We start from the raw sequence: 85,835 nt of genomic DNA, 5'->3' as shown, positions 1-85,835 counted from the left end.
CCTGATATTCAATCGTCCGCGCCGCTTCGTAGATGTAGCTGACGCTCGGATAGCCACGCGTCACCATTAGCGGGACGTCCCAACGATCAGTGATCGGATAGAGCACTCCTGCCAGTGCTTCCTTTTCAAGCCACACTTCGACGTAATCGTCTTGGTTGTCCCACGTCGCCCGACGGTAGGTCTGTTGTGTCCGCTCCAACATGCCCGCCAGAGAAGAGTAAGTGCGGGGCTTGCGCATCCAGCGGGTATTGTCTGCAATCCAATCGTAAGGAATGGTGCCATCGCGCCGCATCTCGACAAGCAAACGGATAACGGTGCCCTTATATTGGGCCTCAGTCTTGGCGATTGCTCCGCGGCTAACGAGCTGGTAGTACACCTGCCGAACAGTCATCGGCTGATACTCAGCAAGCACGTCGATCATCGCATCACGAATAGCCTGAATGTCGGCTTTTGATCTCCGTAGTGCTTTTATGGACCTAGCCCCATAAGATGGCTTTTTAGGTTTGCTTGTCGTTCTCTTAGGAATCTTGGTAGAATTAGTATTCAACATAAAAGCTTCCTTGCTTTGGCCTTGGTGTGCCCTCCCAAACGCGCACCAAGGTTTTTTTTGTGGTGTGAGTTAGACGCCTATCTTGGCTAGTTCTTTTTCCGCACGCTCGATATCCCTCTCCCGCTGGATCGACGTCCTAGGCTGCGGAGAAGTTCCGTTAGCGGCATCCGTGCAGCGCTGCTGGAATCTGCGGTGGGCTTGGCGGGATGTGAAACGGCAACCTCCCTCGACATAAGTCTCGAGTTTGACGCCACGTACGCCGTTGAGGTGCCATCGCCAGATGGTGCTAGGATTGCGGTTGCACTCTTTGGCGAGCTGATTGAGAGTAATTCGATCTTCGGAATAGATGTCCATGATTTCCTCCGTGATGGTGTGATATGACCAATGCGGAGTTTATTAGACACGAAACGCCATGGACTGAAAAACGAAAAGAAGACTATAATCAGGCGAATAGGGAAGCCTCTAAGAGCTTTCCCAGGAAACCTCTAAGCGTTTTCCCAAAGCCCCAGTTCGCGAAGTCGCTTACGCACAGTTTTGGCGTGAACTTTGTAGCCGTACTTATTGAAGAGGGCAGAAGATATATTCTCGCATAATGCTCCATGGCCACGAAATAAAGTATATTCTTCACGCAACCATTTCTCGTGCTCTGGAGAAACCAGCTTACTGGAGTTCTTGCCGCCTGTACCACGCTTCCCTGCAATAATAACACCATCAATCAAGGCGTCGGTTATCAAGCTCTTGAGAAATCCATCGGACATACCGACGAAATAAGCTAAATGTGCCAATTCCAAGGCATCAATTATACGAGGGTTCTTCTTGAGTTTTTGGCAAACCTCAAGTGCTTCTCTAACCTCCCGCAAGAGTGAATGTACAAGAGCTATAGTATCATGGTTAAGCTTCTCTAAACCGATCCTCCCGTTGTAGGCACTCTTATAACTGAAACTGATACATTCTGGACGCTTGAAGTTTTCCCAGTTCGGATCAAGTTTTTCGGCGGTCGAAATGGCGTAGTGTTCGCAGCCCTCAAGCGAAGCCATTATTCTTTCGAGCTGTTCAAGGCTTGCGCTATCAGCAGCCATATTGCAATCTCCTATTTAGAGCCAAGCCGACCGACCAGTGCCACGGGGGAGATTGCATCCCATGACACCGATCAGTCTGTGCGGTTTATAACTCCGCGAACTCGGCGAACTGAATTCTAACCAATCATTCTGGCAACTTCGATTGCCTTTTTCCGATCCTTTTCGGCGTAAACCTCGGTGATTCCGATGGATTGATGGCCCAGCAAGGTTTTCGCTGCGTCCAGATCGAACTCACTCCGGACTCGGGTGGCCAAACTGTGCCTCAATTGGTTCGGCGACCAACCAGGGATGTCGTTGTCCTTGCAAGCCCGATAAATGGCTTTCCCATAGCTTTGAGTGGTGTACTTGGCGGTCGGCTGGCGTTTAGGGTTCTTCTGGCGTTTCGTTCCCGCTCGGTTCCCGCAGGAGATGGGGGTCTTCCGAGCCTCCGCTCGTTTTGCTCGCATTTCTTCTGTCGCCTCCCTGGGGTCGAAACAATAGTCCTCAGCTCCTCTCAGGAGAAACGGGGTCAGAATGGCTTGGGCTTGGGGACCGATGTAGACGGTGCGTTGATGGCCATGATGGGCGGTCTTGTGCTGCGTCAGCTTGGCTTCCCATACGTCGCCACTTCGATCAACATCGGAAGGACGCAAACCGCATACTTCGCCAGGACGACAGCCTGTGTGCATCTGGAATTTCACCATTGCTGCTACGACTGTAGACAAATGAGGAAGGGTGTCCTCGACTATCGACAGGTCCACGGGTTTTACGGGCGAGGGTTCCCGGACGCCGCTTCGCCCTTTTCTCAGTCCCGGGATAATCGCCAAGGTCTGGGCAACAACGGCGGGAATCAAGCCTTCAGAAGCCCCCCAACGAAACACGGCTACGATCTGGCGCATCCGCTCGTTGATGTAAGGGCGGCTAAGATCCTCCCCGATGAATCGCTGTCTCATGGCCTTGAATTGCAGGACACCAAACTCATTGGCTAGGGTCCGACCATACAGTTCTTTGAGGGGAGCGATCCCCAGCCGCATGTTGTTGTAGGTTCCCCGTTTGGGGGTGCCGTAATAGTCCTTGGCAAATGACAGATAGCGGGCGATGAGTTCGACAACGGTGATAGAATCAGCCGGGACGCCATAGGTGTTTGATCGTCCCGCTGCCAGCCACTCACCGAGGATTCGGTCATATTCCCGGTGGCTGGCTTTGGTGCCGTGAGGGCCGAGATAGTGGCGACGACCAGATAGTTCGATGAAGGCTTGTCCGCTGGCCCGGTGCTTGCGGTACTTGGGGGTTTGGTGAGTTAGACGCGGCATAGTAAGGGTTCTCCATTGTTGAAAACCACAAGCGGGTATATACCCGCTTGGCTTTCGGAAAACGCCTCACTGCCGAACGTCGGCAGGTTAGAAAAACCACTGCATTTCTAGGCTCAAACTTAAGTGGGCGACACAAGATTCGAACTTGTGACCTCTACGGTGTGAAACCACTGCCGCCAAATCGCAAAAACGCCTAATCCGCGATAAATACCAGTGAGCCACAAGTTTCGAGGATTGCAAGGCTTGTTATTCCTTGCCAAAACTCGGCAGTATTTTCGCGTAGTGGGGTAGGGGGGGGAGTAGAAGGGAGTATGAATTGTGGATTGAGACTAGGGCGGGAGTAGAGGTCGCAAGCGCCGAGGAGACTATCACGATAGTCCAAGACTATCGTGACTTATTTCCCCACAACTCTTGCATTACCAAGAACGCAAAGGAGGCAGTCCAGGCGATCAGTACCAGTCCCGTGATGGCCTCCACAGCGGAAAGAGTACGCAATGCACCTTCGGGAGAAACGTCCCCGAATCCTAGTGAGGTATAGGAAAGGGCAGAGTAATAGAAGTAATCGCCCTTCGTGAGTTGGTCGTCACCGGCAAAACTGCCGAATCGCACGTCAGAGCACATCAGCATTATTGCTAGTGAAAATATCCAAATTTCGAAAAGATGTCCCGAGATTGCGGCAAACATGGAGATCCCCATGCCGAGAATTGGGAAAGATTGCATGCGGCGGATTAAATAAATCAGGCAACGCAATAGAGAAAGATGTATAGCGACTGACAGAATTACCAACCCGCAGAGAATAAGAATGATAATGATCGTCATGCTTGTCTTTCGCGGCAAGTTAAACTGATCGAATTCTAAAGCTGTATTGGTCCCGGCATCTGGCCATGAGTGGCTGCGGATCGCATTGCGACTAATAATTGTGAATCTGGGACATGGTTCCCATTCTGATCTCTAGCGAGCAGACGCAAAAGTCTAATCAGGCCATACCCATTTATTACACTCAGCGAGGACTCCCACCAAAAGCTTAAAAACACCGAAATTGGGAGATAACCAGTAAGCCGCTGGCATGCGTTGTGTATTTCTTGCCAAAAACTCGGCAGTTTTTTCGCGCAGTGGGGTAGGGGGGAGTAGAGGGGAGTATGAAAACCGAGGAATTAAGACGGAGAGTTTTTCTTGCACCCCCTCCACAAAACTCGCACCGCTAAGGGCTCAGGGGCAACTTGATCCCACAGCCCGGCTGTGTTTGGGGTCCGGCTTGCCGACGGCCGCAGATTAGACGACCCTCTTGCGTGCACATGACACGTCCAAATTGGGCACGAAAGGCCTCGTCGAAGTGGGCTTCGCTAGCCAGGGATTAGTTGTTGTCGATTTGGTGGCGCAAAGACAGAGGTCGCCACCACCTCCTTCAGTTTGAGGAGTGGCTAAGAAACCGAGGTTGGTCCATCCTCGGTCAGTTTGGGAATCCACGAACTACGGGAGGTCGATTAGACCGAAGTAGGCGTCGCTTGCGATCCTTCGCGGCTTGTCTGGGTGCAATCGTCGAACGTCACACCCCTGAACCGGAACCCCGAAAAACGGTCGTTAGTTGACAGTGCCACGCATAAATGTGTTCTTGAGACTCATTCGGCGATTCGTAGCCGTCTTGCAAGCTTAACTACAAGTGCAGTAAGCAATAGCACCCATGTCGTCGGTTCCGGTACAACAGTAGAACTTGCTGAGAGCGCGACAAATTCCCCGTAGTTAGTTTGCCAGTCGGTAAGGTTTCCAACACTCGGGTTGCGCTGCCAAACGATAAAATCTCGCCCATCGACGTCGCCGTCGAAATCGAAGTCACCAGCGAATGTGGTGACTAACGCTACCGAAGTGTTAGTGTGGTTGACAAACCACTGTAAGTTACCCGGAAGAGATGGAAGCGCGCCGGGAGTCAATGTACCTAGGATGCTCGCGGCGGTCAGAATCTCGAATGTGTCGCCTGCCGTCGGCATAAACCCATTGATGAGCGAAACGTCGAGCGTGCCAGCAAGCGAAGCGACATTGGCTACCGATACGTGGTCGTGCTCAGTGCCCGCCGTTGTGCCGCCTAGTTCCACTTCCAGGCTGGCCAATCCGCCGAAGTGCAGATCGCCGCCGAAGCTGACAGCGGCGGGACTGTTTCCGGGCGAGAACATGCCTTCCAAAAAAACCGTGCCGGTGCCGGTGTACGAGCCCGACCCGCTCACGTCGCCGAAAAACACAGCCACCGTGCCGGCACTGGTCCGCAATTCGCCATCGTTGATCATGTCATCATAAAACGTAGCGTCGGAGTTGCCCGAGATGATGATCGTACCGGTGTCGACGTTGAAGATGTCGCCAAAGACATCCGACGTGCCAAAGCTTAGGGAGAGGGAGGCCTGGTTTTCGAGCCCGCCATTGAAGCGGAGCAGCGTGTTGCGGGCGAAGATTTCGCCATCGGCCTCTTCGTTCGTGACGGCGGCGTCGAACTCGATCTCAGCCGGGGAGACGGTTGTACCGATTGCCTCGATGCGACCGGAGTTGGAAAACGTTGCACCACCGATTTGCAGTTGATCTCCGGGTCCTACGCGAACCTCACCGTCGGAATTGTTCTCGAAGACACTGACCTCGATTCGTCCCGAGCCGCGGAGGACGCCGGAGTTTTGCAATTCGTCACCGCTCATGACCGCACCGTCGCCAACGAGCATAAGTTCGGCGCCGTTATTGTTGAAGATACACCCCCCAACAGTGACCCGCGCCGCATTGAGTAACCCATTATTCGTGATCTGGTTATTAATCGTGAGGTAGGCGACATCAATGTCTCCGTTGTTGGTAAGCTCACCACTAGTCGAAAGTGTTCCGTCGCCGTGAATAATTCCGTTGTTTGTGATTGCAGAGCTACCGGCGCTCAGACGCGATGCCTCGGTCGCTACGTCGATGAGTCCGTGGTTCTGGATGGCACCGGTCGAGATGTCGTCGGGGCGAATAACACCGTGGTTGGTGACAGGCCCCGAAATTCTTCCATCGCCGGCCAGCACTCCCTTCGATTCGATGGTGGTCGACGGGGTGGTAATCAGGGCGCCATTGTTGAGCCACAGCGTCGCGACGCCGTTGCCACTGCCAAGCTCCAACGACGCCAGCTGCGTGTCCGCAACGGGACCATGGATGGTCGCTGCACCCTCGGGAGCGATGATCGTGGGGACGACCGCGCGCGGTATGCCACCGAAAGGCCAGTTGGCCTTGTCTTCCCAGTCGGCGCCGCTACCAGGCTCGCCATAGACAACGCTGCCTGCGCCTAGCCAGCGGTGCTCCTGAATCGCCACGACATTGGCCGTGGTATTGCCCCAACTTCCGATATTAAAGACGATGGATCCATCCTCGATCCCCTGGCCGTAACTGCCCATGCCGCCCACTGATTCACCTTCCAACAGATCGTCGTTCGTGAGTACCTTGACAAGCTGGCCACCCAGGATTGCATAGATTCCCTGAGGCGATGGATTACCTCCTCCGATGGAACTACCGTCTCCTAGAAAAGAGTATTCATCCTTGTAGAAGCTGAGACCCTGGCCTTCGCCAAAACTCGTCAGGTTTCCCCCTTCTCCTACGACGACTGTATTTGTATCGGCGATTGTCATCAGCGACCCCGACCACCATTTGTAGATACCCAGGCGATTGGGAAACGGGTCGCTTTCAAGCCCCGCAACAAACACCACGCCGTCGTCGTAGGTAGCAGCACCGAGTGCCCCGTTCACGTCGAAGCCGGGAAATGTTGCCCCGCCGCCACCGGGGATGGCGGTGTTCGTGTTGGCGATGCGGACGATCGGTGCATTAATCCCGCCAATCTTAGCGTAGATGCCTTGCTGGCCGCCGGTCCCCTCGCCATAGAAGGCGATACTGTCGCCGCCGATCGACGGCGCCTGTGCCGGTCCACTCGAGAACTTGCCAAATCCGGTAAAGTCGCCGACTCCATCCGGGATGCTAGTGCCGTTAAGAGAGCCCGCGCTGGTCGATGCGACCCTGAGGAGACTACCATTTAGATTGGTGTAAATCCCATCGATGCCGCCCGGGCCAGTCCCGCGGAATACGACCTTGCCGTTATCGATCCAAGGTACGCTAAAGTCAGTGAAGTTGGCAGCGGGATTGGAGATGGGGATCTTCGTATTGGTGTCGGCAATCATCGTGAGCTCTCCGTCAACGACGGCGTAGATCCCTTTCACTCCGCTGGCACCCTGACCCTTAAACGCAACGTTGAACGACGTGTCGAGCGTGGGGCTTTCGATAAAGTCGATGAAGTTGCTTGCCCCGGGGTCGCCCGGTACGGGAGTATTCTTGTCGGCCAGCACCTCGAGTGCGCCTTGGCGGAGGGCATAGATTCCTTCAGTGCCGGGTCCTTCGCCACGGAATACGACATTGCCGCCACGAATCGCCGGCCGAGGGATGTTGCTGAACGTGGTGCCTGCCGGCGCACCGGGAATTTGCGAGTCAGTGGTGGCGACGACAACAAAGTCAAAAGTCTGGCCAAGCACAGATGGACAGATAACCAAGACTACTAAGATCGCAGTCAGTGTCGTTGCACTTCCGAGCAGGCGTTTCATCGTTCAAACCCCCTGGTTAGGAGTAGTGAACCGCGCAGCAAACGGCCAACGGATTGTTTGACGGACCCAGCGAGGCCAAATCGCTCAGCGGACTCCTTAAAAGATTCGTTGATAAGAGACAAGCTACTTCTGGCCTCTCACACTGGGCAGGCCTTTAGCTCACGTCTGATCATAACACAAGGGCTGATAGATTGCCATTATTCTACTTTTCCACTGATTAAGCGGGAAATAGCAGCTCGGAAAGTGGCAACACATGGGGAAGTAGTTAGCCACAACGCGTCCGCTCAGTGGAGCTCGGCAGAGCGATGCGAGACATCGTCACCCCCAATACCACCAGTAGCAACTTCCCAGTCGACGGCTCAGCCACCGACGTCGCCGCAGAGAGCGGCGCCACGATGCCATAGTTTGCTTGCCAATCGGTAAGGTTCCCAACACTAGGGTTGCGTTGCCAAACTATAACGTCTTTGCCATCGAATCGTCGACGCGTGAAACATCTACCGAGAGGATGCCACTCTCTATCGATTCGTTTCCAATCATCATTTATTTCGACCCCTTGCATGCGACGGGAATCTGATTTCGCTCACTTTGGCAACTGGCCAACTCGCTTATAGCATTCCATTACCCTCGGCTTTGTGCTTATCGCAGGAACGGTGGCGTCTCACTGGCCCTGAGTTTCTACGATGCGGAATCACAAAGCCGCGCGTGATATTCTGTAAAAACGGTAGCCAGCGGGGCGTTACGGATGAACTCGCTAGCCGCTCGACGGCTTACCTCAGACCTTCGAACGCGTCGCTCGCTTCGCCCAAAACGGATCACTCAGATGTGGCTCATCAAAGCTCCCTATAAGGACTCCGCCGGACGAAGCATGGACTACCGATTTACCAGCTAGCAATTGTACTAAGGAGTCGAATCATGAATCAGCCAACCGCACAACCTGGTTTGTTCATCGGAATGGACTGGGCCGACCAGAAGCACGACATCTATGTCATCGATCGACAGGGCAAGGGGTCCCACCAAAAGCTCGAGCACTCGGCCGAGAGCATCGACGCTTGGGTCGGCGAAATGCTCAAGCTCGCCGGCGGGCAGCCCATCGCCATCATGCTGGAGCAGTCTCGCGGAGCGCTCATTTATGCGCTCATGTTCCGAGAGGACGTGCTGCTCTATCCAGTCAACCCCAAGCAATTGGCCCGCTATCGTGAAAGCTATCCTGGCAGTGGCAAGAACGATCCCACGGACGCGATGTATCTGTCGCGCATGCTGCGTGAACGAATCGCGACGCTGAAGGCCTGGCGGCCTGACGACGAAAATACGCGGCTGATCGCCAACTTATCCCAGCAGCGACGCAAGATCGTCGACGGTCAAACGAAACTTCGACAACAACTACTGGCTGTCCTAAAGTCGTATTTTCCGGTTGTTTTGGAGCTTTTTGGAAAGCAGCACCAGCTGCCATTGTTGCTCAGCGTGCTGCGTCGGCCGGGTGGCCCTGGGTGATTGCTCACCCAGGGCTCCCACAGATCCGGACGTGCGCACATTAGCGCATCCGGTTCCTCAGCCGACAGGTTCACCATCCACGATGGTCCCCGTGGTTATCTGATCGAGTGACGGTGACATGTGGATCGGGCCTCGATGTGCCCGACATGTTTCCCTCAATCAATTCTGCCGACCGACGCTTCGCTTTCCTCCACAGGGTCCTCCGGGGCGAGTTCCCCTGCTTCTGTGGTACTATCAAAGCGCTACGACTTCCTACTACCCATTTCGCCGCGATTCGTTTCCTTCGCTTGGCGATACCTCGGTTGCACTCGTTGATTTCGTTCTCTGCCAGACGAATGCACTGCCAGAGCCTGGAGTTGGTAACCCGGTAACTCCAACCGGGAAGTGCCAAGGAGCAAAAAGTAGGACTCTCCCAAGTTCCTGGGGAACCTCAATCATCCGTTTGCACATGTTCCAAACCGACGCCGGCAGGACTGCTTGCACCAGACCATAAAGTGCAGCAGCGTGGCCCCTGGTGACCAAAAGGCAAAGGCTCCCACGATTGGGTCTTTCGACGCTCAATAGCATGGCTTTCGGATTCGCTGTGTACGCTTCGTGACGCAGATTACTCCAACACCACGCAACACTCGCTTCCAGTTGCTGGTCAGGCTCTACTGGACGGGGATCTCACCCGCAAGGTTCCGATGAAAGGTTTCAAAGGTGTAATTTACATCTCATTCCCCCTTCCCAAGCTTTGCTTGGCGCAATTGGTCCAACCTCAGCAAGTTGAGAGCGATCGAGAGAAGTTTCTTTTGGGCGACTTATGCGCCTTTAGCGTCCGCCAATTGAAACCGCATACCTTTCCGCCCAATGCAGTTAGAGGGCACTGTACCAGCAGCGCGCCGCCCACGCGCGAGTCACGCTCGTGGTTCAGTTCAAACAGCCCGGTGACTTCATGCCAGCGGCGAGACGGCTTACCTTAACTCGTTGTGGAGTAGAAGGTTAGCGAGTTCAAATCCCGTCGCCAGGCTCGCTGCAAGCCACTGGCGACGATGAACTTCGTTTTGCATCGACCGGCAACCAAAATTGTTGTGCCTCACCTCGCACGCTACGAGTTTGCTCGTGGTCTCTCGATGCCGTGAGGTCCCTACGTGCTCGACCGCCGAATCCATCGAGTCTCGAGGATCCGACGCCTCCTTGCGGTTGTGACGTTACGTCAGTACAATCTGACGGTATGTCAGAGTCCAAACAATCTCAGATTCGTCGCAGGAACGATCCGAATGAGAACTCGGCGTTGCGCAAGTCCGAAAGAACTCGGCAAGCGATTCTTGATAGTGCATTGGATTTCCTGTGGACGCATCCCTTCCGTGAGTTGACGGTTGGTGACTTAATGTCCCTCGCCGGCACCAGTCGGTCGGCGTTCTATCAGTATTTTGCTGACCTTCATGAATTGATGGAGGCACTGCTGCGGGGAATCGAAGACGACATCTTTGCGGCTGCCACGCCCTGGTTCGAGGGAGAGGGCGACCCCATTCCGCTGCTCGAAGAAACGATGGCTGGACTGGTAGGAGTTTGTTATCGGCAAGGGCCGATTTTGCGTGCCGTTTCTGACGCTGCTCCCATGGATGGCCGGTTGGAAAAAGCCTGGACGGGTTTTCTGCATGATTTCGACGTCGCTGTCACGGATCGGATCGAACAACATCAAGCCGCCGGCTTGATCAAGAAATTTGAGGCTCGCCCGATAGCCATTGCGCTCAACCGAATGGACGCTTATCTGCTGATTCACCATTTTGGACGTCGTCCGCGCGGGAACCAGGAATTGGTTCAGAAAGCGATCCTCCGAATCTGGATATCCACGCTCTATGGTGACGAGGCGCTGGCAGCATCCGACTCCGGAAATCGTTCGAAGAGGCGCGTGCCAAAATCGAAGAAAAAATAAATCTCCTGGACATATAGAAAGGCCATCTCATGAAACTCAGAACAACCTCCGCATTAACACTTGGATTTGTCGTTGGATTAACGATGACTTCTCCCGGAATTGCACAGGTACCCAAAATGAAAATGACCACAGAAACGCCGCCGGGGATTGCGACTCCGGACAAATTGGAAACGCGGCTGGGCACTTTGCGACTGTTTGATGGAGTGCCCGACAAAGAGACGGCTCAAAAAGTCTACGACAACCTTGATTTTCAACGCGGTGTGCAGAGCTATCTGAACAGCATCCAGATCGCCTCGATGGGCGGCATGCGAAAGGGCATCCTTGAATTCGGTCCGCCCAATACGACCGCGCTGCTGTTCGAAGAACTCATGGATTCCACGACACTCTTTCTGACGCCAAACACGACGTCTGTCTACATGGTCGCTTGGCTCGAAATGAAGGACGAGCCATACGTGATCGAAACTCCTCCGAATGTCCTTGGCATCATTGATAGCCATTGGTTTCATTACGTTACTGATTTTGGCAACGCTGGACCGGACAAAGGCAAGGGTGGCAAGTTTCTGATCCTGCCGCCCGGATACAAGGGCGATGTGCCCGACGGCTATCACGTCGCCCAGTCTGACACCTACGGCAACTGGGTCATCTGGCGAGGTTTTCAGGTGGACGGCAATCCCAAGCCGGCTGTGGAGACAACCAAGAATATTTTCCGCATGTATCCGCTCTCGCAAAAGGAGAGTCCGCCGAAGATGAACTTCATCAACGTCTCTGGCAAGGAGTTCAATACGATCCATCGGACTGACTATCAGATCTTCGAAGAAATCAACGAAGTTGTTCAAGCCGAGCCGAGCGAAGGGCAGGATCCAGAGATCCTGGGGCAGCTGGCATCCATCGGAATCAAGAAGGGGCAGCCTTTCAACCCAGATGCGCGAATGCGAAGAATCCTCAACGAGGCCGCAGATGTAGGTGCCGTGACGGTTCGCACGCTGACGGCGCGTCCTCGAGACGAAATGTTTTACTTCTACCAGGGCGAAGGCGTCTGGAGTACGCCATTCCCCGGTGGGAGTTATGAGTTCCTGGACAACGGTGCTCGCGTGCTGGACGCCCGCAGCTATTTCCACTTCTACGCGACGGGCATTACCCCGGCGATGACCATGAAGATGGTGGGCAAGGGCTCGCAATACGGCGTGGCCTACATGGACGCGGATGGCAATGCTCTCGACGGCAGCAAGACCTACAAAGTGCATCTGCCGCCCAAGGTGCCAGCCAAGGATTTCTGGTCGTTCACGCTCTACGACAATCAGACTCGCTCCGAGCTCCAGACCGACCAGCGGTTTCCGGGCCTCGACAGCAACAAGAAAGGCCTGAAGCAAAACACCGATGGTTCCTTCGACATCTACTTCGGCCCCAAGGCGCCCGAGGGACAAGAGAACAATTGGATTCAATCCGTTCCCGGTAAAGGTTGGAACATGCTAATCCGCCTCTACGGCCCGGAGCAACCGTGGTTCGACAAGACCTGGCGACCGGGTGATCCGGAGTTGGTTGACTAATTCATCGTAGCTCCGGGACCTGTCCTGGCACACGCATCGCCGGGACAGGTCCTGGCCTACCTTTCTACAAACTAACGACAGAGAACCATCAATGAAAACCAAACGAATAGTTGTGCGCGCAATTGTCGCGGTGTCCGTAACGCTGGCAGGAATCAATTGCTGGGCTCAATCGCCGAAACTGAAAATGACGACCGACATTCCGAAGTCGATCACGGCTCCGGACAAGGTCGAAACGTCGCTCGGCACGCTTGAGTATTTCGACGGAGTGCCAAGGCCGAAAACGGTGGAGACGGTCTACGACTATCTCGATAGGTCGCGAGCCGTCCAGGTATTTCTCAACTCTATTCCGGCCATGTCCGTCACGACACTTCGTGAAGGTCAGGCGAGCGTTGGTGCCGACACGTGTAACAAAATCTGCATTTGGGATTCGCTGATGGATTCCGAGTCATTACTGCTGACCGGGAATACTTCCACCATGTATGCAGTCGGTTTTCTCGATCTGCAGAAGGATGGCCCTTCGGTGATCGACCTTCCACCCGGAATGCTGGGCATCCTGGACGACATGGAATTTCATTACATGTCAGACCTGGGTGTGGCCGGTCCAGATAAGGGCAAGGGCGGCAAGTTTCTGGTGCTTCCGCCCGGCTACAAAGGCGACGTGCCTGAGGGCTACTTCGTGGTGCCGTCAAAGACCAACGGCGTGTGGGTCTTTATGCGTGGCTATCTGGACAAAAGTATGCCGCTGGAGAAGGCCATTCCAGCTGCGTCCGCGAACATTCGCAACAGTCTAAAGGTGTATCCACTGGCGACGAAAGACAAACCGCCGGCGATGAAGTTCATCAACGTCTCCGGCAAGAACATGAACACGATCCTGCCGAACGACTTCAGCTTCTTTGAAAAGCTACATGCTTTGATCCAAACGGAACCCGAAAGTTATCTCGGTCCGGAAGCGAAAGGCATGATGGCCGCTATCGGTATTGAAAAGGGAAAGCCGTTTAATCCCGACGCGCGGATGAAGAAGATTCTCACCGACGCAGCCGCTATCGGCAACGCCGGCGCTCGTGCCATCAGTTACTTCCCACGCGATCCGGGCAATCTGCTGTATGGCAAAGACAGCACGTGGGTCATGGCCTATGCCGACAAGGATACGACCTTCACTCGCAACGGTGCCTATCGACTTGATCCGCGGGTGCTCTTCCACTTCGGCTACATCTGTGTGTCTCCGGCGATGGCCGTGACGGTTGCCGGCAAAGGATCGGATTATGGACTGAACATGCTCGATTCAAATAAGCAGGTGCTCGACGGTTCAAAGACCTACAAGTTGCATCTGCCGCCGAATCCGCCCGCCAAAGATTTTTGGGCGGTCACCATGTACGATACGCAAACGCGTTCGCAACTTCAGACCGACCAGCAGTTCCCAACGCTTGGCAGCCAAGACAAAGGCATCAAGAAAAACGCCGACGGTTCGTACGACATTTACTTCGCGCCGAAAGCGCCGCAGGGACAGGAAGGCAACTGGCTGCAAACCATACCCGGAAAGAGCTGGTGGATCGGACTGAGAATGTACGGCCCGCTGCAGCCCTGGATCAACAAAACCTGGCGTCCGGGTGAAATCAACTTAGTCAAATAATCAACTGGAGAATCAAGATGACAGCTAACAAGCTGATCGCCTTCTTCGCGTTCGCATTCAGCTTAACTGGCGTTTCAGACGCCCAGGATATCAACCTATTTAAAACCGCTGAAGCAAAGGAAACCGCAAAAGACTTTAAGCCAGCTGAGGCAAAGATGGAAACCAACTTCGGCAACCTAGAGGCTACATCGAAAAGTCATGGATCCTCAACGACTTCGAGCTGCTGAAGTAAGTCAACTAAGACGGCGAGACCGTCGATATCTCGATGGATGCGCCGTTCGACACCGCAGGACAACGACTAGCAGAGTCATTGATGGGTGTGCTCAACGGTCTCTACCAATTGCATATGAACATCCTGACAGTCAATTGCACAAGTTGCGACGAACCAAAAGATATATCGTGAACAATGCCCCCGGTGTCTGAGCGTTGTGAGCAGCTAAAGCAACAACCCCGTGTGGTCAAAATACTCAGCCGACACTCAAACAACGTGAAAAACGGAATTTCAAGCACGGCCTCGGTACGCATCTGAGCCGCGATCTCTTGCGAGTCAGCGTCGACTAGGTTCTCGTAATCAGTAAACCCGGAACAGGGTTGGCGTCACATCGCTCGGCGGCGTCCGCAGATGCCAAGGGAGCGAGAAAGGCCATTAGTACTCTTGGCAATTCGTCTCCTTGCGTGCCGAGGTTGCATCAGCCTCAGCGCCTATGGCCCTGGGCGAACTGACAGCGGTGTCATTTCTCAAACTAGACCGCTGCAACTTAGCTGTTTGGCTAACTTGCTGAGAATGGTCCACCCGACCGCAGTTAGACGAGTTACAAACTGAGCGAGGTCGAAGTGACCGCTGCATACTGGCAGAAGCGTCTTAGCCGCTAGCAGAGTGCAGCGAGGATAGGGATGGCTGCCGGAGGCTCAGGCACGCCGACGGTCTCCGTGTAGGCGTGATCGCTGCTCAACTGGACGATTTTGGCACGTCTTGGCCCCTTCAACCGAACCAGGAACAGGAGGTTTTGCCGGTCGAGCAGATGCCGCCAGCCGGACAGCCAGCCGAAGTTAGCTTGCAGGGAGCGTTAGAACTTGCTGGCTGAAAGTTGTGTCCGCGTACTCCGAAAGACCCGATTAACCGTTGTCTTCACGTTATCCGGTTTGACAGTTCCCCGGCTGCGAACTATTTACCCATAGTTTCTTCATAAGTGATGTCCCTTGAAGGCCTATCGGGTAAGCCATGTTTACTTCCTACACCGACGATTTGCTCGGCGCGATGGACGTGATCGAAGCGCTGAAAGAGCTCTCGGGCAATACCGAGAGTGCGCTGATCTCAGCTCGCACCAGCGAACGGATCGACATTCAAACCGACGTTGTGATTCGACCGGCGAACGCCAGTGAGCGAAACCGCTACGCCTATCAAACGATGACGGTCGATGTTTCGAACGGGGGGTGCATGTTGATCTCGCCCTCGCCAGCGATACCGGGCGATATCTACTGGCTAGAATTCTCAGAAGAACATCTGCGTGTCGGCTCGTTGTTTGCCAGGTGCATGCGTTGTCGATTGGTTAGCGAAGGTGTGTTTGAAGTGGGCGTCAAGTTCATTGTTCCGATCGATCTGGAATCGGCGCTGTCATCGTCGAAATCGAATGATCAAGACGCACAACCATGAGCCAATCCACACAATCGCCCCCCGTAGAGAAAGCCTCTGAGTCGCGGGCACTGACTCATTCGGCATCCGATCTGGTTGCATCGCTCAAGGGCTGCACGAGCCTTCGCTCGGCTTACATGACCGGGCTGAAGTATATCGCGGAGAAGTTCAATAGCCCGTTCGTGGCCTTACGGCTGGACGTCGATAGTGGCACGGTCGAAGAGCACGTCGCTTCGAACAATTCGGCGACGAAAGCGTGGAGCCGTCACTGCGACGGGATGATGCTCAGCTCTCGCTACCGTGAAAACAGTCAGGCGAAATTCTTTGCAGCCAAGAGAATCAAACAGACATTCGCCGTACTATCCGTACCGCTGACCAATCAGGAAGATGGCTCGATCGGGGCTATGGCCGTGGTTGTTGTCTGCGATCGACGCGATCTGGCTTCGGCTCTGCTATCAGAGCTGTTTGCGATTACCGCGATCATCGACCTGCAAGCTCAAGCTTCTCGCCGACCGTCTGGCTCGAAGCAAGAAACCTCGGCCCTCTCCAAAGTGGCGGCCCATGCGAGCCTGAACGAGTTTTGCTTCACGCTTACCAACAGTTTGAAATCGAACATCGCCTGCGATCAGGTCGCGTTGGGGTTGGTACGTGGGAAGTCGGTCAAGCTGTTCTGCGTGTCTGGGTTTGACGACGTTTTCCCGAGAAGTCCAGGCTCGCAACAAATCCAACAGGCGATGTGCGAATGTCTCGATGCCGGCGACGTGGTGTGCTACCAGGCCGAATCGGAGTCGGACGAAAGCCGTGTTACGACGGGGCATCATCTGCACAAGCAGTGGTACGCCTCTCTGGGTGCCTTTCCAGTGGCGTCGATCCCGTTGTTTGTTGGCGAGAAATGTGTCGCGGTCGTCAGCCTTCGCAACCCGGGGGGGAACTCGTTCAGTCGACCATTGCTTACCAAGGTACAAGAATTGGTCACCCCGATGATGCCGGGGCTGATGCTGTTGGAACGTGCGGATCAGACCGCAGTCCAACGAGCTCTGAAAGAAACTGGCAGCTATGCCAAGAGTTTCACCCAACCAGGAAGCATCCGGCGAAAAGTGCTTGCTGCGGTGCTGTTGGTGGCCGCCGCATGGGTGATTTTCGGAAAGACTGAATACCGAATTGCGGTGCCTTGTACGGTGCAGTCGACAGGCGACCTGCAGCTCTCCGCTCCGTTCGAAGGTGCGATCGCCGAAGCCTTCGTTCGTCCGGGAGAGGAGGTAACCGCAGGCCAAGTGCTGGTTCGCATGGACACCGATGCGCTGGAGTCTCAGCGTAACAAACTGCTTGCTGAGTTACGACGTGCGAATATCGCTACGCTGCAAGCATCCACGAATGGCAATGTTGCGGAAGCCGCGGAATCGCAGGCAGACCGTGACATCGCCAAGGTCCAACTCGAAGTCGTCGAGCGGAAACTAGCCGAAGCCACCATCCGGGCACCAAGCAACGGAATCATTCTTGAAGGACAACTCAATCCGAGACTCGGTGAGATCGTCTCTCTGGGCGAGCCCCTGTTGCGATTCGCGCCATCGGGTCGGTGGGACGTCGACATCTTGGTGCCGGACTCGTCCGCCGCCGAGATTCAAATTGGCCAGCTTGTGAATGTTGCGGTCTCGGCTCGACCCGAAATCACCAACCCGATGCGGATTGTGCAAATCAATGCAGAGTCGCAGGTCGAGCAAGGTCAGAATGTGTTCGCTGCCGAGGCCGAATTCGAAGGTAGCCCGCCAAAGTGGCTGCGTGCCGGAATGACCGGGGTGGCCCGAGTCGAAGTTGGGCGACGGCCCGTTTGGTGGGTGTGGGCGCATCGGGTCATCGATTCGGTTCGCCTGCAACTTTGGAAGCTGTAGAAGTCATGACGCAATCCACGCCAAACCTCGCTGAACAGCTAAAAGACGTACGCGTGGGTGCGCGCCCGGAACTCGACGTCAGTCGGCACGTTTTCGGCGGCGAACCTGCGTATGTGGTGATGGACCCCGTCTCGTTTCAATCGCATCGCTTCTCGCAAGCCGACTACCAGGTGTTTATTGCGATCGACGCGCGACTAACCCTTGGAAAGGTGTTTTCCCGGCTGGTCGCCTCGGGACATCTGGATGCAGACCAAGAGGAAGAGTTCTACAAGTTCGTCCTATCACTGACTCAGCGTGGGCTGTTGAACTTGCCCTTGTCCGACGGGGGACGGCTTTTCAAGCGATTCGAAGAACGCAGGCAAGCGAAGCAAAAGGGAAGGCTGATGCAGTCTCTGTTCCTGCGCGTACCACTGGTGCGGCCCGACCGATTTCTAAGCCGCACGAAGTTCCTGTTCAAGCCGCTCTTTACGAGGGGGGCGTTGGTTGTTTGGGCGGCCTGTTCCATTGTCTCGCTGCTCGTAATCTTGTCGCGCTGGGATGAGGCGACGAGCCCGATGGCATCGATTCTGGCACTCGGAAATTTGCCCGTGCTGTGGACGTTGCTGGTTGTTCTGAAAGTTATCCACGAATTCGGACACGCGTACGCCTGCAAACACTTCGGTGGTGAGGTTCCCGAGATGGGGGCGTATTTCATCCTGTTCACTCCCTGCGCGTATGTCGATGCTTCGACGTCGTGGGGGTTCACCAGTCGCTGGCAGCGTGTCATCGTGGCACTTGCTGGGATGTACTTTGAGTCGATCGCCGCGATGATGGCACTAGCGATATGGGTGTTGACCCCCAGCGGGACACTTCACGACGCGGCTTACTATGCGGTCGTGCTGTCGACAGTAGTCACGGTCGCATTTAACGCGAACCCCCTCATGCGGTACGACGGATACTATGTCCTTTCCGACGCATTAGGGATTCCGAATCTTAGGGCCGAATCGGACAAGAGCCTTCGCGGTGTGGCGACTCGGCTACTGTATGGTGTCCGAGGCAAGGCAAACGGTGGAAGCCGAAAACGATCGCTGGCCTTGGCTGCATTTGGTGTGGCAGGTGCTGTCTACAAGGTCATGCTGTTGCTAGGCATCAGCCTTGTGATAGCCCAGAAACTGCCTCTTGTGGGCTTAGGCGTGGCCCTGATGTACGTAGTACAGTCGCTACGGCAAAGCGGGTTGTCGCTGATCAACTACTTGCGATTATCTGAAGAACTGGAGGGACGTCGCACGCGGGCTATTGCGTCGACCTTCGGAATTGCCGTGGCTGGCCTGGTCCTGGTTTTCGCCGTGCCCATTCCCGGCCGTGTTGTAAGCGTCGGGGTTGTCACGCGCTTGGACGAAGTGACGATGAGGGCTGCGGCACCCGGATTCGTAAGAGAAGTGTTTGTAGAGTGTGGCGACCCGGTATCGTCCGACGAGATCATCTGCCGCCTGGACAACATCGATATCGAATTAGAAGCCAAGCAACTCGAACTTCAGACGAAAGCCACGGAGTTGCGATGGGAACAGGATCTGTATGCCAACCGCCAGACGGCAGCCCGCACGCGCGCCGTGCTGGACGATCTACTGGAAGACCGAGAGACCGCGGAGCAGCGTCGTGCCGCACTCGATATCCGCTCGGCACGCGATGGGGTGATCACGAATTGCGAATCAACCCAGGTCGGCGCTTTTCTGAAGCGCGGTGACCCGGTTGCCACGGTGGGTGCGGGACCCTGGGCGATTCGTGTTCTGCTTGACGGCGAGCAACTCGTTGACGCTGCATTAACCCCTGAGGCGAGAGTTCGCATTCGCTTCATGGGTAGCCCGAACAAGGTGCTTGAGGGGCGTGTTGAACAAGTTGCGTCTCAAGGGCAAACGAAAGTTGACCGCGAAGAACTAACGCACCTGGCAGGAGGTGTGATTGCCGTTGATCCTCAGTCCCACGAATCGGCCAACGCGTTGTTCGAAGTATTGATTATCTTGGAACACGATCCGGAAGAACATCTTCGCTCTGGAAGCATGGCCCAGGTGTTCTTTCCCGGAAACCGAACAACACTGTTGGCGATGCTCTACCGTCGTGGCTTGCAGATTGTCAACGATTTGCGGATGCTGGGTTAGCGATACCTGGGGCTCACTGGAAGCTGACCCGCCACAATCAGCACCTTTTGAGTCATCCCAGGGGAGGCTGCGGGAGAAGGTCTCCCGTTCGCATGCTGGATTTCGGATCCGGCAGCCGGGAGTCTGACAATCCACCCGTTTGCCATGGAACCTACGGTGGGAGCCAGTGGAGGTAATCGGAAGGCTTGTCCGTTAAGGTTGTCCACCGGAGTGTTCGAAGAAGGTTCTTGCGGTTTCGGCAACGGCTCGGGGACAAGTTCGGTTGGTGGGTTGACGTCTTGAGCAGGAACCTCATTCGCGGCGACCTCGACGCAACAACACGAGTTCCACCCGCCGCCTAGCGCTTTGTAGACCCGAATGATGCCCAGCAGTGTTTCAGCTCGGCTGTTCGCGTAGGTGTCTTCCGCGAAGAGAAGTTCGCGTTGCGAATCGAGCAAGGGCTGAAAGCCGATGAGGCCGCTTTCGTACCGAACCTGGCCGCTTGAAACGGCACGCTTCGTGGCCCCGATGGCCCGTTGCAGCTCAACCGCTCGTTGGCCTTGACGGTGGAACGCGACCAATCCGTCTTCGACCTCTTGAACGGCAGCAAGCACGGTCCGCTGATAATTGAGGATTGCAATCTGGAACTCCGCACTCCGTCCCTCAATCACGTTGTTCAACTGGTTGAAGTTGATGATGTTCCAGCGAAACGATGGTCCGATCGAATGTGCCAACGAACCAGGGTCGAACCACATTCCCACGTCTTTTGCGTCGACCGAGATCGTTCCCAGAATCGAGATCTGGGGGTACTTCTCGGCGACGGCTACCCCGATCAATGCCGAGGCACTGGTCACTTCCAGTTCCGCCCTTCGAATGTCCGGTCGACGGGCTAGTAAATCGGCTGGCAGCCCCACGCCAAGACTCTCCGGCGTGTTGGGAATGCGGCCAACTGCCAAACGTTCTCGGAATCCAGCGTCCGGAGTTCGACCTAAGAGAAATGCGAGCTGATTGCTGGCAACGGTTTCAAGCTGTTGTAGCGCAGGAATGGTAGCCGCAGTGATGTAGACATTGGACTCGGCCTGAGCCACGTCCAATGGGCTGACCAGCCCAGACTTGTGACGTTCTCGTACCACGCTTAGCGTAGCCTGTTGTGCTGCCAGGTTGCGTTGGGCAATCTCAATCCGTTCTTGGGCTAGGCGTAATTGCGTATAAGTCGACGCGACTTCAGCCAGAAGAATCACCTTGAGGTCTCGATAGTTCTCGACTTCCGCGTTCAGGTCTGCCGCGGCCGATTCAATAGCTCGGGCGATTTTGCCGAACAGATCGATTTCCCAGCGGCTATCGAAACCCATCGAGTTGAAATTAAAACCGCGATTGCCTGCCGAGCTGCTGATGAATTGAGATGCGTTTTCAGCAAAATCGCGGTAGGCATATTCGGCCGTGGCATGCACGTGCGGCAACCGATCGGCCCGGACAACCCCCAAACGTGCGCGAGACACAACTACACGGTAGTAGGCCTCGCGGAGATCGAGATTCTGTCGGCAGGCCTCTGCGATCAACGAATTGAGCGTGGGGTCATTCAGCGCTGCCCACCAATACCTCAGATCTTCGTAGATTGCCGTTTCCGGAGCGGTGGCTTCGGCATACTCGGGGCTTATTGGCGGCGGCTTGGGCCGCAAGAAATTGGGCCCTACTTTGCAGCCAGTCAGAAGAAGAAATCCCATACAGGCAACGCTCCAAGCGAGCACCAGCCGACGGCGCATGGTGTCGCGGTGCTTGGGCAACGCGGGAGTCTGGTTCGTTATAGGTTGTAAAAACGTCACGTTCGTGTTGGGCGGCGTATTCGAGGATGGTTTCAGCGCATGCGGTTCCGCTCGGACTAGGTGCATAGTCCCATCGATCTATTCGACTAGCCACGTTCCGCATCTTCGCTAGGACCTCCCAAGGCGGTAACAGCCGCACAACTCGGCGAATCTGCGCAGCCCTACGATCCGTCATAAAGTGTTATCGCGTCGTAGCGTGCTAGCGGTCACGACTGCGGACTCTAAGTGAATGACCTATGTTTCAAGTGTTCTTTCCCACACCGATTTGGACACAATTCTCACGAGAGCTGCCCCATGAGACGCTTTCTGCTGCTGGTTTTCCTTGCTCTTCTGCACGTTCATGCCGTCCACGGCCGTGAACCCGGCACGAATTCTGCAGCAATGCTGCCCGGCATTGTCGAAGCTCGCCAGTCGGTCGACTTGAGTTTTCCCACGACGGGCACCGTGTCTGAAATCGACGTCGAAGAGATGCAGTTTGTTGAAGAAGGACAGGTGCTAGCACGCCTGGACGATAGTCTTGCCCGAGCATCGCTGGCCGCCGCAGAGGCGATCGCAAGCCGAGGGGCAATGTTGATACGTGCCAAGAGCGCGGTATCGCTTGCCGAGAAATACCTGGGTCGGGTCCGCGATGCATACGAAAAGAATGCGGCCTCGGGACTGGAACTCGACGAAGCCGAGGGACGAGTGGAAGAGGCTCGCGCTACCTTGGAGCAAGCCCACGAACGAGAGCGCGAAGCGGAAGCCCAGGTTGCGCTGGAGGAAGTTCGTCTCAGTGGTCATGAACTTCGTGCACCTTTCGGCGGTACCGTCACTCGAATCACAGGCAAACCCGGCGGCACGGCAAATCCCAACGAGCCAATTCTGCGGCTCACCAACCCGATTCAGCTTCGCGTCGTGCTTCACGTACCAGTGGCGTACTTCGGCTTACTGAACGTCGGCGAAGAATACGCACTGGAAGCAGAGTTGCCAGCACCCCCTCGTGTCGTGGCTCAACTGCTTGCTCAAGAGCAGGCGATTGACGCGGCAACCGATACCTTTCGCTGCGTGTTCGGAATAGAAAACAGCGATCTATCGCTCCCGGTTGGGTTCGCCGTCCGGCTGTGCGATCCAACGTCTGACGATTCACAGGAGATGAGTTCGTCCCGGTGACGAATGCCGACATACGGATTGCAGCGGTTGTCGATCAATCAGCGTTCAGCCTCGAAATGCACCTGCGGTAATCGACGAAGTATCCAGTCACCAAGGCCTCGAAATCAGTTGTAGGGAACCGTCATGTCCAAACGTCACAAGCAAGGTCAAGATAATACCTCAGGCATGGATGCAGAGAAGAACTCGCAGAAACCGGGACGAGCGAAGGCGGCATTACAGGCCGATACGCTCGAGCCAAGAATCTTGCTATCGGCTACCTGGGTCGATGCCGACACCGGCGATGATCATCAGAATGAAGCCGATCACCAAGACCAGGATCACAATGATGTTGTCGCTCACATGCACGGCACGGGGGGCGACGACGACCTGTTGTTCGGGAAGCGAATCGGTGGTTCGCACTTCGATGATGATGGCGATGTGAAATTCGAAAAAGACTACCGTGCTGACGACGACTCCAGGCTTGATCGTCACAACACCGTGGATTTCTCCGACTCACGGTCAGGAGTGATTCTTGACCTGACGGATAGTGATGAAGAGAAGCAGGAACGAAGTCTGCGAGAAAGCGAATCGTCTCATGCGACCCAAGGGGTTGTGGGATCGGATTACGACGACATCTTCGAGTTCTCCAAGCCGGAAGACGGGCAGACGTACAAGGTCGACGGTGGCGGCGGGACGAACAGCATCGATCTCTCGAACGTCGACTCGAACCATGTGAAGTTCGGCGACGGGACCATCACGATCGACGATGGCGACAGCAGCTTCACCATCGAGTACCAGAATATTGATTCGATCGAGTTTGCCGACGCCAACGCACTGGTCGTCGATGGAGACCTCTCGGGCTACGAGGTCACCGAGGAAACGATCATCGTCGACGGTGACATTGCCCTGCGAGTTGATTTCGATGGCGAAGGTAGCGCCGAGATCGATTACGACGTGCACGAAGACCGTTTGCATGTGACAGACGTGTCGGACACGGGAGAGAATTCGATTCTCACGTTGGACCAAATGGCCGGTCCGGATGCTGAGTTCGATGTGACCCTCCTCGACGCGCCGCTGATCATCAATGCAGAGACCACGATTGATCACTTGACCGTGGAGTCTCGCCTGCAACATGCCGTCGTGGTGAACGGCTCCGTGGGCGATTTCGAGATTCAAGGTCACTTGGGTGGCAAAGGTTCGGTTGATGTAAATGGCGATGTCGCCTCGTTCACGCTCACCGGGAATTCAGACTTAAGTGGCTCCGTCACAGTCTCGGGAGACCTGGGCGCCACCACCGTTGGCGATGACATGTCGGGTTCGCTCAAGGTCGGAGGCGATCTTGAATCGCTGACGATTGGCGACAAAGTCGATGGAAAGGCATCGATCACGGTAGCCGGCGATGCCGGGAATATCTCAATCGGCGGTGGCATCGATGGTTCACTGTTGGTTGGTGGCGACGCTGCGTTGGTGACCATTGATGGAGCGATGAGCAGTGCCACGTTGGATATTCATGGCTCGGCCGAGGCGATCAGTATCGGCGGCAACATTAATGACAAGTCGACAATTCACATCGGGGCTGCTAGCTCATTTTCCTCAGGAAATGTTGCCGGAAGTGTGACGATTGATTCGTCGGTTCGTGGAGTCACCACAGGCACCATCAGCGGATCGATGGAGATTCATGGCGACGTCTCTTCCCTTTCGCTCACAAGCAACGCCGATTTGAGCGGCACGGTAACCATTGCTGGCAACCTTGGAGCAACCTCGATCGGCGATGACATGACCGGCTCGCTCCACGTCAAGGGCGATCTTGATACTCTGTCGATTGGTGACAATGTCTCGTCCAGCGCAGCGATCAACGTCGCCGGCAGCTCCGGGGATATCTCGATTGCCGATCGCATGGATGGCTCGCTGATTGTGGGTGGCGACGCGGGTACGGTGGCGATTGGTGCGTCGGTGAACAATGCAACCGTGGATATTGGCGGTAAGGCCGAAGCAATCAGTATCGGCGGCAACATCAATGGCAAGTCGACGATTCACGCGGGAGGTGCGTTTTCCTTCTCGTCGGGCAATCTGGCCGGAACGGTGGTGATCGACTCCTCGGTCGAAGAGATTACGACCCGCACTATCAGCGGTTCGCTGAAGATCGACGGAGACGTATCCAAACTGTCTCTAGAAGGTAATGGAGACCTTAAAGGAACGGTCAAAATTGCCGGCGATCTTGGTGCGACCACGATTGGGGACAACATGACAGGCTCGCTCATCGTCGGTGGCGACCTGAAGTCGCTGGACGTGAGTGATCAATTCACCAGTGGCGCTTCGATCGAAGTGACTGGTTCGGCCGGGAATATTCACATCGGGAACCAAATGGTGCGAGGCACGTCGATCATCGTCGAGGGTGATCTCGAATCGGTCACCGTGGACAAGAAAATCAACGACGGGGCATTCATTCGAGCAGGTGCCGTTTCGGGAAGGATGACGATCAGTGAAGGAGAGACTGTCCACAACGAGGACTTCTCCTCACCTGCCGAGGTGATCTACGACGGAACGGAATTGAAAGTCAAGTTGCAGAATTCGGCGCCCACCGACCTCGACTTGTCTGGTGCGATCGTCACCGAGAACTCGGCCGAAGGCACCATCGTGGGCACCGCCGCGGCCGTTGATCCGGACAAAGACGAAACGTTTAGCTATGCCCTTACCGACAACGCTGGCGGTCGTTTCGAGATCGACGCGGAAACCGGCGAAGTTCGGGTCGCCAAGGGAGCCGACCTCGACTTTGAATCGCAGGCGAGCCACGACGTCACGGTTCAGGTGACCGATTCGGCCGGCAATACCTACGAGGAAGCCTTCTCGATTGCCGTGACCGATATTCCCACGGTGACGATTACAGGCAACACGGTGCTTTCGGTGAGTGATGGCCCGTTCGACGATTTGGTGATCAATGCCAGCACGGTGACCATCGACGGTACGCTGGAGGTGAATGGCGATCTGACCATCAAAAGTCTCTACCGTCTGATGGATGGAGAAATCCACGTGGGCGGCGATGTGACGACGTTGGACAACTCCTTCGGCGGCAGCGGCACGGTGGTTCTCGATGGATCGGGTGACCAGACCATCTCCGCAGGGGGCGGAACAGGTGAAATCAGTCGGCTGTCGATCGAGAAGACCAGCGGTACGGTAACGTTAATTGATGAGATCGAAATCTCCGGCTCCTACGAGGACAACGGATCGGTGGTCGACGCCACCGGTGCCAGAGTCGAACTCCAGGGTAATCCGAACATCGCAGCCAGTGGAACGACGTTTGGCGATTTGGAACTCAACGCCAGCACGGTCACGATCGATGGCACGCTGGATGTTGACGGCGATTTGACCATCACCAGCCTGTACCGATTGCAGTCGGGCGGGATCCATGTGGCCGGCGACATCACTACACTGGACGCTTCGATCGGTGGCAGCGGAACCTTTGTTCTCGATGGTACGGGGGACCAGACTATTTCCGCCGGGGGTGGAGTCGGTGAACTGAACCATCTCTCGATTGAGAAACCCAGCGGAACGGTGACCCTGATTGACGAGATCGAAATCTCTGGCTCGTACAAAGATAACGGAACCAACGTCGATGCTACGGGGGCGAAAGTCGAATTGCAGGGTAATCCGAACATCGCAGCCAGTGGAACGACGTTTGGCGATTTGGAACTCAACGCCAGCACGGTCACGATCGATGGCACGCTGGATGTTGACGGCGATTTGACCATCACCAGCCTGTACCGATTGCAGTCGGGCGGGATCCATGTGGCCGGCGACATCACTACACTGGACGCTTCGATCGGTGGCAGCGGAACCTTTGTTCTCGATGGTACGGGGGACCAGACTATTTCCGCCGGGGGTGGAGTCGGTGAACTGAACCATCTCTCGATTGAGAAACCCAGCGGAACGGTGACCCTGATTGACGAGATCGAAATCTCTGGCTCGTACAAAGATAACGGAACCAACGTCGATGCTACGGGGGCGAAAGTCGAATTGCAGGGCAACCCAACCATTTCGGCCAATAGCACCATGTTCGGCGATGTCGAACTAAACGCCAGCACGGTAAAGATCGACGGAGACATGTGGGTGCATGGCGACATCGACGTTACCCAGTTGTATCGCCTTGAGGGTGGGGTGATCCACGTTGCCGGCTCGATCAACATGATCGACAGTTCGTGGGGAGGCAGCGGTCAAATCGTCCCATGGAATCAGGCACCAACCGATCTCGACTTCAAAGGTGGCAGTATCGCTGAAGACGCCAAGCCGGGAACCGTCGTCGGGGCGGCCTATGCTACCGACCCCGACCGTGATGATAAGCTGACCTACGAGCTGACTGACAATGCCGACGGTCGCTTTGAAATCGACGCCGAAACCGGCGTGGTCTCGGTTGCCCGCGGGGCGGACCTCGACTTTGAAAACGCCGGAACGCATGAGATCAGCATCAAAGTTACCGATTCGGCCGGTCACGAGCGCATGGAGTCGTTCGAAATTCAGGTCACCGACGTGAACGAAGCGATCACTGACCTGGATTTCAAGGGCGGCAGCATTCCCGAGAACGCCAAGCCGGGAACCGTCGTCGGGGCGGCCTATGCTACCGACCCCGACCGTGATGATAAACTAACCTACGAACTTACCGACAATGCCGACGGTCGCTTTGAAATCGACGCCGAAACCGGCGTGGTCTCGGTTGCCCGCGGGGCGGACCTCGACTTTGAAAACGCCGGAACGCATGAGATCAGCATCAAAGTTACCGATTCGGCCGGTCACGAGCGCATGGAGTCGTTCGAAATTCAGGTCACCGACGTGAACGAAGCGATCACTGACCTGGATTTCAAGGGCGGCAGCATTCCCGAGAACGCCAAGCCGGGAACCGTCGTCGGGGCGGCCTATGCTACCGACCCCGACCGTGATGATAAACTAACCTACGAACTTACCGACAATGCCGACGGTCGCTTTGAAATCGACGCCGAAACCGGCGTGGTCTCGGTTGCCCGCGGGGCGGACCTCGACTTTGAAAACGCCGGAACGCATGAGATCAGCATCAAAGTTACCGATTCGGCCGGTCACGAGCGCATGGAGTCGTTCGAAATTCAGGTCACCGACGTGAACGAAGCGATCACTGACCTGGATTTCAAGGGCGGCAGCATTCCCGAGAACGCCAAGCCGGGAACCGTCGTCGGGGCGGCCTATGCTACCGACCCCGACCGTGATGATAAGCTGACCTACGAGCTGACTGACAATGCCGACGGTCGCTTTGAAATCGACGCCGAAACCGGCGTGGTCTCGGTTGCCCGCGGGGCGGACCTCGACTTTGAAAACGCAGAATCTCACACGATTCAAATCACGGTTACTGACTCGGCAGGCAACACGCGTGAAATATCACACGTGATCGAGTTAGAAGATCAGGCAGATACGCCCCAGCCCGAGGATGTTGGGCGAGAGGTAAACGAATTGCACACGGCGGATTCGGACGATGAATCGCGGTCGAGCGAAGAAAGGATCAATTCCAAACTTGACCGGACCGAGGAGCTCACTGCGGATGAACTGTTGTATCGTCCCGGACTTTCGGCCGATGGATTTGTGCCAGTTGCCGTAGGTTTGAATGAGTACATTCCGCAAGACATCGATTGGAAGAGCACCGACTTTGGCGAGGTTTCCGTGCTCAACAACTTGGAGGAGCAGGCCCCTGAAACGATCGATCCGCAGGGGGCTCTCTCAGAATACGACACTTCGCCGGCTGACGTAGAAGAGGTGGCAACCCTGGTCGCCGCGGGCAATGAGACCGGTTTGCTGGCCAAGCTATGGGGATTTGCCAGGGCTTACCGAGGTGTGAGCGAATCCGGCTCCTCGAATCGGCAGGAGCGTAGCTAGAGTCGTTTCGTCGTGACCTTCGCGGAAGCGTGCAGCTCCCCGGTGGGGGACACCGCCACTGCGGCTCAATACCAGGTTGCACGTATGGCAGGTGCATCCATGGGAGCACAATCAACGTATTCGACAGCGGTCGCGCCACCGCCCGCAGTTTCCACCAACTCGAACTGAGATCGGTTGCATCAACCGACCGCTGGAAGCGATTTTTCTAGCGAGCAGAGGTGTCAGACCTCAAACTAGACCGCTGCAAGTTGGCCGCCGGCCTAACTCCATTCGGATGGTCCACCCGCCTTCAATTTGTGATCCGGCTAATTGCAGGCGGTGAAAAAGACCTCAGCAACTACGCATTACATCGATTAGGAAAACTAGGTTCTGACACTGGCAGCTCTATCCTGCCTCAGCCGTAAGCACCTAACGGGTTGCAGCGACACGTCCCTCGATTTTTCATAGGGCAACTTACGCGTCGAAGCCGCTATCTACCGTACATCGCTCGAATGCCACGCACGACCGTGACTCGCATTGACTGCCGTTCTTGCGAGTTGAACAATGCACTGCATGAATTCCGAGGTCGCGACAATAATTGCAGGCTGGCTGAAGAAAGCCGAAAACGCGGTTGTCTTCACGGGCGCCGGCGTCAGTACCGAGAGCGGGATTCCCGATTTTCGCTCGCCCGGCGGCGTCTGGTCGAAGTACCGCACCGTCTACTACGACGAGTTTATGGCCAGCGCCGACGCGAGATACGAATACTGGCGACAGAAGGCGGAGGGCCATCGTGACTTCGCCGACGCACAGCCAAACGACGGTCATCGCGTGATCGCCAAATGGGAACGCGACGGCATGATCTGCGGCGTGATCACGCAGAACATTGACGGGCTGCACCATATCGCTGGCAATCAGGACGTCCTCGAATTGCACGGGACAGCGCGACAGATTCTCTGTCAGGATTGCGGAACTTCCTCCGAGGCTGCCCCGTTGATCGCTGAGTTTTTAGAGACCGACCGGGTTCCCGCGTGCCGTAAATGTGCCAACGGTCGCTTGAAACACGCGACGATTTCGTTCGGTCAAGCACTACCTATGGAAGTGCTCGAGCAGGCGGCCGCGTGGTGTCGGGAAGCAGATCTGCTGTTGGCGATCGGCTCGTCACTGGTCGTGTCGCCGGCGGCCGACTTGCCCATGCTTACGAAACGAAACGGGGGCCGGCTGGTCATCATCAACCGCGATACCACGCCGCTGGACGTGATGGCGGACAAAGTAATTCAAGAATCGATCGGCGCCACCCTTTCGGCAGTCGATTACCGCATTGTGTAGCAAGTCTCTGCCATGAAGGGCACAGTCCAGTATTCCTGCAAAAAATGCACCATGAGTTGCTTAAGAATTATTGTCCGTCGCAAAATCGCAAGATCACTTAGCGAGACTGTCGCAGCACGCGGGCCAGTTCTTCAGGCGCAACAGGTTTCACAGCATGTTCGTCAAACCCTGCTTCGAGTACCTTTTGGTGGTCCTCGGCCCGGCCATAGCCAGTGATTGCAACCAGACGTAGATTTCGATCAGATAGTTCTGTACGAACTTTGCGGGCAAGTTGGTATCCGTCCATTTTTGGCAAGCCGATGTCAACCAAAGCAATGTCAAACTCTCCATTTCGAATAGCTTCGTAGCCTGATTCGCCATCGGCGGCAACAGATACTTGATAACCCTCCAATTCTAGGAGCTGTTTGAGCATGTTGCGGCTGTCCTCGTTGTCTTCGGTGATCAGGATTCGTGCAGACGTGTCTGCCGCAAAGTCAACGTTTGGACCATTGATGTTTGGTTTTTTCGTAGAAATCGGAAGCTTTACCGTAAATACGCTACCATTATCGAGTCCTGCACTACTGGCCGTGACAGTTCCTTGATGCAGCTCCACGAGCATCTTCACGAGACTGAGACCCACGCCCAAACCACCATCGGAACGGTCAATCGGATTATCGCCTTGTACGAACAAATCAAAAACGGAATCAAGCAACTCAGGCGCAATTCCTTTACCGTTATCTTCGACTCGCATGCAGGCGTATCCGCCTTCGCTGCTGAGCGACAAAGAGATTCGACCTCCGTTTGGCGTGTATTTGGCAGCATTGACTAGCAGATTTACTTGAATTTGTAGTAGCCTAGATGGATCCCCCTCGACATAAATCGCCTCGCCGGGAGCAGTCACCTCAAGTTGATGGTCACGTTGTTCGATCTCTGCACAAACTGCTTGAATCGCATCGTCTATAGTTTTTGAAAGGTCGAAAACCTCTTTGCGGAGATCTATTTTTCCCTGTGTAATCCTCGAAACGTCGAGCAGATCATCCAACAAGCAGGCCATTTGACTGGTCTGACGTAGTATGACATCGGAAGCTGCTGCTATGGCCGATGATGTAGTTTTCTTGTGTTCGAGAATTCTGGCGGCATTTGCAACTCCCCCCAGTGGATTGCGAAGTTCGTGTGAAAGCATCGCAAGAAACTCATCGCGGCGTTTTACTTCCCGATGTGCTTCTTCTTCCGCTGCTTTTCGTGCGGTGATGTCTTTCGCAATAGTGGCGATTCCTACGGATTCGCCATCCTCGCCGGAAAGCAAAGAGAGTGTGAGCAGGATCGGTCGAGATTCACCAGACTTCGACTGCCTCCAAGTCTCGACGTTTCGTAGAGACTCCTTGTCACGACAACGCTGACGCAGCTGGACGGACCTGTCGCGCTGGCTTTCAGGAACCAGAACGGAGATATTCTTTCCGATCAGTTCCTCGCGACTCCAGCCGTATGTTTGCTCCGCTTCTTGATTCAAGTCAACTATTTGTCCTTCCAAGTCTTCAATGATAATCGGATCGGCTCCGTCCATGAATACTTTAGACAAACGTCTCAGTTGTTCTTCAGAACGTTTGATACTATCAATATCAGTCAATGTGAGCACGGCTCCATCAACACGCTCTCTAGACCGATAGGGTAAAATTCGTAGAAAGTACCACGTTCCATGTCGATCTTGTACGTCGAGCTCAAATGCCTCTTCCAACTCAATTACGCGCTGAACATCATCCATCAGAGATTCATGTTTTATACTATGTGTGAAAGCATTGAGTGTCCTGCCAACATCTTGCGGAACGAGCTGAAATACGTGGGCTATCTGCGGAGTCAATTTGCGTATCGTGAGCTCACGATCCACAAAAATGGTGCCAACCTCTGTGCTACGCAACAGATTGTCCATGTCATCAGTTAGTTCAGTCAGTTCTGTGATTTTCTTTTGGTGTTCGGCATTGACCGTATACAACTCCTCGTTCACGGAATGTAACTCTTCGTTTGTGCTCTGCAGCTCTTCGTTGGAAGCGACCAATTCCTCGTTGGTCGCTTGCAGCTCTTCATTGGTGGTCTCCATCTCCTCAACAGTTGACTGCAAATTCTCTTTGGTATACTGAAGCTCCTCTTCGAGTTCGTTGATCCGATCAAGAGATACTCCATCAAGATGGATCTCATCGGATACCTTCACCTGAAGTGGTTCTTTCTTTCGTGATTCAAAAGTAATGAGGTAGTAGTCATCACCTGTGCTGCGGATAGAAATCGGTCTGACGGAGAGCCTTAGCTGCTGCCCCTCGCCGACTGAGCCACAGTTGATCTTGCCGTATGCGACCGGCAGCTTCTCTTTCATCGCCCTCTGCAGTGCACCTGCCAAGGCAAGCTTGATTTCAGGATCCACATACTCCAGTACATCTTCAGGTGGCCTACCATCAGGGACTACGAGAAACTTTCCGGCACCCGTAAAGGAGTGGACTAATTTGCGATGCTCATCCACGAGCAGGCTAGCTGGTACATAATCTTCTAGAAGCGCATCATACGCCTTCAGTAAGTGAACTTCAGGGATTGCCCTGAGTGCTGCGTGATTAGTTGCGGGGACCGATCTGAGTCTTTCCAGGCCTGGGGAAAGTGGTAGACGCAGATTTGCAGGCAAGCGAGCATCACGCCTTTTACGGTACATCTTCCAGTGCCGATCCACTGTCTCGAACTCTTCATCGAGATCGGCAGGACTCTCGCTCGGCCCTAAGAACAAGAATCCACCTGCCCGCAACCCAAAGTGGAAGAGAGAAAGGGCCTTGTTTTGGGCCTCCGGTTTCAGGTAGATCAGGAGATTGCGGCAGCAAACCAGATCTAGCTTCGTGAAAGGGGCATCCTTAACCACATTGTGTGGCGCAAAGACGATCATCTTGCGTAGATCCTGAGCCACTTGGTAACCCGATCCTCTCTTGAGGAAGTACCTTTGCAGCCGCTCTGAAGAAACTCCGGAGAGCGCGTCCTCGGCATAGAATCCGCCACTTGCAATTTCTATAGATGCATGATGTACGTCCGTGGCAAAGACCTTAACGTTCAACGGCCTGGAGCGTGTTGAAAGGGCTTCATGGAGCAAGATGGCCATAGAATAGGCTTCTTCTCCCGTGGCACACCCAGCAACCCATACTCGCAATTCTTCATCAGCGGGGACTCGGCTCAGCAGTTGAGGAATAACTTCGACTTCCAAGTTGCGAAATGCATCCGCATCGCGAAAAAACTTGGTAACCCCAATAAGCAAATCACGGTAGAGCGCATTGAGTTCGTCCTTGTCAGAGAGAACGCTTCGAACGTAGTCGCTAAGGTCTAAGCAGCCAGTAAGCTGCAGGCGACGTTCTACCCGTCGCACGACTGTCGCGGGCTTGTAGTAGGAAAAATCTATTCGGTACACCTCTCGCAAAGCTCCGAATAGTTCACTAATGCCAGATTCAGAAACTCGGTGACAATCTTCTGCGGTTGCAGGAGATTGAGTGTCTCCGCGTATGTGACGAAGGATTTCGTCAGCTATTTGATGTGGGGGTAGTACAGCATCGACTATCCCAGTCTCAATGGCACTGCGGGGCATTCCATCGAAATTTGCTGTGGTTTCATCTTGTGCAATCACAAATCCACCGGCTTCATGGATCGCTCGAATCCCGCGGGAACCATCACTACCAGTGCCGGATAGTATCACTCCAATCGCCTGCTCACCGTATTCCTGAGCTTGGGAACGCATAAAGGTATCGATTGGCAAACTTAGCCCTTGGGATGGGTCTTTGTCGGTCAGAAGCAGCTTGCCGTCGGCAACGATCATCTCTTTCTTAGGCGGGATCAGATAGATCGCATTCGGCTCAACTTCCATGCCATCCTCGACACGATAGATTTTTAGCTCTGTATGACGGGCAAGCAGCTCGTTCATCAGACTTTTGAAGTCTGGTGATAGATGCTGAACAACTACGAAGGCAAGTCCGCTCTCGTCGGGAACCGTATCAAAAAACTTTTCGAGGGCCTCTAAGCCTCCAGCTGAAGCGCCCAGTGAGACCACATATAAAGAGGCGGTATCGTCTAAACCGACTTCCCCTCCAGAAGAATCTGGAAGCGAGTTTGCTGCGATAAATCCGTTGTCATTAGGGATGATCATAGGGCACCGTTCAGCAGGAGTGCTTATTTTTACTTGCGTATTGGTTGAGAAATTGACTCGTCGATCAAGCTTCAGGATTGCATTTTCAGCGACGGGTTCGCTGTGGAATTTGAACCAAATCCGTACGAGTACTAGGCAGCATACTCCGAAACTTGCTCAATGGCGTCGGCTTCAAGACGAGTATCAGCAGCCAACTCAAACTCTGTCCACCTCTTCACTGTTTTTCGCATCTTTTTGCGATTCGTTTTCTGATTGAGTGTGTGCGAGGTCCGGTTAGCAATGCGGTAGGTTAACGCCGCTAGGTTGTCACCCTCAGCTTGAATTACCACTGGCGGCATTCGCTTTAGATGCACCACGCAGCGGCATTGTTTATCAATCCCACCTTTCGGCCCATTTACATCTTCGATGTACAGGCAAACGTGTCTCACCCAGTGCTGAAATGGCTCCAGTGATTCGAGCAAGACGGTTTCAAGTTTTTCATCCCAGCAATCATTGTGCTTCGTTCCGCTAAATCGAATATCCAATCTCATCGTAGCTCTCCTTCTTGAAGTTAGTGGGTCACGTGAGTCGACACACAAAACTATACGCGACTGCGAGCATTAGGTATGCTTAATTTGTTTGCCCGGACACCTTAGAAATATTTAACTGTGAGTGCCGCTTATGGACTGGCTCAATTACAACCAATTGCTGAACTTCTGGGCAGTTGCTCGTGAGGGGAGCGTGCAGCGAGCCAGCGAGGTGCTGCACGTGACTCCGGCTAGCGTGAGTGTGCAGGTCAAGCAGCTCGAACAATCGCTGGGAGTCAAACTGCTCAAGAAGCAGGGACGCGGAATTGCGCTTACCAAAATGGGGGAACATGTTTCCACCTACGCCAATGAAATCTTCGCCACTGGGCGCGAGTTGGTGGAAATGGTCAAAGGACAGCCGGTGGGGAGACCTCTGGAGTTGCGGGTTGGCGTCCGCGACGTGATGCCAAAGCTGATGGCATTTCAGCTACTTCTCCCCGCGCTCGAATCCGAGTATCCAGTAAAATTAGTTTGCCAGGAAGGAGACATGTCTCACCTCGTGGCTGATCTCGCCGTTCACAAACTTGACTTAATCTTAACAGATACCGCGCTCGACCCGCTCTATAAAGTGCAAGCATACTCTCATCGCCTAAGCGAATCTGATGTCGTAATAATCGGGAGCAAGGCCCTGGCAAGAAAATATCGAAAGGGTTTTCCCGCATCCCTGGATGGAGCGCCTTTTCTGCTGCCGACAGCCAACTGCGTACTTAGACGACTCATGGATCAATGGTTCAGAGACCTCGACCTAGCACCGGCAGTCAAAGGCGAATTCGCCGATAGCGCGATGCTGAAAATCGCAGGTCGTCATGGCGTGGGTTTGTTTGCTATTCCGACTAGCATCCTAGAGGAAGTGAAAGCAATCTACGGCCTGCGTGAGGTAGGAATTGCAGCAGGCATCAAAGAGCAATCCTATGCTGTAACCGTTGAAAAGAAGTTGAAACACCCGGCCGTAGTAGAAATTCTTGAGCACGCAAGGTCGATTTAGAGCAGCGACACTCGATCCCCAATTGGACTAGTTATCTTCCAGAATTAGTGCTGTTCAAAAAGACGTGCCGCCCAAGAGAATAGTATTTGCAGGATAGATCGACGTGATGAAGTGAACTTGCGAATCACACTGTTAACCGACTCGATCGTGTTGGTGGTATAAATGTCCCTGCGAATCGAAGGTGGGAAGTCGAACAGCGTGATGATGTCGGTCCACTTCGCAACCCTAGCCAGATTGCCTCAAGGTGACACGACGACGTTAACACGATCTAGATTGCCACCGGCAAACAGAGTGACGTTTTCCATGGTGGTCGACGCGATGTTGTGCATCGCTTCTTGGGTGAAGAACGCCTGGTGGCTTGTGATAATTACATTGGGAAACGTCAGTAGACGGGCCAACGTGTCATCTTGAAGTACATTACCGGAGAGATCCTCGAAGAAAACGCCTTCCTCTTCCTCGTAGACATCCAACGCTATGGCGCCGATTTTTCCGGACTTGAGTCCAGCAACAGCAGCGTTGGCGTCTACCAAGCCTCCACGGCTCGTGTTGATCAATACGACCCCGGGCTTCATCCGCTCAATGGCGAGTGTTCCAATCATATGTAGGGTGTCAGGCGTGAGAGGACAGTGGAGCGTGATAACATCGGTTTCAGCAATGAGCTTGTCGAGGTCGACGTATTGCACACCCATCTTTACGCACTCTGCGTTGCAATGAATGTCGCTTGCCAGCAATCGACAACCGAATCCCGCAAGGATTCGACATACGCAGACGCCGATGCGTCCCGTGCCAACCACCCCAATCGTCTTACCGTGCAGGTCGAATCCCAATAGCCCCTCGATCGAGAAGTTTCCTTCACGGACGCGATTATACGCACGATGAATGCGTCGATTGATGGTTAGGAGTATCGCTACTGAATGTTCGGCGACAGCGTACGGCGAGTACTCCGGAACACGCGTCACGGCAATGCCGCGACGCTTGGCAGCTTCGACGTCGACGTTATTAAACCCGGCGCAGCGCAGGGTTATGAGACGCGTTCCGCCGTTGGCCAGGATCTCGATTGTTTCCGCATTGAGCTTATCATTGACAAACACGCAGATAGCCGGGCTGCCAATCGCAAGTGCTGCAGATTCCGGGCCGAGTCGGGCCTCCAGAAACCGAAGGTCGTGCCCATGCTGAAGGTTGGCCTGCTCCAAAAACCGACGATCGTAAGATTTGGAACTGAAGACAGTAACCTGCACGGTGAACTCCAATTGCTCGGTTCGATCATGCCGTGTATGGCAAATCAAACGCATCATCACTCGCGATCACCATTCGGGCGAATCCGCAGACATCAGTACCGCGCGATTGAACCAGAGATCTCAGATCGCGTGTGGGCCAAACCGCTAAGTCACGATTGCCTCGTAATCTTCCACTGCTGCTCCGTCCAGGCAGGCCTCAATGACACGCCTACCAAATGGCTGGAGGTCTTCCACCAGGAATTGTTGTAGCTGCCGGTGAAAGAACTCGGTCAACATTGTCGCCCCCATGTCGTACGCCTCAGGCCCGACTTCTGGTTGTTGCGAGACATCCAAGAACCAAGTACCAATCGTCTGCCCTTCGACCATCAAGGTATGTTTGTTGTACCCCAACAGCGGGCAACGGGACGGAATAAGATCGCCTTGGCGGAACGGCGCGGCGCCACGTCGTGCCAGGTATTCGCGGGCGATCCATTGCGGGGCGAAGCCAACACGCCACGCACCAATGTGTTGATTCGGGATCAGCACAAACAGCGTTTCGTGGCTCTCCATGACTTGGTCGAGCAAGATATTCGCTTGATCGACCCGTCGACCGGTAGCGAAGGGCCAGAACGACCCGACGCCCTCGCTTTGCATGCCGCCCTGGTCAACGATTGAAGGGTTTCCATGCCCCCGCGGCGCCACCAGCCGCCACAGCCAAGCGAGCGTGGGTGGCAGGACGTGGAACAAGCCCATGATGCCGTAGGTAGGATGCTCTGAGGTGCATGGGGGGCAACGCACGCCGAAGCTGCGGATGTCTACAGTCACCGGGTGATTCACTACGTTGGGGAGGTAGCTTCGCGGCATCACGACCCGGGGGTTGGGACACGGAGTGTCGGGCGCGTCCATCGTGTGTTGCCAGATCAAGGCCGTCGCGCCTGGCTTCGCGTCGATATTCAAGAACAGCAGTGGCCCTGGCGGATCGATGGTGATGCTTTCGAGGTGGGGGTCGACGCCGTATTTCCCGATGTGGTTCACCCGGATGAACCACGCCGACTCGGCGTCGGTGAGCGTTAGCTTCCCGTCGGTTTTGTATGCTGACTCGAGTTCCGGATGGCATAGCGCCATGTCGTCGGTTACGGGGTGCAGGTCGCAGCCGCGGGCGAGCGTCAATTTGCGGATGTCGCCGTTTACAAGGTTCTCGCCAAGCAGCAAGGTGCCATCCGCTTCGCGATGCATCTGTTCGAGCATTTCGCTCTTGCCGCCGCCAGACGCTCCTTCATGCATGATGGTGATGGTGTTTTCGTATGGCGTGACCACTTCGACCGTCGAACAGTGGGCCGTAGTCCATGGCTCGTCTGCCCGTTCTCCTAGCGTCAGGAGCATGCCGTAGACGCCCTTCTTGGCGGACGGCCCTGGGTACAGGTTATACGAAAACAGTTCGTGCAAATTGAAGTCATCTTCGAATCGGCGGTTGTGCACCACCACTTGCTTGCCGCGGAAGTGGGTATGCCGAAACGACGGCACCACGTACACCACGGCGCCATGGTGGTAATCGGCCCCAGCGGCCCGGATTTCCTCAAGTGGGATAATGCCCTGCAGCATCGCCAAACCCAAAGCGAAGAAGCCGGCATTTGCCGGAGCGATCGCCACGGCGTTCAGCGGCCGCTTGGGCTCGCCGGTTCGGAAGAAAAAGGCCGCAATGGGCTGCGTCTTGAGCCACTCGATGGTTTCGCTGCGTAGTTCGCCAAATGGCTGGCCAAATCGTTCGTCGAACGTCGGCTTGTCGGTGTGTACACCGTCGCCGACTACCATGCAATCCGGGTCGCGGCGCCGCATGTACGGTTCAACGTAATTGGCGGCGATGCCGTTCCTTGCTTGGCAGACTTCGACCTCGGGCACGAAGCCCTTGCCTGGGACATCGTAGCCGACGGTATAGAACCCTTTGCTGTTTGCCTCCCCCAAGCCGAGCAAGGGATCGGGAATCGACAGCCGCACTAAATCATCCACGCTGCCGGCTAGGTGGAGACGGCCTGACGATTCGGCCGCTTCGAAAACGGACATCGCGCTGTGCGACAGCGTCAGCTCGGGAAAATTCGCAAGGGGCATCTCTGTTCCTCGGCTAAGTTCGAATTCACTTGAAATTATGATCGCGTTCGATGCTAGATGGAGCAAACGTCGCCAGCGGTTACCCCTGCAACTGGGGACGCAGGCAAACAGGATACGGTGCGAGAAAGACCAAAGTTCAGGGCGGAACCGCTGGCCCGTCATTGCATTCAAACATTTGAATATGGTAATATATCCTTGAGAGAGTTTACCTCAATCGCCCAATCTGTCAAGAGACCATGCGATGCCTTACCGCCTGCTTGCAGCGACTGAACTCGCAGAGTTCCTGCGAGCCCTAGCGCACCCGCGGCGTATTCAGATCCTGGAGGAGTTGCGCAACGACGAACAGGACGTGGCTTCGCTTAAAGAAGCCACGGGACTGACTCAGTCCAGCGTGTCACAGCACCTCATGGTCTTGCGGGCACATCGCGTTGTCTCCGAGCGTCGCGAAGGGCGAAGAGTGTTTTACCGACTTCGGACGGTAGAGCTTGCGGATTGGCTAGTGGAAGGAATGGACTTCTTGCCGCCCATGAATCAGCGAGACGGCGAACTTCGCAAAGCAATCAGGAAGGCAATATCCAAATGGTCAGATTGAATTTCGACCAATATTCCGTAACGACACACCGGAGGAGCATGCCATGAAACAGTTCAAGAGATCAAGGTTGGAGTCGACTTGTCCTGGCGTGACCACTTCCTGTCGAACGAACTCTCACCGCCACACGCGGAAGCCTTACGCCAAGCTTTGTGGCTGGCACAGCTGAAGTCCGCATCCATTGACTTCGTCTTCTCGTTGGACCTGTCGGCAAAAGCTCAGGAACTCATCGCGGAAAGAAGTACTGATAATAATACCGCCCTGAGTGAAGCCAACGACCACCTAGTTGTTCTCGAAGAGAACGCTCGCAAACTTAGGTATAGCGGCGGTCAGCCACGTGATTGTTGGTACGTGTTGGCTGGAGTTGATTCGTCAGCTCCTTGGCAAAGAACATGGCCTGTTGCTTGTGGGTACTCGTCACTTGGCGCCGTTCAGGCGGCCTTCCTGGGCAACACGGGCATCAAAACTCTTGCGAAAATGCCCCCGCGCTTTTTGGGTAACTCAACCCTCTGCATAACAGGAGTTTAATTCGATACTAGTAGCGCATGACTTGCGGCCGGTTGGTCATCTGGCGATGGACTAGGCTGTTCAAGGGAGGAGTTTCATAACGCTCAACTTTATGTGGTGCATGCCGCGGAGTAGCTCGTTCACCGCCTCGTAAAAATGCTTATCGGTGATTAGCACACGGAGGAGCTCAACTTAGAGGGAGTAGTGATACGCGTTTATCGTGTACCGCCGCTCGTTTTTACTCTGCATTTCGTTGGAAACCAGTCAATACCTCCGCGCTTTAGATAATGAAATATACTGGCCCTGGTCGAAACCACGAGTGCGCGGAGACGAACATGGGCGAGCCGAGCGCATTTTGTCATGAGCAAGACTCCAATTCAGAAACATGCAAGTGGGAATTGCCAATTGAGACTTACACGTAGATTCATCTTATGAGCTGGAAACACCTTTGCGATATTCGAATAGTTTCTGACGAGCGGACTCACAGATGGCGACGACGGCCGGGTGCTTTAACCGGCGTTCCACGGAAATCGCGTAGTATCGCTCGCGCACGGCCTCGGTACGGCCAACCACCTGTACGTTGTACTGACGGCACACCTCTTTTTCGATCACGGTTGGTGCAGGAAATAACCCGACGCCGTCCTGGCCGAAAACTTTCATCAGTGCCGTATCATCAAATTCGCCGACAATGCTGGGTCGGATCTCCTCCGAATAAAACCACTGCTCAAGAGCACGGCGAACCGCTGTCTTGACTGTGGGTAATAACAGAGGCGCTCCCTCTAACGATGTTGGAAACTTACGTCGATATTTCGAAGTGAGTGCCGAAGTGCCGAAAAACGACGATCCGCACTCACCAAGGAGGTGACTGAATGCACGCACGTTATCCGTCGGACCAATAGGAGCGTCTGACAAGACCATATCAAGCCGATGCAACGCGAGCTCTGCGAGCAATTCTTCATGCTTGCCCTCGTGGCAGACAACATGAATGTCCTCATCCACGCGGAATGCCGGCATAAGCAGCAGGTAAGCGATCAGCTTGGGTATCACGTCAGGTATACCGACTTCGAATTTTAGTGGTCGACCAATAGGCCTGCCATGTACGGCATCTTGCAGCTCGCGTCCGATGGTGAAAATCTCTTCTGCATAGCGAAATACCGTTTGGCCAAATTCTGTGAGTACTAAATTTCGACCCACTTGGTCAAATAGCTTTTCTTCAAAGGATGCTTCGAGCTGACGCAGTTGTTTGCTGATCGTGGGATGAGCCAATTTTAACTGTTCAGCGGCCTTGGCAATACTACCATCGCGGGCAACCAGCCAGAAGTAATACAGGTGGTGGTAATTGAGCCATTCCATGCTTCTCAGGATACGTAGATATTATCTAACCTTCAATGGAGGATAATCTTTCTGTCTAAACAGATTCTTCGACCGTATAACTTAATTAGACAGAAGTGTGAACCTACCACCAAAGGAGTTATGACCATGAAAGTCACCGTCCTGAGCCAATCGATGTCGCTCGACAACGCAACGCGTAAAGATGTCCAAGACAGCATCTGTCGTTCCTTGAACCGATTCAATTCTGAAATCGACGAAGTTACGGTGCGTATAGGGACTGCCGGAGGCGATTCCAGTGTTTTACGACAACTCTGTCGGCTATCGGTACGCATGAAGAAGATTGGGAGCTTCTTAGTGGAGTCCGTAGGGGACTCAACATCTGAAACCGTATCGTTGGCTGTAGAGCGCGCTGCAAACAAGTTGAACGAATTCTCAACCGGTGGCACGATGGACTTTGCTTCCGTGAAAGGGAAAAACCATGGCCCGCGTATCGTGCGTGATTGATCTGAAGGGGGCCAAGCGTTTGCAGCTGCAACGACAGCGAGCAAGGCTAGTAGGCTCGTCGGAGTGGAAACGCAATAGCACTTTTCTAGACGAAGGGTGGCGCCGAGCTGATTGGTTCTAGCCTAGAGCCCAACGTCTTGAAACAAGAAACATAAGAGAGAAAGCGATCATGCGTTTGAGCACCCGATTTAAGGGCATTGATAGATCCGGGAACCTGCAAAGCCTGATAGAGCGCCGTATCTACTTTGCGCTAAGTCGGTTTAGTCCGCGAGTCACGAGCGTGTCGGTCGTCGTTGAAGATATCAACGGTGATCGTGGTGGCATCGACAAACGATGTCAGATTAGCATTAAACTTGACCGTAAGGACGAATTGCGCGTTGATGCGACGCATGCCGATGTCGAGGGGGCAGTTTCGTTAGCTGCGAATCGAGCCGGTCGCATAGTGCAGCGCAAGCTGGAACTGTGGCGATCTGCGCAACGACAGTGCAAGCATTCTCAAAAACCGACCGAACAATACGACGATGTCATCCCCACAGATTGAAAAGTGAAAGGAGTGGTCATGCTTGTTTTGAGCCGGAAGGTAGGCGAAGCGATTTGTGTCCGCGACGATATTGTTCTGAAAGTACTTGCTATTCAAGGGGATAGAGTTCGACTAGGAATTCGAGCTCCGAAACATATCGCTGTGCATCGTGAAGAAATAGCTCAACACATACGATTGATAGCTAATGAACCAGCTGAGCCTCCGCCTGCTATCAAAATGGGGGCCGAGCAGAATTGCGAACAGAGAAAATATAACGAATGAGTAGGTCTAATTATTAACAACCCACTCTTCGACATGTTGCATAGACTAGCCATTACAGGGGGATCTCTCGAATAATATTAGTAAAGGAGGAAGCCATGAAACGGTTCAAGAACATCTTAGTGGGTATCGACCTGTCCCAGGGAGATCGACTCGTGTCAGATGTGCTTCCTCCCCCTACTGTGGAGGCAGTGGAACGTGCGCTCTGGCTGGCGAAAGTGAATTCCGCCAAGGTAACCTTCTTTTTTGCACTAGACATCTCTTATCCAGCTCAGAATTTGATCGAAGAACAAAGTGATGAAGACGATTCTGTCCTCAAAGAAGCCCGTGATGCACTAAATGTGCTGGCCGCAAGGGCTGCGTCGGAAGGCATCCAAGCCGACACGGATGTCAGATTCGGCAAGAGTTGGCTGGAAATAATTAGGCAAGTACTCCGCGAGGAACATGATCTTGTTGTGGTTGGCACACGACATCTCAGTGCGATCCGGAGTGTGCTGATGGGGAGTACGGGAATCAAGTTGCTCAGGAAGTGTCCATGCCCTGTGTGGATCACACAGCCTCGGGGCAGTAATAAGATCAAGTCGATTCTGGTAGCCCATGATCTGAGTCCAGTTGGTGATCTCGCGATGGAACTGGGATGCTCGATGGCACAGCTCCATAGTGCTCAGTTACACGTTCTTCATTCACTCGAAAGTCCTCAACTGGAAAGTGCATTTCAGCAGCGTGTATCAGCAGATAATATGCTGTTGTACCGATCTCGGGCTCAAGGTCATATCGAGGAACAATTGAAGAATTATGAACTAACTCAAGTTCCACAGGTTCATTTAGTGATTGGTTCGCCTGATCTTGCCATCTTGGCACACATCGAAAAGTTCGGCATCGAATTGCTGGCCATGGGAACAATAGCCCGTGTAGGAATTGCCGGTTTCATCACAGGTAATACCGCCGAGAATCTATTGCCAAGCATTCCTTGTTCGGTTCTTGCTGTAAAGCCATCAGATTTTGTTTCGCCCGTCACGCTTTGACGTCAAGTCGACTTGCGAAGTGTTTGCTGCTGAGGGAAGAAGGGATGTCACCGTGAAAAGATTTAGGAAGATTTTAGTCGTGGCAGACAGGAGACATGCAGGCCATCCTCTTGTTGTGAAGGCTGCGGAAATCGCCAGACACAATGATGCTTCACTTAAGATCGTAGATGTTGCGGAAGAGTTTCCCTGGACAGTTCGCTTGACGCTTAAGGGACATGAGCAGATCCGAGAGGGATTTATCGAAGAGAAACGGCAAGAATTGGCAGAATTGGCTGCATCAATGCGAAAACTGGGGCTCAACGTTGAATCCGAAGTATTGCTCGGCAAAGCATCGGTCCAAGTGATTCGCGAGGTGATACGCTCGAAATACGACCTCGTTATTGCTGTAGCCAAGGGTAGCGAGAGCGTACGCGAGGGGTTTTTTGGTAGTATGGCAATGCGTCTTTTGCGGAAATGTCCGAGTGCTGTATTGCTTGCAGATCCTGACTCGTCACTGAATTTCAAGCACGTCGTAGGGTGCGTTAATACTTCACTGAGAGACCAGCAAGACATCGAACTAAATAACGCTATCTTTGAGTTAGCATCTTCGATTAGTAAGTATTGCGATGGACGTTTTTCGATCGTTCACGCATGGTCGATCTACGGAGAGCGAATCCTCATGAAGCGAATGCTGCTCGAGAACTTCAATGAACTGACACAAAACAGCAGCGACCAGGCCAAGAGGTTGCTCGACAAGTTTCTGCAGCGGCACGGTAGCACAGCCCGAGCCAGCAACGTCCATATACTCAAGGGCGAAACTTCTACTGTAATCTCAGAGTTTGTCCACAACCAAGAAGTCGATCTCGTTGTGATGGGCACGGTTGCGAGTTCTGGTATTGCGGGCGTAATAATGGGTAATACTGCTGAGCAGATTCTGAACTGTATCCATTGTTCAGTACTAGCATTGAAGCCTTCCACTTTTGTTAGCCCTATTCGTGTCGATGATTAACGAGGTGACTCAACCCCTAATAAGTCAGTAGGTTGCATATTTTTTCTTTGGCTCCGAAGCAGCTACGAGTCACAATTGATCGTTACCCGTAGCGAAATAATGCGTATGAAGGAGGTCTAACCATGAAACGATTCAAAAACATACTGGTGGGAGTCGATTTAGCAGATAAGGAGCAGATCGTTGCCAATGAGATGTCTAGTGCAACCAGTACCGCAATAGAAAATGGGTTGTGGCTCGCCAAGCACAATAACGCACAGTTGGTATTCTTTACTGCTCTTGAAATTCCTCATTACCTACGATTCGTTGCCGAAGAACGTGGGGATGTCGAGTCGTCGCTGAGCGGAGAGTATGAAGAGCGCTTGAACACACTTGTACAGCGGGCGAAGCGAGAAGGGATTAAAGCGAGTTACGTACTGACAGTAGGAAAGAGCTGGGTCGAACTGATTCGACAAGTTGTGAAACATGAGCGCGACATAGTGATCGTTGGCACGCGGCAACGAGGAATTACGGCAAACGCACTATTCGGCAGCACCGGTATGAAGTTGCTTCGCAAATGTCCCTGTGCTGTCTGGGTTAGTAAGCCGCGAGCTGAGCAGGAAGCAACGTCGATTCTTGTCGCAGATGACTTGTCGCCAGTCTCAGGTCTCGCTTTGGAGTTGGGCATATCGATGGCGGAATTACGAGGAACGCAGTTGCACGTGTTGCATGTGCTTGAGCTTGGCATGGGAAGACCTTCGTGGGACTCGTTCGAAATTCGTACACGAGCACGTGCCGAGGCAGCGAAGCAACTGGAAGCACAGCTTGCACGGGTTAATACCTCCGGGCTGCGGTGTCCAGCGAGAATCGAGATTGTCGTTGATGCTGCAGATTCAGCCATCATAAGGGAGATTGCTGAGAATCACGTAGGGCTGCTGGTGATGGCAACTGTGGCACGGGGTGGAATCGATGGAATTATCACTGGCAATACGGCGGAGCGATTGCTTCCTCAGATCCCCTGTTCGGTGTTAGCTGTGAAACCGCATGATTTCAAGTGTCCGATCGCAGTGGATTAGTATACCCCAGGATACACCACCAAGGGCACCGTGATGACTTCAGGTTGAATACAAGCGACAGGCATGATAAATGGAGATTCCCTTAGAAACACATCTACACCAACTACCAGCAGATGAAGTGGTAAAGCTGCTGGACAGCGATTCGAAAACTGGGCTGGAACTGTTCGAGATCCAAGCTCGGCAGGAGCGGTTTGGACCCAACGCAATACCAGTGCGTCGCGGTCGTGGCCCTCTGCTCACGTTTCTGCTGCAGTTCCATCAACCCTTGATCTACATTTTGGTCGCGGCGGGAGGAATTACTGCCGCGCTGCATGAATGGATCGATGCGGGGGTGATCTTCGCCGTCGTTCTGGTCAACGCCATTATCGGTTTTCTACAGGAATCTAAGGCAGCTAAAGCATTGGAAGCCCTGGCGAAAATGACGGTCACCGAGGCAAGCGTCTTGCGAAGTGGCGAGGTACACAAGATTCCTTCCGTAGAGTTAGTTCCTGGCGATATTGTGGTACTGCAATCGGGCGATAAGATTCCGGCCGATCTTCGCCTGTTTCGCTGTCGCGACCTTCAGGTTGACGAATCGACTCTGACCGGCGAATCGGTTCCAGTTCAGAAGAATCCAGAGCCCCTGCCAGCAGTGACTCCATTGGCGGAAAGGTGCAACCTCGTGTATTCCTCAACACTGGTCACTTTCGGGCAAGGGCGAGGCGTCGTTTTTGCCACCGGCGGGAAAACCGAAGTGGGCCGAATCAGTGAAATGGTTTCGACCGCCGACATCATGCAGACGCCACTGACTCGCAAGATCGCCCGCTTCAGTCACCTGTTGCTCATCGTGATCTTGGTATTGGCGGGAATCACGTTTGGCGTCGGGGTCCTGCGAGGGGAATCGGCATTCGATATGTTCATGGCGGCGGTGGCGTTTGCCGTGGGCGCGATTCCGGAAGGTTTACCGGCTGCGGTCACAATTACCTTGGCTATCGGTGTGGGTCGAATGGCGCGACGGCGTGCGATCATCCGCAAGTTGCCGGCCGTCGAAACACTCGGCAGCACAACGACGATTTGTTCGGACAAGACAGGCACGTTGACCGTCAATCAGATGACCGTGCGAGAGATTTATTCCGCCGGACGACGGTACCAAGTTACCGGAAGCGGCTACGATCCCGACGGCCATATTAAGGCAAACGCCGATGCAGGTGATGCGGCCGATAATGCCTCTGTTAAAGAATGCTTACAGGCCGGCTTGCTCTGCAATGATTCGACGCTTGTGCAGAAGGAGGGCCGGTGGAGCGTCAATGGCGATCCCACGGAGGGCGCGCTTCTCGTGTCCGCACTGAAGACTGGACTCGACGAACGGCAAGTCGCTCAGCAATGGCCGCGGCTCGATTCGATTCCTTTCGAATCCCAACATCAATATATGGCGACATTGCACAATCGCGGAGCGGGTTCTTCGCGACTGGTTTACGTAAAGGGAGCGGTTGAGGTTATCTTGTCCAAATGCAAGTCAGCGCTCGATCCTCGTGGCCACACGGTTGCGCTTGATGCAGCCGCTATTCATGCAGACCTCGAAGAGATGGCCTCGGAGGGACTGCGAGTGCTGGCATTTGCGAAGGGAGAAATGCCTGCCGAAGCAACTGCGATCGGACATAGCGACATCGCTAATCTCACGTTCCTGGGTTTGCAAGGCATGATTGATCCACCGCGTCCGGAAGCAATCCAGGCGGTGCGCGCCTGTCACAATGCAGGTATCCGCGTCAAGATGATCACGGGTGACCATCCAGTAACCGCTCGCTCTATCGCCAAAAAGCTTGGTTTGGATGGAGCGGCATCAGACGCAGCACGGTCCCCTCTGGTGATGACCAGCCACGACCTGGCGGAGAAAAGTGATCAGGAGTTGATCGACATCGCTGACCGTGTCGCGGTGTTTGCACGTGCCACGCCAGAACAGAAACTCAGGATAGTCAGGGCGTTGCAAGCCAACGGACATGTAGTCGCCATGACCGGCGACGGCGTGAATGATGCACCAGCCCTAAAGCAGGCCGATATCGGCGTGGCGATGGGTGTCGGGGGCACGGAGGTTGCTAAAGAATCCGCCGACATGATCCTCACCGATGACAACTTCGCCACGATCGAGGCCGCGGTCGAAGAAGGGCGCGGCGTGTTCGACAACCTGACGAAGTTCATCGTCTGGACACTGCCTACGAATTTGGGAGAAGGGCTGGTGATCCTCGCGGCCGTTTTCGCCGGCGTGACCCTACCGTTGTTGCCCGTGCAGATTCTGTGGATCAATATGACGACGGCGGTTCTGCTGGGCTTGATGCTGGCATTCGAGCCGAAAGAGCTGGACATTATGCGCCGCCCGCCGCGAGATCCGAAGACACCGATCCTTGATGGTATGCTGATCGTGCGAATCTGCATCGTCGGTCTGATCCTCCTGATTGGGGCCTTCGGCTCATTTGAATGGGCTCTTGGACAAGGCTTCAGCGACGCGGCGGCCCGAACGGTCGCCGTCAATGTGTTTGTCATGGTGGAGCTTTTTTATCTCTTCAACTGCCGATCGCTAACCAAGTCGATGTTTGCACTGGGGCTTTTTTCTAACCGTTGGATCGCGATCGGCGTCACCAGCATGGTCGCACTACAACTTGCCTTTACCTACGTTCCGTTTATGAATCATATGTTTCATAGTGCTCCGATTGGGTGGGACGCCTGGTGGCGCATCTTGCTTACAGGCGTCGCCGCCTATGTGATTATCGGAACGGAGAAATGGTTTCGTCGGCTATGGACTCCGCACCGAAACGTGCGACTCGCTGATAATCCCTGACCTGTCGCCTGGACCTCGCTGGAGAAATAGAATGCAACGATTCAAGAATATTTTGTTACTTTACGATTGTGACCGGGTAACGCTCGAGCGGGTGGCCACCTTATCGAAGAACAATCGCGCTCGGTTGACGGTGGTCCAAGTAATCAAGGAGATGCCGGAGCAGTGGCAGCACGTGCTTTTAGGCAGGACACCGCTCGACTTGCAGAAATTGGCAAAGAAAGTGTGTGAATCAAAGCTGCGAGAGTTTGTCGCGCCGCTCAAACAGGGCGGGTTGCGAGCATCCACGAAAGTGCTTACGGAGCGGAGATTCACTGGGTACCCCTACTTTCTAGCTTGCGCGCCCATGTCTAACCGTCATTGGTCACGAATGGCAGCCCGTTAACTTCAGTCGGGGTCACGACCTCCATCAGTTTGGCGACCTGCAAAATGGGCGAGGTTGCATCAACCGCCAGCTGTTTGCTTTCGGGCTAAATCGCTGAGGTGAAAACGACCGCTGTTAGATACAGCACGGTGGCTAGGTGAGCGTATCTCGTCATGAACCACAGCCTGGATTACTCCAGAACAATCTGGCGATTCTCCTCACCCAAACAAACTCCCCAGCCCCTCCTCCTCCACCGCTACGTGCAAGTAGATACTCGTGATACTCACATTCGAGTGCCCGGCTGCATCGCGAACCTCAGCCAACGTCCGTCCCCCAGCCAAGGCATGGCTAATAAACGTGTGGCGGCCATGGTGGATGGTGAGTGTCTTGAGCCGCTCCGGACCGAGTACTTTGCAGGCGGTGCGGAACCGTTTGCGAAGCGTGTGTCGCGAGAACACCATTTTCTCCCGGTCGGTTCGCCAAGAACAGACGAACGGATCAGCTTTCTTCGCACCCCTTGCCAACCGGTCATCCCGCCAAGCCACGAGATCATCAAACGTGCCCCGATCCCACCACAACGGAACCATCCGCGGTCGCCCCCCCTTCGACGCACTGGCCCGAATCCGCAAGTGGGGCCTGGGCAATTCCAACCGCACATCCCCCAGCTGCAACTGGGCTATCTCAGAGGCCCGCAGGCCGCCACAGGCGGCGAGTCGGAAGATGACGAGATTCATACGAGTACTCTTGGAGCGTGCCGCCTTACGGCGTAATTCGGCCAACACGGTGGCGATCTCCCGCTTCATGAGTATCTTTGTCGCGTCAGCTGCTCGGCTAGCATAGTTTGCCATCATTTGCTCAACATTACCGTCAATTGGGGTAGTGGTCATAACTGACTACCTCCGGTGGTGCTCAAAAGCAAGCGAATGTGGACCCATTTCACGCATGTTGGGTCCAGTTTGGTAGATTTAGACCGCCACGATCCGCACATACTCGGGCTCGGGGTAGGAGATTTCATGGAACAATTGGCGAGCTAATCGCAACGCCATCTCTAAGGCATCCGGGCCGTCGTCGTGGGCTCCATTCGGAAAATCCCGCAACTGTTCCACTAGCAACTTGGCACCGGCCGAACCCCCTTTGAAACGGATCTGGCGACGGCTGAGATACGGAGTCAAACGCCTAATCCGGACCAGCTTGTTGACCTGGTTGTTGATCGTATAGATGGGCATCATGATCCCTCGCTCCTGGCCTCTTCGCAGTAAATCGCTGGCCAGGAGTTCCTGAAACTGGTTCACTTCTACGCCGAACCAATCGGGACGGAAGGCCAACTGAATCTCCACCGCCGTCTCAGTAATGATCGTGGTATTACGTACCGCCAGATCGGCATCCACGTAAAGAACCCCGTCGCTGACCATCAGCATGACGAAGGCAGAGTAATCTCCGAACTTGGACTCGACCCCTTTGCTGGGATCCAATGCCACCACTTTGCAGTCCCAGGTGGCTGGCCATTCGTTGAACCAGATTTCTGCGCTAAAGAAGTCATCAGGCCACTCGGCACTTCCTTCGGCCTGGGGATTCTGCTGGTACAACGATGACCAGTAGTAATTGGTATGGGTCGCCTTCACCTGCTCGAGTCGTTCCTGGGTAAACACCTCGGGCCAGAGGGCTTCGCCGGGGGCTCTACCGAGGATGTCGTGTTCCTCGGCCAGGGCAGGGAACTTTACTACCTTCCAGCGGTCACCCGTCTCCCGGGCCTGGTGGAGAATCCTGCCGGTAAGATCGTCACGATGCCAACGGGTTTGAATGACGACCATCAGGGCGCCAGGTCGTAACCGCGTGGTCGCCACCGATTGCCACCACTGCCACTGTTTCTCCCGGAAGGTGGAACTGCGGGCCTCTTCGTCGTTCTTGATCGGATCATCGACAATGAGTAGATGGGCCCCTTTGCCGGTGATGGGTCCTCCTACGCCGGCGGCCGTCATGCCCCCTTCACGACCTTCGAGGTCCCAGCGATTGGCGGCACTGGAACGACGATTGACTCGCACGCCAAACAGGCTGCCATGAAGCTCCAAGAGATCTCGAGCCTTTCGTCCCCAGCTGGCCGCGAAGTCGGCTTCGTAGCTCGTGAGAATGACACGCCGATCAGGGAACTTCCCCAGGTACCAGGCAGGGAGGTAGTGGCTGCAGAGCATACTCTTGCCATGCTGGGGTGGCATCGAGACGACGAGGCCATCAAGTTTTTCTTCGGCAGCCTGATCAATCGCATCAACTATCGCCTGGTCCAGGTAGGCGAGGTGCTTGGCCGGCTTCCACCGTCCCTGGCTGACTATCTGTGCAAAGGAGCCGGGGCTCACTGTCGCCAGATAGTTCTCCATTATCTGGAGTTCCTCTTCGGTCGCGTAGGGCAGCAAGGATGGTAACGACGCGATCTCTTCTCTGCTCAGGATTGGTTCCATCAGTTTCAATCTCCATCCGTGAGGGAGCGTCGAGGCCCAACAGGGCCCGACGACTGGCAATGCACTTGTTGACTTGTTCCAGGTAGCGTGGATCCCCGTTCTGGTTTTTCACATGACGACGGGTCTTGCGTTGGTGGGTCTCGTCCGTGGTGATCGCAGTCTGGGAGGGTTTCTTAGAACGCTCCCACGCCGCCCAGGACTCGCGTTCGACGCGATCAATCTTCTGGATCTCGACCTCGCGGGCCAGGTCGAAGTCGCGGACGGCGGACTCACGCCATTGCATTTGAATACGCTTCAAGTCCGTAGAAACTGTGGGTTGGCGGACCCCGACTTCTACCGCGATCTGCTGCTGGGTCCAGCCCTGCAAATACAGATCCGCCACTCTCTGACGGCGAATGTTGATACGTAGGTATTTACTGAGGCCGGCTGGCATGTATAAGTCTTTCAGGTATCGTTCGCGGTGGACGGTAATGTGGTAAAGCTAGGTCGGACACGTTTCACTCCGCGGGCACCCGCTCCGCCTTCTTCCCCGTGAACTGCTCCCACCGCTGCACAATTACATCACAGTACGGAGGGTCGAGTTCCATGAGATAGGCCTTGCGACCTGTTTGTTCGCAGGCAATCAAGGTTGAGCCACTGCCACCAAATAGATCGAGAACGTTTTCACCAGGACGACTGGAATACTGGATCGCACGGACGGCTAGCTCGACAGGTTTCTCGGTTAAATGCACCATCGCGTTGGGATTGATCTTCTTTACGTGCCAGAGGTCGGTTGCATTGTGGGGTCCGAAGTATTGATGGGCTGCTCCTTCACGCCAACCATAGAAACACCATTCGTGAGCACCCATGAAGTCTTTTCTGGTTAAGACCGGATGCTGTTTGTCCCAGATGATCGCTTGACTGAAGTAGAGTCCCGTCGCCTCAAGGACCGGGGGGTAATTGCCGCAGTTGGCATAACCTCCCCAGATGTAGAAACCACGACCAGGTTCCAGAACTCTTGCGATGTTGCCGAACCAAGCTTCGAGCAAGATGTCGAACTCCACATCACTGACGAAATCATTAATCAACGGCCGGTCCTTGGCTCGCATTTTTTTCTGTGTGGGTATAGATTTCTCGGGGTGCCGGGCCAGGTCAAATTTTTGATGGTGGCTGGAGTTGCCGGCGGCGATGGCGTTGTTACTCCTGGGTTCCACCTTCACGTTGTACGGCGGATCACAATTTGCAAGTTGAATCGTGGCACCATCGAGCAATCGGTCGACGGCTCGGTGAAGACTACTGTCGCCACATAAGAGACGGTGCTCCCCCAAGACCCACAGGTCCCCGGGCTGAGTGATCGCTTCATCAGGGGGTGCTGGGATCTCATCCGGGTCGGTAAGTCCGTCGGCCGCTTCGTCACCCATGAACTTGGTGAGTTCGTCTTGGGAGAAACCCAACACGTCGAGATCGAAGTCGGCTTGCTGCAATTCGAGTAATTCCGTCGGCAACAAGTCTAGATCCCAGTCAGCGATGGTGGCCGTCTGGTTGTCTGCAATCCTGTAGGCTCGGGCTTGCTCAGTTGTGAGATCAGCAGCAACATGCACGGGGACTTCATTCAGGTCGAGTAATTTTGCAGCCTTCCAGCGCGTGTGACCCACGACGATCACATTGTCGCTGTCCACCACAATAGGCTGGCGGAAGCCAAACTCGCGGAGGCTCTTGGCAACGGCCTCGACAGCTTCGTCGTTGACTCGGGGGTTGCGGTGGTAAGGCCGGATGTCGGCCAGCTTGCACATCTGTATCTTCATGACTCAACTTTCTCTATATTCATACGAACAACCTCTGAAGCTTCTATTCAGGGAAGTTCAACCCAATCATTGTTTTTCGTCGCCTGCGCTGAGAATCGTCACAACAGGAGCACGGCCAGGGTATCGCTCAACACGAATTAGGCCAGCTTCCCTTAACCTGCGAAGGGATTCGCGCAATGCACGGGGAGAGATACCTAACCAACGGTGCCACTTCGAGGAGAACTTAAAGCGGTCCTGTTTTTCAATTCCGTACGCGTGCCAGAGGCAGACGGACACATGCAAGGTTTTACCTGGTAGGTTGCCCGCAACTTTTAACCAGGAGAGCGGTACAGGCCCCTTGAGAAACTTCCCCTTGGTGGATCGGGGAGCTTTCTTCGGTTTGATCTTCTCTAAGTCTCCAAGTTGAAGACGGAAACGATTAACGTCCAAGGTAGGTATCTCCTATATATATAAATAAGACTTTTAATAAGACTATTAATAAGACTGCACGGGGTGGTCGGTGCGCAGGGGGCACCCTGGTAGGCGCGCAGGGGGTACCCTGCGCGGCACGGCCAGGGTCTCGTCCTCCAAAATGCCCGTCAGCTCATCCCATAGGGCGCGTCCTCGGGGGTCCATGTACCGATTCGGCCAAGCGACAATCTCTGCATCGGTTCGCAGCTCAAACCCACTGAGGACGATCCTCCCTGCCTCCCTCATGGCATCTTGTGTGGCGACAACCACGTCGCGAATTTCGTCAGCAGCTCCCTCCACCAGCAAAGCATCATGAACGGGAGCACAAACTCGAATGCCTATCTCCGTGGCGAGGCAGCAGGCCAGGCGCAACATCTCAGCCCCATTAGCTTGGACGGGGAAGTTAGCCAGGCTACGCGGGTTCGTTTCACCAGCACCGATATGCAACTCCCACCCGAACACTGTCCAGACTCGATTGTTCAGCATGGCTTGGTCAACTGCGGATTGTGACCAGGACCAAAAATCGGGATAGGTTTCCTTATGGGCGCGAAGTAGTTCACGACCATATACGGACGGCTTGCCCAACTTCGCGGCCAGTGAGTCCTCCCCCATGCCGTATTGCACAGCGAGAGAGCACACCTTGAATTGCTCCCGCTGGTGAGGGTGTGATTGTTTTGAGGCATCGGAAGGCACAGCTCCCGCCTGCTTTGCGAAGGCCAGGTAGGGATCGCCAGAGCTGTACGCTTCCATCATGGCGAGATCACCAGACAACTTTGCGGCAATGGCAAACTCTTGTTGAGACCAATCGACATAGGCAACAGCTCTCCCCCAGGTTGGCTTGATAAGACCACGCATCCAACAGGAGGGGCCAAAGATAAATTTGGAATTGCTGGGTTGGTTGCGACCTGTCCGACTACTAAAAGGAGACAGCAGTGTTCGATTCCTGCCGTCAGCGCCAACTGAGAGTGATTCAAGTCGTAACTCTCCAAGGGTGTGCCGTAGCTCATGCAGGGGGGCTACTTGAGGGTACATCTTGGACATGCTGCGGAAAGTGTCGCTGTCCAAAGCAAGTTGGCCCGAAGGGAGGCGAGGCCAGGGGATTTTATTTTCAGCCAACCACTTGGCGAACAAGTCCCGCTTGAATGTTTGGCCCTCGAAGACCCCAAATTTGGAATCCACTCGGCTGATCAACTCACTCTTAATCTTGCCCCAATTCGAGCGAAGGCGACCTAGAATGTCGGTGTCGATGGGTGTCCCGGTGTGCTCCATCTTGGCAACGGCGGCCATGTAGCGACCACGCAACACTGCGCGGGGCCAGTCGATCTTGTCGGCCATGACCCGTATCAACTGAGCCAAGGCCACAACGTCTGTCTCGCAGTAGTCCAGGAGCGCCAACTTCTCAATGTCAGAAAATGGCCCACCACGGATAGCTAAGTCTCGCATCTCCGTCTTGGTGGCGGCTGCGATACTGTCCAAACCGAAGTGGACTAGGGCGCCTATCAAACCATTTCCACTTGGAAGCGGTAGGCCATTGGTGAGACAACGAAATTCAACGAAGAGATCCAAAAGTCTCTGAGGCATCTCCCAGCCCAGAGACAAATAGCAGCCCAACTCTGCGGAAGCAAAGTAGGCGACGAACAATACATCCGACCCGGTAGAAAATGGGGGGTTGCGGCCCAGCTCATCCACCCATAAGCGGAGCCGCTTCCCCGACAACAATTCATGCGCCACCAGGCAATGCACCTTGGGACGTTCCCCAGGATCGGCTTGGAATTCAAAATCGCACAACCAGACTTCGCGGAAGGTATCGAGCATCAGAGCTCTCCCCGTAAAGACTTTAAGATGGGGTGCTCGTAGGAATCGATGCGGCGATTCTTGAACGTCAATGCCAGGACATCGCGGAATGTAATTTCCGGCCAGGTCGGTTCCTTCAAGTCGCCCGTGGCCTCGAACACGTCGTACATCCCTGCGGCCATGTTCGCGGTAATTCGGAGCCATCGTTTCTCTGCGAGGTGCGAGGCATCGACTGCGGATTGGTGCCACAAGTTGGTGCGACCGTCTGCACCTGGTAACTTGACCGGCCACAAGAAAACATCTCCCTGCTTGTTGATTGCCAGGCGGAGACAGACTGGCTTTACCTCTTGGGCCAATTCCGGGATCAGGTCATGGGCGACCAGATAGGTCTCTCGCCCGATGTTGTCCTCGAAGGTAGCAGTATCTACTCGCCAATCTTCCCCAGCTCGAACACGCACAAACTCTTGGCGGTTGGGCTTCCGGCAAGAAATGTTGGTGAGGACTTTCTTCACTCCAATCGTAGATGCATAATCTTGCGATAGCCTTAAAGTGGCTGGATCGAATGGGTCCAGGACGGATTGTTCGGACTTCGGTTTTGAATTAGAATTTGACATAGGAAACAACTTTCTTTGGTTGGATAAGACTGGCGCCCTGCTCGGTGCCAGTCTTATTGTTTTTGATAGGTAGGCCAGATAGTTCGTCTTCTTAGTTAGCGCTTGTGCTGCCCCCTTCCTCTGAAAGGCAAATTGGACTACTTCAGATCAAAGCCCTCCTTGGCAAGATCTTCGTCGACATTCTCCAGCAGGATCTGGGACTCGCCGACAGCCGCGGTCGTGGCATTGAAGAACCGCCGAACGGCACTCACCGAGGTGAGCCGCTTAGAACCCGCTTTCACGAACTCGAGTCGAATTCGTTTGCCATTGGGAAGCCGGATGCCATAGTGGGTCCAGCGGAAATAAGTGGAGTAGTGGGGCCGTTCGCCGGTGACTTTCTCGACGGCGATCGGACCAGCCAAGAGCTTCTCATGTTTCGCAACCATTTCTATCCTCTGCAGTAAAGTGACTGTTTAAGATGTCACTTGCAGAAGATAGCAATAGTCGCGGAAGTCCCACGGAAGCTGGGCGGAATTATTCTTCCGGCTTGTTAATAGTTAACCACAGATCGCCATCGGCAGTTTCAACGGCGATGGGAAAACCTTCGTTCATGAAGTAGGTGGAAATATTTGAGCCATGGCGTCTCACCGTGTCATCCTCTACTTTCTCGAACAATCGGTCCTTGCCTATCAAAGTAGAGATGGAAACGCGGTTGTTCCGTTTTTTCCACAGATACCTAGCGAGCCTATCTTGTGTCTCTGTCATTGGCCTATTTGCTGTCTGACCTTTCCATCGCCATAGCCTAATCCCCACTGGCCCATCGGGTTCTAGTATTGCCTCTGAATTCAATTCAAGTGCGATGACCCGAATGTCGTCGATGAACGAGCGAATCCGCTGACAAAGGGCTTGCCATTCCTCTGAAGGATCCTTCTCGCTCGTGAGTTCCAGATACTTATCAAGTCGCGTTGGGATCGAAGGTCTGACAGGAAACTTACTAGAGTTTATTTGCCATTGTTCGCGCGACGGGATAGCAGGCCAATAGGCGAGAGGCAAGATCAGGTATCTTCGGACATAGGGCCGCCAATTGTGACCCCGCACATCAGTTAGCATCTTATGGATGTCACCTGGCATTTGAACTAGCGACAGATCTAATGCGTGGATTCGCTCAGGTAGTTTTTTGAGCCATTCAGATAGAGTCTCACCAAGATCGATACAAATAGAATGAAAGTCTTCCACCATTTCGGGGGTTACGTTGTTTGAAGAAGCTGTTTCGATGCTGGCTAACTCGCCAGAATGTTCTTCAAAGACAAACGTGAAGTTGAACTTGCTTTGATTATTCAACAACTCCTTGGTCGTCGTAACGATAGGCTTGAGCAACGACTCAATCCAAATCAGCGAGTCGGCCAACTCCTGAAGATAAGCATTGAGCTGGGTATCATTATTACCGTTGCTTTTTTTCCGCTTCTTCTTACCCATGAGTTTGGATACCTCTGTTACTCACCAAAGCGACTAAGAAATAATCTGCCATTCCACCTACCCAACTTCCCGCGCCACCCGCACCGCCAACGCAAAATCCTTCTCCGCATAGATCTGGGTGACGTTCGCCGCCGAGTGCCCAAGTACCACCTGGGCAGCCTCCAATCCAAACTTCCTGCGGATCTCCGTAGCCGCGGAATGCCGGAGTCGATTCGGTGCCCACCGATGTTCCGACCGCCACTCTTGCAACTCATTGCATTCTTGAGCAGTCAATTCTAACGTGCGTTTCTTGAGGAGAGTAGGATGGGGAAACGCCTTATCACACGCCCGCTGAATCGCCCTCCGGTAGCTGGCTGTATTGTATTTCTCACCGGCTGTCCGCTTGGGCAGTGTGGTGACGCTGGTGCCGGGGCGATTGCCATATTGGAGTGGGGTCTGCCGATTAGCATGTCGTTCTGCCCTCCGCTGCCGCTCAGAATCACAAGGACGGAAACAATAGTCGTCGGGATTCCGATCCAGATACTTCTGTAGAATCTCCTGGCATTTAGGTCCCAGGGGAATCAGCCGTTCTTTGTCGGCATGCTCTGTCTTGTGCCACTGGGGAACGTAGGTCCAGACTTCACCCGAGCGATCAATGTCACTGGGACGCAGGATACAGACCTCCGCCGGTCGCATGCCCGCCAGCCTTTGGAGCCTGACCATGTCAGCGACGACCTCCGTCAGGAAGGGCAGGGTGGCATCGACGACATCGTCAGGGACGGGGAGGATCTTCTCCGTCTCCTTGGCACCGCTTCTTCCCTTGCGTAGTCCAGGCACCGCGGTAAGTGCCTGAAAGACTGCTGGCGGGATTAGTTCCTCTGCCACCCCCCACTTGAACATCCGCTTGATCCGCCCCGTCGTGTCATTGATATACTTGCGTGATAGACCCTCCTGGATCATCGACTCTCGGAAGGTCTTGAACGCCTTCGGGCCGAACTTGGCTGCCTCGGTACTCCCGTACATCTTGCGGAGTCGCTTGAGGGCTATCCTCAGGGCAACAATCTCCTCGGTCTGTTTGCCATTCCGTACATAGTAGGTCTTGGCAAACTTAAAGTACTTCAGAATGAGTCGATCGATGCGTAGAGAGGGCAGGGGGGTATCGTCGAGTTCCTGCTGAGAAAGATAGGCAGCGATCTTACGCCGATACGCTTCGTGGCTCTCGGGAGAATCGTACTTGCCGAGATAGAAATGGCGACCGTTGATCTCAACGATCGCCTGGCCACTGGCCTTGTGATTCCGATACGTGGGTACTCGCTTGTGCATTCGTTGGCTCCTTATTGCAAACTCTCCGAGTACGACTACTCGAAGTTTCGCGAATTAGGTGCCGCACTCACGAACGTCGTGAGGTATCACAAAGCTTTGATTCGGCTATAGTTACGTCAAATGGGCGACACAAGATTCGAACTTGTGACCTCTACGGTGTGAACTATTCGGACGCACCAGTAAACTAAACGCAACTTGATATTACCAAAAAAGTTGTGACGATCAAGTATTGAGCTGATTTGACATAACTCGAATGAATACAACATCTCGAACGCATAGTGGGTAGAATGTGGGTGTAACTTGGTTAGTGAAGTAAACCGAATATCGGGGCCAAACGATTGGAATTGTTTTTTTGGAAGAGGGCAGGGGGGGAACAAGAAGCAAAAGAACGAATCGTGGTTTTGCGAAATCAGACAGTCCAATGGTGTAGTAGATCACGTGGTTTATTGATGACTTCTTCCATTGCGTTTGCGCTCAAGCACTTTCAGAATAGCTAGCGCAAAGCTCTGCGCGATTTGCAACGGGAGCCGGATTCGAACCAACGACCTGGAGGTTATGAGGCTGCTCCCGTCATCTTGGAAAAACACTTGCTTTGCCGATAATTTAGCAGCTTACTTACTCCTTTGAGGTCTTGCAAGTGTTGTTATTCTTTGGCGAGCATTGTTGAGTTTTGTTATTTCTTGCAAAGTCAATGTAGGTTGTTCAGAGCGTGTTGTGTGAGCAGAAATCGAGGAGAATTCAGATGAATCGAAGGCCAATCAATTTGACAATCGACAGACTATTGTCAAGTCAAGCTTTCTGCTCGTGACAGATCCGTGACATTCCAGCGGCATTGAAGTCGGAAATGAATTGAATGATTGTGCAAGCCGAGTCAATAGTGAGGCACGATCAAGAAGAGGATCTAAATGCCACCTATCTAATTCACGATAACGACAACTGTTTTGTTTGCGAGCTCGATTCCATCTGAAGCTGAGAACATTTGAACTTGAGACCTCTGCGGCCCGAACGTTGAGCATCACTACATTTCTTGGCCCAGAATTGTTTGCTAAGTCCTTTTTGAAATGACTACATAAGACTTACACCCAATATTGACAACGGGTCGACAAATCGTCCTATGTAGTGCAAGATCGACCGTAAATGTAGTGAAGTCGGGGCGACAGGATTTGAACCTGCAACTTCATCGTCCCGAACGTAGCCGCGCTAGCCAGACTGCGCCACGCCCCGATTTAACGTCATTTTAATGCGACAGGCTATAATAGTATACTACGGTATCCCGCAAGGGCCTTAACATATGGGTCATGGGGCGGACTGGTATGCCGAATTCAAGTGAGTGCAGTAAGGAATCAAAGTGCGTTGCAGATCGTCGCGCAGGTAAACTTCGCAGAATTAGAACTGAACCACCGACGCAGCCAAGCACAAGGTAATCGAGTATCGCTCAGTCAAATCGACGATTCCTCTGCAAAGAAACAATGATTGTATTCGTATTTCTTTATCAGAAATCTAATCTTAAGCAATCTATCTCGCCGAGTAACTTTGTGAGCTGGACCCCAAAACCTGGACAGCTTGATAAGGTGTAAAATCTGAGGGATACGCCTATCAGGATAGCCAGTTTCGTCCAGGATACGACGCGTATTCAGCACCTCTTTCAAGGCCAAAGTGGCGTGATCAGCCGCCCGAGGAGATCAGACGACGGCCCAGTTGGCGGCGAAGCTTGCGGTCTTTTCCAGTCAGGTGACCGCTTGGAAGAAGCAGCTTTTACGGAGTGCTCCAAAACTGTTTGCCGATCGCCGTTGGTGGCAAGACGAATTAGGTTCCGGAAAAGAAAAACTCTATGAGCAGATAGGCCGATTGAAGATGGAAGTAATGATAAAAGACACGAGTGGCTAAAGAGCTGCCCAACTCGACTGAGGAGTTAGGAAAGTGGATCATACCGGAGCATCCCGTGTTGAGCATTGCCCATCAGTGCGAGCTGATAGGTTTGCCACGGAGCACGTGGCACTATCAATCCCAGGGGGAATCGCCTGCGAATCTGGCGCTGATGCGCTTGATCGACAAGCGGTGCCTCAAGGCACTGTTCTACGACAGACGCTAGTTGGCTAAGTGGTTGGGACCCAATCGCATTCGGATCCAGCGTCTCGCGCGGCGGATGGGGATCGAGGCGATATATCGAAAAAGCGTATTACCTAGTCTGATGCTGGACGCAAGATTTACCTGTATTTACAGCGGGGCCTGACTGTCGATCGGCCAATCAGATGTGGGCGTGCGACATCCCGCACCTTCTCCTGCGTCACGGCTTTCTGTATCTGGTAGCGGTGATAGATTGGTACAACCGTTATGCGCTGAGTTAGTGACTTTCCAATGCCTTGGAAGGGACATTCTGCAACGAAACCTTGAGCGAGACGATCACCCGGCGATGTCCGGAGATATTCAACACGGATCGGGGAAGCCAGTTTACGGCCACCGCGTTCACAGGTCGCTTAGAGAAGTAGGTAGTGGCCATCAGCATGGAGAACGGGGGGAGCGCACTCGACAACGTATTCGTAGAAACGCACGGAGAAGCTTGAAGTACGAAGAAGGTTATCTGAAGTATTATGGCGATGGCTGCGAGGCGGAAGATAGCCAGGCGACCTACTTCCGCTTCTACTGCTACGAGCGAATTTAACAGGGACGTGGTTACCGCTCACCTGCTCAAGGCTATGGCGAGGGAAACTTAAAGTCAAAGGTATGCGAACAACCGAACCTGACAAAGAAAAAGTAGGACTGAAATAGGAATTCCGAAACCTACACTACCCAAAAACTAAACTGAGCGGCCGTACAGGATCTGGGAAGGTTTTTTTCAGGGTAGCTGCACCTTAAACAACCCCTAAAGCTATCCAACTACTGAGGTCTACCTCAACAGCAGATTGCATTTGACAGAAGGATTGTTATTAGGTCTTTCAGGGCTAAAAGGAAACCAATTGTCTTATTTGAATCCTTCTGCACTAGTAACACTGTATCACTCAAAAGGCAAGGAGTTGCTATTAGCAAACATGAAAATGAAATTGCGAAAGCAAAGTAACTTTGTTGTTCCAGGATAGGAACTTGATTCGCTTTAAAACGGAGGATAACATTAACAGCTGGTTAGTTTAACCTTTTTGTAGTTTTGATTCATTTCTAAATCTCGAATTCTTGATACCGAACAGAGTATGGGGTTAACAATGCCTGCAGGAGGTCCGAAGCTACTTATAATTGCCGCCCATCCAGACGACGCTGAATACCATGCAGGTGGATTAGCTACCATTTATCGTGAGCATGAACGACCTGTCAAAATGCTCTCCGTAACCGATGGTGCAGCCGGACATTTCGAACGTAACGCTAGTGATCTTATCACATTGCGACGTTTCGAATCTTCCAACGCTGGTAAGGTTATTGGTGCAGAATATGAAACGTTGCACTTTCCAGATGGGCAACTACAGGCCTCTCTAGAAGTACGACATCGGATCATTCGAGAAATTCGCATGTTCAGGCCAGATTTGGTATTGACCCATCGCACATGTGACTATCATCCTGATCACCGTGCAGTGGGTCAGGCGATTCAAGATGCCTCTTATTTAGTTACTGTCCCCAGAATACTGCCTGAGTTGCCAGCTCTCACTCAACCCCCAGTGTATGCTTACATGCCTGATTTGTTTACTCGGCCTGTTAGGCACCGTGCAGATGTAGTTCTAGATATTGCTGATTATGTAGATGTAATTGTCAAGATGCTTGCCTGTCAACATTCCCAGGTCTTCGAATGGTTGCCTTATGAAGAGGGCACACTTGAAACTGTGCCAGATGATGATCAAGAGCGATTGGTATGGTTACGAGATTGGTATACAAGGAAAATACGACCGAGAGCGGACCACTTTCGCTCGGAATTAGTTGAAGCGTTCGGTAAAGAGAACGGCAACACAATTGAGTTTATCGAAGCCTACGAGATATGTGAATACGGTGTCCAACCAGATGCCTTGAGGCGGCGCGAACTTTTTCCGTTTCTTGAGAAGTCCCTTTCAAGGGATTCACAACAACCGAAGAAAAGGGAGCAGGTATCAATTCAACCAAATGTCGTGTAATTCAATCATAAGGAATCATCGCCGCACTAAGATGCGATGTTGTGCTTCAATTCATCTGCTTTGTCTGAATCAGAATACTTCAGCTTTTTAATCTTCCACCCACTTGAAACCGTCGTCGGAATGGAAATCTATTCACCAGTGCATCTCAGAAATAGTTGACTCTAGAGCACGCGGACAAGGTCAATAAAAGTTCTCTGGCAAGATTAACTACTTCTCCGATGCCATCCCTTAGTGATTTTGGATCATGAGGCTTGCTCAGTGGGTTCCACTCTTATCACTTTCTATCGGCACTAGAACTAAGCGGGTCAAGGGTAGTGTCTGTCAAGAATGTGGTTTAACAAAAGTTGATATTGACTTGATGAGCGATTGCCAACCCCTACAATACCCAACTCGAAATACTATATTGAAATAGGCAGAGTGAAATCAGTTTTACTTATGATTCTTTTGTCTCTGCCAATTACTTTAAGCCTCGCCTCAGAAATCCTCAACTTGGGGTGGACACTGAGGAGATGAAGGTCATTGCAATACTGTGCATCAAGCAGTAGCCAACGAACTGCTATTCAGGCGCAACACAAAGCCCTTTTGAGCTGCCTGCAAAGCAGAAAGTTATATCAATCAATTACACTCCGGAACGCTACCATGTCATTGCCTATTCATCGTCGACATTTTTTGAAGTCCAGTCTCGTCGCTGGGTCAACCGTAGGACTCCTAAAAAACTCCAGTCCCGCTGGTGAATTTGTTAGTGCCAACGATACGATAATTTTGGCAGTATTGGGCTTGAACAACCGAGGGTTAAATCATGCTAGCGACATATCGCAACTGCCTGGTGTTGAGATAGCCTATGTATGTGATGTCGATGAGCGTGTAATCCCGCGCTGTATCGAAGTTGTAGCCAAAAACCAAAAACGCAAGCCAAAGGGCGTTGCTGACTTTCGCAAGATTCTCGATGACAAAACGGTCGATGCCGTCACCATCGCGATGCCAAACCATTGGCATTCTGCGGCAACGATTCTTTCTTGTGCCGCTGGCAAGCATGTCTATGTCGAAAAACCATGCAGTCAGACAGCAGAGGAAGGGGAGATGATGGTCTTGGAAGCTCAAAAGCACGATCGCGTGGTACATATGGGAAATCAACGCCGGTCATGTCCTTTTTACATAGAAGCCGTAAGCAAGCTTCATGCCGGCGTGATCGGAAACGTATTGCTTGCACGAACTTGGTATAATAACCGACGTGAATCGATTGGTATCGGAAAAGTTACAACTCCCCCCAAGGAACTGGATTTCCTTCTTTGGCAGGGGCCGGCTCCTGAGCGGCCTTACATGGACAATCTTGTTCATTACAATTGGCATTGGAATTGGCATTGGGGTAATGGCGAGCTCGGTAATAATGGTGTCCATTTTATCGACGTTGCCCGTTGGGGATTGGGTGTCGACTACCCCACACAGGTCTCCTCTACCGGTGGAAGGATTCGCTACGACGATGACCAGCAAACCCCGGACACTCAGCTAGTAACATATAGCTTTGGTAAACGGATGATTACATGGGAAGGTCTGAGTTGGTCTCCGTATGGGCCAAGTGGAAGTCGATTTGGTATTACGTTTCACGGCGACCAAGGCACCATGCTCTTGGATAGCTCTGGGTATACGATATTCGATCTTCAGAACAATCAAGTTGGAAAATTCCATGGAAAATGTCATGATTCAGACCACTATTCGAATTTTCTGAGTTGCATTCGTAGCGGTGATCGCCCAACTGCAGACATTGAAGAAGGGCACAAGAGCAGCCTACTCTGCCACCTTGGCAATATCTCACATCGTGTCGGACGTCCGATTGAGACCAACTCGCAAAATGGCCATATTATTGGAGACACTGAAGCTCAGGCCCTCTGGACGCGCGAATATCGGCAAGGCTGGGAACTGGATGATATAATGCTTTAAAGTTGCACTCACCTGCTTTTGGAAATGATGGGTAAAACTTTATATGCAACATGTTGTGAAAATCCTGCTATCACAACCCAAGTCGCTCCGACTTCAGTTTGGCACTATAAAACTAGTAGTTTGCTCGAAATTTGTCGGCCCGAATATAGAGAGGCTTTAAAGACTAAATGAGTCGCATTTGAAGTTTTGTCATCGCTAGATTCTTGATATACACCTTTGTCTTCCCCTCGCAAAATCTACAACTGCTTTGAGGGAGAAAAGTCTGAATCGGATTCCGTGCTGAACAAAGGTTCTTTCGGATTCATTCCGTCGCACAATACTTCTCTTACCAATATGGTAAACAACCTAAAACTGAATCTGACATCGTGGGCTACTTTGTAGTTACAGCCTAGCTGAAGAGAAGCCCTGTCATCGAGAAAAGCGTTCATCGCATGTCTGATTACGGCGCAAATCCAAGTAACAGCCGGTAATAATGTGCCCTGGATTACCGACTCGCTAGAATAGTTCGATTGAGTGCTATTAGATAGGGCTTGCTGATTTAGTCACCCTGATATCGTTGATGCTTCGCTGGCGTGGCTGGAAGTTTGGGCCGCGGATCTCATTGGCATCTTGCTTGGTGCCAACCTCGGTCGATTCGCAGCAGCGGCCAGACACGACTGAGCCAAACCAGCGAAAAAAACAGTAGCCTCCAGGCCCGTTCGAGGTTCATGGCCAAGAAGCTCAGTGCAATCTGCGCTGCCGAAGTGCTGGCCAACTTGGCCATGATGCGGCCCAAGCCAAACCGACGCTTGCCTTGACCAAACTTGCCTTCCACTTGGTTGCGAATCGCCTCGTCGGCTGCCGCTTGTCTCTTGTCAGCCGCCGAAATCTGTTTTGGCTTGCGCCCTAACGGCGGGCCACTGATGCGAATCCCATGTTGTTTGCAAAACGCTCGATTCTCACGGGTGCGATAAATCTTGTCGACATGCACCGACTCGGGATAGCAGCCGACGCGCTGGCGATAGGTTTCGATCTGTCCGATGAGATCACCCCCTTCATTGTAGTTGTCCCAACAGAGCCGATCGACCAACGAAAAACCATTCACGATGCTCACCGACAACTTGGCGCCGAACTCCGTGTCGCAACCCGCCTTGCCCCGTTTGATCGGACGGACGTGCGGTTGGGTGATGCTCACAATCCGATCGTCGACGCGTTGGGTCTTGGTCTCGTACATCTGTTGCTGCTGACGGTAGAGTTCACGGCAGACCAGTAAGTTCTTGTAGTCACGACGCAACAGTTGCGTCAGTGGCAAGGCGTCGGGGTGGTCCAGTAAACGGTCGATCGCTTGCAGGTTCCGCTTCAAATAGCCGAGTTGCTGCCGATTCGCCTTACGAATCTTGTTGCGCCCAGGCTTTTTTCGCTTCACAAAAACAACGAACTGTTTGCGCGCTTTCACGCGGTAGGTCCGCGGACGTGGCTCGGTGCCCACGAGAGGCGCTTGCAACGTGTCGATGAGCGCGTCGGTCTTCTCGCGGGCTTCGTTCAGTAGACTCACGTCTGTGGGATAACGAATATCGGCCGGCGCGCAGGTGGCGTCGGCGATCAACGTGCCGCGGTTGCTGGGCGACTGCTTGGCGGTCGGTGGGTCCTCTTCGTCGTCAGGCGGCATGGTCGGCTCTGCTGGAGACTCTGGAAACGACGCCAAGACCATCGCCTCGTTGATCCGTTGGATTCCCGTTTCACCAAACCGCTTCCGGAAGTCCACCATCAGTGACGCGTCGAACGGCTTGTCCGGCGTAAACTCTTCCAGGCCGATGAAGAACTGCAAGTACGCGCGGGCACGATCGGCTGGCCGAAGTCTTCACACAATCCTTCGTGGTAAATCTTCTCGGCCAGTTCCCACGGCACCAGCCGCGCCAGTTGAACCCAACGATTCTCGGGATCAAGCTGGCCACTGAAGGGGAGATAAAAGTCGGGGAACTCCAATTGCTGGGGCTGCTCTCTGCGGTACATCCGGTCACCGTGGGCAGAAATTCGGGGGCTCAAAATCGACTCAGCCGCAAGGGTTTTAAGCTCCGATGGCAAAAGACCTTGCGGATCAAACGCTAAGAATAGCAACTTTTCGCTGCAATGGCAGAGCGAGGGAGTAAATCAGCTAGCCCTAGATACAAGTCATAGTGAGTCCCACCTGGAATAAGCACATTTTAACCCATCTCTAAGTAATACCAATCAGGAAGGCTTGTATCCTGGATCTTTCAATCAGCGCCACCCCCGCCGCAAGTTGTGCAATGCAGCTCCATGCAATCGACTATGCGATCATCGCGGCATTTTTCGCTGTTGTGATCGGGATCGGCATTGTGGCTTCGCGCTCTGCGGGCGAGAGTTCTGCTGAGTTCTTCCTGGGAGGACGCGGAATGCCCTGGTGGCTGTTGGGCATCTCGATGGTAGCCTGCACCTTCTCTGCGGATACACTCAATCTGGTTACAGGCATGGTTCGCGAAAACGGAGTCTCCAAAAACTGGGCTTGGTGGGCGTTTCTTATCACCGGCATGGTCACCGTGTTCATCTACGCCAAGTTGTGGCGACGTAGCAATGTAATGACCGACCTTGAGTTCTATGAACTCCGCTATGGTGGCAAGCCAGCGTCGTTTCTGCGTGGGTTTCGGTCAATTTATCTAGGTGTTTTCTTCAATGTCCTGATCATGGCGTCGGTTACCTTGGCCATAATCAAATATGGGTCGCTCATGTTCGGCATCGAGAAATGGGAATGCGTACTATATGGATCGCTCGGCGTAGTGATTTATGCCACACTTGGCGGACTTAAGGGATGTATTTGGGCGGACTTTTTCCAGTATGGCATCGCCATGTTCGGAGCCGTTTATGCCGCCGTGGTGGCCTTGGGGGAGGCCGGGAAGTCGGCAGCTGAGCGGGCTGTTAAAGCCGGCACACTTGCAAGCGATCAAGTGGCAGTATTTGTCAGCAACTATTCCATGACCGACCTCCTGCACGAAGCCAACGTCATTGACAATACCAAAATACTGCCCGATTTTTCCGATCCCGGACAGTGGGTGCCGTTGTTGTTTATTCCGGTTGCCGTCCAGTGGTGGTCGGTCTGGTATCCTGGCGCCGAACCAGGTGGTGGGGGTTATATTGCCCAACGCATGTTGGCGGCCAAAGACGAGAAGAACGCAATCGGGGCTACGCTGCTTTTCAACTTTGCCCACTACGCTTTACGTCCTTGGCCATGGATCGTGGTCGCACTTGCATCGCTGGTCTGCTTTCCTCAACTTTCCGATATCCAGTCAGCTTTCCCCCACGTCAACGAATCAGTGATCGCCCAGGACATCGCGTATCCGGCAATGATCTCTAAGCTGAGCCCTGGATTTCTGGGCATCGTGATCGCCTCGATCATCGCCGCCTACATGTCTACCATCGGCACGCATCTCAACTGGGGTTCATCCTATGTGGTGAACGATTTTTTCAAGCGGTTCATCAATCCGGCTGCCAGTGAGAAAGACCTGGTCCTCAAAGGACGCATTAGCACAGTCACGCTGATGATTTTGGCGGGATTCCTTTCGCTGGTACTTACCAGCGCAACAGAGGCCTTTAATATTTTGCTGCTATCTGGGGCAGGTTCGGGTGCCATCTATCTTTTGCGATGGTTCTGGTGGCGAATCAATGCCTGGTCGGAGATTTTCGCGATGATCGTCTCTGCCTTGTTGGCCTTCTGGCTCGTTTTGTTTGTCGAAGACAGTGCCATGGCTTGGGGACCTCTCGATGGATTCACCATAAAGCTATTGATCGGCGTGGCTGCCACGACTGTTGCCTGGCTTGTGGGGACGTTTGTTACTGGTCCTGAAAGCGATGAGACCTTGCGAAGCTTCTTCCGTCGTTGTCATCCAGGAGGACCGGGCTGGGCCAAGGTAGTAGCCGCTGCACGAGTCGACGGCGACATGATCGACGAGAAAATCCATGGCCAGGCCTGGGAAATGCCTGTGCAGATTTTGTGTGTGTTCCTCGGATGTGTTGCCATCTATTGCTCGCTCTTCACAATCGGCGGCATCGTATACAGCAACACCGTTCAAGCCAGTGTACTTGGGGCAATTGCCTTAGTGAGCACCTACTGCTTGTTCAGGCTCTTTGGCAAACTGAGAGCTGAATAGACAAGATTGTACCAGTCGACTTACATCAGAGACATGCTTTTTAGATCCGCTTGAACATATCCGATGGATATTACAACGAGGCTGGTGATCGACAAGACCTATTTTGAGTCGCACGGTATTGTTCGGTCAGACTAAACAAGATTGCAGTGGAAGAAAGATTAGAAACAGTACTCCTCGTTTTCAATTTCGAAACAATCGGACAAAAAAACTCGTGACAAGATTCAAGCCGTATTTTAAAGACTGTGGAGCGGTCTGCACTATCCGATCCATTTATTTTGCGAGATTCTCAAGAAACTCAACGTGCTCCACTCCGCCATTGGAACTGTTTGGCCAACGACTCCAGACTTTAGAGCAAATGTCTAAGTCACCGTCGCCGTCAACGTCCCCAAGAAGCGCGTCATGCCCTCCCAGACGTCCATCAAAGACAACTCGCTCCTGAAACTGAGGTTTTTTGGAACCAGAGTTCTCCCACACATACCATCGAGGAGAAGCTCCCACAGGAAGGAGTGTTGGATCCTCTTGTTCTACAGTGAAAATGTCGAGGTCGTTGTCGCCATCGAAATCGGCTACGGCAAGGGAATGAAAGGACCCTCTTTTTCCCGGTGCGTCTGTGGGCAGAAAGTGACAAGTGAAAGAGGGGGGTTTCGATCCGTTACTTTCGAGCCACGCCGCACGGGACTCACTCTGATCGCAGTCTGTCATAACGATGTCCTGGTCACCATCACCATCAAGATCGGTGATCCAGCTTCTGCAAGAAAGTCCATAAGGTCCTCTCTTACCAAAAGGCAATGGGTGGGGGGTCCAATTCATTCCTTGATCTCTATTTTCCATCCAACGGTCCGGCAGCACGATATCTGGATCCCCATCCTTATCGAGATCAGCCACACCTCTTGGAAAGAAGCCTGAATGAGTTCCAGCAAGCTTATTGGCCTCGGTTTTTAAGACGGTCATCGTAACCAAAGTCCGGGTCCAAGCACCTTGAGAACCGGCGCCCTTTGGAATCTTGTACCAAAAACAACCTACACCATCACCAAGCATCACAACATCTTGACGTCCGTCTCCGTCAATATCAGCTGAGACCATATCGTGGACGGAGCTAGTTTCATCAATCGAATCGTCATAGAGATAACGCTCGAAGGGAATCGATTTAGGGTTCTGAGAATTTCGATACCAGTAACCACCGGTAATCAGATCTGTCCAACCGTCTCCGTCGACATCCATGGTAGTCGCACCCAGGACTCGGAATGCCAGTGCACCAAGAACATGACGGACCCAACGATCGGGTTCCTGATATTCAAACCAGTAAATATTGTCTCCTCGGACACATAGGGCATAGTCGAGGAATCCGTCTCGGTCAAAGTCAGCTAGTCCTGGTGTACCGTAACCCCACGTTGTGTCTCCCGGTAAGTCTTGAGCAATGAAGTGATGCCTAAGTTTTATCGACGTACTGTGATGCTTTGTCGAGGAATCCGGCTCATCGCCTTGAAGAACAGCTGCTGATATTAACGAGTGTAGAGCCAATACGATAGCGATCGAAGTCTTAAAGAAGAGATCATTGAATCTAGCCGACTTAAGCATATTGATATTGACTCCGCACAGTCTCCATTTGAGGGTTGCATCTGACTTGAAGAAGATACTAATGTTTGCTCGGTATCACATGTTGGTAGCCTTGAATATAGCAAGGTCGCTAACATGATGAATAGGAACACAGGCATTGGAAGAAACACAATTGAATGGTCATTGAGTCTCATGCGGAACATATTACAAACACTCCAAGTCGTTACGAGACAAAAGTCGGTTGCAGCAACGGTTGATTTACCCGAGAGAGCAAATTCACCCCCTCAGATTAAGAAAACCATCAATCAATAAATCCGTTGACTATTAGTTTTAAAAAATCAACATTTCCCTCCCTGTACACACAAAGACAATTGTTCTGTCATACGGCTAAAAATGATTTGTAAATGCGCATGGTAGTTATATTAAAAGAAGTACATTTCAGTAGAAAGTGCTAAACCGGAAAAGAGAGGCCAAATGTTGTCTATTCGATCTATTGCGATCTCGATATCGTTAATTTCCATGGTCTGCGTACCGCCGGTTTGCGCTGCAATCTGGAATGTGTCTTCCACTTCGTCTCTCGTCAATGCTGTCGACAGCGCCAATTGGGGCGATGAGATTGTACTTGCAAGTGGCACATACAACCTGCCAAGCATACTTAGACTGGATACCCCGGGTGTTACGGTCCGAGGGGCTACAGGCAATCGCGACGACGTAGTGTTGGTAGGTGGCGGCATGAACAACGATGTGTCCCCTCGTAATATTTTCCTTGTTGAAAACGAAGACATCACCATAAGGGACCTTACTGTCTCGGAGAGCTACTGGAACGGCATTCAACTCAGGGGAGAGACAAATCGGGTTAATGGCACATTGATCAGCAATGTGAAGATCATGAATATTGGCCAGAGATATATCAAAGGTTCGAAGGGAAGCATAAGCGACGAGATGCGAAATGTAACCATTGAGAACAGCTACTTGCTCCAGACTAAGCCTTATGTCCAACAGCCGGGAGTACCGAATGATTATATCGGAGGAATTGACGCGATGATCACCAAGAATTGGACTATTCGTGACAACGTATTTGAGGGCATCCATGGCCTAGATGGTGAAGGCCGCGGAGCTGTGTTTCTATGGCAAGGCGGTGAGAATGCCCTTATCGAAAGGAATATCTTCATCAACAACGATCGAAGCATTGCTTTGGGCAATTGGGGCAGCGGTCCCGCGAGGGATAATGGCATATACGATATGGACGGAGCGATCATACGCAACAACACTGTACTGCGCTACCCTGCTGGAGACATCGGAATGGAGTTAGTACACACCAAGGATGTCGAAGTCTTCAACAACACGTTTTACAGTCAAGATGTTAACAAGTCTCGTCTGTTTTCAGTATTGGACCATGGCAGTGGATCTCTAACGCCGACAACTGGACTGGATATCCAAAATAACATCATTCGAGGCCAGATAACCGATAGTGGTGTGGGGGACTGGAGTGCTGCTGCCGTGGAAGCGATGGGTAATCTCGTCGATCTGACCGGCGTAGAAGTCCTAGAGAACTGGTTTGTCGACCCCCAGAATGGCGATTTGCATTTGACTAATCTTGCCACCGGTGCAATAGGTCACGCTCCTAGAATCTCATCTGTCTTTGAGGATATTGATGGGAATTTTAGGCCAGATCCAACCGATTATGGGGCAGATCAGTTTAGCCTCTACCCAGGCGACTTCAACGGTGATGAAATTGTGGATGACAGTGATTTACCGTATTGGCAAGCAGGCTATGGCCTTGATGCGAGCGGCGACGCCGATAACGACAGTGATACCGATGGTAAGGACTTTCTCATTTGGCAAAGGAGTTTCCAAAGTGGACCATCCACAGGCCTTACTGCGATTCCTGAACCGTCGACTGTAATTATGGGAGTTATTTACGCGATCGGCTTCTTAGCTCGACGACCGAACTCTAAGCGAGTAGTTATCGAAAATCATTTAAGAATTGCTTGCTAGCGCATTTTAGCCAGGAAACCCTATTACGCTGAGTAATATCGCACCCAAAAAACCAAGATCCAATTTATCTGGATTCCCTGAGTAAGTGGTAATGAAATGTTTCTTTTTCTTTGGTCGCATTTGCGCTCCATTTGAAGAACGTCAAGAAGGGGTGGTATCCGAATGCGGATAATACTAACCATAGCCTTTGCAGCTTTTTTATTCATGCCCAGTTCAGACAAGGCCCTTGCCGAGCCTTATTGGGTTGAGGAAATGAAAGCTGTGCATTCCATTTTTAGCGGCACGCCAGGCAACATAGCACGTTTTGGCGATAGCATCACTTACAGCAGTGCATCCTTCAAGCCGTTGCGATATGATTTTACCAATCGTACCCCGGAAGACGCCTTTGCGCAAGAATGGTTACAGAGTTATATCACTCCGGTCAGCTGGACTTGGCAGGACGATGCTGTCGCCGAGTCCAATGGGAACTATAGTAGCAAGACAGCCGCTTGGCCGCTTCAAACTGATCAGAATCCACCGATGACCAACATTCAACATTGGCTTCAAAAGCTTAAACCAGAGTTGGCCGTAGTTATGTGGGGCACAAACGATCTTAGTTCCTATGACGTCACTACCTACACAAACAATATGCGGCAGACATTGCAGGCCATCAAGGACAACGGTACGATCCCTCTTCTATCGACGATTCCACCACGTCGTAACTACGAGTCCAAGAGTGCGTTATTCGCCCAGGCGATGCGGGATCTTTCGGCAGAACTGCTTATACCGCTGATCGACTTCAATCAGGAAATATTAACTCGACAACCTGGCACGGCTTGGGATGGAACACTCATCTCTAACGATGGGGTACATCCTTCATACAATAAAAGCACAAGCATGGACTTCAGTGAGAGCACCCTCAATTCCAACGGATACGTGCTGAGAAACTACTTGTCTTTACACGGCCTGTTTGAAATTTACAACGAGATCCTTAATCCTCGACTCCCAGGCGACTTCAACGGTGATGAAATTGTGGATGACAGTGATTTACCATATTGGCAAGCAGGCTATGGCCTCGATGCGAGCGGCGATGCCGATAACGACAATGATACCGATGGTAAGGACTTTCTCATTTGGCAAAGGAATGTTCAAAGTGGACCGTCCACAGCCCTCACTGCGATTCCTGAACCGTCGACTGCAATTGTGGGAATTATATACGCTATCGGCATCTTAGCTCGACGTTCATTCCGAGAGCGAAGAACTACCACCTTCATTTCCAAACAAATCACTCGTTTTTCTTGTGTTGACTTTTTGTCGGACTGAAAACTGTTCATTTTCCGGTGAGTGGCAATATTACTCTGGATTAACGTTTCAAGTTGACAGCAACTTAAGTTCCACTAATTCACATGATTTTCCCTATCTAGTAATTTGGAATTCCTTCGCTGCAAATCCAAGTATGGTCCAATTAGCAGCAGACCTCCCTGCAAAGCTAGCTCATAACCAACTCAATCGAAACGGAACTAAACACATATGAGACAAAACATTGTCTGCCAATTTAGTGCAATACTGTTTGTAGGCTTGACCGCATATTCTACACTTAGCCCGCAGGGGTATGCCGCCCATTCTCGAGAGAAACCGCCCAACATCGTCCTTATTCTTGCTGACGACCTTGGGTATGGTGATATTGGTTGCTTTGGCCAACAAACTCTACAAACGCCGCGGCTGAACGACATGGCAAGACAAGGCATGCGGTTCACTCAATTCTACGCAGGCAGTACCATTTGTGGGCCTTCACGAAGCGTGCTTCTAACTGGCAAGCACACTGGTCACACGGCGGTTCGCGGAAATATCACTGAGCCCGTTGCCGTTCAGCCAGAGCAGCTTACGCTTTCTTCCGTCCTTAAAGAAGCAGGATATGCAACTGCATGTATTGGTAAATGGGGTGTGGGAACGCCTGATAATATCACCAATCCTAATGACATAGGCTTCGATCACTTTTTCGGTTACGTGAACATGTGGCACGCCCATAACTTCTATCCTGAATTCCTAATTCGAAACGGTCATATTCAACAATTACAGAACAAAGTAGGTGTGGAATGGGAAAAATGGCGAGATTCGAAGTTGCCCGACTGGGGCACAGGTGTCGCCGATAAAAGAGTGCAATATGCGCCAGACCTTTTTGTAGAAGATGCGTTACATTTCATTCGCATAAATAGAGACCGACCTTTCTTCCTTTTTTTCTCCATGAATGTGCCACATGCTAATAATGAGGTTATTGAGAATGGCATGGAGGTTCCAGCTTTAGATGAACTTGCCTTGAAAGACTGGCCTGAACCTGAAAAGGGATTTGCGGCTATGATCCGTAATATCGACCGGGACACAGGACGAATCCTCGATTTACTGAAAGAATTAGGGATCGAAGAAAACACGATGGTTGTTTTTACGTCGGACAATGGGCCCCATGAAGAAGGTGGTCATGATCCAGAGTTCTTCAATTCCAATGGTGAATTACGTGGCATCAAACGTGATCTGTACGAAGGAGGTATTCGGGTACCGACCATTGTACGATGGCCGAGTACTGTCGATTTCGATAGCGTATCAGATCACATTGGCTACTTCGGCGATTTCGTAGCAACTGCAGCTGATTTGGCAGGTGTCGAGACACCGGAAGGACTCGATAGCATAAGCTTTGCCCCTACGCTCAAGGGGCACCCTGAACTACAGAAGAAACATGAGTATCTATACTGGGAATATTACGAGCGAGGCGGAATGCAAGCCGTAAGGTTTGGTAACTGGAAAGCGATTCGGCAGCCGATGCATAGTGGCACAATCGAACTATTTGACCTTTCCAAAGATACCTTAGAGGAGCATGACTCTGCCTTAAATCATCCAGAATTAGTATCTCTTGCAGGCGAATATATGAACAATTCTCATGAGGCTGACTCCAACTGGAAGATTCGACCATCACGAGACGATTAAGAGAACTATTTCAGGAGTAAAGACCGCCTGAAACATTCTCATCTAATCTTTGAACCATTGTTTTAGCCGCTTTACTGCGTATGCGACGAATTCTGTCCATATGTTTAGCTTTTTGATTGCGCAGTATCCGTTTGGGAGTATAGAGGCTTCCTGCCTGACGGAAAATATCCAATACGAAATCTAGGTATGGTTGATGCCTCTTCAAGAATCCTGTGTCATCGATCGAGGCGCGCTGGCGTGAATGGTCCTTAACCCAGGAAAGACGGACCTAGAATCTCTTCCATTATTGCAATTAAACAATTGAGATGTGATATGGTTTCTCTCGCGGGTCAGTCTGAGGCCTTTGTTATAATGAAACTGTACAAGGCAGTTGCGACTACATGCTTTTTGCTAGGAAAGCTTTAATAATCGATGTGTCGGACGCCGAGCGTTTTTCTTTTCCAAGAGGTACGAATTCTTAAACCGGAGAAACAAGCTATGATGAATGTCCACTTATTTATTTGTAAACGGAATCAAAGCAAGGCCAAGGTGTTCTTGGTTTTATCATTGCTACTCATTTCCAGTGTCGGTGTTAGGCTCGACAGTGCATCTGCCCAAGTCACCATGAAGTTCCCTGCAACAAGAGATTGGACCGTTTATGGTGATCCTGGTGAGCAGATGTATAGCACCGGCGACTTTGGGTTTCTCAGGGGATATAAGTTTGGTGGAGAAAACTCTGCCCATTTTGACTTTGATACGGAAGCGATGGGGATCTTTTTGCAAAACAATCCTGGGAAAGCCACTTGGACACTAAATATTTTTCCTGCGACAGGCAATGACCCATTGGATCCCAACACTGCATCAAAGAACCTGCCTGCTACAGTTACCTTTCAGACTGTGGAGTCAACGAACGACTGGGTGGAAGGCGATGGGCAACGCACTCCCAACTTTGGTTGGACTAGTGGAACTGCCGCCGTTACTTACTTTTACGCACAGACCGTGCATAACGGAGGGGTATTAGACGCTGAGAACAGTTTGATATGGAACGATCCCGATAGCGGCCCCTACACTTTCTCTGGAACTCCGCCCAATAACGCAGCTTATGGTGTTCCGGCATCGGTGACGAATGCCAATCCTACACCAGCTTTTACAAATTCAAAAAGCTTTACGAATCAAGATTTACAAGATGCTTTTCTTTTCGGAGAGTCTGCTGCTGTGGAGGTCGATCCCGATATAATCGATGCGATGGTCAACGATGAGTATAACCGTGGCATTCGTCTAGGTGCTGCCTTCTTCCAAGATGAATTCGGGGTTTGGCAGCTAGACAATAGTGAGAGATCAAACTGGGTTGTTTTTGGCCGTGAAGAAGGTGAGTCTGTAACAGCATTCCTAGAGGTTACCGTTGAACCACTTTCGGCGGACTTCGATAGCGATGGTGATGTTGATGGTGCTGACTTCCTCAAATGGCAGAGAGATGGTTTGTCTGCTAATGATCTGGTCAACTGGCAGGCCGAATATGGCGCTTCTTCACTTATTGCTAATGTGGCAAGCGTTCCCGAGCCGTGCTCTATGTTCTTGTTGCTTTCGGCTGGCTCGTTACTCTTGGTTGCAAGACGTAAGAATCGTTCTTAATCGAGAATAATTGTTCTCGGCTTATATTGTATCTGGGTCGGCCGGGGCAGGCCGGCCCAGCTTTTGTATAGGGTCCTCCTTTCTAAACAGAGTTAATCATGCCACAGCGGTTATTGCTTGCCTTTTCCTTGATATGCAGCCTGTATGGATGTCAGGTTAGCGCAAGCGAAACAGTGACCTTGATTCGCGACGATTTTTCTCGCTATCCAGCCGGTCCACTCTCTCAACCGGTGGGTGAATTAAATCCTGCAATCCAGGAATATCACTATCTTGCCGATCGGGGAGTGCCGTTAGAACCCTGGGAAAACGCTATTGGTTACCTTGATTCCTGGCTCGTTGGAGACGAAGAAGGCAAGGTGTACCTTGAGCAACTGCTTTCGCCAGATTCTGAGGATATGGTTACCAGGTTGTTTAGCCCGTTATTCATTACCGGTGAACCTGAGTGGAGCGATTATACAGTCGAGGTGTTAGTCAAGCCGCTAGCCCTCGATGAAATGGTTGGAATTGCATTTCGATACAAGACCAATCGACACCACTATTTTTTTAGTCTGATAAACGGTAAAGAAGCGCAGTTGCGATTGCGGTTGCCTCTGGATCGATCGTTTCGCGTCGCTACGATCGAAACGATCGCGACCGCTCCCTTTGAATATGATACTTCCCAATATTACCGCATGAAGGTGGAGGTCACAGGATCTAAGATCAAAGCTTCTATTAATGGTACGCTCCTGCTCACAGCCGAGGACGATAGATTATCTGCAGGAAAAGTAGGTGTTACAGCTAATGTACCGGCGAGATTCCAGGATTTTCACGCTTATTCAACTGTCACTACCAAGGCTTTGATTGACAAAGCAATTGCCGAACGAGAAGCCCGGCTATTGCAGCTTCGCAATGTAAACCCAAAACCAAAGCTTTGGAAGAAGTTTAAAACCCCCCAATTTGGCTGTGGGCGCAATGTTCGCTTTGGTGACTTAGACGGCGATGGCAACTCCGACATGCTTTTTTGCCAGAATATGCGGAAAGGGCCAGGCGATAATTTTGTCGAAATAAGTTGTCTGACTGCCGTAACACTTGACGGAAAAGTTCTTTGGCAAATCGGTCGCCCTAATCCGAGAAATGGCTTGCTAACAAGTGACTGTCCTTTTCAGATTCACGATGTCGATGGTGATGGCCGCAACGAAGTAGTAATGGTAAAGGACTTTAAGATTCAAGTTCTGGATGGTGAGACTGGCGAGTTGGAGAATTGGTCTTGGATGCCAAAAGTACCCGAAGATTTTTCGCAAAGGCGTTACGAAATTAAATCTCGTCCACATGAACGAAATATTGGAGATTCCATCGCATTTTTCAATCTGTCAGGTAACGGTCCACGAGAAATACTAGTTAAAGATCGTTACCGTTTGTTTTGGGTATTTGATAACCAGCTCAACCTGAAATTCTCCGGAGAAGGAATGCTGGGACATTATCCCTTTGCTTTCCATGACGAAGTCGAGGACAACCAGACAGTAGCCTTTGACAGAATCATGATTGGTTACTCCATGTGGGACCACACTGGGAAGCAAGTTTGGACCAGAGACGGGGAATTTCAGGATCATGCAGATGGTGTTGCCTATGGTAATTTTAGCGAAGATCCAAAAGCGCCTTGCTACGGATACTACTCTGGGAGTGACGAAGGCTTTTCTCTGATAGACAGTCACGGGTTTGTGCGTCGCCATCATCGTTTAGGGCATACGCAGACTGCTTTGGTGGCGAAGCTTCGCAAAGACGTCGAGGGACTTCAGTACGCCTGCATTAACTTTTGGAAGAATCCGGGCATTATTACGATCTTGGACCATCGAGGGAACATCTTGCTGCAGGATGAACCAATTCATGTCGGCAGCCCATTTGTGCCAGTCAACTGGAGTGGAGATGGCACGGAGCTAATTTTGCTTTCTGGAAATATTCATGAAGGGGGGATGCTTGACGGACAACTCCGACGTGTGGTTATGTTCCCTGACGATGGGCACCCCGATCTTTGCGCTGCTGTGCAAAACCTCACGGGAGACGCTCGGGATGAAATCATCTTGTGGGATCAAGAGCAGGTTTGGATATACACTCAGGAACGTCCTTTCACGGGGGATCGAATCTATTCTCCTACGCGCAATCCTGACTGCAATGATTCGAACTATCGTACTACTGTCTCCCTACCTTGTTGGGAGTAGCCGGTTGAAAGAACATATACTGGGCAGGTGAACTCAGAACATTTTTGAAAAGTAGTTTCTAATCCTAAGCCCGGTTTGGAGAATGTATGGCTTCACGTGCATATGTTAGGAATGTGAGATTCAATGTTGAAGCCAATATCTGATCTAAGGCTCAAGTCACTCGATGCCCTGCGAGGCTTCGATATGTTTTGGATCATGGGAGTTGACCACATCTTTCACCAATTGGGAGAGGCAACCGGTTCATCATTTTGGCACGTGCTGGATCATCAATTTCAGCATCCAGATTGGCATGGTTTTGCAGTTTATGACTTGATATTTCCACTATTTCTGTTTCTTGCGGGGGTGGCCATGCCTTACTCCATTGGCAAGAAACTGGAAGCCGGGTTGGCCCGCAGTGAAGTGCTATATGGACTAGTGAAGAGAGGCCTAATTCTGGTTCTCTTGGGAGTGATTTACAATAACGGATTGGAAGTTCGTGGGCTCGACGAAATCAGATTCCCAAGTGTTTTAGGTCGGATCGGATTGGCCTACATGTTTGCCGGCTTCATCTATGTCTACACCAAACAGCGATCTCAAGTGCTCTGGTGCATCACTCTGCTCCTTGGCTATTGGCTACTGCTGATGCTTGGGTCTGCTTCAGGCTACCCGAGGGGAGATCTAACAGAGGAAGGCAACATTGTTTCTTATGTCGATAGGATCATTCTGCCTGGACAACTATATCGTGGTATCCACGATCCTGAGGGATTGTTGGCAACGATTCCTGCAGTTTCTACAGCACTTATGGGGATTCTTGCCGGCACATTTCTGGAGAATACCGGCACGGATCGCGGAAAGCAGAATGCGTTGACGATGGCGTTTGTCGGTATTGCCTTCGTTGCAGTGGCTCAGCTATGGAATTTGAGTTTCCCGATAAATAAGAACCTATGGACGAGTTCGTTTGCAATGCAATGCGGCGGTTTAAGTCTGATGTTGCTGGCTTTTTTCTATTTTTTGATTGACGTCAAGGGCTGGACAAAGTGGGCATTTTTCTTTCGGGTGATTGGTATGAATTCTATCTTTATCTACATGTCGCCCTGTTTTATTGATTGGCAATATACTTCTTCGAAGCTTTTCGGTTGGATGACGGATATTACTGCAGAACCCTACAAGCCCGTTATTATGACGATCTCTCTTGTTGGGGTTCAGTGGCTATTTCTCTATTTTCTGTATCGTAACAAAGTCTTTTTGCGTATCTGATTGAGTTGATTGATATTCCTGGTTTACTAAGACACTTTGAGTTGAAGGGTAATAAGTATGATGGCAGTTGCTTCATCCAGAAGGACTTTTGTTGCTGCTCTTTCCATGTTGGCGGCAGGAGCTGTATTAACTCCTGCTTCTTTCGGGTCCACATTGAAAGGAAGAAAACTGAAAGTCGTCATGGTGGGAACGGGTATTCGAGGAACTGGTTTCTGGGCAAAGCGGCTCTTAGAGAAGTATTCCAATCTCGTCGAATTTGTTGGACTATGCGACATCAATCCTGGAAGGTTGGAATACGCAAAGAAGTTTTTGGGACTAGACTGTGATACGTATGCCGATTCTGATTTCGAAAACATGCTGAACGAAACTAAACCGGATCTAGTGATCGTTACCACTACGGATTGTACGCACCACAAGTACATCATCTCGAGCCTGGAATTAGGCTATGATGTGCTGACCGAAAAGCCACTGACCACGGACGAAAGTAAGTGCCAGCAGATCTTAGATGCTGAGCGCAAATCAAACAATAATGTAATCGTCGGATTCAATTATCGCTGGAATGCCTATAACACAAAAATCAAGCAGCTACTGAGCGAAGAAGTGATTGGAAAAGTAACTTCAGTTGATTTTCACTGGTATCTGAATACGTACCATGGCGCTTCCTACTTTCGAAGATGGCACGGCTTGCGACATGTTGGAGGAACTCTTTGGGTTCACAAGGCAACCCATCATTTTGATCTGATGAACTGGTGGCTTGATTCTGATCCGGAAGAGGTGTTCGCCTTTGGGGCTCTCGAAAAATATGGAAGTGCTGGACCGTACCGTGGCAATAGCTGCAGAGATTGTCAATATACGAAGCGTTGCGATTTCTATTGGGACATCACCAATGAAAAGGAAGACATGGACCTCTATGTCGCGAACGAAGAGTACGACGGTTACGTACGCGATAATTGCCTGTTTCGTGAGGAAATCAATATCTATGACAAAATGTCTGCTCAAGTGCGGTACAAAAACAATGTGATACTCAACTATTCCTTGACTACTTATTCACCATTCGAGGGCTGGCGAGTCGCGTTCAATGGTACGAAGGGTCGTCTCGAAGCCCGTTTAGATATTCCATATGACGGGGAGAGAACGTTCAGTCAGAAAGATCTTCATGACTTGGAAATGAATCAGGATGGCAGTGAGAATGTCACTTCAGAGCAGATTATCGTCCACCAACTGTGGGAAAAGCACGATACAGTTAAAGTTTCGCTTGATAGAACTGGCCACGGGGGTGGAGATGAAAAACTTCAAGAGAAACTATTCCAAGATCCAGATGCAACAGACCCGTACAATCGAGTTGCTGGTTTGCGCGATGGCGCCATGTCTATAATGGTTGGGATCGCGGCAAGGAAAAGCATCGAAAGAGGCGAGCCTGTCCGGATAGCTGAACTTATTGATTTAGAACCCAGAGAGAAGAGGATCTGACTTAAGCTAATTGTGCAGAGTGGGCCAGCCCAAGCCAAAATGTCGAGCATGAACCTATGAAACCACTTCGCGTTGCTTCCGTACAGTTTCAACATGTTCCCAGCAACAAAGCAGCAAATCTGGAAACGATAGGACACTTTGTTCGCGCAGCCGCAGAACGGGACGTTCAGATAATTTTATTTCCGGAATGCTGCATTTCTGGTTATTGGCACTTACGCAATTTGTCGCGTGAAGAATTGGTTGACCTTGCCGAACCAGTGTTTGACGGCCTAGCCTCGCTGACGTTACTTGAGTTAGCAGTATCGAACAACCTAACTGTAAGCGCTGGTTTAGTCGAAATTGCTGAAGACGGGCGTCTTTTCAATACACAAATCGTTGCGATGCCTGATGGCAAGATGGTACGCCATCGAAAGCTACATTGTTTCATTAATGAGAATATGTCGTCTGGAAACGATTTTACAGTATTCGATACGCCACACGGATGCCGTGTTGGTCTACTTATTTGCTACGACAACAACATTGTTGAAAACGTTAGGGCTACTGCCTTGGCAGGAGCAGAGGTCTTGCTGGCTCCACATCAAACTGGAGGATGTAAGTCCATGAGTCCTTTTGCTATGGGTGTTGTCGACCGACAGTTGTGGGATTCTCGTCACACTAACCCAGATGCAATCGAAGCTGAGATCTGCGGTGACAAAGGTCGCAAGTGGTTGATGCGATGGTTGCCTTCACGAGCACATGACAACGGAATGTTCTTGGTATTTAGCAACGGCATTGGACCAGATGACGATGAAATACGAACTGGAAACGCAATGATTCTCGATCCTTATGGGCGAATCCTTGTTGAAACATGCCGTGCAGCAAACGATATGATTGTAGCAGACCTAGACCCATCATTACGAGATCGATGCACAGGAGCACGCTGGATAAAAGCAAGACGACCGGAGCTGTACGGTTCTCTGGCAGTACGCTCGGGCAACGAAAAAGATACTAGAGTCGTACGCTTTGAATCCTGGGAATAGCATTCAAAACAAGTTGTCAGGAAATATATCGATAGTTTGAATAGGTCACTAGAGTGCATAAAAGTCCAACTCGTAAGGTACTGTGTTAATAGTTCCGCAATGAGTTGGGCAACAGCCCGGAACGCCTCACAAGTTGGAATCGCCGTTCACCGGAGAATAGATCAGATCTGTATATCTAGAATGATAGTACTAAGGACAATGTATATGCAATCTCAAGTGAGACTCTTGAATTATAATTGTTCTTGCGCTGTATTATTAATCTTAGCGTCTATTTCGACAACTATGCTTACGGCTGAAGAAATAGACATAACTACTGTTTCTGTCGACAAAGCTAGAATGCTAGACTACTTGGTGCGGGAAGGTGGACGTCTAGGCAGAGAAGCCATACAACGTGTGTCAACTCCCCAGAAGTTAGTCGGCGAAAAATCTCAGCTTCGTAAAGAGTTTCGCTTCATGATTGGCTTGGATCCTTTGCCAAAGCGCGAGCCTCTTGAGTTAAGTCTTGTGCGTACTATCGAATGTGATGGATATGCTGTGGACGTAATCCACTTCCAAAGCATGCCCAAATTGTATGTGACTGCCAATCTTTACCGACCAACCAACCTAGGGAGTGGACCGTATCCTGCCGTAATCCTTGGTCCCGGGCATACGCCTCATCCCTCTGGCGGCAAGGCAGTTCGGCAGAACTATGCTGTTCCCTGGGTGCGAGAAGGTTACATTGCTTTAGTCATCGACCCAATTCAGGTCGCCGAAATATTTGCCGTTCATCGCGGAACCGATTCGTTTCGAATGTGGGATTGGTATGCTCGTGGTTATACACCTATTGGGGTCGAAGTGTGGAACGCTATGCGTGCAGTGGATTATTTGCTTACGCGACCTGATGTGGACGGAAGCAAACTTGTCGTCAACGGCTGTTCTGGGGGTGGCCACTTGTCATGGATGCTCGCTGCCGCCGATGAAAGGATTGCGATGTCCCAGCCAGTTGCTGGGACAGGTGACATCCTGTCGCATATTTCCGACAATCTCGTTCGTTTGCACTGCGATTGCGCCTATTTTATTAACACTTACCGTCATGACTGGTCAACGTTAGCTGCTCTTATCGCACCGCGCCCGTTGCTCATCCATGCAACGACGGAAGATGTATATTATCCGCCCAAAAGTTATCACTCGGTCTTTGAATCTGCGAAGACAATTTATAAATGTCTCGGCGAGGCAGACAGGGTCGGTTTGAGTGAAGATACTGGTCCTCACAACTATACTGACACCCAACGTAATCGGGCCGTCCAATGGGGGAATAAGTGGTTTCGTGGTGATAAGTCGCTTGTCAAGACTTTACCATTCGACGAAATACCTGCCGAGCAGCTTGCGGCGTTCGATCAATCCCTACCGAAAAGCATCAATGCTCGCATACACGAGCAGTTTATTCCTCAAGCGGAGATTCCTAGCTGCTCGAATTTGGCGGAGTGGGAACGAATTCGCCAAACAACTCTAGACAAGCTCAAGACTGTTGTCTTTCGCAATTTGCCTCGTCCCTATAAAGCTTATCGCCCAGAAAGAAAACTCCGAGAGAGATATTCACTTGAAACGGAAGAAGGAATTCAGGTAGGTATGTCCAGTCAGACTTCCCCCACAGGAGTTGGAAATCGGGCATTGCTCTATATTGCGTCGCCGAACGACTCACCTGCTGGGATCCGCAATTTGCTTCGTTCGTATCCCTGGCAGAGTCTCCCCGTATCGACACATATCATTTGGCCACGAGGCATAGGAACGCTTAGTTGGGACGATATGATCCAGCAACGAATTCGGCGTTCCGCCATGCTCTTGGGACGCACTCTCGACGACATGCGAGTTTTTGACATTCTATGCGCGATCGATCTCATTGCCAGTCAACCAGATTTTGATGATGGAGATCTCACAGTCGTCGGAGAGGGAGAGGCCGGTATTTTGGGTGTGTATGCTGCACTATTGGATACTCGTGTAACGCGGATAATTCTTAAATCTCCTCCAATATCACATAAGAACGGGCCAGTGCTTTTGAACATCCTTCGATACTGCGATATTCCTCAAGCGCTAGCCATGCTCGCACCGCGTGAGTTAATTCTGCTGAGTGATTGCTCAAATAAGTTTGACTTTGCAAAAACCATTTACCGTCTTTACGGAGTAGAAGCGAACTTTAAAACTAGTCAAACAATAACGCAGGTTTTGCATGAAAGGCTTAATGAACACTGAGAATGGTAACCGTGCACGGTGGAACGCAACAGGCTGTGGGTGCCTTCGTCACAAAACACAGCATTTGTACGAGTCCGGAAAGTCGTGTTTATTCAACACTCTACTCGTTGTGCATTCAACTGACTTACTATCGCAATTTCCCATATCTTGTGAGCGCCACTTGTAACTGAACCAACAAGTCTCACTTCCCGTTGAAACTTTTCAACCTATTAATGGATTACCTAATGAAGATAGGTCGCATTACTTGCTTTGTTAATATGATTAGCCTCTTAGGCAACTTGGCATATTCCGACACTCCTACTGCAGATCCTGTTGATGCCACTAAGCGCACGTTAGAAGATGTCGAGATACGAACTCGACTTGAAACGACAGGTAAACTTATCTATCAAACCAGTTTCGAAAATGAAATTGAATTAGCGAATTATTACAATTTACGGGGTGCTGAAGAAGGACGGGTCGAGATCGTATTGAATCGAACTCTGGCACATACTGGTCAAGGAGTACTGGAATTGACTACCGAAGACCAGCAAGGAAAAACCAGCAGTTCGGCCGGCGCTCGCTATTGGTTTCCTCCGGGATACGACCGCGTCTACTTTCGTCGCTACATAAAGTTTGCACTCGATTACGACCAAGGTAATTTGCACCATGCAGGTGGGTCCTTGTATGCAATTGCAGGAAATG

57 protein-coding genes, 1 tRNA gene and 2 pseudogenes (1 of these 60 running past the window's edge) are annotated in these 85,835 nt (G+C 52.3%); 35 read left to right on the top strand and 25 right to left on the bottom strand.

The features are described 5' to 3' along the window. The 6 genes from Pr1d_RS25830 to Pr1d_RS17360 form a co-directional block, all read right to left on the bottom strand. On the bottom strand, window positions 1-550 hold a 550-nt coding region (locus tag Pr1d_RS25830), incomplete at its 3' end, for a hypothetical protein (RefSeq protein ID WP_210417754.1). A 69-nt stretch (window positions 551-619) separates the two neighbouring features. Further along, window positions 620-904, bottom strand: coding sequence for a DUF1580 domain-containing protein (locus Pr1d_RS17380; RefSeq protein WP_148074710.1), 285 nt, complete (start codon window positions 902-904; stop codon window positions 620-622). Window positions 905-1,035: 131 nt separating this feature from the next. Beyond that, window positions 1,036-1,629: a hypothetical protein gene (locus tag Pr1d_RS17375; RefSeq protein WP_148074709.1), complete on the bottom strand. Its 594-nt coding sequence runs from the start codon at window positions 1,627-1,629 to the stop codon at window positions 1,036-1,038. Window positions 1,630-1,745: 116 nt separating this feature from the next. Further along, window positions 1,746-2,921 carry a tyrosine-type recombinase/integrase gene (locus tag Pr1d_RS17370; RefSeq protein WP_148074708.1) on the bottom strand — a complete coding sequence of 392 codons (1,176 nt, stop codon included), beginning with the start codon at window positions 2,919-2,921 and terminating at the stop codon, window positions 1,746-1,748. Window positions 2,922-3,305: 384 nt separating this feature from the next. Next, window positions 3,306-3,740, bottom strand: coding sequence for an ion channel (locus Pr1d_RS17365; RefSeq protein WP_148074707.1), 435 nt, complete (start codon window positions 3,738-3,740; stop codon window positions 3,306-3,308). 800 nt (window positions 3,741-4,540) lie between these two features. Next, window positions 4,541-7,507, bottom strand: coding sequence for an autotransporter outer membrane beta-barrel domain-containing protein (locus tag Pr1d_RS17360; RefSeq protein ID WP_148074706.1), 2,967 nt, complete (start codon window positions 7,505-7,507; stop codon window positions 4,541-4,543). Window positions 7,508-8,419: 912 nt separating this feature from the next. On the opposite strand from Pr1d_RS17360, the gene Pr1d_RS17355 reads away from it, so the two are divergent. The 8 genes from Pr1d_RS17355 (at window position 8,420) to Pr1d_RS17320 (ending at window position 19,750) form a co-directional block, all read left to right on the top strand. Continuing rightward, complete coding sequence (locus Pr1d_RS17355) at window positions 8,420-8,998, top strand: IS110 family transposase (protein WP_148074705.1); 579 nt, start codon at window positions 8,420-8,422, stop codon at window positions 8,996-8,998. A 1,213-nt stretch (window positions 8,999-10,211) separates the two neighbouring features. Then, window positions 10,212-10,916 (top strand): TetR/AcrR family transcriptional regulator, encoded by a 705-nt coding sequence (locus tag Pr1d_RS17350; RefSeq protein ID WP_148074704.1) that lies wholly within the window; start codon window positions 10,212-10,214, stop codon window positions 10,914-10,916. A gap of 29 nt (window positions 10,917-10,945) precedes the next feature. Then, a complete protein-coding gene (locus Pr1d_RS17345) occupies window positions 10,946-12,463 on the top strand; it encodes a DUF1254 domain-containing protein (RefSeq protein WP_148074703.1) in 1,518 nt (505 codons plus the stop codon). 91 nt (window positions 12,464-12,554) lie between these two features. Further along, window positions 12,555-14,093: a DUF1254 domain-containing protein gene (locus tag Pr1d_RS17340; protein WP_148074702.1), complete on the top strand. Its 1,539-nt coding sequence runs from the start codon at window positions 12,555-12,557 to the stop codon at window positions 14,091-14,093. 17 nt (window positions 14,094-14,110) lie between these two features. Then, the gene (locus Pr1d_RS17335) at window positions 14,111-14,320 is read left to right on the top strand and encodes a hypothetical protein (RefSeq protein ID WP_148074701.1); all 210 of its coding nucleotides are present in this window, start codon (window positions 14,111-14,113) and stop codon (window positions 14,318-14,320) included. A 995-nt stretch (window positions 14,321-15,315) separates the two neighbouring features. Beyond that, entirely contained in the window at window positions 15,316-15,747 is a 432-nt protein-coding gene (locus tag Pr1d_RS17330) for a PilZ domain-containing protein (protein WP_148074700.1), read from the top strand. Next, window positions 15,744-17,615 (top strand): efflux RND transporter periplasmic adaptor subunit, encoded by a 1,872-nt coding sequence (locus Pr1d_RS17325; protein WP_148074699.1) that lies wholly within the window; start codon window positions 15,744-15,746, stop codon window positions 17,613-17,615. The genes Pr1d_RS17330 and Pr1d_RS17325 overlap by 4 nt, the downstream gene beginning before the upstream one ends. Window positions 17,616-17,620: 5 nt before the next feature. Then, window positions 17,621-19,750 (top strand): site-2 protease family protein, encoded by a 2,130-nt coding sequence (locus Pr1d_RS17320; protein WP_148074698.1) that lies wholly within the window; start codon window positions 17,621-17,623, stop codon window positions 19,748-19,750. Here Pr1d_RS17320 and Pr1d_RS17315 read toward each other — a convergent pair. Next, window positions 19,747-21,618: an efflux transporter outer membrane subunit gene (locus tag Pr1d_RS17315; RefSeq protein ID WP_148074697.1), complete on the bottom strand. Its 1,872-nt coding sequence runs from the start codon at window positions 21,616-21,618 to the stop codon at window positions 19,747-19,749. The genes Pr1d_RS17320 and Pr1d_RS17315 overlap by 4 nt on opposite strands. Before the next feature lie 228 nt (window positions 21,619-21,846). On the opposite strand from Pr1d_RS17315, the gene Pr1d_RS17310 reads away from it, so the two are divergent. From Pr1d_RS17310 to Pr1d_RS17300, 3 genes are all read left to right on the top strand, one after another. Beyond that, window positions 21,847-22,701 (top strand): efflux RND transporter periplasmic adaptor subunit, encoded by an 855-nt coding sequence (locus Pr1d_RS17310; protein ID WP_148074696.1) that lies wholly within the window; start codon window positions 21,847-21,849, stop codon window positions 22,699-22,701. 123 nt (window positions 22,702-22,824) lie between these two features. Then, entirely contained in the window at window positions 22,825-28,572 is a 5,748-nt protein-coding gene (locus Pr1d_RS17305) for a cadherin domain-containing protein (protein WP_148074695.1), read from the top strand. Window positions 28,573-29,124: 552 nt separating this feature from the next. Then, window positions 29,125-29,877, top strand: a complete 753-nt coding sequence (locus Pr1d_RS17300) for an SIR2 family NAD-dependent protein deacylase (RefSeq protein ID WP_168205308.1) — start codon at window positions 29,125-29,127, stop codon at window positions 29,875-29,877. Between the two features lie 97 nt (window positions 29,878-29,974). On the opposite strand, the gene Pr1d_RS17295 is transcribed toward Pr1d_RS17300, so the two are convergent. Further along, complete coding sequence (locus Pr1d_RS17295) at window positions 29,975-34,015, bottom strand: chemotaxis protein CheB (protein ID WP_148074693.1); 4,041 nt, start codon at window positions 34,013-34,015, stop codon at window positions 29,975-29,977. Between the two features lie 131 nt (window positions 34,016-34,146). After that, entirely contained in the window at window positions 34,147-34,545 is a 399-nt protein-coding gene (locus tag Pr1d_RS17290; RefSeq protein WP_148074692.1) for a hypothetical protein, read from the bottom strand. A gap of 130 nt (window positions 34,546-34,675) precedes the next feature. Here Pr1d_RS17290 and Pr1d_RS17285 point away from each other — a divergent pair, with 130 nt between their 5' ends. Further along, window positions 34,676-35,566, top strand: a complete 891-nt coding sequence (locus Pr1d_RS17285; RefSeq protein ID WP_148074691.1) for a LysR family transcriptional regulator — start codon at window positions 34,676-34,678, stop codon at window positions 35,564-35,566. Between the two features lie 95 nt (window positions 35,567-35,661). On the opposite strand, the pseudogene Pr1d_RS26340 reads toward Pr1d_RS17285, so the two are convergent. From Pr1d_RS26340 to Pr1d_RS17270, 3 genes and pseudogenes are all read right to left on the bottom strand, one after another. After that, a pseudogene (locus tag Pr1d_RS26340) lies at window positions 35,662-35,799 on the bottom strand (transposase); the annotation flags it as partial. A gap of 6 nt (window positions 35,800-35,805) precedes the next feature. Then, window positions 35,806-36,861 (bottom strand): 2-hydroxyacid dehydrogenase, encoded by a 1,056-nt coding sequence (locus tag Pr1d_RS17275; protein ID WP_315853072.1) that lies wholly within the window; start codon window positions 36,859-36,861, stop codon window positions 35,806-35,808. Between the two features lie 87 nt (window positions 36,862-36,948). Continuing rightward, entirely contained in the window at window positions 36,949-38,889 is a 1,941-nt protein-coding gene (locus Pr1d_RS17270) for a DUF4914 family protein (RefSeq protein ID WP_148074690.1), read from the bottom strand. 241 nt (window positions 38,890-39,130) lie between these two features. On the opposite strand from Pr1d_RS17270, the gene Pr1d_RS17265 reads away from it, so the two are divergent. Next, window positions 39,131-39,481 carry an ArsR/SmtB family transcription factor gene (locus Pr1d_RS17265; protein WP_148074689.1) on the top strand — a complete coding sequence of 117 codons (351 nt, stop codon included), beginning with the start codon at window positions 39,131-39,133 and terminating at the stop codon, window positions 39,479-39,481. Between the two features lie 933 nt (window positions 39,482-40,414). Here Pr1d_RS17265 and nhaR read toward each other — a convergent pair. Then, the gene (nhaR, locus tag Pr1d_RS17260) at window positions 40,415-41,338 is read right to left on the bottom strand and encodes a transcriptional activator NhaR (RefSeq protein WP_148074688.1); all 924 of its coding nucleotides are present in this window, start codon (window positions 41,336-41,338) and stop codon (window positions 40,415-40,417) included. 126 nt (window positions 41,339-41,464) lie between these two features. On the opposite strand from nhaR, the gene Pr1d_RS17255 reads away from it, so the two are divergent. The 8 genes from Pr1d_RS17255 to Pr1d_RS17220 all read left to right on the top strand — a co-directional run bounded on the left by Pr1d_RS17255 (window position 41,465) and on the right by Pr1d_RS17220 (window position 48,879). Further along, window positions 41,465-41,821, top strand: coding sequence for a hypothetical protein (locus tag Pr1d_RS17255; protein ID WP_146451990.1), 357 nt, complete (start codon window positions 41,465-41,467; stop codon window positions 41,819-41,821). Window positions 41,822-41,990: 169 nt separating this feature from the next. After that, window positions 41,991-42,362, top strand: coding sequence for an HPF/RaiA family ribosome-associated protein (locus Pr1d_RS17250; RefSeq protein ID WP_148074687.1), 372 nt, complete (start codon window positions 41,991-41,993; stop codon window positions 42,360-42,362). Between the two features lie 18 nt (window positions 42,363-42,380). Further along, window positions 42,381-42,623, top strand: coding sequence for a carbon storage regulator CsrA (gene csrA, locus Pr1d_RS17245; protein ID WP_146451992.1), 243 nt, complete (start codon window positions 42,381-42,383; stop codon window positions 42,621-42,623). A 95-nt stretch (window positions 42,624-42,718) separates the two neighbouring features. Continuing rightward, the gene (locus Pr1d_RS17240) at window positions 42,719-43,645 is read left to right on the top strand and encodes a universal stress protein (RefSeq protein WP_146451993.1); all 927 of its coding nucleotides are present in this window, start codon (window positions 42,719-42,721) and stop codon (window positions 43,643-43,645) included. Window positions 43,646-43,664: 19 nt separating this feature from the next. After that, entirely contained in the window at window positions 43,665-44,633 is a 969-nt protein-coding gene (locus Pr1d_RS17235; RefSeq protein WP_315853139.1) for a universal stress protein, read from the top strand. 122 nt (window positions 44,634-44,755) lie between these two features. After that, window positions 44,756-45,685 (top strand): universal stress protein, encoded by a 930-nt coding sequence (locus Pr1d_RS17230; RefSeq protein WP_148074685.1) that lies wholly within the window; start codon window positions 44,756-44,758, stop codon window positions 45,683-45,685. 70 nt (window positions 45,686-45,755) lie between these two features. After that, the gene (locus Pr1d_RS26330; protein ID WP_148074684.1) at window positions 45,756-48,497 is read left to right on the top strand and encodes a cation-transporting P-type ATPase; all 2,742 of its coding nucleotides are present in this window, start codon (window positions 45,756-45,758) and stop codon (window positions 48,495-48,497) included. Between the two features lie 31 nt (window positions 48,498-48,528). Then, window positions 48,529-48,879, top strand: coding sequence for a hypothetical protein (locus Pr1d_RS17220; RefSeq protein ID WP_148074683.1), 351 nt, complete (start codon window positions 48,529-48,531; stop codon window positions 48,877-48,879). 197 nt (window positions 48,880-49,076) lie between these two features. Here Pr1d_RS17220 and Pr1d_RS17215 read toward each other — a convergent pair whose 3' ends face one another. The 10 genes from Pr1d_RS17215 to Pr1d_RS17165 all read right to left on the bottom strand — a co-directional run bounded on the left by Pr1d_RS17215 (window position 49,077) and on the right by Pr1d_RS17165 (window position 59,934). Next, window positions 49,077-49,745, bottom strand: coding sequence for a tyrosine-type recombinase/integrase (locus Pr1d_RS17215; protein WP_148074682.1), 669 nt, complete (start codon window positions 49,743-49,745; stop codon window positions 49,077-49,079). 78 nt (window positions 49,746-49,823) lie between these two features. Then, window positions 49,824-51,230, bottom strand: a complete 1,407-nt coding sequence (gene terL / locus Pr1d_RS17210; RefSeq protein ID WP_168205307.1) for a phage terminase large subunit — start codon at window positions 51,228-51,230, stop codon at window positions 49,824-49,826. Next, complete coding sequence (locus Pr1d_RS17205) at window positions 51,121-51,744, bottom strand: terminase gpP N-terminus-related DNA-binding protein (RefSeq protein WP_148074680.1); 624 nt, start codon at window positions 51,742-51,744, stop codon at window positions 51,121-51,123. The genes terL and Pr1d_RS17205 overlap by 110 nt, the downstream gene beginning before the upstream one ends. Window positions 51,745-51,808: 64 nt before the next feature. Beyond that, a complete protein-coding gene (locus Pr1d_RS17200) occupies window positions 51,809-53,095 on the bottom strand; it encodes a DNA modification methylase (RefSeq protein WP_148074679.1) in 1,287 nt (428 codons plus the stop codon). A gap of 474 nt (window positions 53,096-53,569) precedes the next feature. Next, a complete protein-coding gene (locus Pr1d_RS17190; RefSeq protein ID WP_148074677.1) occupies window positions 53,570-55,360 on the bottom strand; it encodes a DNA polymerase in 1,791 nt (596 codons plus the stop codon). After that, window positions 55,360-55,953 carry a hypothetical protein gene (locus Pr1d_RS17185; protein ID WP_148074676.1) on the bottom strand — a complete coding sequence of 198 codons (594 nt, stop codon included), beginning with the start codon at window positions 55,951-55,953 and terminating at the stop codon, window positions 55,360-55,362. The genes Pr1d_RS17190 and Pr1d_RS17185 overlap by 1 nt, the downstream gene beginning before the upstream one ends. Before the next feature lie 137 nt (window positions 55,954-56,090). Further along, window positions 56,091-56,378 (bottom strand): DUF1580 domain-containing protein, encoded by a 288-nt coding sequence (locus Pr1d_RS17180; protein ID WP_148074675.1) that lies wholly within the window; start codon window positions 56,376-56,378, stop codon window positions 56,091-56,093. 88 nt (window positions 56,379-56,466) lie between these two features. Beyond that, entirely contained in the window at window positions 56,467-57,408 is a 942-nt protein-coding gene (locus Pr1d_RS17175) for a hypothetical protein (RefSeq protein WP_148074674.1), read from the bottom strand. A gap of 57 nt (window positions 57,409-57,465) precedes the next feature. After that, a complete protein-coding gene (locus tag Pr1d_RS17170; protein ID WP_148074673.1) occupies window positions 57,466-58,710 on the bottom strand; it encodes a tyrosine-type recombinase/integrase in 1,245 nt (414 codons plus the stop codon). Between the two features lie 1,148 nt (window positions 58,711-59,858). Then, a tRNA-Pro gene (locus Pr1d_RS17165) sits at window positions 59,859-59,934 on the bottom strand. 655 nt (window positions 59,935-60,589) lie between these two features. On the opposite strand from Pr1d_RS17165, the gene Pr1d_RS17160 reads away from it, so the two are divergent. The 3 genes from Pr1d_RS17160 to Pr1d_RS17150 all read left to right on the top strand — a co-directional run bounded on the left by Pr1d_RS17160 (window position 60,590) and on the right by Pr1d_RS17150 (window position 64,739). Further along, entirely contained in the window at window positions 60,590-60,802 is a 213-nt protein-coding gene (locus Pr1d_RS17160; RefSeq protein WP_148074672.1) for a hypothetical protein, read from the top strand. A 1,105-nt stretch (window positions 60,803-61,907) separates the two neighbouring features. Beyond that, complete coding sequence (locus Pr1d_RS17155) at window positions 61,908-62,801, top strand: PIG-L deacetylase family protein (RefSeq protein ID WP_168205306.1); 894 nt, start codon at window positions 61,908-61,910, stop codon at window positions 62,799-62,801. Between the two features lie 639 nt (window positions 62,802-63,440). Further along, window positions 63,441-64,739: a Gfo/Idh/MocA family protein gene (locus Pr1d_RS17150; RefSeq protein ID WP_148074670.1), complete on the top strand. Its 1,299-nt coding sequence runs from the start codon at window positions 63,441-63,443 to the stop codon at window positions 64,737-64,739. 598 nt (window positions 64,740-65,337) lie between these two features. Here the strand turns inward: Pr1d_RS17150 and Pr1d_RS17145 are convergent. Next, window positions 65,338-66,731: pseudogene (locus Pr1d_RS17145) on the bottom strand (IS5 family transposase). 275 nt (window positions 66,732-67,006) lie between these two features. On the opposite strand from Pr1d_RS17145, the gene Pr1d_RS17140 reads away from it, so the two are divergent. Further along, entirely contained in the window at window positions 67,007-68,881 is a 1,875-nt protein-coding gene (locus Pr1d_RS17140) for a sodium:solute symporter family protein (RefSeq protein ID WP_148074669.1), read from the top strand. A gap of 270 nt (window positions 68,882-69,151) precedes the next feature. Here Pr1d_RS17140 and Pr1d_RS17135 read toward each other — a convergent pair whose 3' ends face one another. Then, window positions 69,152-70,459, bottom strand: coding sequence for an FG-GAP repeat domain-containing protein (locus Pr1d_RS17135; RefSeq protein WP_148074668.1), 1,308 nt, complete (start codon window positions 70,457-70,459; stop codon window positions 69,152-69,154). A gap of 453 nt (window positions 70,460-70,912) precedes the next feature. Here Pr1d_RS17135 and Pr1d_RS17130 point away from each other — a divergent pair, with 453 nt between their 5' ends. The 10 genes from Pr1d_RS17130 to Pr1d_RS17085 form a co-directional block, all read left to right on the top strand. Beyond that, window positions 70,913-72,436, top strand: coding sequence for a right-handed parallel beta-helix repeat-containing protein (locus Pr1d_RS17130; protein ID WP_148074667.1), 1,524 nt, complete (start codon window positions 70,913-70,915; stop codon window positions 72,434-72,436). 204 nt (window positions 72,437-72,640) lie between these two features. After that, window positions 72,641-73,738 carry an SGNH/GDSL hydrolase family protein gene (locus Pr1d_RS17125; RefSeq protein ID WP_168205305.1) on the top strand — a complete coding sequence of 366 codons (1,098 nt, stop codon included), beginning with the start codon at window positions 72,641-72,643 and terminating at the stop codon, window positions 73,736-73,738. A gap of 207 nt (window positions 73,739-73,945) precedes the next feature. After that, window positions 73,946-75,394, top strand: a complete 1,449-nt coding sequence (locus tag Pr1d_RS17120; RefSeq protein WP_148074665.1) for an arylsulfatase — start codon at window positions 73,946-73,948, stop codon at window positions 75,392-75,394. Window positions 75,395-75,871: 477 nt separating this feature from the next. After that, complete coding sequence (locus Pr1d_RS17115) at window positions 75,872-77,005, top strand: PEP-CTERM sorting domain-containing protein (RefSeq protein WP_148074664.1); 1,134 nt, start codon at window positions 75,872-75,874, stop codon at window positions 77,003-77,005. A 98-nt stretch (window positions 77,006-77,103) separates the two neighbouring features. Next, a complete protein-coding gene (locus Pr1d_RS17110) occupies window positions 77,104-79,200 on the top strand; it encodes a hypothetical protein (RefSeq protein ID WP_148074663.1) in 2,097 nt (698 codons plus the stop codon). Window positions 79,201-79,323: 123 nt separating this feature from the next. Next, window positions 79,324-80,436: an acyltransferase family protein gene (locus tag Pr1d_RS17105; RefSeq protein WP_148074662.1), complete on the top strand. Its 1,113-nt coding sequence runs from the start codon at window positions 79,324-79,326 to the stop codon at window positions 80,434-80,436. Window positions 80,437-80,493: 57 nt separating this feature from the next. Next, window positions 80,494-81,906 (top strand): Gfo/Idh/MocA family protein, encoded by a 1,413-nt coding sequence (locus Pr1d_RS17100; protein WP_210417753.1) that lies wholly within the window; start codon window positions 80,494-80,496, stop codon window positions 81,904-81,906. A 56-nt stretch (window positions 81,907-81,962) separates the two neighbouring features. Continuing rightward, entirely contained in the window at window positions 81,963-82,925 is a 963-nt protein-coding gene (locus Pr1d_RS17095) for a nitrilase family protein (RefSeq protein ID WP_148074661.1), read from the top strand. A gap of 336 nt (window positions 82,926-83,261) precedes the next feature. Next, on the top strand, window positions 83,262-85,154 hold the full coding sequence (locus tag Pr1d_RS17090) for an alpha/beta hydrolase (protein WP_148074660.1): 1,893 nt from the start codon (window positions 83,262-83,264) through the stop codon (window positions 85,152-85,154). Window positions 85,155-85,378: 224 nt separating this feature from the next. Continuing rightward, a protein-coding gene (locus Pr1d_RS17085) for a hypothetical protein (protein WP_148074659.1) crosses the window boundary here: on the top strand, window positions 85,379-85,835 show its start. 476 nt of this gene lie beyond the right edge of the window; only the first 457 of its 933 coding nucleotides appear in the window; its start codon is at window positions 85,379-85,381; the stop codon falls past the right edge of the window.

The sequence above is a fragment of the Bythopirellula goksoeyrii genome (assembly GCF_008065115.1).
Classification (GTDB): domain Bacteria; phylum Planctomycetota; class Planctomycetia; order Pirellulales; family Lacipirellulaceae; genus Bythopirellula; species Bythopirellula goksoeyrii.
The sequence above is the reverse complement of the archived record's forward strand: the minus strand, read 5'-3'. Positions and strand labels throughout refer to the sequence as shown.

Excerpts from the sequence above, each read along its gene's own strand:
- Pr1d_RS17190 (WP_148074677.1), bottom strand. The coding sequence starts at position 55,360 with ATGCTCGATACCTTCCGCGAAGTCTGGTTGTGCGATTTTGAATTCCAA.
- Pr1d_RS17200 (WP_148074679.1), bottom strand. The coding sequence starts at position 53,095 with ATGAAGATACAGATGTGCAAGCTGGCCGACATCCGGCCTTACCACCGC.
- Pr1d_RS17255 (WP_146451990.1), top strand. The coding sequence starts at position 41,465 with ATGAAAGTCACCGTCCTGAGCCAATCGATGTCGCTCGACAACGCAACG.
- Pr1d_RS17130 (WP_148074667.1), top strand. The coding sequence starts at position 70,913 with ATGTTGTCTATTCGATCTATTGCGATCTCGATATCGTTAATTTCCATG.
- csrA (WP_146451992.1), top strand. The coding sequence starts at position 42,381 with ATGCTTGTTTTGAGCCGGAAGGTAGGCGAAGCGATTTGTGTCCGCGAC.
- Pr1d_RS17240 (WP_146451993.1), top strand. The coding sequence starts at position 42,719 with ATGAAACGGTTCAAGAACATCTTAGTGGGTATCGACCTGTCCCAGGGA.
- Pr1d_RS17380 (WP_148074710.1), bottom strand. The coding sequence starts at position 904 with ATGGACATCTATTCCGAAGATCGAATTACTCTCAATCAGCTCGCCAAA.
- Pr1d_RS17360 (WP_148074706.1), bottom strand. The coding sequence starts at position 7,507 with ATGAAACGCCTGCTCGGAAGTGCAACGACACTGACTGCGATCTTAGTA.
- Pr1d_RS17300 (WP_168205308.1), top strand. The coding sequence starts at position 29,125 with ATGAATTCCGAGGTCGCGACAATAATTGCAGGCTGGCTGAAGAAAGCC.
- Pr1d_RS17345 (WP_148074703.1), top strand. The coding sequence starts at position 10,946 with ATGAAACTCAGAACAACCTCCGCATTAACACTTGGATTTGTCGTTGGA.
- Pr1d_RS17250 (WP_148074687.1), top strand. The coding sequence starts at position 41,991 with ATGCGTTTGAGCACCCGATTTAAGGGCATTGATAGATCCGGGAACCTG.
- Pr1d_RS17110 (WP_148074663.1), top strand. The coding sequence starts at position 77,104 with ATGCCACAGCGGTTATTGCTTGCCTTTTCCTTGATATGCAGCCTGTAT.
- Pr1d_RS17350 (WP_148074704.1), top strand. The coding sequence starts at position 10,212 with ATGTCAGAGTCCAAACAATCTCAGATTCGTCGCAGGAACGATCCGAAT.
- Pr1d_RS17270 (WP_148074690.1), bottom strand. The coding sequence starts at position 38,889 with ATGCCCCTTGCGAATTTTCCCGAGCTGACGCTGTCGCACAGCGCGATG.
- Pr1d_RS17180 (WP_148074675.1), bottom strand. The coding sequence starts at position 56,378 with ATGGTTGCGAAACATGAGAAGCTCTTGGCTGGTCCGATCGCCGTCGAG.
- Pr1d_RS17215 (WP_148074682.1), bottom strand. The coding sequence starts at position 49,745 with ATGACCACTACCCCAATTGACGGTAATGTTGAGCAAATGATGGCAAAC.
- Pr1d_RS17100 (WP_210417753.1), top strand. The coding sequence starts at position 80,494 with ATGATGGCAGTTGCTTCATCCAGAAGGACTTTTGTTGCTGCTCTTTCC.
- Pr1d_RS17125 (WP_168205305.1), top strand. The coding sequence starts at position 72,641 with ATGCCCAGTTCAGACAAGGCCCTTGCCGAGCCTTATTGGGTTGAGGAA.
- Pr1d_RS17185 (WP_148074676.1), bottom strand. The coding sequence starts at position 55,953 with ATGTCAAATTCTAATTCAAAACCGAAGTCCGAACAATCCGTCCTGGAC.
- Pr1d_RS17295 (WP_148074693.1), bottom strand. The coding sequence starts at position 34,015 with ATGATCATCCCTAATGACAACGGATTTATCGCAGCAAACTCGCTTCCA.
- Pr1d_RS17305 (WP_148074695.1), top strand. The coding sequence starts at position 22,825 with ATGTCCAAACGTCACAAGCAAGGTCAAGATAATACCTCAGGCATGGAT.
- Pr1d_RS17115 (WP_148074664.1), top strand. The coding sequence starts at position 75,872 with ATGATGAATGTCCACTTATTTATTTGTAAACGGAATCAAAGCAAGGCC.
- Pr1d_RS26330 (WP_148074684.1), top strand. The coding sequence starts at position 45,756 with ATGGAGATTCCCTTAGAAACACATCTACACCAACTACCAGCAGATGAA.
- Pr1d_RS17170 (WP_148074673.1), bottom strand. The coding sequence starts at position 58,710 with ATGCACAAGCGAGTACCCACGTATCGGAATCACAAGGCCAGTGGCCAG.
- Pr1d_RS17340 (WP_148074702.1), top strand. The coding sequence starts at position 12,555 with ATGAAAACCAAACGAATAGTTGTGCGCGCAATTGTCGCGGTGTCCGTA.
- Pr1d_RS17095 (WP_148074661.1), top strand. The coding sequence starts at position 81,963 with ATGAAACCACTTCGCGTTGCTTCCGTACAGTTTCAACATGTTCCCAGC.
- Pr1d_RS17155 (WP_168205306.1), top strand. The coding sequence starts at position 61,908 with ATGCCTGCAGGAGGTCCGAAGCTACTTATAATTGCCGCCCATCCAGAC.
- nhaR (WP_148074688.1), bottom strand. The coding sequence starts at position 41,338 with ATGGAATGGCTCAATTACCACCACCTGTATTACTTCTGGCTGGTTGCC.
- Pr1d_RS17370 (WP_148074708.1), bottom strand. The coding sequence starts at position 2,921 with ATGCCGCGTCTAACTCACCAAACCCCCAAGTACCGCAAGCACCGGGCC.
- Pr1d_RS17150 (WP_148074670.1), top strand. The coding sequence starts at position 63,441 with ATGTCATTGCCTATTCATCGTCGACATTTTTTGAAGTCCAGTCTCGTC.
- Pr1d_RS17315 (WP_148074697.1), bottom strand. The coding sequence starts at position 21,618 with ATGCACCTAGTCCGAGCGGAACCGCATGCGCTGAAACCATCCTCGAAT.
- terL (WP_168205307.1), bottom strand. The coding sequence starts at position 51,230 with ATGGAGAACTATCTGGCGACAGTGAGCCCCGGCTCCTTTGCACAGATA.
- Pr1d_RS17330 (WP_148074700.1), top strand. The coding sequence starts at position 15,316 with ATGTTTACTTCCTACACCGACGATTTGCTCGGCGCGATGGACGTGATC.
- Pr1d_RS17290 (WP_148074692.1), bottom strand. The coding sequence starts at position 34,545 with ATGAGATTGGATATTCGATTTAGCGGAACGAAGCACAATGATTGCTGG.
- Pr1d_RS17230 (WP_148074685.1), top strand. The coding sequence starts at position 44,756 with ATGAAACGATTCAAAAACATACTGGTGGGAGTCGATTTAGCAGATAAG.
- Pr1d_RS17205 (WP_148074680.1), bottom strand. The coding sequence starts at position 51,744 with ATGCCAGCCGGCCTCAGTAAATACCTACGTATCAACATTCGCCGTCAG.
- Pr1d_RS17090 (WP_148074660.1), top strand. The coding sequence starts at position 83,262 with ATGCTAGACTACTTGGTGCGGGAAGGTGGACGTCTAGGCAGAGAAGCC.
- Pr1d_RS17320 (WP_148074698.1), top strand. The coding sequence starts at position 17,621 with ATGACGCAATCCACGCCAAACCTCGCTGAACAGCTAAAAGACGTACGC.
- Pr1d_RS17335 (WP_148074701.1), top strand. The coding sequence starts at position 14,111 with ATGACAGCTAACAAGCTGATCGCCTTCTTCGCGTTCGCATTCAGCTTA.
- Pr1d_RS17285 (WP_148074691.1), top strand. The coding sequence starts at position 34,676 with ATGGACTGGCTCAATTACAACCAATTGCTGAACTTCTGGGCAGTTGCT.
- Pr1d_RS17175 (WP_148074674.1), bottom strand. The coding sequence starts at position 57,408 with ATGGGTAAGAAGAAGCGGAAAAAAAGCAACGGTAATAATGATACCCAG.
- Pr1d_RS17355 (WP_148074705.1), top strand. The coding sequence starts at position 8,420 with ATGAATCAGCCAACCGCACAACCTGGTTTGTTCATCGGAATGGACTGG.
- Pr1d_RS17120 (WP_148074665.1), top strand. The coding sequence starts at position 73,946 with ATGAGACAAAACATTGTCTGCCAATTTAGTGCAATACTGTTTGTAGGC.
- Pr1d_RS17140 (WP_148074669.1), top strand. The coding sequence starts at position 67,007 with ATGCAGCTCCATGCAATCGACTATGCGATCATCGCGGCATTTTTCGCT.
- Pr1d_RS17310 (WP_148074696.1), top strand. The coding sequence starts at position 21,847 with ATGAGACGCTTTCTGCTGCTGGTTTTCCTTGCTCTTCTGCACGTTCAT.
- Pr1d_RS17135 (WP_148074668.1), bottom strand. The coding sequence starts at position 70,459 with ATGCTTAAGTCGGCTAGATTCAATGATCTCTTCTTTAAGACTTCGATC.
- Pr1d_RS17220 (WP_148074683.1), top strand. The coding sequence starts at position 48,529 with ATGCAACGATTCAAGAATATTTTGTTACTTTACGATTGTGACCGGGTA.
- Pr1d_RS17105 (WP_148074662.1), top strand. The coding sequence starts at position 79,324 with ATGTTGAAGCCAATATCTGATCTAAGGCTCAAGTCACTCGATGCCCTG.
- Pr1d_RS17375 (WP_148074709.1), bottom strand. The coding sequence starts at position 1,629 with ATGGCTGCTGATAGCGCAAGCCTTGAACAGCTCGAAAGAATAATGGCT.
- Pr1d_RS17325 (WP_148074699.1), top strand. The coding sequence starts at position 15,744 with ATGAGCCAATCCACACAATCGCCCCCCGTAGAGAAAGCCTCTGAGTCG.
- Pr1d_RS17365 (WP_148074707.1), bottom strand. The coding sequence starts at position 3,740 with ATGACGATCATTATCATTCTTATTCTCTGCGGGTTGGTAATTCTGTCA.
- Pr1d_RS17275 (WP_315853072.1), bottom strand. The coding sequence starts at position 36,861 with ATGATGCGTTTGATTTGCCATACACGGCATGATCGAACCGAGCAATTG.
- Pr1d_RS17265 (WP_148074689.1), top strand. The coding sequence starts at position 39,131 with ATGCCTTACCGCCTGCTTGCAGCGACTGAACTCGCAGAGTTCCTGCGA.